Genomic DNA, 114,175 nt, shown 5'->3' on the forward strand with positions numbered 1-114,175 from the left:
AGCGGTTCAGCCGCTGGCACATCGCCCAACCATCCCAGTTGGCGCCAGCCTGCTATCAGGCACTGCTCCACGCCGCTGGGCCCCACGGCCAGCAACGGCGCTTGCTGCGCACGCGCCCACAGCAGCGCGCCAATCTGCGGCAGCTGGGCTTCGTGCACCAGGTCGATCAGCAAGGCATCTGGCAAGGGGCGCTCTCCCTCTTGCACTTGCATCCAGCGCAGCAGCACCTCGGTATCGCTGCCCGCCAGCTCCAGCTGCCGGGTGCTCAGCAACCTAATATCGGCCAGCCCCTGTTTGGCCAGGTGCAGGCGCAGATCGGCCTCGTCCATCGGGGTGACGGGGTGCTGCCGCATCGTGGGGTGGCGGTCAAGGCGCTGCACCGCGCCGCCCGGCCCGGCCTGCGCAAACAGGTTGCCAAAGGCACAAAAGCGCCCGATATTGGGCTGGCCGCCAACGATGACTGCCGGCGATGCGGGAGCCACCTTGCGCAATGCCGCCACCGCCGCGCCAATGCTGCCCACATGCGGGGCGCTGTCAAAGGTGGAGCAGCATTTGTAGTGCAGCAGCGGCGCGCCGCTGGCAGCCATGAACTGCGCCACCGGCGCCAGCACATCGGCCATTGCGTTGGGGCTCAGACTGCGGGCCGCACCGGCGATGCCCATGGCCTGCAAGGGCCCGGCTTTGGCCCGCTGCGCTCCGGTCGGCACATCCAGAAAAAGCAGAGAACGCAGGCCCGCCTGCGCCACCGTGGCCAGGGTGTCGGTGGCACCGGTAAAGTCATCGCCATACCAGACGACGGCGGGCTTGCCGCGCAGCAAGGTATCCAGCATGGCGCTATCCGCGCTTGCCAAAAAACTGCAGCGCGCGCCCCAGCTCCGGCGCATGCCCGGCATAGTCGTCCAGGCTGCTGCCTTCGCGCATGGCAGCCCAGGCCTGGCGAATGCTCAGCACGCCGGCAGCCGGGCCATCGGGGTGCGCCAGAATGCCCCCGCCCGCCATGAACAGCAGGTCATCGCTCTGCAATGCCGCCCAGGTGGCCGGCACCGTACCCGCCCACTGGCCCGATGAGAAGGCCGGCAGCACCCGGTCGTCCTGCGCGGCGGACAGGCGCCGCTGGCAGTCCTGTGCGGACTCCACCACCTCGGCATCGGGCTGGGCAAACTTGCCTTGCAGCCCATGCACATGCACATGGTCCACACCGGCCAGGCGCCACAGGGTCTGGTAGGCCTGGTAGCCCATGCCCAGCATCGGGTCGCGCGACAGCGCGCCATAGCCATTGCGGTGCGCATGCAGCGCTAGCGGGGTGTGGCGCCGCAGGCTCTCGATGCCCGACAGCCCGCACCAGTTGATGCTGGCCATCACGCAGCTGCCGCCCTCCTGCTGCACCAGATCGGCATGGCGCAGCATGGCACTGGTTTCATCGCTGATGTTGAAGGCTACCATCACCCATTTGCCGGTGCGCTCCCGGTGCTCGCGGACCACGCGCATCACCGCCGGAATACGCTCCCGCAGCGGTGCATGCGCGGGGTTGGCCGATACCTCGTCGTCCTTGATAATGTCCACGCCCGCATCGCAGAGCTGCCGCACCAGGTCGGCCGTCTGCTGGGCGGACAGGCCCACATTCGGCTTGATGATGGTCCCGACCATGGCACCATGGGCAGCGCCAATGCTGCGCCGGGTGCCGGCCACCCCCAAGGCGGGCAGATCAAACTGGTCACGGTAGTCCGGCGGCAGGTCCAGGCACTCCAGCCGCAGGCCTGACACCTCTCCCAGGTCATACAGATTGCCGCTGACCGTGGCGGCCAAGGTGGGCAGGTTGGCGCCCACATTGGCAATGGGGAAGGCAATGCGCACGCGCGCACGCTGCCAGTGGGCACCCGCGCCATAGCCTTGGCGCGCCAGCCAGGCATTGGGCAGGCTGGGCCGCTCCACCGTGCCCAGCGGCTGCACCCGCAGCACCTGGGCACGCGCGCGTGCCCGCAGGTCATCGGTCTCGCCCGCCACGCGGGTGAAGGTGCCGCAGGATTGCTCACCGGCCATCACCTCGGCCACGGCCTCGGGCGCCAGTGGCGTCTCGATCAGGTAGCTGGCTTCAAAATGGGTAGATGTCATCGCATGTCCAGGCCCAGTGCGGGCCGGCCTTCACAGGGTGTTGAGGTCGGGGAAAGGGCGCACGGGGTTCTGGCCATCCCAGTCCTGGGAGGCCGCGCGGATCAGGTCAAACATCCTGCCCTTGGGGCCCATCACCTCGGACAGCTCGATCACCGTGCCCGGGTGGTACTCGGTGTCAAAGTAGATAAAGCGGCCGTTCTTGCCCACCTCGCCACTCATCTGCGGCGTGAAGCCCTGCGCCAGCAGGCGCTGCAGATCGGCGTCGTAGTCGGTGGTCCAGTACGCCACATGCTGCAGGCCCGTGCGGCCGGCGCGCAAAAAGTCACGGTACATCGATGGCACATCGTTGCGCACCTGTATCAGCTCCACCTGCACAAAGCCCGAGTTGGCCAGCGCCACCGAGTTGTGGGGCTGGTAGCGCTCGCCCGCGTACCGGTAGTTCTCGATCGGCACCTTCGGGTTGTAAAACCAGGGGCCCACGCCCAGGGTCTCGCTCCAGTACTTCATCGCAGCCTCGATATCGTTGACCACATAGCCCAGCTGGCGGATTTCTCCCAAAAAGCGGCTCATAGCTTGTCCTTCGTTTGTTGTAGGGTTGGTTGTTGCGTTGATGGCATGGGCGCTGCCTCATGTGGGTGCACGCGATACAGACCCAGACCGGGAAGCGGGCCAGGCGGCCAGGCGGGCCGTGTGGGCCGTGTGGCCGCCGCCCGCTTATAAAAATCCGGTGGAAATCCAGGGAATGGCCGCGACAAAGAGCAGCCCGACGAACAGCGCCAGCATGTAGCCGCCGATGGGCCGGATACCCTCGTTGGGGTTGACCTTGCTGATCGCGCAGGCGCCGTAGTAGCCCACGCCAAAGGGCGGCGCAAACAGGCCGATGCCCATCGCAAAGATCACGACCATCGCGTAATGCACCTCGTGCACGCCCACCGCTTTGGCGATGGGGAACAGCAGCGGGCCAAACAGCACGATGGCGGGGATGCCTTCGAGCACACTGCCCAGCACGATGAAGCAGACGATGGAGATCGCCAGAAAGCCCCAGCTGCCGCCGGGCATGCTGGTCATCGCCTTGGCCAGGTCGGCCGAGAAGCCCGACTGCGTCAGCCCCCAGGCCATGCCGGTAGCGCAGCCCACAATCAGCATGATCGCGCCCGACAGCGAAGCGGTCTCCACCAGCATGGGTTTGAGGCGCCGCCAGTCAAAGCAGCGGTAGATGAACAGGCCCACCAGCACCGAATAGACCACGCCGATGGTGGAGACCTCGGTCGCCGTCGCAATGCCCTCCACCACGGCAGCGCGGATCACAAAGGGCAAGGCCAGCGCCGGCAACGCAATCACCAGCAGGCGGCCAATCTGCTTGCCGCTGAAGCGCTCGACACCGCCCAGATCCTCTTTGCGGTAACGCCACCACACGACGCAGCACAGCGCTGCGCCCAGCACCACCGCCGGCAGCATGCCGCCGGTAAACAGTGCGGCAATCGATATGCCGGTGACCGAGCCGATCGTGATCAGCACGATGGACGGCGGAATGGTCTCCGTCTGCGCACCGGTGGCCGACAGCAGCGCGACCAGGTCTCCCTCCTTGGCGCCGCGCTTTTTCATCTCAGGGAACAGCACTGGCGCAATCGCGGCCATGTCGGCCACCTTCGATCCCGAAATGCCCGAGACCAGGTACATCGCGCCAATCAGCACATAGGACAGGCCCCCGCGCACGCGACCCAGCAGGCTGGCCAGAAATTGGATCATCGCCTTGGCCATGCCGGTCATCTCGATCAGCGAGCCCAGAAAAATGAACATCGGCACCGCCAGCATGATCAGGTGCGACATGCCCTCATCGAGCCGCCCCACCATCACCACCAGCGGCGTGCGTGTGGTCAGCGCCAGGTAGCCAAAGGTGGCGAGCGCAAACGAGAACGCAATCGGCACACCCGCAAACACCGTGCCCGCCACCACCAGCACAAAGAAGATGACCAGGTTGAACTTGCCCAGGCTCTTGAACAACGGCTGGCACAGCCAGAACAGCAGCACCAGCGCGGCCACCAGCGCCACCGCGGCCAGCGCCTTTTGCCAGCTGCTTTGCGTCAGCAGCCGCAGCAAGGCCACCACGGCCATCAGGCCCATGCCCGCCGGCAGCGCAGCAGCCCGCCAGGCATTGCTCAGCTCCATCGCCGGGGTGGTGATAAAGGCCTCTTCCTCCGCATATTCGTAGGCGGGGCCCAGCACCATCAGCAAAAAGGCCAGCGACGCGGCCAGCGCAAAGGCTTCCAGCGCTGCGCGCAGGCCCGGCCGCACGTTGTTGATGAATGCCGTCATGCGCATGTGCTCGCCCCGGCGCAGCGCCACCACGGCACCCAGCATGGACAGCCACAGAAACATCAGCGAAGCCAGCTCATCGGACCAGACCAGCGGCTGGTGGAACACATAGCGCGCCACCACGCCGGCAAACAGCACGATGATTTCGGCCAGCACCAGGGCGGCGGCTGCCGTCTCGACGATGGCGCCCAGGCCACGGTCAACGCCACGCGCCAGCGAGGCCAAGGCGTTGGCGGGCGGCGCAGCAGAGAGCCCCGCCAGCGCGGGGGTTGCAGGGTGGGACATGGCAATGCTCTTTCAGGACGTGAATCAGTGCATCGCTCAAGCGAGCTTGCCAACGGCGCCTTCGAGCAGGCTCCACACATCCTTGCCAAAGCGGCCTTGCCAATCCTTGTAAAAGCCCGAGCTGCGCAGCGCGGCGCGAAAGCTCTCCGCATCGGGCTGGTTGAACTGCAGGCCCTTGCTCGCCAGATCGGCCTGTACCGAGGCATTGAGCTGGCTGATATCCGCCCGCTGCGCCATGCCGGCATCGTTGATCGCCGTGGCCACGATCTTCTTCAGATCGGCCGGCAGGCTCTCCCACATGCGGCCGTTGGCAATGAACCAGTAGCCATCCCAGATATGGTTGGTCAGCGAGCAGAACTTCTGCACCTCGTAGAGCTTGGCCACCTGGATGATGGGCAGCGGGTTCTCCTGCGCATCCACAATCCGGGTCTGCAGCGACGAGTACACCTCGGAGAACTGCAGGCTGGCCGGTGCAGCGCCCAGGCCCTTGAACATCGCAATCGGCATCGGGCTCACCGGCACGCGGATCTTGAGGCCATCCATGTCCTTGGCGCTGTGCACCGCGCCCTTGCTGCTGGTGGTCTGGCGGAAACCGTTGTCCCACATCTTCTCGAACGCATAGAGCTTGCGCTTGGCAATCTCGGCCCGCACCATCGCGCCCAGCGGGCCATCCATCGCCTTCCAGACCTGGTCGTAGTTGGTAAACGCAAAACCCACTGCATTGATGGCCGCAGCCGGCACCAGGGTCGCAATCACCAGCGCCGATGGCGTGAAGAAATCGATACCGCCCGAGCGCACCTGCGCCAGCATGTCGGTATCACCGCCGAGCTGGTTGTTGGGGTAGATGGCCAGCTCGACGCGGCCATTGCTTTCCTTGCGGATGCGGTCCGCCGCCTCTTGCGCGCGGATGTTGAGCGGGTGGCTCAGCGGCAGGTTGTTGCCGTATTTGAGCGAGAACTCGGCGGCACGCGCAACCAATGGAAAGCCCGACACCATGCCTGCGGCAGGCAAGGCAGTCAGTCCCTTGATGAGGGAACGGCGGCTGAGTTCGTTCATGCTTGTCTCCTGATATTTGATTTGAATTGATGTAATGGCACAGATCTCATACTGGAAGATAGGCAAACGGCTTGCTATAGTCAAACGCACAAAATGATTGAATTTGATGTTTTCTGATGCCTCATAGCCCCGCAGCACCGCCGCAGCGCCTCACGCTCAAAACCGTGGCCGCCCTGGCGGGTGTCTCTACCGCCACCGCCGACCGGGTGCTGAACCAGCGCCCCGGCGTGCGCCCCATCACCGTGCAGAAGGTGCGCCAGGCCGCCCAGGCGCTGGGCTACCTGCCCGATGCGCTTGCCAATGCCGCGCCGCAATCCGCGCCCTGGAAGCTGGCCTTTGTGCTGCCCCAAGGGCAGAACCCCTACCTGCGCATGCTGGGCGACACCATTGGTTTTTCAGAAAGCCACCAGGCGCCGTTCAACGTCAAATGCCAGGTGGAATATGTCGAAAGCTTCAACCCCGAAGCGCTGGCCGCCACCTTGCTGCGCCTGGGCAAACGGGTGCAGGGCATCGCCTTCATGGCGATCGAGCACCCCGCCGTGCGCGAAGCGGTGCAGCAACTCGCCGAGCGGGGCGTGCCGACGTTGACCGTCATCTCCGACCTGGACAACAGCGCCCGCATCGCCTATGTGGGACTGGACAACCGGGCCGCCGGCCGCACCGCCGCCTACCTGCTGGCCCGCTTTATCGGCAGCCAGCGCCGCGATGCGCAAATCGCGCTGATTGCAGGGTCGCGCAGCTACCTGGCGCATGAAGAACGCGAAGGCGGCTTTCTGCAACTGCATGCCGAGCAGTTCCCCGACATGCAGATCCTGGGCCTGCGCGAGAGCTACGACGACTCGTCCCGCAACTACCAGCAGACCAAGGAGCTGCTGCAGCGCCACCCGCATATCGCCGGCATCTACAACATCGGGGGTTCATCGGATGGGGTAGGCCGCGCGCTGCAGGAAGCCGGCCGCGAGCACCAGGTCGTCCTCATCGGCCACGGCCTCACCCCCGACACCCGCGCGCTGCTGATCAACGGCACGATGGACGCGGTCATCACCCAAAGCCACCTGGGCATCATCATGAGCTGCATCCGCATGTTCAGCAATCTGCGCGACCAGCTCGACACGATGACGGCGGTGGACATCGTGCGCAGCCAGGTCATCTTTCGGGAAAATTTGCCTTGAGGGGCCTGGCCCCGCCCCTCAATCGGCGGCGATGACCGCGCCCGTTTTGCGTTTGGGTCTGGCCGCCTTCGCGCGCTCGCGGGCCAAGGTCTCATGCGCATGCGCCGTCAGCAGGTCCAGCACCCGGTCGAAGACCTCGCGCTCCTCGCTGCTGAGCACCGAGAGCAGTTCCTCATTGCGCTTGACGGCCTTGGGGAACACCTTGCGGTAGAGCTGCTTGCCCTTGGCCGTGAGGCTCAACTGCACGCCCCGTCCGTCCGACAGGTCCGCGCCGCGCTGCAGCAGGCCCCGGTCAATCATCAAAGACACCGCACGGCTGGCCAGGCTCTTGTCGATGTTCACCTCCCGCGCCAGGCCTTGCAGCGACATCGGCGCATTCGCACCCAGCATGCCCAGAATCCGCCACTCCCGGGGGTCCAGCTCGAAATCACGTTGGTTCGACTCCGCAGCCAGGCGGCTCCAATGGCTGGCAAGCATGTTCAGGCGAAACGACACCAGCTCCTTGAAATGGCTGGCGGTCCTGGGCTCCTGAGCCTCTGCGGAAGGCATGCGGTCTGTTTTGGGCATTCCTGAAGTATAGAAAATCACGGAGACCATTGGCCCCGTTTTCGGCGAATTCTGAGCGACGCGGTGCCTGAAGCCACCAGGCGGTCGGCCGCATCGCGGATCTCGGCCCGGCAAAACACCAGGGTTTGGGCCGCATGCGCCACCCAGGCGCTGACCTGGAGCTCGCCTTCTGCCGGCTGCATGTACTGCACATGCAGGTCGGTCGTGCCCCCCAGCTCCTCCACCCCGTCCAGCGTACGGCTGGCACGGGCCATGGCGCTGTCAAGCATGCTGGCGAGCACCCCGCCATGGATGGCGCCCCGCCGGTTGAGCAGCTCCTTGTGCGGCGCAAGCCGGAGCACGGCACGCCCTTCGGCGGCCGTCTCGGTCACCAGCCCTAACCATTGGGCAAACGGCGCCACGTCCGGCAAGGCGGTGGGCGCTGGCACAGGGTCGGCAGCAGTCATACCCGTGGACTGGAGCGGCATCGGTCCTCCAAAAATACCTGCGCTACTCATCGCACTGCACTGCGCAAAGGGTTCAAGCCGCTGCGCACGACGCGGGCATGCAGCTCCCGCCCCAGTACCGCTTCGCACCGCTCGGCGGTCTCCAGCAAGGCCTGCATGTCGATGCCGGTCTTGACACCCATGTTTTCGAACAGGTCGATCAGGTCCTCGCTGCTGACATTGCCCGTGTGGCCGCCGCCGTATTTCACCTTGGCAGGATGGCCCCCCACACCGCCCATCGCGCAGTCAAAGTGCCGCACACCGGCATCCAGCGCAGCCACGTAGTTCACCAGGCCGGTGCCCCGAGTGTCATGGAAATGCGCAACCGGCGTCACATCGGGGTAGGCCACGCGCATGCGCCGGAACAGCTCTGCCGTCACACGCGGCGTGGCCGTGCCGGTCGTGTCGCCCAGGGTCACATGGCGCACCCCGGCATCCCGGAAGCGCCCCACATCCTCCAGCACACTGTCCGGGTCGACCCCGCCTTCGAAAGGGCAGCCAAAGGCCATCGAGATCGTCCCGATCAGCCGGAACTGCCCACCAGCGGCTGCGGCCATCTGCGCAATGTTCTGCCATTGGTCGGCCCGGCTGCGGGCCAGGTTCTTCAACGAATGCGTGTCGGTGGCCGATACCAGCAGACTGATCTCGTTGGCGCCATGGCCGGCCTCGCGGTCGGCCAGTGCCCGCTCCACCGCCCGCAGATTGGCACAGGTCGCCTTGTAGAACACACCCGCCGCACGCGGCAGCGCCTGCAGCAGCTCGCTGGCATCGGCAAACTGGGGAATCACCTTGGGGTTGGAATACGAGGTCGCCTCGATGCGCGCGAACCCGAGGTCGGCAAAGCGCCGGATCAGGTCCACCTTGGTGGCGGTGGACAGCATCGCCGCCTCATGCTGCAGGCCATCGCGTGCAAAGCATTCGCACAGGACCACATCGCGCCCATCGTCTTCGCGGGAGACAGAAGCGTTCAGCATCATGCGGCCACCGTGTCGGCTTGGATCTTCCACAACTGCAGTGCATGCGCGCGCAGCTTGTTCTTCTGCACCTTGCTGCTGCCCGTCATGCCGATGTGCTCGAAGCTGTCGACCAGCTCCAGGTAACGAGGCACCTTGAAATTCGCACAGCGCGCCTTGCACCAGGCGATGAGCTCATCGCCACTGGCCTGCTGGCCGGGTTTGAGCAGCACAAAAGCACCGGTCACTTCCCCCAGACGGGCATCGGGCACACCAATGACCTGCGCCTGCTGCACCGCAGGGTGGGCGTGCAGCACCTCCTCGACCTCGGCCGGTGCCACGTTCTCGCCGCCCACGCGGTACATGTCCTTGAGCCGCCCGACCATGCGAAAGCGGCCATCGGCACGCTGCTCCCCCATATCGCCGGTGCGCAGCCAGCCGTCCCCGGTCATCGCCTTGGCGGTGGCCTCGGGCATGTTGTAGTAGCCACGCATCACGTTCCAGCCGCGCACCTGGATCTCGCCCTGCCCCTGGCCAGGCGCCACCAGCGCGCCCGTTTGCGCATCGGCAATCCGAACCTCCACCCCCGGGTGGGGCAGCATGAAGCCATCCCGGCGCAGCTCAAACGCATCGTCGTGGTCGCTCAGCAGCACGTTGGGCGAAGCCTCCGACTGGCCATAGGCATTGCAGACATGGGGCACGGCCATCACATCGCGGATCTTCTGCATCACCTCCGGCCCCGCCGCCGCCCAGCCGCCTCTCAGATGCAGGCGTGAGGCATCGAACGCCGCATGCCCCATCAGCATCAGAAAGATCGTGTCGTTGCCCGATGTCAGCGTGCAACGCTCGCGCTCCAGCACCTCCCGCGCCTGTGCCACATCAAACTTGGGCAAGCTGAGCAGGCAGCAGCCCGACACCAGCGACACCAGCACCGACAAGGTGCTGCCCGCCACATGGAAAAACGGCCGGATGCTGAAGTAGCGGTCATCGGCCGTCACACCCATGCGCCGGGCCACGCAGGCCGCGTTGCCCAGCATGTTGGCATGGGTCAGCATCACTCCCTTCGGGAACGAGGTGGTCCCCGAGGTGTACTGGATCAGCAGAATGTCGTCCGGCTGCACCTGCGCTGCCAGCGCGTCCAGCGCCGCACCGCCCACCGGTGCGCCGGCTGCCAGAAATGCCTCATACGAGGTCACCCCCGCAGCATGGCCATTGCCGCCGATGCACACCACCTGGCGCAGCTGGGGCAGCGCCGCACCGGGCAGCTGCGTATCGATGGCGGGCTCCACCTGGCGCAGCAGGCCCGTGAAGTCGATGCCCAGAAAGCTGTCCGCATGGATCAGCAGCCGCACATCGGCCTGCTTCAGACAGAACTGGAGCTCATCAGCCTTGAAGCGGGTATTGATCGGCACCGTTACCGCCCCCACCGTGGCACAGGCAAAAAAGGCAGCGATCCACTCGCCGGAGTTTCCCAGCATCAGGCCCACATGGTCGCCCTTGCCAATGCCGGCAGCATGCAAAGCGGCCGCAATGCGCCGGCTCTGTGCGCTGATCTGCGCCCAGCTCCAGCATTCGCCCGGCCCCACATAGGCCTGTGCCTGGCCCCGCTTCTGGCACACCGCATTCAACACCTGCGCCAGGGTGACAGGCACAGGCACCAGCGCATCATTGAGCAGCTGCATCGCCATCTCCCTTCTTGCCAAAGCCTGCGATGGCCTTCTTCCAGTCGCTGCGGCGCAGATTTTCCTGGATGGCGAGCAGCTCAACCGCCATCGCCCCTTCGCGGGTGGTGTCCAGGCCGGCATCAATGCTGTGCTTGGTCAGCGCCACCGTGAGCGGATGGGCGGCCGCGATCTGCAGCGCCATCGCCTTGACCTGCGCGTCGAACGCATCGCTGCTGAACACATGGTTCACCATGCCCAGTTGCAAGGCCTCCTGGGCGTCGACCACTCGACCGGTGAACAGCAATTCCTTGGCCATGCGCCGCCCCACGATGCGCGGCAGGCGCTGGGTCGCACCCACCGTGCCCCAGCCCACTTCCGGGTACTTGAAGGCGGCAGAAGTATCGGCCAGCACAAAGTCGCAGGCCGCCGCAATCTCGCAGCCCGAGCCATAGGCCGGTCCCTGGATCGCGGCAATGACGGGTTTGGACAGCGCTTCGATCGCCGCATAGGCGGTGAATCCATTGACCCGGCGCGCGATGATCTCTGCGGGGCTCATGCCCTGCCGCTCTTTGAGGTCGGCCCCCGCGCAGAACGCGACGCCTTCACCGCGCACCACGATGACGCGCACCGTATCGGCCTGCTCCAGGGCATCGCAGGCCTCGACCAGCTCCTGGCACATGGCCACATTCAACGCATTGCGGCTTTCAGGCCGGGCCAACCAGAGGGTGGCAACCGCAGCATCCACGTCTATGCGCAGGGTGCTGAACTCAGGAAATGTCTGCATACTCAACAACCTCGGTCTCAGTTTTGCAATTTCATGCCGGTGGCCTGCACCAGCTCGGCCAGGCGTTTTCCATCCACCCGGATGAACTCGGCCGCCTGCGCCTTCATCTGCGGCATGGGCTCCGCGTTCTGGGCCAGCAGCAGCCTCTTGAACTCTGGCTTGGACTGCACCGTCTGCAACGCGGCTGCCAGCTTGTCCACCACCGCCGCTGGCGTCTTGGCCGGCGCGGCGAGCGAATACCAGCTGCCCATTTCGCTGTTGGCAACACCTGCCTCTGCAAAGGTCGGCACATCCGGCATGTCCGGGGAGCGCTTGCTGCCGCCATAGGCCAAGGCCCTCAGGCGGTTGGATTTGACAAACGGAAGCACCGCCGAGATGTTCAGAAACCCGACCTGGGCCACGCCCGCCACCATGTCGTTCACCGCCGGGGCTGCGCCCTTGTAGGGCACATGCAGCAGTTCCACCCCGGCTGCATGCTTGAAGGTTTCCGCACCGATGTGGGGCGATGAGCCCATGCCGGCAGAGGCATAGCTCAACTTGCCCGGCTCGGACTTGGCCAGTGCAATGAACTCCTTGAGCGTCTTGGCCGGCACCGAAGGATGCACCGTCAGCACATTGGGCACATTCGCCACCATGCCGATGAACTCAAAATCGTCGACGCCGTGGTAGGCCACCTTGGTCGCGAGCGGGGTGACGGTATGCGCCGCCGCCGTGCCCAGCAGCAAGGTGTAGCCATCCGGCGCCGCCTTGGCCACAAAGGCCGCCCCGATCGATGCACCTCCGCCCGCCTTGTTCTCGACAATCACCGACTGGCCCAGCAGATCGCCCAGTTCCTTGGCCAGCGCCCGCCCCAACAGGTCGGCAGAGCCGCCCACTGCATAGGGGTTGACCAGGACGATGGGGCGCGACGGGTAGTCGCCCTGGGCCATCGCCCCCGGTGCCGCCAGGCCGGCAGCGGCAAGCACTGCCACCCCGATCAGCGCACGACGAAATTTCAACATGCTTGTCTCCTTGGTTTTTTGATGTCACCTAGTTACCCGGCTGAGTCTCAGATCGCGCCGTCTGCACGCAATCGCTCAATCTCGTCCGCACCCATCGCCAAGCGCTCGCGCAGCACCTCCTCGGTGTGCTCACCCAGCAGCGGCGGGCGCTGAACCTCGGGGTCGTCCAAGCCGTCAAAGCGGAATGGAATGCGCAGGCCACGGAAGCTGCCAATCTGCGGATGCGGGTACTCCACCACCATGCCGCGTGCGGCAACATGCGCATTGCCCAGCACCTCATCGACTTGCAAGATGGGGCCGGCGGGCACCCCCACCGCATCGCAGCGGCGGCACAGCTCATCGCGGTCAAGCTGCGCAATGGCCGCCTGCAGCCCCGCCATCACCTCTTCGCGGCGCGCCAGGCGCTCCGCATTCCTGGCAAGTGCGGCATCGGCGGCCCAGGCCTCCAGGCCCAGCAGGTTGCACAGCGGCGCCCAGTGCTGGTCGCTGCCGGTAATCTGCACCCACTTGCCGTCGGCGCAGACAAAGGCCGCAGAAGGGATGCGCCCCGGGTGCTCCGTGCCCAGCCGCTCGGGCACCTCGCCCAGCGCAAACCAGCGAGCAGCGGCCAGCGACAGCAAGCCCACCTGGCCGTCAAACATCGAAAAGTCCACATGGCTGCCCTTGCCCGACTTGGCGCGGCCCGTCAGCGCCGACAGCACCGCAATCGCCACCCACAGCCCGGAGCTCAGGTCGGCCACCGGCAAACCGGGTTTGACGGGGCCGCCACCGCGCTCCCCGGTCAGGCTCATGATGCCGGCCATGGCCTGGAACACCGTGTCATAGCCCTTTCGCTGGGCATAGGGCCCCGTCATGCCGAAGCCGGTGCAGCTCACGTAAACCAGCTGGTCGTTGACGGCGCGCAGCGCGGGGTAGTCTAGGCCATACTTGCGCAGATTGCCGACTGGAAAGTTCTCCAGCACCACATCGGCCTGTGCGGCCAGCTGGCGCACCACCGCCTGCCCTTGCTCGGAGCGCAGGTTCACCGTCACTGACCGTTTGCTGCGGTTGAAGGCCAGGTAGTAGGCAGAGACCTCGCCGCCCTCGCCGGCAACCTTGGGCTCGAAGGAGCGGGTTTCGTCCCCGGCGCCGGGCTGCTCGATCTTGATGACCTCCGCCCCCAGCTCCGCCAGAATCATCGACGCGAAGGGGCAGGCGAGCACCCGCGACAGATCCAGAATGGTGATGCCTTCCAACGGACGCATGCTCAGGCCTCCTTCGCTTTGCGAAAGCCGCGCATCATCACATTGGCGTCTCGCCCCACTTCCAACGCGGGCCCCAAGGCCAGATCGGCGACCCGGTGAAAGCTGCGCTTGGTCGTGGCCATGGCCACCGGGCTCCAGCCTGCAATGGTGTGCGCCATCTGCAGGGCCGTGTCCAACACCTGCGCATCCGGCACCACACGGTTGCACAAGCCCATGGCCTTGACACCTGGTCCATCCAGCGGTTCGGCCAGCGCCACCAGCTCAAAGGCCTGCTTGCGCCCCACCTGGCGCACCAGATTGGCCATCACCACCGCCGCAACGATGCCGTGCTTGAGCTCCGGATACCCAAAGCGCACGGTCTCCGACATCACCGCCAGATCGCAGGCAATCGCCAGCCCGGCCCCGCCGCCCAGCGCATTGCCCCGCACGGCCGAGATCACCGGCTTGTTCATCTGCGAGAACACCAGATGCAAGGCCGTCGTCAGATCAGCGCGGGCGGTCACCGCCTGCGGGTCTTCGGGGGTGAGTGCAGAAAACTCGGTCGTGTCGGCCCCTGCGCAAAACGACTTGCCCGCCCCGGTGAGCACCACGGCATGGATAGCAGGATCACGGTCTGCCGCGCGCAGGCCGTCGAGCAGTTCCTGGGTCAGCACGGTGTTGAGCGCATTGTGCTTTTCAGGGCGGTTCAACGTGAGGATGCGAACGGCACCACGGTCTTCCATCAAGAGATGTTGCATAGCGGATCAGAGCGGTTGGTTGTCAAAGTGGTTGTGGGGGGCGGCCAGTTCCATGCCCGCCAGGCGCGTGCTGGCCTGCGCCAATTCCTGCACCAGTTGCGCCATTACCTGCGCAGCGGGTTGGATCTGCGAGACCAGGCCAGCCGACTGCCCCAGCTCGACCTTGCCCCATTCAATATCCCCGTCCAGCGCCGCTTGCTTGAGCGAGCTCTTCTTGAACAAGGCGTCGTAATCGTCCTGCGCGATCTGGTCGCGCTCGGCATCAAAAATGGCCTGGGCAAAGGCATTGCGCAAACCCCGCACCGGAAGGCTTCTGCGCCCGATCAACGCCGTGTCGTGCACATCGGCTGCCAGCACCGCCGCCTTGTAGTGGTCATGCACGGCCGCTTCGTCCGTCAGCAAAAAGCGTGTACCCAACTGCACCGCATCGGCACCCAGCGCGAGCAAGGCCGCAATGCCCCAACCATCGGCCACCCCGCCACCGGCAATCACCGGAATCGACACCTCCTGCAGCACACGGCGTACCGTCACCAGCGTGCTCACCTCATTGGCAGGCGGATGGCCACCGGCTTCAGCGCCCACGACCACCAGCGCATCCACACCTGCAGCCTCGGCCTTCCTGGCGTGTTCCAACGTCGATACCACCTGGATCCACACAGCGCCATAGTCCCGAAAACGCGGCAGCTGCGCCTTGGGGCCCCCTTGCGAGGCAATCACCACCGGCACCTGGCGTGCCACCATCGCATCCAGAATCTCCGCCGCCTGGGGCCGGTACAACGGAATGTTCACCGCATAGGGCTTGTCGGTCGCAGCAGCCAGTGCATCGAGGGTGCGGATGAAGTCCTCCAGGCGCAGCGGCCCTGCCGCCAGCACTCCTAGCCCCCCCGCGTTGGAGACCGCCGCTGGCAGTGCCACATTCGATGATGCCCAGCTCATGCCCGCCTGCACGATGGGGTGCCGTATACCCAGCAGGCGGGTGATCCGATTCGCCATGAGAACTCCGTGAAATCCAAAAGTAGTTGAAACTTTAAACTACTTTTATGCAGGCTACAAGACCCTTTCCAACAATCGATCTGAAAAAATTCTCCGACTTCTCTCCAATGAGAAATGCCCAACAAGTTGACAAATGAAACTAGATACTGGATATCATCAACTTTTTTGACGAGCCTTTATTCCGGAAAATGGCACTTGCACCGGGGTCCGAAAGATCTGCGCGTTCCATGCAGAGAACATGCGGGCGCCGCCATGCCGAGGCGTGCATCGCCGCCCCCGCAAATGCTCTGCGCGGCACACCGCAGGCTCGGTGCTACGCCAGTGGATGGGCTTTGAAGGAAGCTGCGTTGATGCAGCCGGTCTGCGCATTGCGGGAAGGGGACGGGCAGAACACACCCGGTTGAAGGCCGTAACGATGGCGGCGGTGGACACTGAGCGCAGCCACCCTCTCTGGTGAGGGCGTGCCCCGATGGTGGGATGCCTGTCGCACCCGGCCCAAAGCCCCCGGACCCGTGTGCAGGCCTTCAGTGCGAGAACTGTCTGCGCTCGAGGGTGCACATCGCCAGGCTGCGAATGCCTGGAAAGTCAAAGCACTCCAGCAGATTTTTTACCTCGGTCGCAAACACAGTGTCGGGGATGCCCTTAGCGTGGCGTTCAAGCCAATCGCCAATATCGCTGAGGCGGCCGTGCAGTGCCAAGTCGGCCAACTCACTCAGCGCACGGTCATCGAGCTCCGTCTGGCCAGCCAGAACCGACTGCAGTGTCTGCTCTCGAAGCGCCACCCTGCTTGGCCGGGACACCGTCCAGTCCGCCTCGGATGCAGGGATCGCGCGCACCGCCAGCACAAAGGAAAAGCGAGACCCTTTGCCCGGGGTGCTGGCAACGCTCAGGCTGCTGTTCATCGCCACGAGAATACGCTGTGCGATGAACAAACCCAGACCGGTGCTACCGCTGGTGGCCTGTAGCTGCTGGAATGCAGCAAAGATGTCCGTCCCCTGGTCGAGATCCATACCCATGCCGGTGTCGATGACCGCAAAATGCAACTCGCACACATCGCCATTCGCCTTGGCCTTCACATCCAGGGTCACTGAGCCGTCGCGCGTGAACTTGGCAGCATTGGCCAGCAGGTTCAGCAGCACTTGCTGCAGACGCCTGCCGTCCAGCGTGGCAAGTGGCGGTATGCGGTCAGGCGCGTGGTAGTGAAAGGCATTGTTCTGCTGCAGGCACAACGCAGTGGCGTATTCATGCACGTTGTCCAGCAGCAAGGGGAGATCAGTCGCGTCAGGGTGAATGGTCAAGGGCTGGAGTTCAGCCTTTGCATATTCCAGTAGCTCATCGATCAGCGAGAGCTGGTATTTGACGCTGCGCTGAATGGTTTGAATCAGCTTTTTTTGGTGCTCCGACGCCTGCGCCAGCAAGACGGCTGAATAGCCATCGATGGTCGCGAGTGGAGCGCGCAGATCATGGCTGACATAGCCCAGCACTTCGACTTTTTGGCGCTCGTTGTTTTTGGCGTCTTGCAGGGCAGCATTCAAGCTGGCATTCAGCGCCGATGCGTGCATGTTGCTGAACGCCAGCGCGTAGCTGGTGTGAATCACAATCATCCCAAAAGCGAGCAAGGTCTGGACATTTCCCGAGTCCATAAAGATTTTCGGCATCGGGAAAAAGGGCGTGAAGATGATGCGTGCACTGTGAAACAGCAGGGACAGCACCGTGATCACCAGCACCTCGGGGTTGACGCCCGCGCCTCGCTCTCGGCGGACCTCCATCAGCACCAGGAGCGTTGCCGACACCAACAGCGCCTGGGCTGCGCTATACACGTAGACACGTGCGGACGTGCTGTAGTCAATTTGAGAAAAATACAGAATCAGGACAGTTTCGACCGCCAGCACCAGCAGCATCCAGGTCTGCCACAAACGGCGCCTGTCGAAAAACAGGCATATGCCGATGTGAAACAGAAAAGTGCTGAGCGTGGTACAGAGATTCCCGATCGAGATCGCAAAGAAATCCGGGATGAGCTTCTGCGACGTCAACAGCAACGCGCCCGTACCGAACGCAAAGAAACCGGCACTCCAAAACAGCAGATACCGCAATCTTTCCCGGTTCCACAGCAGCCACATGCCGATGCCGAGCGCCAGATTGACGAGGGCGCAAAAGATTGCCGCCGTGGGGAGATTCAGATTCATCAGGGGACCTGCTTGAGCAAAGGGGCTGCAGGGCACGCCGTCAAGGACTTGGTCATACGGGCAGGCCGAAGGAATTTCAATCGATGAGGGCCATCCTCAGCCGCCTCGCCAACGTGGAACATGTCTTTTCGGAGAGCCCTCTGGGCGTTGCAGAACCCATCCAAAGGGCAGGCATGGGCTCGGCACAGCGGCAAAGGCCAACCCTCTTATGCAGCGCAGAGGGTCATCCGCCGCTCATTGTCACCGCGCGCCGAAAATTGCGCTGTCATGAAACGCACACACCGCCCGCCCCCCGGGGGTTGCGCGCAGTCTGCGCGCGGCGGCAACCACCATGGCGCTGGTGTCATAGTCGCCGGGCAGCCTGTTACGAGCCACCTGATCGCTCCCCCGTCACATCTCATCAATCGCCGTACTCCCCACCCCGCTCTGCGCCGCAGCCAGGCCTTCCCCCGCCTCAATCGCAAAGCGCTCGCGGCAGTTGATGTAAAAGCTCGCGCCAAAGCGCCCGACCGGGAAGAACTCCTGCAGGCGTACCCGCCATTTTTCGGTGTCGACCAGGCCGTCGCGCACGGCCAGCCATTGCACCCGGCCGATGAAGACGTAGCGGCTGGGGGTTTCCAGCGTTTCGTGCAGCACACATTCGAAGGCGACGGGGGCTTGCACGATGCGTGGCGGGCGCACGCTTTGGGAAGGGGTGGCTGTCAGGCCCGTGTGGTCCAGTTCACTCTCGTGCGGGGCCAGGCGGTCGCCGCAGCGGTGCATGGCGGCGGCCATCGCTTCGTCGGCGATGTGCACCACAAACTCCTTGTCGCGCAGGATGTTGGTGGCAGTGTCTTTCTGCGCGGTGTCCTGCAGCTTGTTCACGCTCAGCATCACCACCGGCGGGTCCTCGCCCATCATGTTGAACATGCTGAAAGGGGCGGCGTTGACGGTGCCATCTGCGCCCAGGGTCGTCACCAACGCAATGGGGCGCGGCACGATCAGGCTGGCCATCAGCTTGTAGCGTTCGTAGGTGCCCAGCTGGGCAAAGTCGATCTCGGTCATGGGCGTTTTCTCATCGTCTGGATGGCGCATTTTGCTTGCAATTGCCATGCCGGGCCGCCCGCGCGCCAGTAGCCGATCAAGCATGTATACAAGCTGCACCAAGCGGATGCGCGGCCATGCATCGGCGCGTGCACGCGGATCCATTCACCACCCTGCATTTGCACCAGCCTGGTGCAACAAAGCCCGCCTACAGGAGCTTACAAACTGGCACCGATCTTGCAAACGACCTTGTATGCAACATCGGAGGACCCCCATGCACAAGCGCAGTTTTCTGAAGACCACCATCGCCGCTCTGGCGCTGTCCTGGGGTGCAGCCCAGGCGGCAGATACGCCCATCAAGTTCCAGCTCGATTGGCGCTTTGAGGGGCCGGCCGCCTTCTTCCTGCAGCCGGTCGCACAAGGCCTGTTCAAGGCCCAGGGCCTGGATGTCACGGTGGATGCCGGCAATGGCTCCGGCGGTGCGGTGCAGCGCGTGGCATCGGGCACCTACGACATGGGTTTTGCCGACCTGGCCTCGGTGATGGAGTTCCATGCCAACAACCCCGACGCGCCCAACAAGCCGGTCGCCGTCATGGTGGTCTACAACAACACGCCGGCCTCGGTGATGGCGCTCAAGAAGTCGGGCATCAAGACCCCCGCCGATCTGAGCGGCAAGAAGCTGGGCGCGCCGGTGTTCGATGCCGGGCGCAAGGCCTTCCCGATTTTTGAGAAGGCCAATGGCGTCAGCAACGTGGCCTGGACGGCGATGGACCCGCCCCTGCGCGAAACCATGCTGGTGCGCGGCGATGTGGATGCCATCACCGGCTTTACCTTTACCAGCCTGCTGAACCTGGAGGCGCGCGGCGCCAAGGCTAGCGATGTGGTGGTGATGCAGTACGCCGACTATGGCGTCAAGCTTTACGGCAACGTGATCATCGCCAGCCCCAAGATGATCCAGGAGCGGCCCGAGGCGATCAAGAAGTTCCTGACCGCCTTTGCCCAGGGTGCCAAGGGCGTGATCGCCAACCCGGCCCAGGCGATCCAGTCCGTCAAGGCGCGTGATGGCATCGCCAATGTGGCGCTGGAGACGCGCCGCCTGCAGCTGGCGATCGACACCGTCATCAACAGCGCCGATGCCCGCAAGGAAGGCTTTGGCCGCCTCGACAGCAGCCGCCTGAGCCTGATGGCCGCGCAGGTCTCGGACGCCTATGGCACGAAGACCCGCGTCAAGGCCGAAGACGTCTGGAACGGCAGCTTTCTGCCGCCCGCCAACGTGCTTGATGTGCTCCCCAAAAAGTAAGCCGTCCCAAGCCTCTCCTCCCCCTTTGCCCCCACCACCTGACGAGACCATCCCGTGAAAAAACGCAGCTTTCTCCACGCCTCCCTGGCCCTGCTGGCTGCCGCCAGCACCTGCAGCGCACTGGGCCAGCCGCTGACGCCGCTGAAGTTCCAGCTCGACTGGCGCTTTGAAGGCCCGGCCGCCCTCTTTGTGCACCCCGAACAAAAGGGCTACTTCAAGCAAGCCGGTTTGGATGTGACGGTGGAAGCGGCCAGCGGCGCAGGCGCGATCCAGCGCGTGGCATCGGGCACGCATGACCTGGGCTTTGCCGACCTGGCCGCGCTGATGGAATTCCATGCCAACAACCCCGATGCGCCGATCAAACCCGTGGCCATCATGGTGATCTACAACACCACGCCCGCATCGGTGATGGCGCTGAAGAAATCGGGCATCACCAAGGCCAGCGACCTGACCGGCAAGAAGATGGGTGCGCCGATTTTTGATGCCGGGCGCCGCACCTTCCCGATCTTTGCGCAGGCCAATGGGGTGGGTGCCGTTCAGTGGACGACGATGGATCCACCGCTGCGCGAAACCATGCTGGTGCGCGGCGATCTGGATGCCGTCACCGGCTACACCTTCACCAGCCTGCTCAATCTGGAGGCGCGTGGCATCAAGGCCGAAGACGTGGTCGTGCTGCCCTATGCCACCCATGGCGTGCAGCTCTACGGCAATGTCATCATCGCCAGCCCCAAGCTGATCGCCGAGAAGCCCGAAGCGGTGCGCGCCTTCCTCAAGGCCTTTGCCAAGGGAGCCAAGGAGGCGATTGCCGATCCGCAGGCCGCCATCGCCTCGCTCAAGGCCAAGGATGGCCTGGTCAATGTGCCGCTGGAGGTGAAGCGCCTCAAGCTCACCATCGACACCGCCATCGACAGCAAGGGCGCGCGCGAAGAAGGCTTTGGCCAGCTGCGCACCGAACGCCTGGGCCTGATGGCCGAGCAGGTCGCCAAGGCCTACGAGACCAAGAACCCTGTGCCCGCCCAAGCGGTCTGGAACGGCACCTTTCTGCCCAGCGCTGCCGAGCTGGACATCCTCCCCAAGCGCTGATCTTGCCGCCTGCAGGGTGCTGCCCGCGCCCTGCCCTTTTGAAGACGATTGCACCCTATGACGGCCTCCCTCCAAGACCCTGCCTTTGTTGAGTTTCGCGATGTCTGGCTGGCTTACAACGACGAGTTGCAGGCCAAGAACCAGTTCGCCGTCGAAGCCATTGACCTGCAAGTGCGCCGTGGCGAGTTCATCGCCATCGTCGGCCCCTCGGGCTGCGGCAAATCCACGTTCATGAAGCTGGCCACCGGCCTGCGCATGCCCAGCATCGGCAAGATCCGCATCGATGGCCAGCCCGTCACCGGCCCGCTCAAGATATCGGGCATGGCCTTCCAGTCGCCATCGCTGCTGCCCTGGCGCACCACGGTCGACAATGTGCTGCTGCCGCTGGAGATCGTCGAGCCCCACCGCAGCCAGTTCAAGGCGCGGCGCCAGGAGTACGAGGAGCGCGCCCGCCGCCTGCTGCAAAAAGTCGGCCTGGCGGGCTATGAGGACAAGTTTCCCTGGGAGCTGTCAGGCGGCATGCAGCAGCGCGCCAGCATCTGCCGCGCGTTGATCCATGAGCCCAAGATGCTGCTGCTCGACGAGCCGTTTGGCGCCCTCGATGCCTTCACCCGCGAGGAGCTGTGGTGCATCCTGCGCGACCTGCATGCCGAGCAGCAGTTCAACGTCATCCTCGTCACGCATGACCTGCGCGAATCCGTGTTCCTGGCCGACTCCATCTACGTGATGAGCAAAAGCCCCGGCCGCTTTGTGGTGCGCCGCGATATCGACATTCCCCGCCCGCGCGATCTGGAGCTGACCTACACCAAGGAGTTCAGCGACATCGTGCATGAGCTGCGCGGCCACATCGGCGCGATGCGCAAGACCGGCACCGTGATCAACCAGTAAGCGCCCAGGCCCCTCTACCTTATGTACAAGCTCAACAACCCCAAGCTCGAACGCTGGTCGCCCTGGCTGCTGCTGGCCGCCGTGGTCATCGTCTGGCAAATCATCTGCTCGGCCTTCCAGGTGTCGGAGTTCATCTTCCCCAGCCCCTTGCTCATCTGGCAGCAATTTCTGGAGTTCCACACCACCATCGCCGCGCATGCCTGGCGCACCTTCTGGGTGACGATGGCCGGCTTTGGCGTCGCCATTGTCGTCGGTGTTTTGCTGGGCTTTTTGATTGGCAGCTCGCGCCTGGCCTATGCCGCCGTCTACCCGCTGATGACCGCCTTCAACGCGCTGCCCAAGGCCGCCTTTGTGCCCATCCTCGTGGTCTGGTTCGGTATCGGTATTGGCCCGGCCATCCTCACCGCATTCCTGATCAGCTTCTTCCCCATCATGGTCAACATTGCCACCGGCCTGGCCACGTTGGAGCCCGAGCTGGAAGACGTCCTGCGCGTGCTCGGTGCCAAGCGCTGGGATGTGTTGATCAAGGTCGGCCTGCCCCGGTCTCTGCCCTATTTCTACGGCTCGCTCAAGGTCGCCATCACCTTGGCCTTTGTGGGCACCACCGTGTCCGAGATGACCGCCGCCAATGAAGGCATTGGTTATCTGCTGATCTCCGCGGGCTCATCGATGCAAATGGGTCTGGCCTTTGCGGGCCTCTTGGTGGTGGGCGCGATGGCGATGGTGATGTACGAGCTGTTCAGCTTTGTTGAAAAGCGGACCACCGCATGGGCGCACCGAGGCGCGAACAACCACTAAAGCGGATCGCGGCCCTCGGGCTGAATCACAGCAAGCAAAACAAAGGGGCCCGTTCCATGAACGGCCCCTTGCGGTTTGGCGGCAGCGGCTAAATCTGCACCGCCCGGCCAATGAACTGGATCGGCCCGGTGGGCTTGCCAATCGGCGATCCGCCTGCCGGCTCCAAGGTCAGCTCAAACAACTGGTTGGGCTGCAGCGGTGGCAGCTTATCGACGGGCACCTCAATCGCCTCACCCGGTTTGACGAGGCCCAGCGATACCGGAGCGCTCCAGCCATCGGCCTTGGTCCAGAACTGCAAGGACTTCTCGGCCGGCACCACATCGCTGCCCAGCGGCACCAAGCGCAAACGGTCGGCGGCCTGGGCCTGCACCAGCCAGCCAGGGGCCTGGCTTTGCGGCGCGGCCAGCACCACAAAGTAGCGGGCAGGGCCAGGCGTGGGGGTGGGGCCCAGCACCAGCACACCGGCCAGCACGGCGGCGGCAGCAAAACCGCTGCCGGCCAAACCGCGCCACAGCGCCAGGCTGTCCCAATCCCACCAACGGCGTGGCGCTGCAGCAGCGGCCCGTTGCGGCTCGGCCGCTGGCCACAGGCTGGCGGCAATGCGCGGCCACAGGCCCATGCTGGGCTCCTGCGGTGGGGCAAGGCTAGTCAAGGGCTGCAGGCGCTGCTCCCAGGCATCCACGGCGGCGCGCAACGCAGCATCCTGCGGCAGCCGCTCTTCAATCGCGCGGCGCTCTGCCGCATTCTGCGTGCCCAGCACATACTGGCCGGCCAGGGTCTGCAGGTCGTCCGGGCTGTCGCCTTCGGGCGGCAAGGTATTGGGGGTATCGGCGCTCATTGCATGCATTCCCGCAGGGCGCGCAGGCCCCGCTGTATCCAGGCTTTGACGGTTCCCAGCGGGGCCTGCACCCGCGCTGCAATCTCACTGTGGCTGCAGCCATCCACATAGGCATGCAGCAGGCATTCACGGCGCTGCGGCTCCAGCCCTTCCAGGCACTGGCCCAGGCGGCCCAGCTGCGCCTGGCGGCTCAGCGCATCGCCCTCTTCCTGCCAGGCGGCCATTGCGGCGCTGGCTTCATGCGCTGCGGCGGCCGGCTCATCCAGCGCAGTCTCGCGGGCGCTGCTGCGCACCCGGTTCAATGCTGCGTGCCGAACAATGCTATAGATCCAGCCTCTAGCCGCACCCCGCGCCGCATCAAAACTGTGGGCCTTGCTCCAGATCGCCACAAAGGCATCGTGCAGCACATCCTCGGCTGCCGCCCGGTTGCGCACTATGCGCAAGGCCACCCCCAGCAGATAACGCGATTCTTGCTCGTAAATACGCTGCAGCGCATGGCGGTCGCCACGCGCGCAAGCTTCTAGCGCCAAGGCATGGTCAAAACTGTCGTCGGTCACAAAAGCGGCTGGCGGCATGTAGGTAGATGGGGGGAAGAAGGAGCAAGACGTCCTTCTTCCAGTGTAGCCGCTAGAAAACAAAAGATTACATAAGACTTAGAGTCATGAAGACAACCCAGCAAACCGAAGGTTTGCGGTTGAGGCTGGGCGCCCCCGACAAGGCATCAAGCCGCAGACAGTACAGACGTACGGCAAGGCTTGAAAAACGAAGTATCAAGGGTTGTGTTTGTGACTCTTAGACCGGCTTCCAGAAGATGTAATCTGCTTGATACTGCACCACGGCCTTCTGGCCCTTTTGCGCAGCGGTGCAAGGCTTGTCAGCAGGCGCCACGCCGCCCTTCAATGCCACGCGCTGGATATGGCTCACGCCCACCAATGCACCACTGCCGGTCGCAGGGTTGGCCTTTACCAGCTGGTAGGGCAGATTGCCGGCACCCGATGGCGCCACGGCCAGCTGGGTTGCCGTCAGCTTGGAGCCATCATTCGCTTCCCAGGTGGCGGGTGGGCCATAGTAGCGGCCCACCGTCTTGCCAGCGCGGTCCTTCAGCACGGCATCCGGGCCCACAAACACCCATTCGGTCTGCCCGGGGGCATTCGCCTTGTCACGGCATTCGTAGGTGATGTCACCGCTGCCTACCGTCTCCCAGGCCACCTTGTGGCCCGCTGGCACCTGGATGGCCGCTGGCAGGGATTCCTGCGAGAAAGCCGTCTCCTTTTTATGCATCGAACCGCAGGCGGTGAGCAGGCCGATGGAGGCCACGGCGGTGGCGATGGCGGCAATACGGGGAGCTGTGCGAGAGGTCAACATACGAGTTCTCCTAAGTAAAGGGGGACAGGACGGGAGTAAAAACAGCGCTGTTTGGTGTGTGCTGTCAGGACCCTCTGCAAAACCCTCGCCTGGTGGAATGGATGCGGATCGGGATGAGGCGCAAGGCGTCTTTCACAGTCAATAGCACGCTATAGACAAAGAAGACAACGCAGCGGATCGCCCGAGACCGCGTTCAGGACAAGGCAGGGAGTTTTGCAGAGGGTCCTTGGCTGTACTAGCCGCGAGCCATACGAATGGATGCAGTGGATGCAAATTTTTTTTTGCGCTGCCTGCACCGCCCCTGCGCCACCCCGCTCAAAAATTTTTTCACCACCGGTTGAATCCACTGCGCCATCCGCTGCGTATTCCAAGCAGCCGCAACGTTTTTCGGCTGTTCATCCACACGCAAGGAGCATCTCATGGCCTCGATCCAAAGTACGCGCAAACTGGTCTCTTATGGCATGGCATTCATGGTCGCAAGCACATCCATGGCGGCGATCGCCAAAGACGTGATGGTGGGCGGTGCGCCCATGCTGCCGACCAAGGACATCATCGACAACGCCGTCAACTCCAAGGACCACACCACCCTGGTCGCAGCCGTCAAGGCAGCGGGCCTGGTCGACACCCTCAAGGGCCCCGGCCCCTTCACCGTGTTTGCCCCCACCAATGCAGCCTTTGCGGCCCTGCCCGCCGGCACCGTAGACAACCTGCTCAAGCCCGAGAACAAGGGCACGCTGACTACCGTGCTGACCTACCACGTCGTCGCCGGCAAGTGGGACGCCGCCGCAATCAGCAAGATGATCAAGGATGGCGGCGGAATGGCCAGCATCAAGACCGTCAGCGGTGGCACCCTGGTCGCCAAGGCCCAGGGCGGCAAGGTCACGCTGACGGACGAGAAAGGCGGCACCGCCACCGTCACCATCCCCGATGTCTACCAATCGAATGGCGTGATCCATGTGATCGACAAGGTGCTGCTGCCTCAATAAGGCTGGCATCCGATGATGGGGCCGCAGCCGTTGCAGTACATGCAGGGCTGCGGTAACCAGACACCACCTCGCTGCCGGCCGCTAATAGGGGCCTGCGGCTTTGGCGTTGGTGTGCTCTGCTTGTGCAGGCTTGCGGCAAGCCGATGGCCCCGCTGCAGCAGATGCTGCGAGCGCATCTACACAAGCCAGCCGCTTGGCCAACACCCGGCATAGCCATCCATTGCGCCTAAGGCGCAGGCGTCGCCCTTTGGCTGGAGTACAGTAAGCGCCATCTTGCGGCCTGGCAGCAGCCAGCGCCCACTCCCACAAACCAGCTCCTGCCCACGCATGCCGATCTCCTTCACGCCCGTCAAGGCCGCCAACTCCCTCGCCGACCAAGTGGCCCAGGCGCTGGAGGCCAGCATTCGGCAAGGGCAAATGCAACCCGGTGACCGCCTGCCCACAGAGCTGTTGTTGGTCGCGCAGTTTGGCGTAAGCCGAACAGTGGTGCGAGAGGCGCTGTCCCGCCTCAAATCCAGCGGCCTGGTCGCCTCCCGCCAAGGCAGCGGCGTCTTCGTGCAAGCGCCCCGGGCCGAACCGCTGGACCTGGAAAAAGGCCACGCCGCCTCGCAAGAGGCCGTCATCCAGATCGTAGAAGTGCGCCGCGCGCTGGAGGCCGAAGTGGCAGAACTAGCAGCAGCCCGCCGCAGCACCGCCGATCTGCGCCGCATCCGCGCGGGCGTCAAGGCCCTGGCCAAGGCGGTGGCCAATGGCCAAGACGGCGTAGCCGAAGACGTCGCCCTGCACCGCGTCATCGCCCAGGCCTCCGGCAACCCGTTTCTGCTCAGCACCTTGGATTACCTGGCGCAGGTGCTGGCGGGTGCGACGCGCATTACCCGCGCCAATGAGGCGCGGCGGCAGGACTTTGCCGCTGCGGTGACGCAAGAGCATGCGCGGATTGTGGAGGCGATTGAGGCGGGGGATCCGGCGGCTGCGCGGGCGGCAGCGACCGCGCATATGAATAACGCGATTGACCGGATCCGGCAGGCGGATCCGGCGTTCTGGCGGCAGGATGGGGAGCGGTTGGCGAGGGTGTTGTTGGGGGCGAAGGGCTGATCCTGTAAAACTAGCGTCAACCTAAGCCATCCAATATGCAGCGGAGATCGTTCCGAAGAGTTTGCCAACCCTCATTTTCATACGCCAACCCATCAGTCACGGACATGGGAAAGAATAGATCTTGATCGGCATTCAACTGTTGGAATCTTTATATCGTCAAGTGCATCGAGGCATCCTGTGAAGGTCAGTTAATCATAGACCTCAAGGCGACGATCGTGAAATCCAATCCTAAGTACCACAATGACTTCGCTAATGAGAATCACTTTTCCGATGGTTGATGGGATCATCGGCTCGCACCCGATCTCCTCCCGCCCAGTGTCGTTCCAATATCGTTAATCTTCAGAGCAACACCTAGCGCAATTGTGATGACAAGATCTTGCGGTGCAACACGCAGGAAGACCCACGCCTTCGTATGCTAAAACAATCTCGAAGGTTCTACCGAATCCCATCAATTCATAGTTTGACTGGACTGGGGAGATCGATCGCGTCTATGCTATTCGCTTCGGCGTGCAGCCACCTAATGTGAGGCTCTCTCGGTCTAGCCGGCGCTAGGCTAAGCTCAGAAGCTGATGGAATTCTCCCTAAGATTGAAAAATTCCATCGAGTTGCAATTAGTGCAAGTAAATTCAAAAAAATTAAAATACTGCTCCAGCAAAAGATGTGACACCCATCAACCAGCCAGCACCTATCAGCGTTGAAAGTCGACCCTAGATTGATCTTAGATATGATCCATCCTCACAGCGATTCATAGGTATCTAAACCATGTCATCTGTGCCATTGACAACTCAGCTATCACTTCAGCGACTTGCAGTGATGTCGGCGAAGCATCCTATCCGAAGGGGGATAGTGTTGCACTATATATCTAATAGAGACTGAGATACTGAAACAAGTTTAGCCTTTTAAATCCATATATCCCACAATTTTTACCGTATGCTATGCAACTCCATTACAATGGGTTACCGATTTGCAAAAGTAATTGTTCACTGAGGCTGAAGCTTAAAATTTAGCGTAACGAAATTCAATACATAGAAATGGAAAAATCAGCACAATGAACTTCAAAATTTCAAGTATAAAAGCGTGGCGCCCTGCCGAAATATATAAACTTGTTTCTCAAATCAGCAATAAAGAGAAAAGAAATCTACTAAGAGGTTATTGTTCAAAACCCGTAGTAGGAATACAAGACGCAAACTCCATCCGCAAAGGGTGCACCAGCAAAGACAGCATGGTGATAGCAGCAATACTAAAAGGCCCGAATGGACTACTAAATGAGAAAAATACTCATCACAAAAAGAAAAGTGAAGATATTTTCCGTTTAACGGGAATTACTCCATTACTCTGGAAAAGCGAACTCTGCTACACCATCGGATACATAAATTCCCATAAAAAGCACGCTTTAGAATTAATAAGACATATCCGCAACTTGGTTTTTATAGAGTCAATGAGCTCATTAGAGACCTTAAATGCAATAAAGTCTCTCAGTGGTGAAACAGGAGCATCCAACTTCCTATCTTTTAAACTTGCATATCTCCGAAGTGCAAGAGACTTAAATGCTCATGAGATGGATATTATCGATGAAATCGAAGATGATATATCTCATAGAGAAAATCCTGGATTTCATTTCAGCGCTCTAGAAAATATAAGCTCACGCATATCCCTTTTCTTAGTAGCAAGACGCCGAGTCAGTGGACTTGTGGGCCGGGTAGATGGCGATATTAGAAAAGCGGTGTCGCTAAGTAACTTTGCACCTACCCCATTAGACAATGATGATCTAGCTGGTTATTTACTGCGTGCATCAGAATCAAGTTTAATAGATGCAATTCACTCGCTCATCGTTATATTAAATCTACCAGACTATAAACTATGCCACATAGAAATCAAAAACAGGCTCGATGAGTCAATTAACACAGCACTATCAGAATTAATTGAATACTCACAAAAGGAAATTGATGGCGTTCTGGTAACTCAACACTACGAAGATAACAACCTCGACAGTTACCCAACATTAGAATTATATAGGGTATCAGCGGCCTTTTTAGAACGAAAAAGCATAGCCATTTTCAGAAACAAAATAGACAAAGTCATAGGTGCACGTTTACTTTCCGAAATTGTCGATGGGAAAATTGCTGATATTTCACTACCATTTGATGATAAAGACATACTTCTATCACCTGATTCATCTTTTATAGCAGAATCCACTCCTATCGTTCTTGATCCATTTTACAGAACATACCTTTTCCTGCGCTTTCTCGGAAATAGATCAAATATTCTTTTACTAACCAAAGACGAAATTCGTTTTATCTTTGAAAATACTGTGGGGCTGGAGGCCCTTCTTACGGAAGACGAGATGCGAGCGCTATATACCACGGCACCCACCGAAGCAAGAAGCTTAGTTGGGGTACTAGCACTAGCACTATATCGAAAAAAATCTGTAGATCCGGATGTTGATTTCGAATTCAGAACGGATTTGGTCTCTCATGTAAAGACAGAGCACAAAGGAAATATCCTTCACTTTATCGAATATTTGCTGAGTGACTCACCACAAGTCGCCAACTATATTGTCGGAAGCCTTGATGAAGTTACGCTTGAAAAGCTATATTCGCTTGTAATGAATGTATCACAAGCTTCAAGCATCAGAAGTGATATTTTAAGGGCAGTAGGTCACAGATTAAACAGAATCGAATATTTTATAGAAGCTGATTCTATTACAACGCGGACAAAAGTTGCCAAACTTCAGCAATATTTTGACAATAGTCGAATGTATGTGGATAGTGTAGCGATGAAGAAATGGCTCGACACTAACCCTACCATTTCCACGGAACAATATCGCTCACTCTATCCGCAGGTGGAAGCAGAAATTTCGTCTATTGGAGGAGGTAACTCCAGTGAAGACGGACTTGTGATAATTCGATTAAATAGTCAAAACGAATACCTGGTCACACAAATTGCGGCAGATGCATTTGAGCAGTTTTGTTTAAACCCAGAATTTGGCATTCAATCATATCTTGGTCGCAGAATACGACACAATACTCTGGATGGAGTCACAACAGATGCAATCGATTCAGTGCTAACAAACCCGCAATATACAGCTGTAATGACCAACGCAAATATGAGGCATACAGTCGCAGGATGGATGGATGCTTATCGAGGAATAATTACAAGATTAAAAAAAGATTATCTTCAATTCAAATCAAACTCTTCACTATTTCGATCAACACTTGATTTGGAAGACTCTGTAACAAAAGAAAATCTAAGAAGCCTTACGAATACATTGCAAACATCGGGCGGCAGAGAATTGATGAATGAACTGCTTATAGCATATTGCTGGAATCAGATCGGTCCACAACTCGAAAATGCAGCAAGATTCATTCGTACATCGTTATTACGCGAAGCAAATGCATCTATCGACAAGTATTTCTCAGGCTACCATGGAACGCTTGAGAACAAAATGAAGGCTGAACTTCATGAAGCGGTCAACGACATTTTCAAGAAGGTAGCTGATTGGTTTCAGGTTCCGCAAACCGGATATATTTCAGCATCAGTTAGAGAACTATGCGAAATTATTAGCAATGATCTGAATCGAAGTCTTCCATTAATTTTCAGCGGGAATTCGACCGAAACAAAATACACTGGCATAAGTGTGCATCGTCTCTATGATTGTGTAGCAGTACTTATTCAAAACGCGGTGAAGCACGGGGCTGGCGACGCACCAATTGAGGTCGTTGTAGAAGCAAATCCAATAGGTGCTTCGGCTGCACTGGAAAGTGTAACTGTTGATATTATCTCATCAATACCACATGAAAAATTTGAAGAAACACAGGATCGCATCATAAAAGCAGTCAATTCAGTCGAGAGCAGTGCGGATATGGTCACAGAAGGCTATACGGGAATAAAAAAGATTAAATTTATAACTCGTACTAGTGAGGGATATAACACCTTGAGATGCAATCCTATTCCGGCAGAGTCAAGAATAAGTTTGGGATTCTCGATAAAAGGAGAATTGGCTGCACAAAAAAACGAAACTAAGGAAATGCAATGAAACTTCTACTCGTTGAAGACGAGCCGCATAAACGCGACGAGCTGGTTGAATGTATTAATGAAGTTTTTCATGCGGATCCAGAGATAGTTGATAGCGTAAGTCAAGCAGTCCTTAACGTAATGAGCGAACAGTACGATCTAATCGTATTAGATATGGCGCTATCTACTTTCGGGGAAAGTGCGGATGATCGACAGAAAGGTCATGACCAAGCACAAGGCGGCATCGAAGTCCTGAGAGCTTTGAAATTAAAAGGTAAGGTAGCGAACATTATCATTGTCACTCAATATCCTGATTTCTATATCGGGGGGGCAAAAGTAAAACTTAAAGATTCACCTAAAATAATTAAAACCAAATACAGTCAAAACATTATTGGAGCAATACTTTATCATTACAAATCAAAAGCAACTCTTCAAAAAATAAAATCTTTATTAAGAGCCAGCTTATGAAAATATTATTAATTGAAGATAACGATAAAAAACGCCGCGTGATTTCCAAATATCTGGAGTCCAAAGGAATTTCAAATGAAGATATCTTATATGCAAAAACAATGACGGATTTTTCAGCACATTTAGGTGCAGAAATTGGTTTGTTTATTATAGATTTCTATCTCCCATACATCGACGGAGGCGAAGCGCAGCCAAATGGAAAAGCAATACTTCAATCAATAATAAAAGCCGGCAAAACCGATGCTTTACTAATTGCAATAAGCTCATATCCGAATGAGTTTATTGAGCTAAGAAGCATGTATGAAGCGAATGGATGCATCTTAGCCAACTATGAAGAAAAACGCAGTTGGCAATCAACCCTCGACCACCTACTTGTTCAGCTCCGAAAGAATAAGCAATATGATTTTGTTATATTTTGCGCCTTACAAGAAGAAAGAAATCCATATGCTACGCTGCTGAATTGTCAGTCTACGGTTAGATCAGGCATTGACTGCTTAGATTTCACACTCCAAGGGAGAAGGGGAACCGCAGTTTTAATGCCTCAAATGGGATTGGTTAATGCAGCAATAACTGCGGCTGTTTGCATAGAACGTTTCCAACCAGCTTTGATCGGAATGAGCGGCATTTGCGGCGGATTTGCAACACGCGCAAATCTGGGACAATTGCTTATTTCAAGCATGGCATATGAATATCAGTCAGGCAAATGGTCAACTGATGGGTTCCTTCATGAACCATATCAAGTATCAACGGATCACATAACTCTTATACATCTGAGGACACTTGCAGCTTCAAATGATATTATTCGAACTCTCGAAGCAGGATTTGCAGGAGATAAACCAGATGTTGAGACAGCGCCAGAGGTATGCGTATTCACAAGTGGCTCGGCTGTAATTGCGAGCGAGACGTACTTGAATCAGGTAGCACTAATACATCGTAAAGTAGCAGCGCTCGATATGGAAGTCTATGCTATAAAAAGGGCTGCTGAGTTATCTACTTCTAAGCCGCCCTGTATATGTGCCAAAACTGTTGTTGACCTATGTGGCGCAGCTAAAAATGATAAGCTTCACGCTTACGGTAGCTTTATATCTGCAAAATTTATGATATCTGCAGTTCAAGAATATTTTGAGAATATAAAATGAAAAATGATGCCATTTGTCTCGCAGAAACCGCAATAGATCACTATAAGAAGAAGGCAAACCACAACAAAAATGAATCTTTGTTTTGCTTTTCAATTATTGTTTTATTTAGTTTACTAAGTCCTATGTTTGTAATGCTAGGCAAGGATATTATCTTTGGAAAAATAGTTCCATCAAGTTTATCCTTAATGGTTGCCGCAAGTTCTGCTTGGTTGCAACTCAGGAAGCCGCAGCACCTTTGGTCTATATACAGAGACAGCCAAAGAAAAATTGAAGACGTATTATGTAAATATAATTTTTTCTTAGGAGATTTTAACGTAGCCGAGGCAGAAAGAAATCGCTTACTCGCCGAGCACACTCGAGCTATAAATTGGGAAACTCACACGCGATGGCTCCCGTTAGTTCCAAGCCCTGATTTAGCAATAAAAGTGTCAACAGACAATAAAATTTAGATCTTTTATGCACATCGACACACCAGAATATCAGAAATCAATCCCATTATCAACTAAATCACGCGAGTGCCAATTGGCTCTTTCACAATGAAATTTTAGACAAGACAGATATGGCAAATTGCCACTCATTAACGAGACAAACATCTTTCTAATCATATTCAGTTGAGAATAAAATCATTTTCCGTTCTTAAAAATCTTAAGAAGCTGTTAACCACTTTCCCGCACCCCAACAAGGCAAACTCTGACGCCCACCCCCTCCCCCGCAGCCGCAGAATTTGCCCATGCTCGCTGCTTCTGCATCTGCCAACGCCCCACCCGCTGACGTCATCACGCTGACCGACAAAGGTCTGTACTGCGCGGCTGGGGATTTTTTTATTGATGCCTGGAAGCCGGTACACCGCACTTTTGTCACCCACGGCCACTCGGACCATGCCCACGTGGGGATGGGCGAGTACTACTGCAGCACGACCAGCGAGCCAATATTGCGCTGGCGGCTGGGGGAGCAGAACATCCATGCGCTGCCGTTTGGGCAGACGATCACGATGGGCGAGGTGCAGGTGTCGCTGCACCCGGCGGGGCATATCCTCGGATCGGCCCAGGTGCGGGTGCAGCATGGCGATGCGGTGTGGGTGTTCACGGGCGACTTCAAGCGCGAGCCGGACCCGACCTGTGAAGCCTTTGAGCTGCTGCGCTGCGACACCTTGATTTGCGAGGCGACCTTTGCCTACCCGGTTTATGCCTGGCCCACGATGGCGCATGAGGTGGAGCGCATTGAGCGCTGGGTGGCGCATTGCAAGGCGCAGGGCAAGGCGGCTGTGCTGTATGCCTACAGCCTGGGCAAGGCGCAGCGGGTGCTGGCGGGCTTGGCTGGCAAGCTGGATGCGCCTGTGTTGCTGCATGGCGCGATGGCGCGCGGCACCGATATTTATCGGCAGGCAGGCATTGCGCTGGCCGCCACCGAGATGGTGGCCGATGTGCCCACCGATACCGACTTTGCCGGCCGCATGGTGCTGGCACCGCCTTCTGCACAAGACTCCGCCTGGCTCAAGCGCTTTAAACAGGTGGAGCAAGGCTTTGCCTCGGGCTGGATGCTGCTGCGCGGCAACCGGCGGCGGCGCAATATGCAGCGCGGCTTTGTCATATCAGACCATGCCGATTGGCAGGAACTGGTCGACACGATTACCGAAAGCGGCGCCCAGCGGGTGCTGGCCACCCATGGCAATACCGATGCGCTGATCCCCTACCTGCAGAGCCTGGGCATACAGGCGGAGCGCCTGCGCACCGCCTACGGCGATGAAGAGGAGGCGGCCGAATGAACCGCTTTGTGGCGCTGTACCAGCTGCTGGACGAGGCCTCCGGCACCCGCGACCGCGAATTGGCCCTGCAGCAGTACTTTGCTGGCGCCACTGCGGCCGAGGCAACCTGGGCCGTCTATGTGCTGAGCGGCGGTAAGGTGAATACCGGCAAGAACCGGCTGGCCACCACGACCGAGCTGCGCAGTTGGGTGAGCGAGCTGACCGCCCTGCCGCTGTGGCTGGTAGAAGAGAGCTATCGCCAGGTGGGCGATTTGGCGGAGACCTTGTCGCTCTTGGTAGCGGCCTGGCAAAAGCAGGGTATCAATCAACCTGAGCTGGCTGCTGCGCCCGGCACTGCCGTTGCTCCAGATCCCGATGCGCCCTGGCATGCAAGCCTGCTGGGCGCCACCTTTAAAACACCGGATAACGACAGCCGGCTCGACGAATGGACCGAGCAGTTTTTGCTGCCGCTGGTCGCTGCCGATGCCGAGCAACGCAAGCGTGCGATACAGCAGGCCTGGCAGCAGCTGGATACGCCTTCGCGCCTGGTCTTCAACAAACTGCTGACCGGATCGCTGCGCGCCGGTGTCAACAAACGCAGCCTGCAAAACAGCTTGGCGCCGCTGGTGGGCATATCTGCCGCCGATATGGCGCACCGCATGGTGGGCGAATGGTTGCCCAGCGCCCAGGCCTATGAGGCCTTGATGGACCCGGAAACCAGCGCGCAGCTGCTGGACAAGCCGTACCCGTTCTACCTCGCCTCGCCTCTGCCGCAAGAGCCAGATGCGCTGGGCGACCCCAAGGACTGGCTGGCCGAATGGAAATGGGATGGCATACGGGTGCAGCTGGTGCGGCGCCACGGCCATGCGCCTTATTTGTGGTCGCGCGGTGAGGAACGGCTGGATGGCCGCTTTCCCGAGCTGGAGACGGCCGCCGCACTGCTGCCGCGCGACATGGTGCTCGATGGCGAACTGCTGGCCTGGGATTACGAACAGAACAAGCCGCTGGGCTTTGTCGCGCTCCAAAGCCGCATTCAAAAGCGCAGGCCTTCTGCCAAGCTGATGCAGACCGTGCCAGCGCGCATTCTGTTTTATGACCTGCTGGAGTGTGATGGCGAAGACCTGCGCGCCCAGCCGCTGGCGCAGCGCCGTGCCAAGCTGGAGCAGGTCATCCGGCATGCGGATTTGCCGGCGCTGGGCATATCACCGCAACTGCCGTTTGACAGCTGGGATGCGCTACCCCCACTGCGCACTACCGCTGCCGAGCACAACGCCGAAGGGCTGATGCTCAAGGCGCTCGCCTCACCCTACAAGGAAGGCCGGCGCCGGGGCGATTGGTGGAAGTGGAAGGTGGACCCGTTCAGCATCGATGCGGTGCTGATTTATGCGCAAAGCGGCAGTGGCCGGCGCAGCACCTTGCACACCGATTACACCTTTGCGGTGTGGAGCGGCGATGCGCTGGTGCCCGTCGCCAAGGCCTACTCGGGCCTCACCGATGTGGAGATATTGCGGCTGGACAAATGGATCCGCAGCCACACGGTGGAGCGCTTTGGGCCGGTGCGCTCAGTCACGCCCAGCCTCGTGTTTGAGATTGCGTTTGAAGGCGTGAACCGCTCGACCCGCCACAAATCCGGCGTGGCGGTGCGCTTTCCGCGCATCTTGCGCTGGCGCGAGGACAAGACCGCACAGGACGCCGACCAACTGAGCGCCTTGCTGGAGTTGGCCGATGGCTGAGCTGGACAACAGCACAGCCCCTAGTGACCGCGCAATGCAGCGTGCGGCCAAGCGCTGGCGCGACTGGCTGAAGGCGCAGGACATCGGCGCAGCGGTCTTCCAGCAGCAGGCCTGGCGCGCGTATGCAGACGGGCACAGCGGTTTGATATCGGCCCCCACGGGGCGAGGCAAGACTTTGGCGGCGCTGGGTGGGCCGTTGATGCAGGCGATGGCCGAGGCTGAAACGCCTGAAGGCCGCGCCAGCCATGGCCCACGCATGCTTTGGGTAACGCCTTTGCGCGCATTGGCCAGCGACACCCGCGAGCGCATCACCGGCCCGGTAGCGGCGGTGCTGCCCCATTGGCAAGTGGCCATGCGCACGGGAGATGCCACTTCGCGCGACAAACGCCTCACCGACACCGGCAAGGCGCAGCTGGTGGTGATAACGCCCGAATCCTTGGCGCTGCTGCTGAGCCATGAGCGCAGCCGCGAGCAGTTCAGCCAGCTGCGCTGCATTGTGGTGGATGAATGGCATGAGCTTTTGCCCAGCAAGCGCGGGGTGCTGCTGCAGCTGAACCTGGCGCGCATCCAGGCGCTGGCACCGCAGGCGCAGGTCTGGGGCCTGTCGGCGACGATTGGCAATCTGCAGGAGGCCAGCGATGTGCTGCTGAGCGCCTGGCAGGTGCAGGCGCCGGCGCTGATCCAGGACATGCGGCCCAAGCCCTTTCATCTGCACAGCATCACGCCGCCGCTGGGCACGCGCATGCCCTGGGCGGGGCATTTGGGCCTGGCCAATCTGGGCGAGGTGGCCAAGCTGGTGTTCAGCGCGCCCAGCACGATTGTGTTTACCAACACCCGCGCGCAGGCCGAGCTGTGGCATACAGCGCTGGCCAGCATCTGGCCGGAGGATGCCGAAACCCTGGCGATCCACCATGGCTCGCTGGACCAGGGGGTGCGGCAGTCGGTGGAGCAGCGCCTGCGCGCAGGCACCCTGCGCTGCGTGGTGGCAACCAGCAGTCTGGATTTGGGCGTGGATTTTCCGGCGGTGGAGCGCGTGATCCAGATTGGCGGCGCACGCTCTGTCGCCCGCATGGTGCAGCGCGCCGGCCGCGCCAAGCACCGGCCCGGCGCTGCTGTGCATGTGGAAGCGGTTGCCACCCAGGCGATGGACCTGGCCGAGTTTGCCGCCGTGCGCGAGCTGGCCGAGGCCCAGGTGTATGAGCGGCGCGAGCCACTGCGCCTGTGCTTTGATGTGCTGAGCCAGCATGCGATGAGCGCGGCGCTGGCGGGCGGGTTCAGGCCGCCGGAGCTGTTGGCCGAGGTGCGGCGCACAGCGGCTTTTCGTGATCTGAGCGATGCGCAGTGGCAGGCGGTGCTGGCGTTTTTGGAGCATGGCAGCGATTCGCTGGTGCAGTACCCGCAGTATGAACGCCTGCACTGTGCCGATGGCCTGTGCCAGCCTGCCAACACCGGCGTGGTGCGCATGCACCGCATGTCGATCGGCACGATCACCGCGCACGGCGCCGTCAATGTGCAGTACCTGCGCGGCGCGCGGCTGGGCTCGGTCGAAGAAGCCTTTATTGCACGGCTCAGCCCTGGCGATGTCTTCAACTTTGCTGGCCGCAGTCTGGTGCTGGTGCGGCTGGAAAACCAGACCGCTTGGGTGCGCCGCAGCGCCGAGGTGGGCCTGCTGACCCCTGCCTGGGCGGGCTCGTTGATGCCGATGTCGTCATCATTGGGTGAGCGCATGCAGCAGCTGCTGAGCACGGCCGCTGCCAGCCCCGCAGCCGATGACGCACCCCATGCCCGTGAGCTGCAATGGCTGCAGCCGCTGCTGCAGCTGCAAAGCCAGCGCTCGCTGGTGCCGGGGGCCGACCAGCTGCTGATTGAGCAGGTCGGCAACACCCAAGCCGCCCAGGCCGCAAAGGCCGCACCGCTGTTTGTCTACCCCTTTGCCGGCCGGGTCGCGCATGAGGGGCTTGCGGTGTTGATTGCGACGCGCCTGGCGCATTTGCAGGCCAATACCTTTGCCTGGGCCTGCAATGAGATCGGGCTGATGATCCAGCCGACCTTGCCCATCGATGCGAATGCGGTGGACTGGGCAGAAATCTTCAAGCTCGACGGGCTCGACACCGATCTGCGCTCGGCGGTCAACTTCAGCGAGCTGGCACGCAAGCGCTTCAAGGAGATTGCGCAGATTGCAGGCCTGGTGCAATCCAAGGTGCCGGGCAAGAAGAGCCGCGCCAGTGACCGGCAATTGCAGGTCTCCGCCAGCCTGTTGTTTGACGTGCTGAGCAAGTACGACCCCGAGCATTTGCTGCTGCGCCAGGCCCGGCAGGAGGCGCTGGACCAGGAGCTGCACCTGCCCACCATGCAAAAGCTGCTGGCCAGCATTGCGGGGCGGCAGATGGCCTTGCGCTTTCCGGCCAGGCACACGCCCTTCTCGTTCGGGCTGTGGGCCGAGAGCTTTCGCGGCCAGCTCAGCAATGAGACTTGGCAGGACAAGGTGCGCCGCATGGCCGCCCAGCAGGAGCGCCAAGCCGCAGGCGAGCCTGGACCACGCACGGGCGCGCCTCGCACCCACCCATCCCGCAGCGGCGCCCCCAGCCGTGGCGCTGCCCCCCCACGCCCCCGCGCCAAGGGCACCCCACCGCAGGGGACGCGTACTGCAGCGCGTCGCACCCCACAACTACAGGATCGATCTTGATGGCAGAAACGCAATCGGCAGAGTTTTTCTCCCCCATTCAACTGTCTCCGTCTCCGCAGGACCATGTCGCGGCCAGCATGGCCGGCATGGAGTTTCTGGTGCTGGCCGAGCGCGCGCTGTTCTGGCCGCAGGAAAGCATGCTGATCCTCGCCGACCTGCACCTGGGCAAGAGTGATATCTTCCGCCGCCGGGGCGTTGCCGTGCCGCTGGAGGTGCAGCGCCAGGACCTGCTGCGCCTGCACCAGATTCTGCAGAAGTGGCAGCCGCAGGAGCTGGTGATTCTGGGGGACTTTGTGCATGGCCGCTTTATCGGCGAAGACACCTTTCAGCTGTGGCAGATGCTGCGGCGCGCCAACCTCAAGACCCGCTTTGTGCTGACCCGGGGCAACCACGACCGCTACCTGCAGACGGAGGCGCTGCTGCTCGATGATGTGCACACCCACCTGGCGCGCCACCAGGTGCTGCTCAGCCATGAGCCACTGGGGACCGGTGTGCACCATTTCTCGCTCAACATCCACGGCCATATCCACCCGACATTGCGTGTGCCCCAGATGCGCAAACGCCTGCCCTGCCTGGCGTACTCCGCACCGTACCTGAACCTGCCGGCATTTTCCGAATTCACCGGCTCGGGACCGGTCCCCGTACAGCCGCTGCACGCCTGGGTGTTTGCAAGCGACGGCAGTGCGCCTGTCTCGGTCTATTGAGCCCCTGACCACAGCATGCCGCAGCGGCGGCCACATGGCGGCCCGGCCCTGCGGCAGCAGGCTGGACATCTGACTCGGTCTGCCTTATCGCCTGCCTGATTGCCTGCCTGATCGCCTGCCATTTCCGCTTGCGATTCCGCTTGCCATTTCCGCCTGCCGCTTCGGACCGCGCTCCAGCCCTGGCGCGGCTTTGCGCAGATCGGCTGATGGCGCTAACAGTGAAGCGCGCACGGGCGCGTTCGCGTTTGGACTACAAACTTTTCAAGGTGCAAAAGCAGAATAAAGGCGTCATCTAACAAGGAATAGCCATGGTCACCACATATGTAGAGGAAGAGCGCGTCGTCACCGGCGCAGTACCGCGCGTGATCGCGGGGAATAGTGAAAGTGCGGTCTCCTGGGCAGCCATTTTCGCAGGCGCATTGGCGGCAGCCGTGCTGTCGCTGCTGCTGTTCATGCTGGGCGTCGGCCTGGGGCTGTCATCGGTCTCGGTCTGGTCCGGCCGGGGCGCCGATGGCGAGACGATTGGCTGGGGCGCAATCGCCTGGCTGGCATTCACGCAGCTCGCTTCTGCTGGCGTCGGTGGCTACATCGCCGGCCGCCTGCGCACCAAGTGGCAAGGCCTGCACACCGATGAGGTGTACTTCCGCGATACCGCCCACGGCTTTCTGGCCTGGGCACTGGCAACGATGCTGATGGTGGCTGTGGCCGGATCGGTGGCCGGTGCTGCGATCTCCGGCACGGCCAAGGCTGCCGGTGCCGTGGTCAGCGGTGCAGCCCAGGTGGTGGGCGGCGCTGCCAGCGGTGCCACCGGCGTGATCGGCGGTGCAGCCTCTGCCGCGCTGACCGGCGCCGCAGGCGTGACCGCCGGCAAGGCCAATGAACCCGGCTCCGATCTGAACTACTGGATCAACAGCATGCTGCGCCAGGGCGGCCCGACCGAGCAGCAAAAGCAGGACATCAAGGATGGCGCGCAGAACGCCGTGCAACAGGCCCGCTCCGCTGCCGATGACGCCAGCGAGATGAGCAGCGTGTTCATGCATTCCTTGCAAGCTGGCTCGCTGTCGAACGAAGACCGCCAGTACCTGGGCCGCCTGGTCGCACAGCGCACCGACATGAGCCAGGAAGAGTCGGAGAAGAAGGTCCAGGCCACCTATGACCAGGTCAAGCAGCAGATCGACAAGGCCAAGCAAGCCGCCCAGGACGCTGAAGTGAAGGCCAAGCAAGCGGCTGAGCAGGCCCGCAAGGCCACCGCCTATTCGCTGATGTGGATGTTCGTGGTGCTGCTGATTGGTGCATTTGTCGGCAGCCTGTCTGCCACCTTCGGCGGCCGCCAGCGCGACGCTTGACTGACCATCGATTTCATCTGAACACCCACTTTGCCTGCGGGCAGACCTAGAAAGGAAACACCATGCGATCCATCCTGCTTTGGCTGATTGGCGTGCCAATCCCCATCATCATCCTGATTGCGCTGTTCTTCCACTGATCGGCGCAGCCAGCACAGAACCAGGCCGCTCACCGAGCGGCCTTTTTGCTGGGCGCCTGCCAGGGCGGTGCAGCGCAGTGCATTTCGGCGTCTCAGCCCGTGCATGACAAGCAAGTCCTCCAAATGCCTACAAGGGCGGGAACGGGCTGCTGGCATTCTTGAACCGCCAAGCGTCGCTCCACAACCCTCGCTGCCTCCTTCGCCGGCCGCCCGCCCGGTGCCGTGCCACAGGCCATTGCCTGCGGCGCGGTGCCAGGTCTGCGGCGCCCGGCGGCCATGGGTACAGCCGGTTCTTCCAGTTGTGGAGCACCTGCCAGCCCCAGGCCAACCCTGAACCAACCATCTGGAGATCCACGATGACCACTCGCAAATCGCCCGCATCCGCTGCCAACCAAGCCAGTACCGGAGGCGAGCGCCATGACCAGGCCGGTGATGGCCACCCGGTGATGACCACCCAGCAGGGCATCCCTGTCTCGGACAACCAGAACTCATTGCGCGCCTACGGCCGGGGACCGACCTTGCTCGAAGACTTCGTGCTGCGCGAGAAGATCACCCATTTCGACCATGAGCGCATTCCAGAGCGCATCGTGCATGCTCGCGGCACGGCCGCGCATGGCTACTTCGAGCTGAGCCATTCGCTGAAAAAATACACGACCGCCAAGGTGCTGACCGAGGTCGGCAAGAAGGTGCCGATCTTTGCGCGCATGTCCACGGTGGCTGGCGGTGCGGGCTCGGTCGATACCCCGCGCGATGTGCGTGGCTTCGCGATCAAGCTCTACACCGAAGAAGGCAACTGGGACCTGGTGGGCAACAACATTCCGGTGTTCTTCATCCAGGATGCGATGAAGTTCCCCGACCTGGTGCATGCCGTCAAGATGGAGCCCGACCGTGGCTTTCCGCAAGCGGCGTCTGCGCATGACACCTTCTGGGATTTCATATCGCTGATGCCCGAGTCCATGCACATGATCATGTGGGCGATGAGCGACCGGGCGATCCCGCGCAGCCTGCGTACGATCGAAGGCTTTGGCGTGCACAGCTTCCGCCTCATCAACGACAAGGGCGAGAGCACCTTTGTGAAGTTCCACTGGCGCCCGCAACTGGGCATCCAGTCGACGGTATGGGACGAAGCAGCCAAGCTGCAGGCGGCCGACAACGACTTCCACCGCCGCGACCTGTTCGAGGCCATCGAGGCCGGCCATGCCCCTGCCTGGGACCTGTTCGTGCAGCTGTTCACGCAGGAAGAAGCCGACGCCCTGCCCTATGACCACCTGGATCCGACCAAGATCATTCCCGAAGAGGTGATTCCGCTGACCAAGATCGGCAGCTTCACGCTGGACCGCTGGCCGGACAACTTCTTTGCCGAGACCGAGCAGGTCGCCTTCTGCCCGGCCAATGTGCCGCCCGGCATTGATTTCTCGAACGATCCGCTGCTGCAAGGCCGCCTGTTCTCGTACCTGGACACGCAGCTGTCGCGCCTGGGCGGACCGAACTTCACGCAGATCCCCGTGAACGCGCCCAAGTGCCCGTTTGCCCACACCCAGCGTGACGGCCATATGCAGACCCAGGTGCCCAAGGGACGCGTGGCCTACGAGCCATCGAGCCTGGACCCGAACTCGCCACGCGAATCGCGGGCCCAGGGTTTCAAGTCGTTTGCCCAGCCGTCGGAAGGCGATGCCAAGAGCCGCATCCGCCCGGAAAGCTTTGCCGACCACTACAGCCAGGCCCGGTTGTTCTACACCAGCCAGAGCGACATCGAGCAGGCCCATATTGCGTCCGCGCTGGTGTTTGAGCTGTCCAAGGTGCAGACGCCCCATGTGCGCGAAGCGGTGGTGTCCCATCTGCTGGTGATTGACAACGACCTGGGCAAGCGCGTGGCCAAGGGCCTGGGCCTGGCGGCCTTGCCCAAGCCCGCCAAGCCTGCGGTGCCGGTGCAAGACCTGCCACCCAGCCCCGCGCTGCGCATCATCGACCGCATGAAGCCCACCCTGGAAGGCCGCTGCGTGGCGATTCTGGTGGACGACGGCTCCAACGCCGAGAACGTGGCTGCGCTGCAAAAGGCCATCCTTGCCGAAAAGGCCATGGTCAAGATCATCGCCCCCAAGATTGGCGGCGCCACGTTGAGCGACGGCAAGCACATTGCTGCCGATGCACAGCTGGCCGGCGCGCCCTCTGCGCAGTTCGATGCGGTGGCGTCCGTCATTCCGATGGCATCGGGTGAGACGCTGGCCAAGGACAGCGCCGCGCAGGACTGGTTCCGCGACGCGTTTGGCCACCTGAAGGCGATTGCCGCCTGCAAGGCCACGCACCTGATCCTGGACGCCGCTGGGGTGAAGCCGGATGAAGGCGTATTCGAGCCCAAGGATGTGGCCGGTTTCATCGAAGGCGCGAAGACCCGCTTCTGGGACCGCGAGCCGACATTGCGTACGCTGGCTTGATGCCAGGGTGGATCGCACGGGTCACCGCCCGCTGCGATCCCAGCCAACGCCAAGGCGCTGCAGACCACTGCAGCGCCTTTTTTGACGCCCATGTCCGGGATGCGAGGGCTTTACAGGCAGGCGCCCCGGCCTGCAGTGTGCAACCAAAAAACCTTGCCCTGCCTCGGGAAAGTACCGCGCAAGGCCATGTGTGCGCAGTGCTATGATCGCGCAAAATTTGTATGATAACAATATAAGCTGTCAGTGGCCCTGCGCCATTTGGCCCCTTTGATAACCGAGTGAGACAAGTCCTTCGCCATGACGACCTTTGCCCTTCTGAGCATTGCGGGCGCCAGCATTGCTGCGCTGCTGCTGCTGATCATCCGATTCGAAGTCCATGCCTTTGTGGCGCTGATGCTGGTGAGCCTGCTGGTGGCGCTGGCCACGGGCATCCCGCTCGCTGAGATCATTCCCACATTGATATCCGGCATGGGCGGCACGTTGGGGTCGGTGGCCATCCTGGTGGCTCTGGGCGCGATGCTGGGCCGGATGATCGAGGTATCGGGCGGCGCCAATACCTTGGCGCAGCGCTTCAGCCAGCTGCTGGGCCCCAAGCGGGTGCCGGCAGCGCTGACGGCGGCCGCGCTGGTGCTGTCGATCCCCGTGTTCTTTGATGTGGGTTTCATCATCCTGATCCCCATCATCTATGGCTTTTGCAAGGCCGCAGGTGTCAGCCCCATCAAGTACGGGCTGCCGGTGGCCGGCATCATGCTGGCCACCCATGTGGTCGTGCCGCCGCACCCGGGCATTGTCGGCGGCGCAGCGGTGCTGTCGGCCGATGTGGGCTGGATCACGCTGATCGGGCTGGGCATCTGCATACCGCTGGCCTTTGTGGCGCAGTGGGTGGGCGGCTATTTGAACCGCCGCCATTACACGATGCAGCCGGATGCAGAAGCCCAGTTCCGCAACTTTGGCAGCGGCGATGCCGCCGATGCCCCTGCCGCCAGGCTGCCGGGCGTGGGTGCCGTGCTGACCTTGATCCTGGCCCCGCTGGCGCTCATCATGCTGGGCACGACGGCGGCGACCATGCTGCCCAAGGGCGATGCGCTGCGTGATTTTCTGGCCTTTACCGGCGCGCCGGTGTTTGCGTTGATGGTAGCGATTGGCCTGGCCTTTGTGCTGCTGGTGCGCCCGCTGGGCTGGACGCGCAAGCGCACCAATGAGGTGATGGAATCGGCGCTGCCTGCAGCGGCCACGGTGATCCTGGTGACCGGCGCCGGCGGCGTATTTGCCAAGGTGCTGACGGTGAGCGGCATCGGCACCGCGCTGTCGCAGGCGCTGTCGGGCACCGGCCTGCCTCTGATCCTGCTGGGCTTCGTCATCTCTTTGGCCTTGCGCGCCGCGCAGGGCTCGGCAACGGTGGCCATTCTCACCACCTGCGGCCTGCTGGCCGAAAGCATTCAGGGCGGCGGCTACAGCGCGGTGCAGATCGCCGTGCTGACGGTGGCCATCGGCTTTGGCGGCCTGGGGCTGTCGCATGTCAATGACTCGGGCTTCTGGATTGTGACCCGCTACCTGGGCCTGAGCGTGGCCGATGGGCTGCGCAGCTGGACGGTGCTGACCACCGTGCTGGGCGTCGCCGGCTTTGCGCTGACCTGCCTGGTCTGGGCGCTGGTGGCCTGATCCGCAGCCTGGTTGATCGCTTGCCTATTTGTCGCTTGCCTATTTGTCGCTTGCATTCTTGTGCCCCGCCACCAGGCCGGGCATTCTCTACCTCTGATTCACGGGAGCATCTCGAATGACTACACACGCACAGCACGCCAAGGTGGGCGTCATCGGCCTGGGCGCCATGGGCCTGGGCATTGCCCAAACCCTGCGCAACCGGGGCTACCAGGTCCATGTCTGTGATGTGCGCCCCGGCGCAGCGGCCGACTTTGCCAGCGCCGGTGGCGTAGCCTGCGCCCACCCGGCCGAGCTGGCCGCCCAGGTGGATGTGGTGGTGTCCGTCGTCGTCAACGCCGCGCAGACCGAGGCCGTGCTGTTTGGCGAGCATGGCGCCGCTGCGGCGATGCGCGCTGGCAGCACCTTTGTGATGTGCTCCACGGTGGACCCGAACTGGTCCATCGCGCTGGAGGCGCGCCTGGCCCAGAGCGGCGTGCTGTATGTGGATGGCCCCATCTCCGGCGGCGCGGCCAAGGCGGCAGCGGGCCAGATGACAATGATGACCTCCGCCACACCAGCGGCCTACGCCGCAGCCGGCGCTGTGCTCGATGCGATGGCGGGCAAGGTCTACCGCCTGGGCGACAAGGCAGGCGCGGGCAGCAAGGTCAAGATCATCAACCAGCTGCTGGCCGGTGTGCACATTGCCGCCGCTGCCGAGGCCATGGCCCTGGGCCTGCGCGAAGGGGTGGACGCTGCGGCGATCTATGAAGTCATCACCCACAGCGCCGGCAACAGCTGGATGTTTGAAAACCGCATGGCTCATGTGCTGGCGGGCGATTACACGCCGCTGTCCGCCGTCGATATCTTTGTGAAGGACCTCGGCCTGGTGCTGGATACCGCACGCGCCAGCAAGTTTCCGCTGCCGCTGGCGGCCACCGCGCACCAGATGTTCATGCAGGCCTCCACGGCCGGTTATGCCAAGGAAGACGACAGCGCGGTGATCAAGATCTTCCCGGGCATCACCCTGCCCCAAGCTGCCAACGACGGAGGCCAGCGATGAGCGGGGCCGCATTGAAACTGGGCTGCATTGCCGACGACTTTACCGGCGCCACCGACCTGGCCAACAACCTGGTGCGTGCAGGCATGCGCGTGGTGCAGACCATTGGCGTGCCCAGCGGCCCGCTGGATGCTGAGGTGGATGCCGTGGTGGTGGCGCTGAAGTCGCGCACCATCCCCGCCGGCGAAGCCGTGGCCCAGTCGCTGGAAGCGCTGCGCTGGCTGCAGGGCCAGGGGGCGCAGCAGGTCTATTTCAAATACTGCTCCACCTTTGACAGCACGCCGGCCGGCAATATCGGCCCGGTGACGGACGCGTTGATGGATGCGCTGGGCAGCGACTTCAGCATCGCCACCCCGGCCTTTCCGGACAACAAGCGCACCGTCTTCAAAGGCTATCTGTTTGCCGGCGATGTGCTGCTGAACGAAAGCGGCATGCAGAACCACCCGCTGACCCCCATGACCGACCCCAACCTGGTGCGCGTGCTGCAGTCGCAGACCCGGCGCAAGGTGGGCCTGATCGACCACAGCGTGGTCGCCCAGGGCGCAGACGCCATCCGCAGCCGCATCGCGGCGCTGAAGGCCGACGGCGTGGGCATTGCCATTGTCGATTCGGTATCGAACGACGACCTGCTGCGCATGGGCCCGGCGCTGGCCGATCTGCCGCTGGTGACCGCTGGCTCGGGCGTTGCGATTGCGCTGCCCGCCAACTTTGGCCTGCAGGCCAGCCACCAGGCGGCCGCCTTGCCTGCGGCCAGCGGGCTGCAGGCAGTGGTGTCGGGCAGTTGCTCGGTAGCGACCAATGCCCAGGTGGCGCACTTCATCGCCAGCGGCCGCCCGGCACTGGCGCTGGCGCCGCTGCGCATGGCCGCCGGTGACGATGTGGTGCGCGAGGCGCTGGACTGGGCCCGCCCGCATCTGGCCAACGGGCCGGTACTCATCTACTCCACCGCCGAGCCCGATGCGGTGCGCAGCATCCAGGCCCAGCTGGGCGTGGAGCAGGCGGGGGCCTTGGTCGAGCAAACCCTGGCTGCCATTGCGCGCGGCCTGGTGGCGCTGGGCGTGCGCCAGCTGCTGGTGGCCGGCGGCGAAACCTCGGGCGCCTGCGTGCAGGCGCTGGGCATTGCGCAGATGCGCATTGGCGGCCAGATTGATCCGGGTGCGCCTTGGTGCCATGCGGCCAGCCCTGCCGCGCCCGAGGGCTTGCACATTGCGCTCAAATCGGGCAACTTTGGCAGCACCGATTTCTTCACCAAGGCATTCACCTCCTTGCAAGGCTGACAACGATGGTCTTTATGGACGAACCCAGCGCCCGCGCCGAGATCTGCCAGGTCGGCGCCTCGCTGTACACGCGCGGCTATGTGCATGCCAGCGCCGGCAATATCAGCGTGCGCCTGGCCGATGGCTACCTGATCACCCCGACCGACGCCAGCCTGGGCCAATTGGTGCCCGAGCGCCTGGCCAAGCTCGATCTGCAAGGCCAGCAGCTGAGCGGTGACCGTGCCAGCAAGACCATCGTGCTGCACCGGCGCATTTACGAGGCCAGCGCCAACACGCCAACACCCGCCGGCTGCGTGATCCACACGCACAGCCGCCAGCTGGTGGCCTGCTCGCTGCAGGCCACTGCCGTGCCGGGGGTGGCGCCTGCTGCCGAGCTGCTGCCCGCGCTGACGCCCTACTTTGTGATGAAGGTCGGCCGCGTGCCGCATATCGCCTACCACCTCCCCGGCTCGCCCGATGCGGCACAGGCCGTGGCCGAGGCGATTGCGCAGTACGCAGCCGCCGGCAAACCGATCCGCGCGGTGATGCTGGCGCGCCTGGGCCCCAATGTCTGGCACGAGAGCCCGGCTGCGGCGATGGCCGTGCTGGAAGAGCTGGAGGAAACGGCGCTGCTCTGGAACCAGTGCCGCCAGCAAGCACCCGCGCCGCTGAGCGACGCCCAGATTGACGAACTGCGCCAGAGCTTTGGCGCCCACTGGTAAAACCCTAGGGACCCTCTGCAAAACTCCCTGCCGTGGTCTGAACGCGGTCTCGGGCGATCCGCTTCGTTGTCTTCCTTGTCAATAGCTACGGCTCGACTGCAAAAGACGCCTTGCGGCTCATCCCGATCCGCGTCCATCCCGCTTGGCGAGGGTTTTGCAGAGCATCCCTAACCCTGCCTGCCGCGCTGATCACTTGCCTGCCGGCCGCCCCTTTTTTGGAAAGCACCCCATGCCCCGTTTTGCTGCCAATCTGTCCATGCTCTACAACGACCTGGACTTTCTGGACCGCTTTGCCGCCGCTGCGCGCGATGGTTTCACTGCCGTCGAGTACCTCTTCCCCTACGCCTACGCGCCCGAGCAGCTGGCCGCCTTGCTGCAGCAGCAGGGCCTGCAGCAGGTGCTGTTCAACGCGCCGCCGGGCTACTGGGACCGGGGCGAGCGCGGCATCGCCTGCATTCCTGGGCGGGAGGCCGAGTTCCGCGATGGCATCGCGCAGGCGCTGCGCTATGCCCAGGCGCTGCAATGCCCGCGCCTGCATGTGATGGCCGGCCTGGTGCCTGCGGGCGCCGATGCTGCTACCGTGCGCGCCACCTACATCGCCAATATCCGCCATGCGGCCGAGCAGGCGGCGGCGCAAGGCGTGCGCATCCTGCTCGAACCCATCAATGGCCGCGATATGCCGGGCTTCTTCCTGAGCCGCCAGGACCAGGCCCATGCCCTGGTCGCAGAGATTGGTGCCGCCAATGTGCAGGTGCAGATGGACCTGTACCACTGCCAGATTGTCGAGGGCGACCTGGCGATGAAGATCCGCCAGTACCTGCCCACCGGCCAGGTCGGCCATATCCAGATTGCTGGCGTGCCCGAACGCCATGAGCCCGATGTGGGCGAGCTGAACTACCCCTATCTGTTTGCGCTGCTGGACAGCCTGGGCTACGACGGCTGGATTGGCTGCGAGTACAAGCCCGCGCGCGGCGCGGCGCCCCATGGCACCAGCGATGGTCTGGGCTGGTTCAAGCCTTATCTGGCCAAGGCCCACTAAGCGGCTCTGCGCACCGCCGTGGTGGATGGGATGAATCGGCTGGCCTAGAATCCCCTCATCCCCTTTTAGCTGCAGGCCCACCGGCCCGCCGCCATGCGATGCGACCACCAGCGACCGAATCATTTTTGCAGCGGGTGCGCCAGCACCTGCAGGCACTGCCGGCCACCGAGCGGCAACTGGCCGACTTTGTGCTGGAGTTCCCAGGCGAGCTGGCCAGCTACGCTGGCAATGAACTGGCCCAGCTGGCGAAGGTGTCGCCCTCCACGGTGAGCCGCTTTATCCGCCGCCTGGGCTATGAGAACTACGAAGAGGCGCGCCGCCAGGTGCGCGAGGACAAGCAAAGCGGCTCGCCGCTGTTCCAGTCGGCGGCCGAGGCTTTTCAGCGCGGGCAGATGCTGGCGACCCACCGCGAGCGCTCGCTGGCCAACCTGACAAACACCCTGGACCAGCTGAGCGAGCCGCAACTGAGCGAGATCGTGCAGGCCATCATCGCCGCGCGCCAGGTGCTCATCTTTGGCAGCCGCAGCAGCCATGCCTTTGCCCAGTACCTGCGCTGGCAGATCATCCAGGTGGTGCCCCAGGTGATCAGCCTGCCTGGCCCCGGTGAGACCCTGGCCGAGTACACCGCCCAGCTGGGCAAGAACGACTGCGTCATCCTGTTTGGCATGCGCCGCCAGACCCGGCAGATGGCCGCACTGCTGGCCAGCGCCAGCAAGGCTGGTGCGTCGGTGCTGCTGGTGAGCGACCAGGCTTCCCCTCACTACGCCGCCGCCACCTGGTCCCTCCAGTGCGACTGCCATGGCCCAGGCCTGTTGGACAACCATGTGTCCGTGATGGCCGTCTGCGACCTGCTGGCCACCATGGTGCTGGAGGCCGCCGGCGCGCCCGGCCGCAAGCGCCTGGCTGCCATTGAGCAGCAGCATGAGCAGCACCAGGAGTTCTAGTCAACCGGCATAGACGCGCCAACTGCCCACCCGTTGGTATACAGCGCAGATACGCTGTAGCGACCTGGACCGGACCTGCTTAGCGGTGGTTGGGGCGCGCCTGATCGCTCTTGGGCCGCTGCAGTCCACGAACGGTGCGCACCCATCGCCATCCTGCAGGCTCTGACAACCAGGTGGGCGTGCGGAACTGCGCGATTGCGCCTCTTGGCGGGTGCGCAATGCCTGGCGAGCCTGGCAGAGCTGCCTCTGGGCTTGGAACGCTAGGGGTGGCCCGGACAGGCCTTGGGTGATCCACCGTCAACTGGCCTGCGCGCGGTGTCCCTGTCGCTTGGCTCTGTTGGCGAGGGACAAGCTCGTGGCCCCCTGTTTGTGCTTGCGCGGGCATGGAGAGGGACATGATCGCCAGGGCTTGGGCTACGGTACCCAGGCACAAGGCGATGGGCCTGATCTGCTTGAAAAGCATGAGGGGTAGTCCTTTGGATGTGTTGTGTTCCTTGGCAGTGGACCATTTCCACATTGCCTCAACATGGCGCCAACCGACACATTCATCTGCGGTGCTACGAGGGTGCAAATTGAAGGACGGCTACCTGGGCCCACTGCCCCGACCAACCCCCCGTTCATCCCTTTCACGGACGCTGGGATAAATCAGATGCAGCCGCCTCGCCTGACCACAGCGGCGCATCTTGACGAGGGATGCAAGAAGTACAGGACCTGTATTTGGTCATCACCAAGGTTGCCTGAACATTGCGTCCTGAAGTGCGCGGATGTGGTACTTTCCTGCGCTTACCCAATACAAGAACCGAGCGCTCTGCATGCGAATACTGATGGTGGAGGACGAACCGGAAATGGCCTCGCTGATACGGCAGGCGCTGGAGGCGCAGGGCATGGTGGTCGATGGGGCTGTATCCATCCTCCAAGCGCGGGCCGCACTGCAGCAACCGCTGCATGACCTGGTGTTGCTGGACCGCCAGTTACCGGATGGGGATGGCGCCAGTCTTATCGTGGAGGCGCGCAGCAGCCGCCCGCACTTGCCCATCATCTTGCTGACCGGAAAAAGAGACGTTGCCGAGCGCGTGCACGGCCTGGACCTGGGTGCGGATGACTATCTAAGCAAGCCCTTTGCGGTGGAGGAGCTCATGGCCCGCATCCGGGCCATCGGCCGTCGTCCTGCCCAGGTGAGCATACCCACGGTGAATGTGGGGCGCCTCACCTTCAACTTCAGCACGCGGGAAGCGCTGGTGGACAACCTGCCTGTGCCCCTGCCGCGCCGCCAGCTTCTGGTGCTGGAAGCGCTGTGCCTGCGCGCCGAGCGCACGGTGCTGCGCGAATGGCTGATTGAGCGCGTCTACGGCTTTGAAGACGAGATCCAATCCAATGCGCTCGATGCGCACATCTCCAAACTGCGCCGCCAACTGGAAGCGGTAGAGGCCGGGGTCACCATCCATGTGATCCGGGGCATAGGCTACCTGCTCAAGGCGAACTAGGATGAGGAGGTTGCGCAAATCGCTGGTCCTGAAACTGAGCCTCAGCCTGATCGGGTTTCAACTGGTCATTTTCATGGTGGTGCTGGCCGGTTTCTCATGGATCGTCGCGCTCAAATCCTCGGGCACGGTGGACGAAGGCGTGGTGGGCACCGTGGCGAATTCGATCCAGCGCGATGCCCAGGGCAGGCTGGTGCAGGCAGACACCGAGGAGATCCGTCGGCTGGCCGCCCTCTCCACGCTCTGGTTTGTTGCCTCAGACGGGAAAGGACAGGAGCTGCGCCATGGGCCGGTGCCAGCCCATGTTCAGGGGTTGGTAGCGGCCTTGCCTTCTTTGGGCGAATCGGGCCTGTGGGCGCGCCATGATCCCGCGGTGTTCGCCTTGCGGGTCGTCATCCACGAGGCGCCCTTCGGGCAGCTGTACTTGCTGGTAGGCGGCGCCCCTTCGCAGGGTTTTTGGGCGGCCTTCACCATCATGATGGCCGTGTTCGCGCTGCCGCTTTTGCTGCCCTTGGTTCTGGTGACCCTTGCTGTCGTTCCCTGGCTCACCCGGCGGGCGCTAGCAGGCGTGTCTCGCACGGCGCGGCAGGCCGAGGCCATCAATATCCGCGAGCGAGACGCTCGGCTGGAAGAAGATGGCTTGCCTGCAGAGGTGCAGCCCCTCGTCAAAGCGGTGAACGATGCGCTGGCACGCCTTGGCCAGGGCTACGACGCGCGGGATCGCTTCCTGGCCGATGCGGCCCACGAACTGCGCGCACCCATCGCCATCCTGGAGCTCCGGGTCGGCATGCTGACATCCGGAACGGCCCGAACGCGCCTGCTGGCCGATGTGGCACGCCTGTCGAACCTGGCCGAGACGCTGCTGGATCTGCAGCGCCTGGGGCGCCAGGGCCAGGAACTGAATGCGCTGGCCGCTATCGACTTGCGCGCAGTGGCGCTGCAGGTAGGGGCCGACATGGCCCCCCTGGTGATCGACGCGGGTTATGCGTTCGAGGTCAACAGCGTTGACGCGCCCATCCATGTCGAGGGTGACGGGCTGGCCTTGGGACGTGCCCTGGTCAATCTGCTGCAGAACGCGATCGTGCATGGTGGCGGCCAAGGGCTTATTGCTCTTGACGTGGAGGCCAGCGCCACGCACGGCAGCTTGCGCGTGCACGACCAGGGACCGGGCGTGCCCCTTGAAGAACGCGAACGCATTTTCGAGCCCTTTTATCGCCTGCACCCGAGCGACCAGGGCACCGGCCTGGGCCTGCATTTGGTGCGGGAGATCATCGATCTGCACCATGGCTGCGTGGAGGTCACGGAGGTACCGGGCGGTGGGGCCTGCTTCGAGATTCGTCTGCCACTGCTAACGAATTCCCGAACGCTGCCTGCCGGCTGAAGACGGCACTGGTCATCCGCCCAACCAGGCGCAGGAGCCTGACGCCCGAGGGCGAGGCCAAGCTCGTGCATGCGCGTTGCATCGTCGGCGAGTTTGACAATATGGAGCGCCTGCTCAGCCATGAAAAGGCGCCGCCCAAAGGGCTTCTGCGGGTCAGCCCTAGGGTGTGTGGAAGCTCACCCGTGGGGGCGGGAGCAGTGCAACCGTAATCACCATCAAGACCCAAGCAAACCTCAGCACCAAGGCGGTGACGATGACTGCCTGCCAGAGTCAGACGATCGCAGGATCGGCATGGTGCTATAAATTGCGAACGCCCAAACATTCATCCACATATGACCTACGATAAAAACGTCTCCCCCGTGGGCTGGTATTTGGTGTCCTACCTCCTTCGTTTTGTTGAACTCGACGACAAAGACAAGAACAACGACAACGCTCGCTTCCTGTCCTGGGAGAACAGCATCCTGGTGCGTGCGGCAGACCAGGATGAGGCCTACGAAAAGGGAGTGAAAATGGCCCATGCGGCCACTGAGCCTTACCAAGGAGGCTCGGCGGGAGTGCCGGTTCAGTGGGAGTTGGTCGGCGTTACCGAGGTTTTGCCCATCTATGAGGAGCCAGGTGATGGAGCCGAAATTGCCTGGACCGAGCGAGCTCCACGGCTACTGAAGAACCTTAAAAAGATGGTGCGTCCCAAAGGCTCGTTTCGGCAGTAGTTCAGGTCAACACCGCAGTGCCAAATCTGCTTGATGGACGGATGGCTGGCAATACGATCTCGTACCTCGTTCCATGCCGTAACAGCCGCAATTCGGCAAGCAGCAGGTCTTCCATGCTCTGTTTAGGGGATCCGGGCGATATCTGACCGCCTGCGCTGGGTCGCTCATAGACAGCCCCAAGCAACATCACCCCCGTCTCATCAATACCGCCAACTTGTAGATCGGTCGCGCATCCGCTGCCGTGGCCTCGCTGTAACGCCCACCACCCTGATCCCCACTGCCACCCTGGATGGCACGTTGCTTGCTTAAGTTTGCTTAGTGCATGAAATTTCAATTTCACATGCACCATATTAGTGAAATACCTATACCAAACTTCGATGAACTGCCCAACACTGGCGCAGCGATCCGAATCGAGCAAGTACGACTCTTCTCAAGGAGCTTTCAATGGCTGGTGGACCTGCACTTTCCTCTGCACCCGACTCTCCCAAGGTGGCCGAACTCGACCAGGCCCTGGACAAGATAGGGGTGACCCGCTCGCACCACACGATCATCTTTTTGATCCTGATTGGCTGCCTGTTTGACAGCTTCGAGCAGAATGCGGTCGGCATCATCGGGCCCATGCTCAAGGAGCAATGGGGGCTGACGGCGTCGGACATCGGCATGCTCAACTCGGTAACCTTTGCCTGCGCGGCGATTGGCCGCATCGTCTCGGGCTATATCGCAGACCGCTATGGCCGCCGCGTGATGCTGTCGGTGGATCTGCTGCTATTCACCATTGGTGCGGGCATCTGCGCGATGGCGCCCAACCTGGCGGTGATGGCACTGGGCCGGGCGGTGGTGGGCTTTGGCCTGGGCGGCGAGATTGCGATTGCGGTCACGATGCTGTCGGAATTCTGCTCGTCCAAGTTCCGGGGCACGGCGGTGGGCCTCGTCAATGTGGGCGCGGGCGGGCTGGGCAATTTTCTGGCACCGGCCTTTGGCTTGCTGGTGTTCTGGATCTTCCCCGGCGACAACGGCTGGCGCTGGCTCTTTGTCTGCCTGATGGTGCCGGCACTGCTGGCTGCGTTCTACCGCCGCTATATCCCCGAGACGCCGCGTTTTCTGCTGTCGCAAGGCCGCATTGCCGAGACCAATGCAGTGCTGACGCGCCTGGCATCGGGCAAGCTGGCGGGCGCTGCGCAAGCCAGCCACCCCTATATCAGTGATGACGGCAGCAGCACCACGGCGGCCAAGATCAAGGTGCGCATCACCGAGATTTTCCGGGGCGCGCTGGGCCGCCGCACCGTGCCGCTGTGCATCACCATCTGGATGACCTATGGCGCGCAGATTTCGGTGCTGACCTTGATGCCGACGATTCTGGTGGGCCTGGGCTACAGCATGTCCAAGAGCCTGCTGTTCACGATGGTGATGCAAAGCGGCAGCCTGCTGGGCGCGATTGCGGCCTCGGCGCTGGGCTTTCACTTTCCGCGCAAACGGGTGCTGACCGCCGGCGCCATCTGCGCCTGCCTGGCTGCACTGACGATTGGCTTTGCCGCCAAGAGCATTGTGGTGCTGCTGATGGCCGGTGCCACCTTCCAGTTCTTTGTGCTGCTGCTCAACACCACCATCTGGATTTATGCGCCCGAGCTCTACCCCACCCGTGTGCGCGCCTTTGGCACCGCCTTCATTCTGGCCACCGGTACGGCAGCCGGTGCACTGATGCCGCTGGTAGCAGGCCGTCTGTTTGATGGCTTTGGCCTGGGCGGCGTGTTTGGCCTGGCCGCTGCGATGTACCTGGTGTTCATCATCAGTGTGCAATGCGTACCCGAAACCTATGGCCGCTCCCCCGATGCCGAGCCCCTGGCTGGCACGCCTGCCGTGGCCCAATCCTAGTTTTGCTGCATGCCCAAAATCCTGCTGATCAACCCCAATGCCTCCGAGGCCACCACCGCGATGATGGCCGATATTGCCCAGCGCGCGGCCCCCGCGCAGTGGCGGATTCTGCCCCGCACCGCCGGCAAGGGGCCGACGATGATCGTCAACGCGGCCGAGCTGGCGCAAGCCGCGCTGGAGGTGGAAGACTGCTGGCGCGAGGCGCCCAGCGACTGCGCCGGCACCATCATCAGCGCCTTTGGCGACCCGGGGCTGGAGCGGCTGCGGGCCTTGAGCCGCATGCCGGTGGTGGGCATTGCCGAGGCCTCGATGCTGGAGGCGGCCAGCGGCGGCCGGCGCTTTGGCGTAGCCACCGTCACGCCGGACCTGGTGGAGCCGATTGCCGGGCGGGTGGCTGCGGTGGGTTTGACCCATCTTTACACCGGCATCCGCCTGACCGAGGGCGACCCGCGCGCCTTGAGTGGCGATGCCCCGGCACTGGAAGCCGCACTGGCGCAAGCGGTGCAGCGCTGTGTGGACGAGGATGGCGCGCAGGCCGTGATCATTGGCGGCGGCCCGCTGGGCCAGGCCGCCATTGCGCTGGCCGAGCGCCTGCACCTGCCGGTGATTGCGCCGATACCGGCGGCGGTACGCCGGCTGGCACAACTGATGGGCTGAGCGCGCCGGCGATCAGCCAAGCGGCTGCTAGTGATGCCAGTTAGCCAGCGGTGCGCAGTTGCCAGAAAGGCAGCGCTTGCGGCCCGCACATGCCGTTCGCGATGCGCTGGGTTGTGGGCAGCGAGCCGGTCAGCCCCAGATGGCCATGGCCGACGGCCAGCCACAGGCCCTGGATCGCATCGATATGGCCCACCACCGGCACCGAGCCCGGCAGGCAGGGGCGGTGGCCCATCCAGTGCTGGGCCTCCAGGCCGGCCAGCGCCGGGAAGGCCTCGCGGGCGATGCGCTCGATGCCAGCAGCGCGGCGCGGGTTGGGCGGCGCCGCCAGGCCGGCGATCTCGACCGTGCCGCCTACGCGCAGCCCGCCTTCCATCGGTGCGATAAACACTTTCTTGTCGGCCAGCACCACGGTGCGTTCCACCAGGTGCTGGGCGCCGGCAAACTGGGCGTGGTAGCCGCGTTGTGATTCGATCGGCAGCAGCATGCCCAGCGGCTTGAGCAGCGCTGGCGCCCAGGCGCCAGCGGCCACCACCACATGCGGCCAGCGCTGCGCATCCAACGCGGTTTCGCCGGTGCGCACGGCCCAGCCCTTGTCATCGGGGCGGATGGCTTTGACCTCCGCCTGCACCAGCTTGCCGCCGCGCTGCACAAAGGCATGCAACATGCTTTGCACATAGCGCAGCGGGTTCAGGATGGTGCCGTGGTCGGCCAGGTAGCGGCCATGGGCATAGCCCTGGGGCGCATGGGGCTCCAGCGCCTCGATGCCGGCACGGTCCAGCTCCTCGACCTGGTAGCCGTATTGGGCGCGCAGCTGCCAGCCGGTGGCATCTTTTTGCGCATAGCCGGCATCGGGGTAGAGGTGCAGATGGCCGCGCCGCATGAACAGCTCGGACACACCCAGGTTCTGCGCCAGCGCCGCATGCGCATCGACGGCGCCCTGGTACAGGTCGTTGAGGCGCTCGGCCGCTGCGGCCACGCGCTTGGGCTCGGCCGATTGCGCAAAGGCCACCAGCCAGGATGCCGCCTTGGGCAGGTGCTTCCAGCCAATCGACAGCGGGCCGTCCTGGTCCATCAGCATGCCGGGCACGGTCTTCAAGATGCCGGGCAGGGCCAGCGGCGCGACCGAGCCGGGGCTGATCGCGCCGGAGTTGCCGTAGCTGCATTCCATGCCAGGCTCGCCCCGGTCGATCAGGGTGACCGCCACGCCATAGCTTTGCAGCGCTAAGGCCGTGGCCACGCCAACCACACCGGCACCCACCACCACCACCTGCTTGGGCGCCTGCACCGGGGCGCCCTGCTTGTTCGCTGTCTCTGTCATGTCATCCAATCTGCAAAACCGGCCCAGACCAAGGCGGCCTCGGGCGTGAATCGTGCCTGCGCCAGCTGCTGCTCGACCTCGCCGGCCTGCCACAGCGCAAACTGCGCCACTTCGCCATCCTGGTTGCGCGGCGCCATGCCGTCAGGCACGGTGGCGGCATACCAGTGGATGTCTTCGTACATATAGCCCAGGCCGTCGCCACCATCGCTGTCGGGCTGGCGAAAGCGCAGCACGCCGCCATGGCGCAGGCCTTGCAAGTCGGCGATCTGCAGACCGGCCTCTTCCCAGGTTTCGCGGGCCAGCGCTTGCTCCAGGCTGTCCTGGGCCGAGACCATGCCGCCCATCAAGGTGTCCCAGTGCAGCGGGTAGTTGGCCTTGTTGGCCGCGCGCTGCTGCACCCACAGGCGCCCATCCGGGGCCATGCCCACCAGGTGCACCGCCAAGGTGGCAATGCCCAGCACGCGCACCGCCCCGCGTTCCACGGTGCCGATGCGGCTGCCATCCACTGCCTGCACGGCCAGCTGCTCATTGCGCCAGGGGCCGCTGCGGCCCGCATCGCGCAACGCATCGGCCAGGCGCCCCATCAAGGTGGTGGCATCTTGCGTGGGCGATTCCAGCAGCCACACCGCCGTGCCCGAGCGCTCGCGCTTGGACAGCAGTGCATCACCGCCCAGGCGCCCTGCGATGCCGGTCTCGATCAAGAAATGCTCGACCAGCGAGCCGACCGCCTGGCCGTTGACCCAGAGCGGCAGCCTGGCCTTGCGCGGTGGCGACTGCATGGCCGTGCGCGCAGCAGCCAGCCAGGCGGGCGGCTGGGGCGCGAACGGCGGGGGAGATACAGGGGACATGGGGCACTATCAAAATAAAAGCAGATGGATGTTAGTCCATCTGCACCTGTGGGCCACCAAGCCCCGCCCCAAAACCCGATGCGGGCATCGGCTACGGGAATATCAAGGCAGCAGGATGCTGCTGCCCGTGGTCTTGCGCGCCTCCAGCGCGCGGTGCGCGGCCTGCACTTCGGACAGCGCAAAGCGCTGCGCGATGTGGATCTTGACCTGGCCCGAACCGACGACGGCGAACAGGTCATTGGCCATCGCCTGGCAGGCCTCGCGCGAGCGCAGGTGGGTGAACAGCCCCTGGCGGGTGACATAGAGGCTCTTGGCCGCCAGGATGGCCGGCGCAAAAGGCGGCACCGGGCCGGAGGCGTTGCCAAACGAGACCATCAGGCCAAAGGCGCGCAGGCATTGCAGTGAGCCATCCCAGGTGTCCTTGCCCACCGAGTCATAGACGACCTTGACGCCCTTGCCGCCGGTGATGTCCTTGACCCGCTCGGCAAAGTTTTCCGTGCGGTAGTTGATCGCTACCTCGGCGCCGTTGGCCAGTGCCAGCTGGCATTTTTCATCGGAGCCGGCGGTGGCAATCAGGCGCAGGCCCAGCGCCTTGGCCCATTGGCAGGCGATCAGCCCCACCCCGCCAGCGGCGGCATGGAACAGCACAAAGTCGCCCGAATGCAGGCCTTCGGCCGGCTTGGCCTGGCGCAGCAGGTACTGGGCCGTCAGGCCTTTGAGCATCATCGCCGCGCCGGTTTCAAAATCAATGCTGTCGGGCAGCTGGCAGACATAGGTGGCGGGCATCACCCGCACTTCGCTGTAGCTGCCCGGCGGGTTGCTGGCATAGGCGACCCGGTCGCCCGGCTGCAGGTGCTGCACGCCATCGCCCACGGCCTCGACGACACCGGCGCCTTCCATGCCCAGGTTCAGCGGCATCGGCAAGGTGTAGAGGCCGGTGCGCTGGTAGACGTCGATGAAATTGAGCCCGATCGCATGGTGGCGGATGCGCACCTCGCCCGGGCCGGGCGCGCCGACGTCCACGTCGACCAGCTTCATCTCCTCGGGTCCGCCATTGCGGGCAATCTGTACTGCCAAAGACATGGAAATTCTCCTGTGTGAACTGGATTGGGTCTGGCCAGGTTCCTGGTGCCGTCAGTCACCATGCTGCCACGCTTTCAGACGGACCGCTGTCACGGGGATGTACAGTCTGGCGATGCAACAAAAACTGACACCTTCGACGATGGCGCTGCTGACCACCGCGCCGCTGATGTGGGCCGGCAATGCCGTGGTCGGCCGGCTGGTGCATGAGCTGGTCTCCCCGATGCTGCTGAACTTTGTGCGCTGGCTGCTGGCCTTTGCGATCATGCTGCCGCTGGCCTACCCGCTGCTGCGCCGGGGCAGCCCGCTGTGGCCGCACTGGAAGCGCTGGTCCGTCATCGGCCTGCTGGGCATTGGCTGCTACAACGCCTTCCAGTACATGGCGCTGAAGACCTCGGGCCCCATCAATGTGACCTTGGTCGCATCCAGCATGCCGCTGTGGATGATGGCTTTTGGCGCGCTGTTCTTCCAGACCCGCATCACGCGGCCGCAGATGCTGGGCGCGCTGTTTTCGGTCAGCGGCGTGCTGCTGGTGCTCAGCCATGGCGACTGGCAGCAGCTGAGCCAGCTGCGCCTGGTGCCGGGGGATCTGTTCATGCTGCTGTCCACCGCCTGCTGGTCGCTCTACAGCTGGCTGCTGGTGCGCACCCATGAGCCCGCCGGCATCAAAAGCCAGTGGGCGCTGCTGCTGATGGCCCAGCTGGCGTTTGGCCTGCTGTGGTCGGGCCTGTTTGCCGGCACCGAATGGGCGATGGGCGCCAGCCAGCTGCAGATGAACAGCACCCTGCTCTGGGCGATTGCCTATATCGTCATCGGCCCGGCGATCCTGGCCTACCGCTGCTGGGGCATCGGCGTGCAGCGGGTCGGCCCGACGGTGGCGGGCTTTTTCACCAACCTGACGCCGCTGTTTGCCGCCGTGCTATCGGCCGCATTTCTGGGCGAGCCGCCCCGGCTCTACCACGGTGTGGCCTTTGTGCTGGTCGTCGCCGGCATTGTGATCTCGTCGCGCCGGGCGTGATGCGGCGCGATGCGCCGCTTACAACCTGCTACCGATAGAACGCAGGCTTCACACTGGCGCCCTTGTGCAGGCGCACAGTGCATCCCATATGCGGTGACACCACCATCGCAAGGATGCCGAGATGAATGCGCAAGAACAAACCCTGATCGAGAACCTCTTCCAGCAACTGCGCCAGCGCGATGGCCAGCCCAAGGATGGCCAGGCAGAAGCCTGGGTACGCCAGCAGGCCCAGCAAACCCCGGATGCGCTCTATTGGCTGACCCAGCGTGGCCTGCTGCTGGAGCAGGCGTTGCAGCAGGCGCAGCAGCAAGAGGCGCAGTTGCAGGCACAACTGGTCGAGGCCCGGGCTGCTGCCGCCCCACCGGCCAGCGGCAGTGGTGGCAGCTTTTTAGGTGCCGGGCTGGACACGCATTTTGGCCGTACCCCCGATGCCAATCTGGCCAGCCGCAGCCCAGCGGGCTATGCGCCGAGCTATCCGCCCAACAGCGCGGCCCCTGCTGGCTATGCCGATACGCCCGCCCCGGCCAGCAGTGGGCGCTGGTTTGGTGCAGCCCCGGCAGCGCCTGCGCCCATTCCCGCCCCGATGCCTGCGCAGCCCAGCGCGGGATCGGCAGCAGGCGGCTTTCTGGGCCAGGCTGCTGCCTCGGCCGCCGGTGTGGCAGGCGGCATGCTGCTGTTCAATGGCCTGAGCCACCTCTGGAGCAACCCCGCCCAGGCAGCGACCACCCCCAGCCACGCAGCCAGCAGCAGCGGCCCGGCCGCAGACAGCGCCAGCACGGCCAGCGCCAGTTCCACCGGCAGCGGCGACAACAGCGGCCTGGACCAGCTCGCCCAGCAAGCCGGGCGCGACCATGTGGACTCCTCCGTCAACCGCTGGATGCCCGAGCAGGACAGCAGCAACAACAGCAGCGACAGCAACAGCCAGGACATCGCCGACTATGACAGCGGCGACGATGGCTTTGACTTCTTTGACGACGACCAGGCTTGATCGCCGCCAGCCTTCATGTCAGGCGTAAAAAAACCGCCCGGGCATTTGCCCGGGCGGTTCTGCTTTGGGTGACAGGTGCTTAGAAAGTACCTGTGTAGGAGCCGCCATCCGGCAGGATGTTCTGGCCGGTGATATAGGCGGCCTGCTGGCTGCACAGGAACGCGCAGATCGCGCCAAACTCATCGGCGGTGCCGTAGCGACCGGCAGGAATCTGCTTTTGCTGCGCCTCGCGGATATCGGCTTCGCTCTTGCCGGTCTTGCTGGCAGTGGCGGAGATGGTGGCCGCAATGCGGTCGGTGTCGAACTTGCCGGGCAGGATGTTGTTGATGGTCACGCCCTTGGCGGCAATGGCGCTGCGTGCCACACCGGCCACAAAGCCGGTCAGGCCGCTGCGCGCGCCGTTGGACAGACCCAGGATGTCGATGGGCGCCTTCACGGAGCTGGAGGTGATGTTGACGATGCGGCCAAAACCGCGCTCGGCCATGCCGTCGATCAAGGTCTGGATCAGCGCGATGGGGGTGAGCATGTTGGCGTCCAGCGCCTTGATCCAGGCCTCACGGTCCCAGTCGCGGAAATCGCCGGGTGGTGGGCCGCCAGCGTTGTTCACCAGAATGTCAAAGCGCTGGCCAGGGCCGCCTTCGGCACTCAGCACGGCGGCACGGCCGGCTTCGGTGGTGATGTCTGCGGCCACGGCAATCACCTGGGGGGCCACGCGGCCAGGGGCGGCTGCGGCCCACATGGCGGCCATCACCTTGAGCTGGCGGGCGGTGTCCTTCAGCGCTTCTTCGCCGCGGGCGTTGATGACTACGTTGACGCCTTCATTGACCAGCGCCTGCGCGCAACCACGGCCCAGGCCTTTGCTGGCCGCGCAGACCAGGGCCCATTTGTTGGCAATTCCAAAATCCATATTCAAATCTCCTTGTGGGTACCGATGCTATGCGACAAATGGCAACGGCGTTGGCGCGAACGCCCATGCCCTTTATGGCCTCTTGACTTGGTGGGTGAATACGTAGATGCCGGTCAGCACCAAGGCTGTGCCGCCCACCATCACCGGGGTCAGCGGCTCGCCGAGCAGCCACACGCCCATCAGGATGGTGGACAAGGGGCCAATCATGCCGGTCTGGGCCACGGTGGCAGCACCCAGGCGTTCGACCGCCAGCATCACCAGCAACACGGGCACGGCAGTACACAACGTGGCGTTCAAGACGGACAGCCAGATGACGGCCGCATCCACCTGGGCGGCCTGCAGCGGCCTGGTCAGCAGAAACTGCGCAATGCAGAACAGGCAGGCAAAACTGGTGGCCAGGCCCACGAGGCGCAGGGCACCCAGGCGCTTCACATACTGGGCGCTGTAGACCAGGTAGATGGCATAGCTCACGGCGCTCAGGAACACCAAGGTGGCGCCCCAGCCGACCTGCTGGCCGGCGCCGTGGGTGTACAACTCCATGCCGAACACCAGCATCACGCCGGCGTAGCTGATGGCCAGGCCCAGCAGCTGGCGGCCGCTGGCCACCTTGCGGTACAGCAGCCAGCCCAGCGCCAGCACCAAGGTGGGGTTGAGGTAGAGGATCAGCCGCTCCAGCCCCGCGCTGATATAGCTCAGCCCGGCAAAATCGAGGTAGCTGGAGAGGTAGTAGCCGCAAAAGCCCAGCGCGATGACGGCGAGCCAGTCACGCAGCGACAGCGCCGGTTTGCCCCGCCCGGCCCACCAGGCCATGATGACGAACAGCGGCAGCGCAAACAGCATGCGGTACATGATCAGGGTGACCGCATCGACCCCATGGCGGTAAGCCAGCTTGACGATGATGGCCTTGCCGCTGAAGGCGATGGCGCCGACGACGGCGCAGACCATGCCGGCCCGGCGCACGCTGGGCGTGAGCACCGCAGCCGGTGCAACAGAAACAGACAAGATAACTCTCCAACAATCAGTGCTGGTCCGCCGCGCCGTGGAACAGGCGATGGTGCATGCGGCGAATCGACCACCAGACGCCCAAGCCTATCACCGGGATGGCCAGCGCCGCCGTCGTTTCTGGCGACAGTGGCCACCCCCATTTCTGCAGGCCCTTGGCGAGGTAGCTGATGAGGCCGGTGAAGTAGTAGGTGATGGCCGCCACCGACAGGCCCTCGACGGTGGACTGCATCTTGAGCTGCAGGCCCTGGCGCTCGTTCATCGCCTTGAGCACCGCCTGGCGGCCCTGCTTCTGACTGATGTCGACCCGCGTCTGCAGCAGGTTGCTGATGCGCGAGACGCGCTGGGACAGGGCCTCCAGCCGCTGGTGCGCCGACACGCAGGTATTGCGCGCGGGGGTCAGGCGCCGGTTCATGAAATCGCCAATGGTCTGGTAGCTGCCCAGGCGGGTTTCCTGGATATCGCCCACACGCTGGCGCACCAGCGCAAAGTAGGCGCTGCTGGCTGAGAAGCGCGAGTGGTGGGCGGCGTACTGGCTCTCGACCTGAGCGGCCAGGCGCGTGAGCTGGTCGAGCAGTTGCGGCTCGCTGGCGGCACCGGCGCTGCGGATGGCCGATGACAGCTCGGCCAGCTCGGACTCGGTGCTGGCGAGCTTTTCCATGGTCTCCCGCGCCGCAGGCAGGCCCAGCAAGGCGGCCATGCGGTAGGTCTCGATCTCGAGCAGGCGCTGCACCAGGCGGCCATTGCGCGCCGCCGACAGGCCCTGGTTCAGCACAAACAGGCGCGATGCGCCATCCGAGTGGATGGAGAAATCGGTGTAGATCTGCGCTTTCTGCTCGGAGGCCCTGGAGGCGACGAGCTTGTCCTCGTACAGCCAGCGCTGCTCGACCTTTTTCTCCAGCGCGGGCGATGCGGGCAGCACCCAGGCGTTCATCGCCAGCAGGCAGCGGCCCGGCAGCCCGGCCAGCCACTGGGCGGGCACCAGGTCGCTGGCAGACGGCAGCTCGGTCTCATCGAGCGCCTCAGGGCGGATGGGCACCATCCAGGTCCAGGAGACAAACTCGGTGTGCAGCTCCCAGCGCAGGCGGCCATTGCCCAGGTCCAGGCGCAGGTGGTTGGCCTCGGCATCGGGCACGGGCAGCTGCAGATCGCGCAGCAGCTGGTGCAGCCACTGGCGGCTGGCTGCGCGCTTGGCGGCATCGGCCCACATCACCGTGCAGAACACGGCGGTGTGGTCGGGCAGCGCTTCAGGCGGGCGGGAATGGACTTCGTTGTGCAGCGCACGGCGCAGGTCGTGCTGCTGCAGCAGGGGCAGGTTTTTCATGAAGGACAAAATGCGGCAATCACCAGACGGCAAGCCGTCGAACTGCCGCAATTGTCGTGCCAAGCCAATACTTGTGCAGGCGCCAGCGCAAAAGCGGCGCGCCTGCCGCTGCGGGCAAGGGCCGCCTTATGGCCTTACTGCGGCACCTCAAAGCTCAAGGTAGCGGCGTGGCGCACCTCGTCGTACTGCTTGCCGTTCAGCTTCACGCTGCCGTTGTCAACCCTGGCCGTGACCTCCATCACATAGAGGCCGGGGAACGAGGGCGGAAAGCTCACCGTGCCATCCTTGGCGGGCAGCAGCACCCGGCGCCAGCCTTCGCTGGTGTCCACATTCACCTGGCTGGCCGCTACTGGCCGGCCCTTGAACATCAGCTGGTAGGTATTGCCCTGGGGCGTTGTCGGCACCAATTCCAGGTCATGGACGGCCCGGGTCTCCTGGCGGCCAAAGCGGGCCTGGTAGTAGGTCAGCACACCATCGCTGCCGGCACGGGTGGCCGCAAAGCGCTGGTCGGCCGGGGCGCCCTCCTGCTGGGCCAGGACAAAGGGGTCGGCCGATGCCGGCACGGTCATGCCGTCTGCCACTACCTGGCGCGGCTCGCTCAGTGCGCTCAGCGGGCCTGGGGCCTTGTGCAGCTCGCCCACTTGCGCGCGCGTCTGGCCGTTGTCGGTCTGCAGCCACAGGTAATCGGCATGGGCGGGCAAGACAGCGCCGACGCTGGCAGACACGGCCAAGGTCGCTGCCAGCAATGGGCGAAACAGGGTGGATGGTTGGGTTTTCTTGGACATAAGCTCCTCCTCTTGGGCTGGATGGGATGGCTGGCGGGTTCCCGGCGGAGGCATGCGCAGCGGCGCGCGGCATGGCACGCGCGGGGAAAGCTGGCTCTGGGGTTGGCCATCGCGGGGCGCTGCGGGCAGGCCCCGATGCAAACAGGATGGGGACTAGCCATGCAAGGCCCGCCCATCCGCTTGCGGATCGCAACGCGCAGCCTAACGCAGTTTGTGCGCTGCAAAACCCGAACCCTGCCGTTTTTGGACAAGGCCGGGCGCTGCCAAGGCGCGTTGGCAGCTCAGCCTGCAATTAGAGCTTGGGCGTGTACTTCAGGGTCAGCATCGCATTGCGCGGATCGCCATAGCTGCCGCCGGTGTAGCCGACAAAGCCCGGCAGGATGTAGTGCTTGTCAAACACGTTGTTCACGTTGAGGGCAACGCTGACCTCGGGCGTCGCCTGGTAGGCCAGCCGCAGGCTGGTGATGGTGTTGCCGGCAACCTGGAAGGAGCGATCATAGCTCAAGGTATGGCTTTGCGCGACGACGCCAGCGCCCACACTCATGCGGTGCCAATCGCCAGGCAGCTGGTAGGACAGCCAGGCACGCAGCATGTGCTTGGGCGTCCAGGTGCTGAAGACCTGGCCCTGGTTGGTCGGGTCGTTCAGGAACTTGCTGGTGTTGAAGGTGTAGCCCACCATGGCCTGCAGGCCGCGTGCCACTTCGCCGCTGACTTCTGCCTCCACCCCCTGGCTGCGCACCTTGCCGGCCGAGGTGGAGCAGTACCAGCCGTCGCAGGCATAACCGGAGGCCAGGTCGTTGACGGCGCGGTTCTTGTGGTCGTAACGGAACAGCGCCAGCGAGGTGTTGAGCTTGCCGTTCATCAGCTCGCCCTTGATGCCCAACTCGTAGTTGGTGCCGGTGATCGGATCGAGCACCTTGCCGGCAACCGTGCGCTCGGACTGGGGCTCGAACACGCTGGTATAGCTGCCGTACAGCGACCATTCGGGGGTGAGTGCATACACCAGGCCCGCATAGGGTGTGATCTCACCGGAGGTGGTGGTGAGCTGGCGCTCGTCGTTGAGCGCATTGGTGTAGAGCGAGTCATACCAGCTGGAGCGAGCGCCCACAATCGCCGTGAGCGGCTCGGTCAGGCGGGTGCGCAGGCTGCCATAAATGCCCTTTTGCCGCACATCGTAGGCAGACTTCCACTGCCGGCCACCGGCGGCCAGCAGGCTGGCCAGGCTGGGCTCGGGCCGGTGGTGGTCGATGTTGAAAATATCGGCCCCGGCCGTGAAGGTGCGGGCATAGACATCGTTGGAGCGGTACTTGGAATAGTTGGCGCCCACTGTCACATCGTGGTGCAAGCCCGCCAGCTCAAAGCGGCCGTTGATGAAGGCATCGAAGGCGACCTTCTTCAGGTCGAAATCGGTGTACCAGTCGTCATAGCTCACATCGCCACCACCGGCTGCCACCGTGCCGGTCATGCGCTGGTGCAAGGAGGCATTTTGCTCGCGCACCTGCAGCGCCGAGACCTTGAGCTTCCAGTCGTTGTTGATGCGGTGGTTCAGGTCGGCATAGACCGTCGTCTGCTTCACGTTCGAGCGGTTCCAGTCGGAGCCGGTGAAGGTGGAGCGTGGCAGGTCGGGCATGCTGCCGTCGGCATACAGCGGCAGGCCCATAATGAAGGGGCGGCCCTTGCTGTCGAGCTGGCTCACGCCCAAGCCGACCGTCGTGTCAGGGCTGATGTCGTAATCCAACGCGGCATAGAGCGAGCGTGTGCGCTCATTCACATAGTCGACAAAGGAGTGGCCACGCGACTCGTCCACCACCAGGCGGCCCCGCAAACTGCCCTCGTCGTTCAGTGGGCCGCCGGCATCGAGCTGCAGGCCGTAGCGGTCCCAGGAGCCGGCACGAGCGGTGACGGTGATGGTCTTCTCACGCTGGCCGCGCTTGCGCACCAGGTTGACGGCGCCCCCGGGGCTGCCGGTGCCCTGCAGCAGGCCCGAGGCACCGCGCAGCACCTCCAGCCGGTCATAAAAGACCATGCCCTCGGTTCCCCAGTTGCCCAGCGAGTAATGGTTGCGCGGAATGGCCACGCCATCGTACTGCCAGGCATCGATCTGGAAGCCGCGCGCGGACAGCACCATGCCCTGGCCCACGCCCTGCACCCCCATCGTGCCGGTCACCTTGTTCATCGCATCGCGCAAGTCGCTCACGCCCTGCTCATCGAGCTGCTTGCGCGTCATCACGCTGATGGACTGCGGAATGTCCTTGAGCGACTGGTCGCCCTTGTTGAGGCTCACCGCCGAGGCCGCCAGCGAGCCCGAACCTTCGCTGGTCGCGTTGCGCTCGCCTTGCGCGGTGACCGTCACGGTCGGCAAGGTGCTGGTGTCGGATGCCGAGGGCGTCGCCTTGATGACCATGGCCTCGCCTTGGCGCACTGCCATCAGGCCGCTGCCGGCCAGCAGGCGGTCGGCCGCCTGCTGCGCGGTGAGCATGCCGGAGACGGCGGGGGCGGTCTTGCCCTCCACCAACGCGGGGGCAAAGCCGATGGACACGCCGGTGGCTGCCGATAGCGCCTGCAGCGCCGGCCCCAGCGGCTGGGCCGCAATCGACAGGCTGCTGGCCTCGTTGGCCTGATGGGCCGGTGTGGCCGATTGGGCATAGGCAGCCAGCGGCATCGCCAGCACCAGCGCAGCGGCCAGCGCCAGCGGTGCGGGGTAGAAGCGGGCGTTTCGGGATACCGAGCGAGTGTGCAACGCTGAGCGCGAAGAGAAGGACAAACGGGTTGGGGACATGGTCAGGCAAAGCAGTAAATAAATCTCATTACCTTCTATGACGCACCGTAGGCGCAGAACTGCACCCCGCTTGTCGCATTTTCTGGAATTATTTTTTCCCAGGCAGGCTCTGCCACCCTCACCCAGGCCCGAGTTCAGCCGACCTAATGTCTGGCCACAATCTCGGCCGGGCCATCGGCGCTCGGCACCAGGCGCACCGGCAGCACCAGGGTCAGCATATGGGCGAACTCGGCCGGCTTGGCGGTCGCGTAGCTGCCGCCCATCGGCAGTGCGGCGACGGCCGGGTCGTGCACCACCAGGCCGGTGGGGCCGTAACGCTCCATCTCCTGCAAGGCCTGGGCAAGGGGGGTGTGGTCAAAGCGCAGCAGGCCCTTGCGCCACAGGCCCACGCTGTCGGGGGCAACCTGGCCCACCGGCGACAGCAGACCATTGGCCGCCACCTGGGTGGCTTGGCCAGCGGTCAGCAACTGCGCGGCCGCTGGCGTTTGCACGGCGGCCACGCGCACCCGCCCCTCCTGCACCTCCACCCGCACCTGACCGGCATCGATGCCATCCTGGCGAAAGCGCACCGCAAAGCGTGTGCCCACGACGGTGACGCGGGCCGGGCCGGCCTGCACTTCAAAAGGCTTGCTGGCATCGGGGGCGACGCTGAACATGGCCTGGCCATGCGCCAGCTGCACCTCGCGCCGGTGGCGGTACAGGCGCACCTGGGCATCGGTGTCGGCGTCGAGCTCCAACGTCGAGCCATCGGGCAACTGCAGGCTTTGGCGCTGGCCGCGCTCGGCAACATAGTGGGCGCTGTAGACCGGCTGCATCCACTGGTGCCAGCCCAGGCCCAACGACAGCAGCAGCACGGCGCACAGGGCCAAGCCACGCGGGCCGGGTAGCAGCGCTTGCAGCCAGCGCCGGCGGCGCGTTGGCCTTGCTGGGGCCCGTGCAGGTCTGGGCCATGCAGCTGCGGACTCGGGCTGGTTTGCCGCTTGGCTGGCGCGCCACTGGGCCACCGCGTCTGCGGGCAGCGCGCGCAAACCCGCAACAGCTGCATCCATGTGGGCAAAGGCTTCGGCATGCTCGGTGCTGGCTTGCAGCCACTGCGCCAGCTCCGCCTGCTCGCCCGCATTCAGGCCCTGCTCCTGGCGCGTATGCCACTGCGCCGCCAGTACCTCCACAGCATCCTGCCCGCCAAGGAAGGCCTGCAGCGCGCGCGCCTCCGCCGCCTCGTCAAAAGGCGGGGCGGATGCATCGGAGGGCGTGGTGGAAAAACGGCTCATCTCAAAGCTATAGACGCATGGGCGCGGAAAAACTGCAGGTCGGCCCGCGCCGGAATGGCTCAATCACCATGGTCCAGCTCCTGTTTGCGGGCCGCGCAGGCGATCTTGCCACGGCTGATGTACTGGTTGACCATGCTGATCGAGACGCCCATGCGTTCTGCAATCTGCTGGTTGGACAGCTCGTCGAACAGGTACATGCAAAAGGCCTCGCGGCAGCGCGGTGGCAAGGCCTCGATGGTCGCCAGGTAGGCCTGCACGGTTTGCGACGAGGCATAGGCTGCCTCGGGCTGCAGACGCTGGGGGCTGGCCGGTTGCTGGGTTTCATCGAGCGCGTCGATGTCCTCGTGCTGGCGCAGCTGGGCGCGTCGGTCCAGGTCGATCTTGGCGTTCAAGGCCACCTGCTTGAGCAAGGCAGCCGGCTGGTCGATCACCTTGCCGGCGCGCTGCATGCCGAGCACGCGCGCATAGCTCTCCTGCGCCAGGTCGGCCGCAGTGTCGCGGTCTCTGACCTTGCGCAGGCAGAAGTTCAGCAGTTCTCGGTAATAGCGCTCAAGCACGAACGGGCAACGCCCCATGGAAAGCCAGGGTGTCCATCGGCGGTCCAGCTTTCGCGCCTCAGATGGGAATAAATCTCATTATCACCGATAAGCCCCTGCCCTCCTGGGCCGCAGAAATAGAAAAAGGCATCCGAAGATGCCTTTTGCAGGGAGCAGCGGGGCTGCGGGCGATCAGTCTTCTTCGACGAAGGCTTCCTCGCGCTTCTTGCTCACCGCTGGCAGGCAGACCACCACCAGCAGGATGGCAGCTGCGATCAGCAGGCCGGCAGAGATCGGACGGGTGACGAACACCGACCAGTCACCCCGCGAGAGCAGCAGCGCACGGCGCAGGTTTTCTTCCATCATCGGGCCCAGGATGAAGCCCAGCAGCAACGGAGCAGGTTCGGTACCCAGCTTGTGGAACACATAGCCCACGAAACCGAAGATACCCACCATCCACACGTCCCAGCTGTTGTTGTTGGTACCGTACACACCGACAGCGCAGAACAGCACGATCGATGGGAACAACCAGCGGTAAGGCACGGTCAGCAGCTTGATCCAGACGCCGATCAGCGGCAGGTTCAGGATGATCAGCATCAGGTTGCCGATCCACATCGAGGCAATCAGACCCCAGAACAGTTCTGGGTTGCTGGTCATCACCTGGGGACCAGGCTGGATGTTGTGGATGGTCATCGCACCCACCATCAGTGCCATCACGGCGTTGGGTGGAATACCCAGGGTCAGCAGCGGAATAAACGAGGTCTGCGAGCCGGCGTTGTTGGCCGATTCAGGCGAGCACACGCCACGGATATTGCCTTGGCCGAAAGGAACTTCACCAGGACGCAGCTTGGTCTTCTTCTCGATCGTGTAGGCCGCAAAAGCCGACAGCATCGCACCGCCACCAGGCAGGATACCCAGGGCCGAACCCAGCGCCGTACCACGCAGCATGGCGGGGAACATCAGCTTGAAGTCTTCCTTGGTGGGCAACAGGCCGGTCACCTTGGCAGCGAACACTTCGCGCTCATCGTCAGGCTTGGACAGGTTGGCGATGATTTCACCGTAGCCGAACACACCCATGGCGATCACGACGAAGTCGATACCGTCGGTCAGCTCAGGAATGTCGAACGAGTAACGGGCCACGCCGGAGTTCACGTCGGTACCCACCAGGCCCAGCAGCAGACCCAGCACAATCATGCCCACAGCCTTGAGCAGCGAGCCCGAAGCCAGCACCACGGCGCCAATCAGGCCCAGGGTCATCAGCGAGAAGTACTCGGCAGGGCCGAACATGAAGGCCACTTCGGTCAGCGGAGGTGCGAAGGCAGCCAGAATCACGGTGCCCACGCAGCCGGCAAAGAACGAGCCAATGCCCGCTGCCGCCAGTGCCGGACCGGCGCGTCCCTTGCGGGCCATCTGGTAGCCGTCGATCACGGTCACGACCGATGATGACTCCCCCGGGAGATTCACCAGAATCGCCGTGGTAGAGCCGCCGTACTGGGCGCCGTAGTAAATACCGGCCAGCATGATCAGCGCAGCCACGGGAGGCAGCGCGTAGGTGGCAGGCAGCAGCATGGCGATGGTGGCCACAGGGCCGATACCAGGCAACACGCCGATCAGGGTACCCAACAGACAGCCGACAAAGCAGTAAATCAGGTTTTGAAAGGTAAAGGCAACACCGAAACCGGTGGCCAGGTTGTCAAACAATTCCATGGTCCTGGCCCCTCTTAACCGGTAATAAAGCTAGGCCACACGGGGAACTGGAGATTCAGTGCCCAGACGAAAGCGACATAACTGCCAACGGCCAGGATGGTGGCCAGAATGAAGACCGACTTGGCACGGAACTCCGAACCCGCCATGCTGGCGATGAAGACCAGTGCGTAGATGGCGACGATCAGGCCCATGGCCGGGATGCCGATGCTGGGCACGCCCACGAGCAGGATGCCGAAGGCAAAGTTGGCCAGCAAGATGAAGAACACCTGCTTCCAGGCCCATTTGCCGATGGGGTCCCCATCTGCAGGGCCTGCCGTCAGGCCCTTGAAGGCCACTGCAGCGCCGATCAGCGTCAGCAGGACGCCGAGAATCAACGGGAAGTACCCCGGACCCATGCGAGCACCTGTACCGATCGAGTAGTTCTGGGCGCCAACGGCGAACCCAAGACCCACTGCCATGTACATGATGCCCGCCCAGAAGTCTTTCTGGCTTTTGAGCTTCATTACCTTTGTCTCCAAACAATTTTAGGGATGCAGCGCATTGTCAACGCTGACGGGCAGCTGACGCATGTGGATTCCACTTACGATTCCACACAGGAAAACCCCTATGGTGACAGTTAGCCTTGCAGCGCCGAAACCCAAGCTGGGCGCGGCTTGCAGCCCGGTGGCAGCCCTGTCAGTGCTGAAGACTGGACAGGGTGATCCCTTAGTCTGGAGGCGCCTCGCCCGCGCCCTGGCGTTGGGGCAGCGGGCGGCGCAGCCGCTTTTTAGCGGTCGCCCATTTCGATGGGCGGCGTGTTGGCCATCACCTCTTCGATGGTGGTCAGGCCTTCGGACACACGCAGCGCACCCGCCAGGCGCAGCGGGTGCATGCCGTCCTTCACTGCCTGGCGGCGCAGCACCGACATCGATGGCGAGGCGTGCACCTGGTCCTTGAGCGCCTCGGATACGGTGAGCAGTTCGTACAAGCCCATGCGCCCGCGAAAGCCGGTATCACGGCACTCCTCGCAGCCCACCGGTTTGTAGGGGCGGTAGTCACGCTTGATCTTCCAGGGCTGGATGGCACTGGTCAGCGCCTCAGTCGATGCCTCCTCATCGGGCTGCTTGCACTGCGGGCACAGGGTGCGCACCAGGCGCTGGGCCAGCACGCCCAGCAAGGTGGCATTGATGAGGTATGGCGGCACACCCAGCTCCATCAAGCGGCTGATGGCGCTGGGCGCATCGTTGGTGTGCAGGGTCGAGAACACCAAGTGGCCGGTCAGCGCGGACTGCACCGCCATTTCAGCGGTTTCCAGATCGCGGATTTCGCCGACCATGATGATGTCCGGGTCCTGGCGCATCAGCGCGCGCAGGCCTTCGACAAAGCTGAAATCGAGCGCCGGCTGCACCTGGGTCTGGTTGAAGGCCGGCTCGATCATTTCGATCGGGTCCTCGACGGTGGAGACATTGACCTCTTCGGTGGCCAGGCGCTTCAACGTGGAGTACAAGGTGGTGGTCTTGCCCGAGCCGGTCGGGCCGGTGACCAGAATGATGCCGTGCGGGCGCTCGACCAGTGTCTCCCAGCGCTGCGCATCGTGCGGGGTAAAGCCCAGCGCCGACAGGTCCTTGACGGTGTTTTCCGGGTCAAAGATACGCATCACCATCTTTTCGCCAAAGGCGGTGGGCAACGTGGACAGGCGCATTTCCACCTCGTCGCCCAAGGTGTTGCGGGTCTTGATGCGGCCGTCCTGCGGGCGGCGCTTTTCGACCACGTCGATGCGGCCGAGCAGCTTGACGCGCGAGACGATGGCGTTGTGCACCCCGAGCGGCATCTGGTAGACCTTGTGCAGCACCCCGTCAATGCGGAAACGGATCACCGACTGGTCGCGGCGCGGCTCCAGATGGATATCGCTGGCGCGCTGCGCAAAGGCAAACTGCCACAGCCAGTCCACCAGGCGAATGATGCCCTGGTCGTTGGCATCGAACTGTTGGTTGCTGTTGCTGAGGTCGACCAGCTGCTCGAAGTTGCCGAGCGAACTGAGCGAGCCGCCCAGCTTGCTGGCGGCCTTGACCGATTTGGCCAGTGCAAAGAATTCGCTGCGGTAGCGGTCGATGTCCTTGGGGTTGGCCAGCACCCGGCGCACCTTGCGCCGCGCCTGGCGCTCGACCTCGCCGACCCACTCGTCAATCCAGGGCTCCTTGACCGCAATCACCACCTCGTGCGGCGTCACCTGCACCGGCAGAATGCCGTGGCGCTGCGCATACGGCGCACCCATGGTTTCGGCCACCTTGGCGGCATCGACCTTGAGCGGGTCGATCTTGTAATACGGCAGGCCACAGTGCTTGGCGACGAACTCGGTGAGCAGCTCCACATCGAGCGCCTTGCCGTCTTGCAGGCGTGGCACGACCACGCTGGCCAGGCGCACGATCGGGTGCTGGCTGCTGGCCGCATGGCTGCAACGGTCAATGGTCGCCTGGGCCAGCTCGGGGCTGATCCAGCCATCGGTCTGCAACCAGTGGATGACCTGGGTGAGTTCCAGCGGACGCTGCATCAGCGCGGGCAGGCCGCTGCGCGCAGTGGGCACCGATGCCGGCGCGGGTGCGCCAGGCGTGGCGGGCACCGAGGCCGGGCCACTGGACCTGGATGGCGCAGGACCGTCTTCGACATGGCCGGGCACAAAGACCGCCGAGCGCCGAATCGGTGCCGCAGCGCCGGGCATGCCGCTGCCACCCGCACTGCTGGATGAACGGCTCCGGGTGGCGGTATCGCCGGGCGAGGCATCGCCCCGGCTCTGGTGGTGTTTGCTGGGCTGGTCAGGCGCTGCCATGGTCGATTCCCTCTGTCTTTTTATCTTCTGGCTTTATACCTGATCGCTCCATGGATGCCAGGTAAAGTCAGTCCAAGGTCGGCTGCACAGGTTTAAAAACCTTTAACCACTTGAGCGCCGGCAAGCCGGTCTGCTGCTGCACCAGGTCGGCACGCTGGCTGAGCAGCTCGCGGCTGGGGCGGCTGGCGCTGCGCTGGGCCAGCACGACGGTATTGCCCTCCTTGGTCGCCGCAAAGCGCCAGACGGCCTCAGGCCCAAAGGCCTCCTGGATATGGGCAAGGCTGCGGGCAAAGCTGTTGGTGCGGCCAAACAGGTTGACGGTCATGCAGCCGTCCTCGGTCAGCAGGTTGCGGCAGTGCTGGTAGAAGTCAGGGCTGTCCAACACGGGCGCAGCGGCCTCATGGTCGTACAGATCGACCTGCAGCGCATCGACGGTCTGCAGGTACTGGGATTTCTGAATCTCCACACCCGCGTCACCCAGCACAACCTGCAGCTTGTCGCTGTCAGGCGGCAGTTTGAACCACTGGCGGCAGACCGTGATCACCTGGGGATTGAGCTCGATCGCGGTGGTGCTGGCCATGCCCAGCTTCTGCGCACAGAACTTGGTGGCAGCGGCAGCGCCCAGACCCAGTTGCATCGCGCGGCGCTCGGGCACCGTGGGCCAGTCCATCAGCAGCAGCCAGGCCATCATGCGCTGCACATATTCCAGGTCGATGTCGAACGGCTTCTTGATGCGCATCGAGCCTTGCACCCATGGCGTGCCCAGGTGCAGGTAACGGGTGCCGTCAAAGTCGGAGATCGTGACTTCAGGCAGCGGCTGCGCCAGCTGCGAAGATTTTTTTCTAGTCGTCATGCGGGGATTATCAGCCGTTGTCCGCTGCGGTTCCGTGCGTTTGCCTGTTGCAGCCAGCGGCGCGCGGATTCAGCGCAGCGCGCCGCCGCGTTGCCTGGGTGATTGATAGTTTTTTAATATTAAAAATAGTCATTGATAGCCATATGTAGCATGCAGACCACGCAGAGAAGCCGGGCCGGGGATGCCTGGCTTTAGACTGCGCGATGGATTTTTCTGGAGCCTCCATGTCTCATGCCATCAAACAACGTCTGTTGTCATCCTTCATCATGTCCTTGCTGCTTTCGGGGCTGATGAGCGCCTGGGTCACCTGGCTGAACCTCGGGCTGGTCGGGGATTTCGTCTCCCGCTGGCTGCATGCCTATCTGCTGGCCTGGCCTGCCGCATTCACCATTGTGGTGCTGCTGGCCCCTGCGGTGCAAAGCCTGTCCTGGCGCATGCTCGGCGGCAGCCCCGGCGCGCCCCGCGCTGCCCAGGCGGGCATGCCAGCGGCAGAGGCTCAGGCCAGCAATCCGCTCTGACGCATCACATCGCGCCAGCCAGCGAGCTTGCGCTCAAAGCTCCATGACGCATTGGCCGGGCTGCTGGAGGGCAGCCGGTAGCTGGGCAGGCCCAGCACGGCCTGCACCCGGGCCGCATGGCGGAAGCTCTCGCCGCCGTTGTGTGCAGCGGCCACCAATTGCGGACACTGCTTTTTGAGCGCCCCAAAATCGTTGAGCTGGGCATTGCGGATGCTGGTGTCCAGGCTGCCTTCGCGCTCGCAAGCGGCATAGACATCCCACAGGCCCAGACCGCGCTCCAGCAGCCAGGCGCAGCGCCCGGCATAGGTGCTGGGCTGCGGATGCTCGGGCCACAAGGCCGCCAGCAGCGGCCACATGTGGTTGCGCGGATGGGCGTAGTACTGCTGCAGCTGCAGTGATTGCACACCCGGAAAACTGCCCAGTATCAATACCTTGGTGTCCGGGCCCACGACGGGGGCGAGCCCGCACAGCAGCGCATCAGCCATGTTGCGGCTCCTTTTTTCCATGCGGCAGCAAAGGCTGCAGACGGGGCAGCACCCGGGCGGCATTGGCACTGGTGATCCGTTGCCAGTCTGTCGCGGTCAAGGCCTCATCGGCAGGGGCCTGGGCCCGCAGCGCCACCATCACCTGCGCGATGCGCGGAATCTCGGCCGGCTGGTTGCGGCCCTGGGCCTGGCCGGCGGCGCGCTGCTCGGCCGTGGTGTAGAGCCAGTGCGGCGGAATATCGGGGGCATCGGTCTCGACGACGAGGGCCTCCATCGGCAGCTGCTGCAGCAGTCGGCGCAGGTGCAGCGCGCGGTCATAGGTGACGGCACCGCCAAAGCCCAGTGCAAAACCGCGCTCGACAAACTGCTGCGCCTGCTGCAGGCTGCCGTTGAAGGCGTGCGCTATGCCACCCTGGACCGGCCAGCGGCGCAGGGCACGCAGCAACTGGTCCGACGAGCGGCGCACATGCAAGATGACGGGCAGGTCAAAGCGCCGCGCCAGCTGCAGCTGCTGCTCATAAAACCAGGTCTGCCGTTCGGCATCCAGCCCGGGCACGAAAAAATCCAGGCCGATCTCGCCGATCGCGACCAGACGCGGGTCATCGCGGCAGTCTTCGAGCATGGTGGTCAGGGCCTCGATGTCGCCTTCGGCAGCACGTCCGGTGTAGAGCGGATGGATGCCCAGCGCATAGCTGTCGCCCCAGCGGTGGGCGAGGTCACGCACGGTGGCCCAGTTGCTGCGCTCCACGGCAGGAATCACGCAGTGCGCCACGCCGGCCGCCTGCGCAGCGGCGCGCAGTGCATCGCGGTCTGCGTCGAACTCCGGCGCGTCCCAGTGGCAGTGGGTGTCAATCCAGAAGGGCATGCGGCTCCAGCGCGCCTTTACCGCTCAAACTGCCCGTTCACCATGCGCACCGCGCGGTCGCAGCGCTGGGCCAGCTCACCATCATGGGTGACCATGACGAAGGCCGTGCCCCGGTCGCGCGCCAGTTGCAGCATCAGCGCAAACACGGTGTCGGCGGTGGCGCGGTCCAGGTTGCCGGTGGGCTCGTCGGCCAGCACGCAGGCGGGCTGGGTGACCAGCGCGCGCGCAATGGCCACCCGCTGGCGCTCGCCACCGGAGAGCTCGGCGGGGCGGTGCAGCACGCGGTCCTTCAGGCCCACCGAGGCCAGCACCTCCCGGGCACGCTCGGTGCATTCGGCATAAGGCATGCGGCGGATGCGCAGCGGCATGGCCACATTGTCCAGCGCGCTGAACTCGGGCAGCAGATGGTGGAACTGGTAGATGAAGCCCAGGTGCTGGTTGCGCAGCTCGCCCTGGCGCGCGGCACTGAGCGTGTCGAGCCGCTGGCCCAGGAGGCTGACGGTGCCGCTGCTGGGCGCATCCAGCCCGCCGAGCAGATGTAGCAACGTGGATTTGCCCGAGCCCGAGGCGCCAACGATGGCCAGGGTTTCGCCGGCCCGCACCTGCAGGTCGATGCCATGGAGCACCTGCACATCGAGCAGGCCTTCGGAGAAGCGCTTGGTCAGGCCCGAGGCCTCCAGGACGATGGACGAATCATTCATAACGCAGCGCCTCGGCGGGGTTCACGCGGCTGGCGCGCCAGCTGGGATACAGGGTGGCCACAAAGGCCAGGATCAGGGAAATGATGGTGATCGGCACGATGTCGCTGCGCTGGGGCTCGCTGGGCATCTGGCTGATCAGGTAGATATCCTTGGGCAGGAAGCTGGTGTGCAGCGCGCGCTCGATGGCCGGCACGATCACATCGATATTGCAGGCCACCAGCAGGCCCAGAGCCAGACCGGCCAGGGTGCCGATCACGCCCACCAGCGCGCCCTGCACCACGAACACGCCCATGATGCTGCGCGGGCTGGCGCCCAGGGTGCGCAGGATCGCGATGTCGGCGCGCTTGTCGGTCACCGTCATCACCAAGGTGGTCACCAGGTTGAAAGCCGCCACCGCGACGATCAGGGTCAGGATGATGAACATCATGCGTTTTTCCACCTGGACGGCGGCAAACCAGGTCTTGTTCTGCTGCGTCCAGTCGCGGATCAGCAAGTGGCCGCTCAGGCTGTGGGCCAGCTGCTGGGTCACCTCAGGGGCCTGGTGCAGGTCCTTGAGTTTCAGACGCACGCCGGTCGGGCCTTCGAGGCGGAACAGGCGCTCGGCATCCTCATGGTGCATCAGCACCAGGGTGGAGTCGTATTCGTAGTGGCCGGAGTTGAAGGTGCCCACCACCTGCATCTGCTTGAGGCGGGGCACGGTGCCGGCCGGCGTGACCTGGCCGCTGGGCACGATCAAGGTGACCTGGTCGCCCTGGCCCACGCCCAGAATGCGCGCCAGCTCGGAGCCCAGCACGACGTTGAAGCTGCCCGGTGTGAGTGCCTGCAGACTGCTTTGGTCGATGCCGGTGGTCATGTCGGTGACCTCGGGCTCCAGCGCCGGGTCAATGCCGCGCAGCAAGGCGCCGCGCATGTCTTCGCCCCGGGCGACCAGCGCCTGGGCCGAGACAAAAGGCGCTGCGCCAATCACATGGGGGTTGGCCTTGGCCTCGGCAATGGTGCGGGCCGGATCGGGCAAGGCATCGCCGCCAGGCGTGAAGATCTCGATATGCGAGACCACGCTGAGCATGCGGTCGCGCACCTCCTTTTGAAAACCGTTCATCACCGACAGCACGATGATCAAGGCCGCCACCCCCAACGCAATGCCCAGCATGGACACGCCCGAGATGAACGAAATAAACCCATTGCGCCGGGTTGCCCGGCCCGCACGGGTGTAGCGCCAGCCCAGCGCCAATTCATAGGGAATCTGCATAAATCGTTCTAAAAATATATTCGGTGCCTGGTCACCGCCCATACAGCGCCATAAACCACTGCACCGCAAACCGCATTGTGGCATCGCCGACAATAGACCCATGTCGGAAAACCAGCATTTGATCATCTCCTACGCAGCCACGGACGAGCCGGGCTGCCAGCAAGCCCTGCAGACCCTGGCGCTGCCGCAGCTGCAACGCCTGCTCAAGCAATGGTCTGCGCGCACCACCGACAGCGGCGCGCTGGAAGATTTTGCCCCGCCGCATGAACGGGCCCTGGCCCAGGCGCTGGGCCTGCCCCGCCAGGCGACACCGTGGGCAGCCCTGCATCAGCTGCAAAACGGCCAGGCGCCGGGCGGTGACGCCTGGGCCTTTCTCACTCCCTGCCACTGGCAGATCTCACCCGACCAGGTGCGCATGAGCGCGCTGTCGGCCGCGCAGATGAGCGATGAGGAATCGCGCAGCCTGCTGGCGATCATGGCGCCCTGGTTTACCGAAGACGGGATCGAACTGGTCTACGACCGGCCCGACCGCTGGCTGGCGCGCGGCACCGTCTTTGCGCAGCTCGACACCGCTGCGCTGGACCGCATTGCACTGCGCGATGTGCGCCCCTGGCTGCCCAACAAGGCGCAAGCCGCCGCGTTGCAGCGCCTGCAGACCGAAATGCAGATGCTGCTCTACACCCATGCTTTCAGCGATGCCCGCGAGGCCAGCGGCCGCGCGCCCATCAATTCGTTCTGGGTGCATGGCGCGGGCGCCCTGCCTGCCGGCTACCAGCTCCCAGCGGACCCCCCCGTGCTGAACACCACGCTGCGCGACAGCGCGCTGGAGGGCGACTGGGACCGCTGGAAGCAACACTGGCAGCAGCTGGACGCCACGCTCGCAACGGCCGGCCTGGCCAAGCTGACGCTGTGCGGCGAAAAAAATGCCATCACCCTGGAGCCGCAGGCCCGGGGCTGGTTATCGACCATCAAGCAATGGCTGGGCAATCCCCAGCCAGCTGCGCTTCTGAGTTCCTTATGAAAATTCTGGCGAGAGATATTCCCCCGCGTACCGTCTGGGCGCTGGAGCAGGCGGGTGTGCACCCGCTGCTGGCCCGGCTGTTTGCGGCGCGGGGCGTGCAGGCTGCAGCCGAGCTCGACGACGGCCTGGGGCAGTTGCTGCCGCCTGCAGGCTTGCTGGGCACGCGCGAAGCGGCCCTGCTGCTGGCCGATGCCATTGGCCAGCAGCTGCGCATCTGCGTGGTCGCCGACTACGACTGCGACGGCGCCACCGCTTGCGCCGTGGCCTTGCGCGGCCTGCGCATGCTGGGCGCCCGGCAGGTCAGCTACCTGGTGCCCGATCGTGTCGTCGATGGCTATGGCCTGACCCCGGCGATTGCCGAGCGCGTGCACCAGCAAGGCGCGCAGGTGCTGGTCACCGTGGACAACGGCATCGCCAGCGTGGACGGTGTGGCGCGCGCCAAGGCGCTGGGGATGACGGTGATCGTCACCGACCACCACCTGCCTGCGGCCACCTTGCCGGCGGCCGACGCCATCGTCAACCCCAACCAGCCCGGCTGCGGCTTCGCCAGCAAGGCGATGGCCGGTGTCGGTGTGATGTTCTATGTGCTGATGGCGCTGCGTGCCGAGCTGCGCGAGCGCGGTGCCTTTGCCGACATGGCCCAGCCGCGCCTGGACAGCCTGCTGCCGCTGGTGGCGCTGGGCACGGTCGCCGATGTGGTCAAGCTCGATGCCAACAACCGCCGGCTCGTGGCCCAGGGCCTGCGCCGCATCCGCGCCGGCCATATGCCGCCCGGTTTGGGTGCGCTGTTTGCAGCGGCCAGCCGGCGTGCGGCCACTGCCAGTACCTTTGACTTCGGCTTTGCGCTAGGCCCCCGCATCAATGCAGCCGGCCGTCTGGCGGACATGACCATCGGCATCGAATGCCTGCTGACCGACGACACCTTGCTGGCCGACACCTTGGCACGCCAGCTCGATGCCATCAACCGCGAGCGCCGTGACATCGAGACGGGCATGCGCGAACACGCGATGCTGCTGGCCGAGGCCCTGTTTGAAGAAGGCACCGAGCCGCCACCGGCCGTCAGCGTGTTTGACCCGGACTTCCACGAGGGCGTGGTCGGCATTGTCGCCTCGCGCATCAAGGACAAGCTGCATCGCCCGACCTTTGTGTTTGCTGCCAGCAGCGCACCGGGCCATGAGCATGAGCTGAAGGGTTCGGGCCGTTCGATACCCGGTTTCCATCTGCGCGATGCGCTGGACCTGGTGACCAAGCGCCACCCGGGCGTTCTCATCAAGTTCGGCGGCCATGCGATGGCAGCGGGCTGCACGATTGCGCTGGACGATTTTGAGGTGTTTGAGCAAGCGCTGGCCCAGGTCGCGCAGGAATGGCTGGATGAGCGCACGCTCACGCGCCAGCTGGAGACCGACGGTCCGCTGCCAGTGCAGTTCCGCCATGCCGAGACCGTGGACACGCTCAACAGCCAGGTCTGGGGCCAGGGCTTTGCGCCACCGACCTTCAGCGAAGAGCTGGAGATCGTCAGCCAGCGCCTGGTCGGTGAAAAGCATTTGTCGCTGAAGCTGCGCCACCATGGCGAGATGGTGGACGGCATCTGGTTTGGCCACACCGAGCCCTTGCCGGCCAAGGTGCTGCTGGCCTACCGGCTGGACATCAACGAATGGCAGGGCCAGCGCAAGCTGCAGTTCCTGGTCGAAGGCGCGCAGTTGCCCGGCGGAGCAGGGTCCAGCGCTTGAGGGACCACAAGACTTTACGAAAAGTTAAGGAAATAGCGGAAAAACGGATGCGCCTGGGCCCCGCAATTTTCTAAAATATGCGCCAGGGGCTCTTTGCAAAACGCCCTGCTGCGGTCTGAACGCGGGGTCGGGCAATCCGCGCGCATCCCCTTGGGCGAGGATTTCCAGAGGAGCCGGGGGGCAAAATCTCCTTTCTGCCCAGGCGTCCTGGCCACCGCTGGCGGATGGCGCTGGCAGGCTTGCCCGGGCCTAACGGCCCCGGCGCCGGCGCTTTCAGACGCCTGTGGTTTTGATCGTTAATTTAATATCAGTCACAAGCTAGATATTCTCCAAATAGCTGTGATGCACCTGAACATTCCATGAGCAATATTTCCGTGGCCGTGCTGGGCGCCGGCATGGTGGGCGTGGCCAGCGCGTTGGCGCTGCAGAAAAAGGGCTTCCGCGTGACCTTGCTGGACCGGTTGGCCCCTGGTGAAGAGACCTCGTACGGCAACGCGGGGGTGATCGCGCGCAGCTCGCTGATGCCCTTCAACAACCCCAGCCTCTGGGCCAATCTGCCGGTGCTGCTGAAGAACCAGAGCGCCGGCTTTCGCTACCAGGCCCGGTTTCTGCTGCAGAACCTGGGCTGGGCCGCGCGCTTTGTCGCCCGGGCCCGCACCCCGGTGTTTGAGGAGACCACGACGGCGCTGGACAGCCTCATCCGCCTGTCGATGAACGAGCATGCGCAGTTGCTGCGCGCCAGTGGCGCGGCCCACCGCATGCGCGACAACGGCTGGATGTTTCTCTACCGCCAGTCTGGCGCCTTTGCCGGTGGCGCGCTGGCGCGCGAACGCATGGCCCACTTCGGCGTCGCCACCGAGGTGCTGGAGCGCGACCATATCCGCCAGCTGGAGCCGGCACTCAACCCCATCTTCGAGCGCGCGCTGTGGATCAAGGACACCTGGTCGGTGGACAGCCCCGGCGATGTCGTCAAGGCCTATGCCGAGCTGTTCCGCAAGCAAGGCGGCCAGTATGCGCAGGCCCGCATCAAGACCGTGGAGCCACGGGCCGGCAGCCGCTGGCGCATCCGTGCCGACGGCGGGCAGGATGGCCTGGAGGCCGACCGTGTGGTGGTGGCGCTGGGCCCCTGGAGCCGCCAGTTCATGGCCACCTTGGGCGTGAAGGTTCCGATGGCCTATGAGCGCGGCTACCACATGCACTTTGCGCCACCCGCTTCCTGCAATATCTCGCGCCCGGTCTACGATACCGCCGGCGCCTATGTGCTCAGCCCGATGGAGCAAGGCCTGCGCCTGACCAGTGGCGTGGAGTTGACCGATATCGACGCGCCCGCCAACCCGGTGCAGCTGGGCCTGGCCGAGGCGGCGGCACGCGAGGCGATAGACATGGGCCAGGCGCTGGAGCCCGCACCCTGGATGGGCAGCCGCCCCACCCTGCCGGACAGCCGCCCCATCATTGGCGCGATGCCGGGCCAGCGCAATCTCTGGCTGGCCTTTGGCCACCAGCACATCGGCTTCAGCACCGGGCCGGGCACCGGCGCGATTCTGGCAGCGCTGATGCGCGGCGACGATGCACCCGTGGATGCGCGGCCATTCCGCGCCGAGCGTTTCCTCAAGGGTTGAATCAAAGGCTGACGCCCTCTTGCGCCCACCCCCGGGTTGCATGGCCGGGCTTGTCAGGCGTGATGGGGATCAGACCGGCAGTGCGGCCCAGCGCTGCGCCAGCAGGCTCACGACATCATGCACCGGCAGGCCCGTCGCACGTGCCACCGCATCGCGGTAAACGGGCATGTTGGTGCACTCCAGCACGATCGATTGCAGCTGCGGATGGGCCTGGCGCAGCGCAACGGCGGCAGCGACCACATCGCGCTCGGCCTGGGCGATGTCCATCTCCCGCTCATTGCCGAGGATGCGCGTGGCAAATTCTCCGTCCGGCGCCACGCCTTGCACGGGGGTGCCTTCAGGCACGCCGGCGGCGGCCAGAATGCGGGGCGTCAGGCTGGCCGCAGCGATGGTGACGATGCCAGGCTGCGGCAACTGTGCGCACTGCAGCAGGCTGGAGCTGACCACCGGCACATCGACCTTGCTGGCCAGCAGCTCCTGGTAGGCGGCCAGAAAGCCGCAGCTGGTGGTGATCAGCGCGGCGCCCTGCGCCTGCATCGCATGGGCGGCATCCACAAAGGGCTGCACAAAACGGGGGTCGGCCTCGCGCACGATCTTGGCCGGCGACGCGCCTTGCACCTTGTGCATCCGCACGGGGATGCCCAGCGTTGCCCAGGTCTGCAGGTTGCCGATGTCGCCGGGCGGGCGCGGAAACTGGGTGTCCAGCATCAGGATGCCGATAAACGGCGGGGAAGCATCGGCAGCAGTAACAGCAGCGTTGGGCGGCATCGCAGAGGCTCAGTCGAGCAAGGGCAGCGCAGGCAGCGCGCCACGGCGGTCGATCTTGCGGCTCAGCACCACCGAGGTGTAGGTCTGGCGAATGCCTTCGATCAGGCCGATACGGTCCAGCAAGGCATCGAGCTTCTCGTTGGAGTCGCAGCGCAGAAAGATCATGTAGTCATGCTGGCCGGAGACGGCCGAGACCTCTTCGACCTCGGGAATGCTTTCGAGCACCTGCATCACGGCCTGGGCAGTCTTGGGCATCACGCTGATGCCGCAGTAGGCGCGTACGGCCGATTGCTCCAACTTGGAGCCCAGGCGCACGCCGTAGCCGGCAATGACGCCTTCCTTCTCCAGCCGCGCAATGCGGGCCACGACGGTGGTGCGCGCCAGGTTGAGCTTGCGCGCCAGCTTGGCCGTGGACTCGCGGGCGTCGGCCTGCAACAGCGCCAGCAGCTTGCGGTCAATATCGTCGAGTCGAAAATCCATGGTTGTCCTCCCTGCTGGTTATACGGCGTGGCCGATGATGCGGCCCAGAAAGCTGCGTGTGGCCTCGTGCTGCGGGTTGTCGATCACCTGCGACGGTGGGCCCTCCTCCACCACCACGCCGTCGCGCATGAAGACGACCTTGTCGGCCACCTCGCGGGCAAAGGCGATCTCGTGGGTCACCAGGATCATCGTCATGCCGTCGCGCGCCAGCGACTGGATGACCTGCAGCACCTCGCCGACCAGCTCGGGGTCCAGCGCAGAGGTCGCCTCGTCAAACAGCATCACACTGGGCTGCATGGCCAGGGCGCGGGCAATGGCCACGCGCTGTTTCTGGCCGCCCGAGAGCTGGTCGGGCATCATCTGCGCGCGCTCGGCCAGGCCCACCTTCTGCAGCAGGGCCGTGGCGCGGGCCTCGGCCTCGGCCTTGCCAATGCGCAGCACGGTGATCGGGCCTTCCATGACGTTTTGCAGCACCGTCATGTGCGGGAACAGGTTGAAATGCTGGAACACCATGCCGGTGCGCGCGCGAAAGCCCGCCAGCACCTTGTCCTTGGGCAGCTGGGTCTGCTTGCCGCTGAAGGCCAGCGACTGCGCATCGACACGGATATCTCCACCATCGGGCACGGTCAGCAGGTTGATGCAGCGCAGCAAGGTGGACTTGCCCGAGCCCGAAGGCCCGATCAGCGCCACCACCTGGCCCCGGTTCACATCGAGGCAGATGTCCTTCAGAACATCGAGCTTGCCAAAGGACTTCTTCAGGCCACGAATACAAATGAGCGGTTGGTCTTGCATCTCAGGCCTCCTTGGTGGCCGATGTGCCATGCTCCAGGCGCTTGGCCCACAAGGTCACAGGGAAAAGAATCACGAAATAGGTGATGGCGATGAAGGTGTAGACCTCCAGCGGGCGGTAGGTGTCATGCGCGATGACCTGACCCTGGTAGAGCAGATCGGGCACGGCCAGCACCATCAGCAACGAGGTGTTCTTGAGCTGCAGGATCGACTGGTTGACCAGTGGCGGAATCATCTTGCGGAATGCCTGGGGCAGGATCACGCGGCGCATCACCTGCCCGCGCGTCATGCCAATGGCCTGGCCCGCTTCGGTCTGGCCGATATCGGTGGAGATGATGCCACCCCGGATGATTTCCGAATAGAAGGCGCCGCCATACAAGGACAGGCACAGCGCCGCCGCGACAGGTGCGCTCATCTCGATGCCGGTGAGCACCGGCAGCGCGTAGTAGAACCACACCAGCTGCACCAGCACCGGTGTGCAGCGGAAGACCTCGACAAAGGCGCGCAGCGGCGCGGTCACGATCTTGTTGCTGGACAGACGCCCCAGGCCCGCGACCAGGCCGACCGCAAGGCCGCCCAGGATACAGATCACCGTGAACAGCAATGTGTAGCCCACACCGCCGACCAGCAGCATGCGGTACTTCCACAGGAAGCTAAAGTCCCACTCGTACATAAATCAATCTACCTTTAACGCATACACCCCGGATGCAGCACGCGGCTGCAACCGGGGTGTTTCACATGGGATAAGAGCGTGTTTACGATCCAGGCGCCCATGTGGACCCACCATCAGAACTTGACTTCCTTGGGGAAAGAATCGGCCTTTACGCCGGCGAGCTTTTCCATGTTCTTGAGCACCACGGACTGGATCTCGCCCTTGGCGCGGGCCTCATCCAGCCAGGCATTGACGGCGTTCTCGAAGTCCTTGTTGGGCTCCTTGCGCAGACCTACATTGGTGTTGGCCGTCTCGACCGGGGTCGGCACATAGACCGTGCCCACGTCCGGGCGCTTGGCCACCAGCGGCTGCGACAGCAGCACCACCAGCACCTGGCAGTCGGAGCGGCCGGTCTGCACCGACATCGTGGCCGCGCCCGAGCTTTCCAGGCGCGAGATATTGGCCTTGGGCAGTGCGCGGGTGGCAAACTGGTCCTGGTTGGAGCCGATATCGACCACCACCTTGGCATCGGGCGTATTCAGCTGTTCCCAGGTCTGCACCGGCGCATGGCCTTTTTTGCAGACGGCCGTGAAGGTGTTGTTGAGCAAGGGCTTGGAGAAGTTCACCACTTCCATGCGCTGGGGGGTGGGCGCCATCGCGAACATCAGGTCGATCTTGTTGGCCTGCAGGTCCAGCACGGCATTGCCCCAGGTGGTCTCGACGAACTTCACATTCACGCCGAGCTTCTTGGCCAGGCTCTCGCCAAAATCGGGGCCAAAGCCTTCCCACTTCTGCGTGACCAGGTCCTTGTTGAAATAGGGAATGGCACCGGCGACGGTGCCCACGCGCAGTTCCTTGGTGCGCTTGACGCGGTCCATCGTCGACTCAGCGCCTTGCGCCAGTGCCGCACCAGTCACCGATACCCCTGCGACCACCAAGGCGGCTGCACCCATCAACTTTTTGACAGAAAACATCTACGTATCCTCTAGACGCAGCGAAAACGGGCTGCGCGACCGTGAAAAACCGACAGTGTATTCCTGTTAAAAACCCTAGTAAAAAACGCAAAACGTCGAGATGCACTGTTATTTTCGTCAAATCGGCGAAACAATGACAATTTAAGGGTTAATACTGACATTTCAGAGACAGTACGCCCGGCAGCGGCGGGGATAGCCCGGATGCTGCGCCGGGTCTGACACGCTGCGCACACCACGCGGCCTACAATGAAAGCAGGTATTGCCGCGCTGCTGCGCTGTAAATTGCCTGCCCCTTCCTTGCCACTAGCCAAATTCATGCCAGACATGCTGAACGCCGATCTGCACTGCCACTCCACGTTTTCCGATGGCACCCTGAGCCCGGAAGCGCTGGCCCAGCGTGCCCGCGAGCGGGGGGTGCAGCTGTGGGCGCTGACCGACCATGACGAAGTCAGCGGTCTGGACCGGGCGAGTGCTGCGGCCGCGCAGCAGGGCCTGGCATTTCTGAGCGGTGTGGAGGTGTCAGTGAGCTTTGGCGAAACCACCGTGCATATCGTCGGCCTGGGTTTTGACTGGCACCACGCCGGCCTGCGCGAAGGTCTGGCCCGCACGCGGGGCGGCCGCGAGCAGCGCGCCCGCGAGATGGCCGCCGGCCTGGAGAAGGTCGGTATCGGCGGCGCCTATGAAGGTGCGCTGCGCTATGTGGGCAACCCGGATTTGATCTCGCGCACGCATTTTGCCCGCTTTCTGGTCGAAACCCGGGTCTGCCGCGATCCGGCGGAGGTGTTCCGCCATTACCTGGTCGAGGGCAAGCCCGGCTTTGTGCCCCACCGCTGGGCGCGGCTGCAGGATGCCGTGCAGTGGATCGTGCAAGCGGGCGGGCTGGCCGTCATCGCCCACCCTGCGCGCTACCACCTCAATGGCGGGGAAGAGCATGCGCTGTTCTCCTCGTTCAAGGACTATGGCGGCCAAGGGGTGGAAGTGGTCACCGGCAGCCACTTTCCGCACGAATACGCCATCTACGCAGACCTGGCCAACAGCTTTGGCCTGTATGCCTCACGGGGCTGCGATTTCCACAGCCCGGGCGAATCGGGTACCGATTTTGGTGCCCTGCCCCCGCTGCCCAGCGGCGTCCCACCCGTGTGGCAGGCGCTGGAGGGGCGCATCCTGCACCCGGGTGCGCCGCAGCACACCGCTGTTCATTGAGCCAGCCCCAACCGCCACACCCACGATAACCAGCGCACCACCAACACATCCATGGCCCAATATTTCGAGGTTCACCCCGACAATCCCCAACCCCGCCTGCTCAAGCAGGCCGCCGCCATGCTCAAGGACGGCGGCATCCTGGCAGTGCCCACCGACTCCAGCTATGCCTTTGTCTGCGCGCTGGACAACAAGCAAGTGGTAGACCGGCTGCGCCGCATCCGCCAGATCGATGACAAACGCATGCTCACGTTGCTGTGCTGCGATCTGTCCCAGCTGTCGAGCTATGCGATGGTGGACAACCACCAGTTCCGCATGCTCAAGCTGGGCACGCCCGGGCCGTTCACCTTTATTCTGGCCGCCACCAAAGAGGTGCCCCGCCGCATCAGCCACCCTTCACGCAAGACCATCGGTCTGCGCGTGCCCGACAACAAGGGCCTGTTGATGCTGCTGGAGCTGCATGGGGAGCCGCTGCTGTCCACCACCTTGATTCCGCCGGGCGAGACCGAGCCGCTGAACGACCCCGAAGAAATCCGCGAGCGCTTTGAATCGCAGATCGAACTGGTGGTCAATGCGGGGCCCTGCCCGCTGGAGCCGACGACGATCGTCGACCTGACGCCAATGGGCACCGGGGGCGCGCCCGTGGTGGTGCGCGAAGGCCGCGGGCCACTGGCGCAACTGGGTCTGTAAGCGGGCCGCCAGGCACGGCTGGCGTACTGGGGTGGGCCCTGCTGAGGCGGCCTGCGCAAACGTTTGCCACGGCCATTGCCATCGCTGCGCAGAGGCCACCGGCAAATCTGATAGGCTCGCCACTGCCTGGTGCGCTGTGGCGCGCCCTTTCTCACCTTACTGATGACCCGCCTTCTCCGTGAACGCTGACCTGATACAAACCGTTCTGATCTATGCACTGCCGGTGCTGTTCTCCATCACCGTGCACGAGGCAGCGCATGGCTATGCTGCGCGCCATTTCGGGGACAACACGGCAGCCATGCTGGGCCGCCTGACGCTGAACCCGCTCAAGCACATCGACCCCATCGGCACCATCCTGATGCCGCTGATGCTGTATTTCATGACCTCGGGCGCCTTTGTGTTTGGCTACGCCAAACCCGTGCCCGTGGCCTTTGGCAACCTGCGCAACCCCAAACGCGACATGATCTGGGTGGCGCTGGCCGGCCCTGCGACCAATTTTGTGCAGGCCCTGCTCTGGGCTGTGGTCTACGGCATTCTGGTCGCCTCTGGCGTCGATGAGCGCTTCTTCCTGAAGATGGCGCAGGCCGGTGTGCTGGTGAACCTAGTGATGTGGGCCTTCAACCTGTTTCCGCTGCCTCCGCTGGATGGCGGGCGTGTGCTGGTGGGGCTGCTGCCCTACAAGCAGGCGGTGGCCGTCTCCAAGATTGAACCTTATGGATTTTTCATCGTCATGGGTCTTGTCATTGCAGGGGTCGTCAGCACCTTCTGGATGCGCCCCCTGATGAGCCTGGGCTACGCCGTTGTCAGCGTGGTGCTGATGCCCTTCAGCTGACCGCCTGCACCGCCCGCCCTGCGCCGCAACGCATATTGATGGATCGTTATGACTAAGACACGTTATCTCACGGGTATCACCCCCTCTGGAACGCCCCACCTGGGCAATTACGCCGGCATGATGCGCCCGGCCATCGCCGCCAGCCGTGCCAGCGATGTCGAGAACTTCTATTTCCTCGCCGACTACCACGCGCTGATCAAGTGCCAGGATCCCGAGCGCGTCAACCGCTCGACCTTGGAAATCGCGGCGAGCTGGCTGGCCGCAGGCCTGAACCCCGAGCACGTGACCTTCTACCGCCAGTCGGATATCCCGGAGATTCCCGAGCTGACCTGGTTTCTGACCTGCGTGACCGGCAAGGGCGTGCTCAACCGCGCCCATGCCTACAAGGCCGCGCAGGACAAGAATGCCGAATCCGGCAAGGAAGGCGATGACGGCGTCACCGCAGGCCTTTTCATGTACCCGGTGCTGATGGGCGCAGACATTCTGGTGTTCAACGCGAACAAGGTGCCAGTGGGCCGTGACCAGATCCAGCACATCGAGATGGCCCGTGACATGGCCTCGAGCTTCAACCACCTGTACGGCGAGCATTTCGTGCTGCCCGAGGCAGCAGTGGACGACCATGTGGCGACCCTGGCCGGCCTCGATGGCCGCAAGATGAGCAAGAGCTACGACAACACGATTCCGCTGTTCTCCACGCAGGCCCAGCTCAAGAAGTTGATCGGCAGCATCGTGACCGACTCGCGCGCGCCCGGCGAGCCCAAGGAAGTGGAAGGCTCGGCTCTGTTTCAGATGTACCAGGCGTTTGCCACCCCCGAGGAAACAGCGGCCTTGCGCCAGGCCTATGCAGACGGCATTGCCTGGGGAGATGCGAAGGCCTTGCTGTTCGAATGCATTGACCGTGAGCTCGCTCCGTTGCGTGAGCGCTACAACTACCTGATGGCCCACCCCCAGGAAGTGGAGGCCATTTTGCGCCAAGGTGCAGAAAAAGCACGAACATATTCAGGCCCTTTACTACATAAGTTACGTGCCGCTGTTGGCCTGCGGCCACTGACCGTGGCCAGCCATGCCGATACGCCGAAGGCGGCAACCCGGCAGGCGGGCGCTGCATTCAAGCAGTACCGCGACAAGGACGGCAAGTTCTACTTCAAGCTGGTGCGGGCCGATGGCGCCGTGCTGCTGCAGAGCCTGGGATTCGATGCGCCCAGGGACGCGGGCGCGATGATTGCACAATTGCAGGCGCAGCCACAGAGCCTGCCCGAGGCCATGGACAACCTGCAATTGGGTGACAGCTGCTCCCTGTCGGATGTGCAGTTGGCGCTCAAAGAGATAGCCGAGAGTTAAGAGACTGCCTATACTGCATTTGCAACTAATTGTTGAAGCTGTCACCGCCGTGGCAACTTACCCGTTTAACGCAGTGTGGAGCGAGTGATTCAATTTGCTTTTATTATTGAGCCATCGAATAAAAGCAAGCTATTGAGCTTTGTGGGAGTGAGCTGTTATGAGAATTGTGGCACTGGATGATGATCTGGTGGTGTTGGATATGCTCTCCAAGACCATGGAGGCGGAGGGCCATGCCTGTACGACCCATTCCTCTGGCGCCTCGCTGATCAAGGACATGCGCCGCGAAACCTACGACCTGCTGATCCTGGACTGGCAATTGCCGGACACCACGGGACCGCAGGTCGTGCGCTGGATACGGGAGAACGTCAACCAGGAGTTGCCGGTGCTCTTCATCACCAGCCGCCATGGTGAGGCGGACATCGTCGAGGGACTGGAGGCTGGAGCGGACGATTTCATGATCAAACCGCTGCGGGTGGCCGAGCTGGTCGCGCGTGTGCGTGCGCTGCTGCGCCGCGCCTACCCTGCGGCCACCAAGGGTACGCTGGAGTTTGGCCGCTACAAGTTCCTGTCCGATTCGCGGGCCTTGGAAGTTGACGGCAAGCTGGTGGAGTTGAAGAACCGCGAGTACGATCTGGCGCTGTTTCTGTTTCAGAACATGGGGCGCCTGCTGTCGCGTGACCATTTGCGCGAAATCATCTGGGGCCAGAACTCCGATGTCATCTCGCGCTCGCTCGATACCCATGTATCGCGGCTGCGTACCTTGCTGGATCTGCGTCCGGAGAACGGGTTCATCATCACCGCAGTGTATGGAGTGGGCTATCGGTTTGAGGCCGTCAAACCGCTGTCCGAGACGCAGCCCGACTGAATGTCTGCAGGGAAATGCAGCGCGTCATACGGCCAACACGCCACACGTGTTGGCCGTATTTACGCTGATGCATCCCGACCACCTGCCCGGCCTGGCCGCCGGGCTTGAAGGAGAGCCATCTTGTTTCGTTTCCGTCTGCCGTTGTCTACTGCCATCTGGCTGGCCATTGGCGTGGCCGCCCCTGGTCTCGCGCTGGGGGCGTCGGCAGACCAGTTGCCCGATATCCGCCATACGGTCGTCAGCGGCGACACGCTTGAAGGCGTGGCCCAGCGCTATCTGAAGGACCCGCAGCAGTGGCGCGCCGTCGGCACGCTCAATGGCGTCAAGGATCCATTGCGGCTGCGGGTGGGCTCGGTCATCGTCATTCCTGCCCACATGGTGGGCTACCAGGAGGTGACGATCACCCATGTCAAGGGCGTTGCACGCATGCGCTCGCCGCAGTCCGGCAGCGACTGGCAGAGCGCAGCGTCGGGCACGATCCTGACCGAGGGCGATGAGCTGCAGGTGCCTGCGGGCAGCTATGTGAGCCTGCGCTTTGCCGATGGCAGCTCGGTGCGCATCAATGAGAACTCGCAGCTCAAGCTCAGCGAGCTGCGCAAGAACAGCCGCACCGACGAGCAGCAGTCGGTGCTCGATCTGAGCCAGGGCGGTCTGGAATCCCATGTGACGCCCGTGGTGGACCAGCGCCGCAAGCGCAAGTTCGAGATCAAGACGCCGATGGCCACCACCAGCGTGCGCGGCACGGTGTTCTCGGTCAGCGTGACGGATTCCGGCAAGGCCATCACCGCCGTCGACAAGGGCGTGGTGCAGGTGCAAGGTTACACGGCAAAGCGCCAGCCGGCGCAGCAGGCCCTGGTACCGGCGGGATCGGGTGTGGCAGTGCAGGCAAGCGGCCAGGTGGGCACGCCGGTGGCCCTGCTGGAGGCACCCAGCCTGGAGCGCAACCCCGCCGTTTTTGAAGACGCCAATTTTCTGACGCTGCAAGTGGGCGAGGTGCCGGGTGCTCGGCAGTATGCCGTGCTGCTGGCACTCGACGCGGATCTGTCCCGCGTGATCCTGCGCCAAAGCCATGCCAGCCCCAGCTTCCGATTCGAGGCCGTACCGGACGGCACCTACTACCTGAGTGCACGCGCCCTCGACGCGCAGGACATACCAGGCAAGCCGGCGGTGCAGACCATCAAGGTCAAGGCGACTCCCATCCCGCCGCTCTATTCCAGCCCTGCCCCGGATGGCTTGATCGGCTTGTCCGATGGCGAGCTGCTCTGCACCGAGGGCGGCTCGGGCATTGCGGGCTACCGCATCCAGGTCTCTGCCAGCCGGGATTTCTCGCAACCCTTGCAGGACTCCGGCGTGGTGGACAACTGCCAGGCCAGCGTGACCGGCCTGGGCGAGGGCCACTATTTCTGGCGTGCGGCCAGCGTGCGCCGGCTGGCGGACGGCAGCCTGGACCAAGGCCCGTTTGCGCAGCCACAGGCTTTCAAGACCGGCAGCAACCCGGCGGTACTGGGCGCCGATGCGCTGAATGCGGCAGAGCCCAGCGCCCCCAACCTGCTGCAGCTGTCCTGGCCGGCCGAGCCCAACCAGCGTTTCAACCTGCAGCTGGCCAAAGACGAATCCTTTGCCAGCCCGCTGGCCAGCACGCAGCTCGACCAGCCGCAGTGGACATCGGACCCCCTGGTCGCGGGCGACTACTATGTGCGCATCCAGGTGCTGGACCCTTCGGGCCTCAAGAGCCGCTACTCCGATCCGCGCAAGCTCACTGTCGAGCCCTCGGTCGTCACCGGCGCGGGTACCGTCCTCAGAACCGGTGAAGGCAAAGCTGTTCTCAGCCCGCGCTAAGGGTACGCCGACCTGGACAGCGCCCCTGACGGTGCGCTGTCCGCGTTCACTGAACCGCCCATGGCCGTACCCTCTTTCTCATTGAGCCGGACCCAGCTGCGCTGGCTGGAGTGGCTGACGCTGTCTGCGCTGCTGCTGGGCCTGGTGGCCTGGGCCAGCCTGCGCGAGCAGCCCCGTGTCATCAATACCTTTGTGCAGGACATCACCGGCTGGCTCAGCGCGCCTGTGCCCCGCGATGACATCGTCATCGTTGCGATTGACGATGCGAGCCTGCAAAGCGTGGGCCGCTGGCCGTGGCGCCGCTCCGTGCATGCGCAGCTGATAGATCGCATCGCCGCCCAGCACCCCAAGGCCCTGGGCGTGGACGTGCTGTTCAGCGAACCCGACCTGCAGCACCCTGAGGACGATGTCCTGCTGGCGCAGGCGATTGCGCAGGCAGGCCATGTCGTGCTGCCGGTGGACTGGCGCATGGCCAATGTGGACATCGGCGCCGAACTGCCGCTCGCCCGCCTGCGCGAGGCGGCGCGCCAGCTCGGGCATGTGAACGTCACCGTCGATGACGACGGAGTGATACGCCGCTACTCCGGCGCGCAAGGCGAGGACACCGGGCCCTGGCCCCATTTCAGCATTGCCATGCTGTGTGCCAGCGGCCAGAGCCATGCGCTGTGCCAGGGCACGCGCCCCCCCGAGCCCGGAGAGCAGTGGGTACAGCGCTCGCCCGAGATCTTCAACTTTGCCCGAGGAGACCGGCCCTACACCATGTACTCGGCCGAAGATGTGCTGACGGGACGCATACCCGCCGACAGCTTTCGCGGCAAGTATGTGCTGCTGGGCGCCACCGCCTCGGGCCTGGGCGATTACTTTGCCAGCCCCGCGCGGCCCGCATCGCGGCATATCGCGGGCGTGGAGCTGATCGCCCATGCGCTCGACTCCCAGCTGTCCAACCAGCATGTGCATGCCGTATCGCTGAGGAGCAATATGGCCGTCAACCTGGCCGCGATTGTGCTGGCGCTGCTGGCCATTGCACTGCTGGGGCCGATGGCCGGCCTGCTGGCGCAGATGACTGTGGCTGCGGGCCTGCTGGCGCTGTGCCTGGCACTGCGCAGCTGGGCCGGCTTGCAGCTGGCGCCCGGGGCGGCACTGGTGGGCTTGCTGGTCATCTACCCGATCTGGAGCTGGCGGCGCCTCAGCGCGGCCGCGCGTTTCCTGCAGCAGGAGATGCACAACCTGCGCGCTGCGCTGGACACCACCAGCGCCCCGCAGCGCAATGGCCTGCTGATGGACGACTTTCTGGAGCGGCGCATCAAGGCGGTGGAGACCGCCACCGACACCTTGCGCCAGATGCACGGCTTTGTGCGCGATACGCTGCGCCAGATCCCCTCGCCCACCTTTGTGGTCGATCCGTTGGGCATGGTCAGCCTGCACAATGCCGCCGCCGTGCGCTACCTGCAGAACCTGGGCGTGCCCAGCCAGGGGTTGATCGCGATCCAGTCGGCGCTGCAGGGCATGCGCACCAAGGACTCGGGCCAGGTGCTGTCGTTTGCCAGCGCCGAGCAGCTGCGCGCCCTGCCGCCCGAGTGCGAGGTGCTCGACCGCGAGGACCACCCCTGGCTGCTGCTGGCCGAGGCCTTTCGTGCACCGGCGCCTGCGGGCTGGCTGTTGATGCTGGTGGACCTGACCGAGCTGCACAAGGCGCAGCAGCAGCGCGACCAGGCGCTGCGTTTCATCTCGCATGATTTCCGCTCACCCCAGTCCTCGATCATCACCTTGCTGGAGATGTACAAGGAATTCCCCGGCCAGATGAGCGAGGCCGAGCTGCACCGCAAGATCAACCGCCTGGCGCACCAGTCGCTGGAGATGGCCGAGAGCTTTGTCCAGCTCGCCTCGGCCCAGTCGCAGGCCATGCAGCCGCAGCTGCTCAACCTCGATGTATTGCTGCAGGAAGCCGTTGACGACTGCTGGGCCAAGGCCTCGGAGAAGAAAATCCAGGCACGCTACCTGCCCGGAGCGCTGGAGGCCGCCGAGACCGACATCGTCTGCGTCGGAGACCGGTCCTTGCTGCAGCGCTGCTTTGTCAACCTGCTGGGCAACGCGATCAAGTACAGCCCCAGCGGCACGGTGGTGGAGGCCAGCATTGCCGATGATGGCGAGTACTGGCAGGTGGAAGTGCGCGACCAGGGCTTTGGCATGACGCAGGAGCAGCTGGACAAGCTCTTTCAGCCGTTCCAGCGCTTCCACCAGAACAGCCAGCCGCAGATCTCGGGCATCGGCCTGGGCCTGAGCTTTGTGCAGACGGTGGTGCTGCGCCACCAGGGTTTTGTCAGCGTCACCAGCGGGGTCAACGAGGGCTCCTGCTTCAGCCTGCACATTCCGAAGGCGCCGGCCACCTACCCAGGCGTGCAGCAGCCGCAGTCCTAGCCTCCTGGGGCCTGGGCTCAGTGCAGTTCTTTGCCCCGGAGTTCCGGGATCAGCCACACCGTCGCCAGCGCATCGAGCACATAGATGGCAGCCAGCAGGCCAATGGCCATCTGGAACGAATACTGGGCCGCAATGGCGCCGATCACCACCGGACCTGCGCCACCGACGGCGCGGCCAATGTTGAACAGCACATTCTGGGCGGTGGCCCGGGCCTCGGTCGGGTAGGCCTCGCTCATCAAGGCGCCAAAGCCGCCCATCATGCCGTTGACGAACATGCCCATCACGGCACCGGCCCAGAGCATGGTGATGGGGTCGTTGAGCTGCGAGTAGAACAGCACCATCAGCGCCGCTCCCGCCTGGAACAGCAGAAAGCTCGGCTTGCGGCCGATGCGGTCGGCCAGTTGGCCAAAGATCCAGATGCCGGCCATCATGCCCAGGATGGTGACGGCGGTCCACAACGCGGACTTGGTCAGGTTGAAGCCCAGCTTGTTGGCCAGGAAGGCGGGCATCCAGATCATGATGCCGTAGTAGCCAAAGTTCTGCACCGAGGTGAGCACGGCAATGCCGATGCTGATGCGGGTGGTGGCGCGGTCCTTGACCAGCAGCTTGAAGCACTGCAGCACGGACTGCTTTTTCTCCTGGCTGCGCACAAACACCTCGGGCTCATGCAGACGGTTGCGGATGAACCAGGCCACAAAGGCCGGGATCACGCCCACCAGGAACATGCCGCGCCAGCCGATATAGGGCAGCAGCAATGGCGTCAGCAAGGCGGCGCCCAATACCCCCACCTGCCAGCCCAGCGCCACATAGGACGAGACACGCGCCCGGTAACGCGCCGGCCAGGCCTCCGCTGCCAGCGCCATGCCAATGCCGAACTCGCCCCCCAGGCCGATACCGGCGATGGTGCGGTAGACCAGCAGGTCCCAGTAACCCTGCGCAAACGCACACAGCCCGGTAAACACGGCAAACAGCACGATGGTCCAGGTCAGCACGCGGATGCGGCCATAGCGGTCGCTGAGCATGCCGAACACGATGCCGCCCACAACAGCGCCGATCAAGGTCCAGGTGACCAGCGATCCGGCCTGCGCCGTCGTCAGCCCCAGATCCTCACGGATGGCGCTGAGCATGAAGCCCAGGATCAGCAGGTCAAAACCGTCCATGGCGTAGCCCACGGCCGAACCAGCCAAGGCCTTCCAGCCATAGCGGTTGACGGTATCGGAGGAGGAGGAGGCAGTGCCTGTAGCGGCAGACCCGGCAGCGGATGAAGACATGAAATGCGCTTTGTAGTAGGTTTTATGACCGCTGCGCGCACAAAAATGCCGCACGGATGGCGGCATGGTTGCTCAGCAGCGGGCGCTATTGTGCGCGATATCTATACGCTCTGCGTAGGGCCTGCGCAGTCCACATATTGACTAGTCGGTAAAAAATGGGGCGTTGGGCGCCCCACCGTCAGGCCAGGAACAGCTCCTGCAGATCGCTCAGAAAGTCGAATCCACGCTCTGTGGGGGTGACTTTCTGGAAATCCAGCTTGATCAGCCCCTTGGCCTCGGCCTCGTGCAAGGCCTTGGCGATGGAGCTGAGCGGCAGGCCGGTGCGGTCCAGGTAATCCTGCAGTGCAAAGCCCTCGCGCAGGCGCAGCGCATTGAGCATGAACTCGAACGGCAGATCGGCGCGCTTGACCTCGTCGTCCTGCGCCAGCGCATTCCCCTGCAGCGCCTGGGCCATGTAGCGGGCCGGATCACGCAGCCGCACCTGGCGCACCACGCGGTGGGCAAAGCTCAGCTTGCTGTGGGCGCCCGCCCCAATGCCCAGGTAATCACCAAACAGCCAGTAGTTGCTGTTGTGCACGCAGGCATGGCCCGGCTTGGCATAGGCCGACACCTCGTAGCGCTGCATGCCGGCCTGCGCGGTGCGCGCCGTGATCTGGTCCAGCATCGCATAGGCCACATCGTCCTCCGGAACGGCCGGCGGGTACTTGGCAAAAAAGGTGTTGGGCTCGATGGTCAGGTGGTAGATCGAGATGTGCGGCGGCGCAAAGCCCAGCGCCGTATCCAGGTCCCGCGCCAGGTCCTGGGCAGTCTGGCCCGGCAGCGCATACATGATGTCCAGGTTGAAGGTCTCGAAGCTGCTGGCGGCCTCTTCAACCGCAGCCATTGCCTGCGCGCCGTTGTGCACGCGGCCGATGGCTTCCAGAAAGCGGTCGTCAAAGCTCTGCACGCCAATCGACAGACGGGTGATGCCCGCACCGCGAAAGGCCCGGAAGCGGTCCTTCTCGAAGGTGCCGGGGTTGGCCTCCATCGTGATCTCGCAACCGGCCTCCACACGCAGACGCGCACGGATGGCCGAGATCAGCCGGTCAATCGATTCCGGCGAAAACAGGCTGGGTGTGCCGCCCCCCAGAAAAATGCTGTGGATGCTGCGCCCCCAGACGAGCGGCAAGGCCTGCTCCAGGTCGGCAATCAGCGCATCGATGTAGCGCTCTTCGGGCACCGCATGGCGGCCGTCCCGCGCCTCATGCGAATTGAAATCGCAGTACGGGCATTTCTTGATGCACCAGGGCAGATGCACATACAGCGACAGCGGCGGCAGGCTGGGCAGCTGCAAGGTGCCCGGGCGCATGTAGTGCTGGATATCGCGCTGCACCACCTGCTCTGGCGCTTGCGCCGGTTGCAGCGGAATATGCACCGCCATCTCAGTCCTTGGGCGCCGCCGCCACCAGCGGCGTGCCGGCCAACCAGCTGTCGCGCAGCAGTGCCATCATCTGGCGCGACGAGCGGCCACGGTGGCTGTGCGCATGCTTGACCTCGGTGGCCATTTGCCCAAAGGTCATGCCCAGCTCGGGGATCAGCAGCACCGGGTCGAAGCCGAAGCCGCCCTCGCCCAGCGGCGCGGTGGTGATTTCGGCAGCCACCCGGCCCACCGCGACCAGCGGCTCCGGATCCTTGGGGTGGCGCACCGCCACCAAGGTGCTGACCATGGCCGCACGGCGGTCGGTCACGCCCTGCATCTGTTCCAGCAGCGCGCGCACATTGTTGGCATCGCTTTTCTCGTAACCGAACTGGGTGCAGTAGTAGGCGGTATCCACCCCCGGCAGACCGCCGAAGGCCGCCACGCACAGACCGGCATCATCGGCAATGGCGGGCAGGCCGGTGTGCTCGGACGCAAAGCGGGCCTTGGTCAACGCATTTTCCAGAAAGGTGCCATAAGGCTCGGGCGCTTCGCCCTGCATCAAATCGCCCTGGGGGACCAGGGTGACGCCCAGCGGCTCGAACATGGCCTGCAGTTCGGCGAGTTTGCCCGGGTTGTTGGAAGCGAGAACGATTTTCATGGATCGACACCAGCGGCCGCGGCAGGTTCACCTGCGCAGCCCGCTGCTTTTTGGAGAAAAGTAAAAACAGGCATGGCGGCCTTGCGCCGCCATGCAGGACAGGCTGAATTATCAGCGGAGCGACAAAACGCAGTGCATGCCGGGCTTATGCGGCGGGCGCATCCGGCCGAGGCTCGGCCTTGCCACCGGCATCGGGCTCGAGCGGTGGCGGCAAGGTGTCACTCACCGGCTCGTCCGATTCGAAACGCTCGGCACCGGGCATTTCCCACTCCATCGCTACCGCCGTGACGTTGTCGCTGGTGGCACCGGCCTTGCGCAGGGCCGCATCGATCAGGTCTGGGATGGCGCGGGAGACCGACTTGTTGGCCAGCTCGCGCGCAATCACCGTCTCGGAGACGCTGCTCCACAGCCCGTCAGAGCACAGCATGATGCGGTCGCTGCGGTGCATCTCGGTGGGACCGGCCACATCAAAGAACGGGCGCGAAGGGCTGCCCAGGCAGGTGAACAGCACATTGCGGTTGAAGCGGTCGGGGTTGATGCTGGTCACCCCGGAACCACGCAACTCCATGTAGGAATGGTCACGGGTGCGCGCCAGCACCTTGCCGCTGCGCACCAGGTACAGGCGCGAGTCGCCACAATGCACCCACCAGATATTGCCATCCTGCACCACCGAGGCCACCAAGGTGGTGCGGGGCGGGTCTTCCATCTGGTTGGCGATCGCGTATTTCAGAATATTGTGGTGCGCCGACAGCAGCGCATTCTCGAGGAATTCGGCCGGGTCCTCCAGCTTGGGGCGCGCCAGTCGCTGAAAATCGAGCGACACGGTCTGCAACGCCAGTTGCGCGGCCACTTCCCCTTCCGGATGCCCTCCCATGCCATCGGCCACGACAAACAGACAGGCTTCCTTGGTATAGCTATACCCCATCCTGTCTTCGTTTTTTTCCCGCCCGCCCTTGCGGCTGAGCTGGAAGACCGAGAACTTCATTTGGTTTGGCCTCCGCCCACGCGCTTTTTGGTATCGCTGACCAGCGAATCAATCGACATACGAACCTTCTCGGAGACAGTCAGTTTGGTATAGCGGCGCTCATCTTCGCGCGCCAGCTCTTTTTGCAACAGGAACACCGACTGAGGCCGGGCCTGGGGATCCAGTGCCATGCACCACTCCACCAGTTCGATCAGGTTGTCCGAGTAAACGCCGCGCACCTTGGACATGGCCAGGCTCAGGCGGTCCTTTTCCTGGCGCTTGGGTGCGTCGTTGGGCGGAATGCCCTGCATGCAGGCATAGATGCAGGCGCCAATCGCATAGATATCGGTCCAGGGGCCCAGCGCCATGTCGCGGCGGTACATCTCGGGGGCGGCAAAGCCGGGGGTGTACATCGGACGGACAAAGTTGCCTTCCTTGCTCAGCACTTCGCGGGCCGCGCCAAAATCGATCATCACCGCCTTGTTGTCGTCGGTGATGAAGATGTTGGCCGGTTTGATATCGAGGTGCAGCATCTTGTGCTGGTGCACGATGCGCAGACCGCGCAGCACCTCGTCGAACAGCGAGCGGATCGTGGACTCGCGGAAGACCTTGGCTTCCTTCAGATCGCGGGCGGTCACGACGAAATCCTGCAAGGTGGCCCCTTGCAGGTAGTTCATCACCATGTAGACGGTGTCGTTCTCGCGGAAGAAGTTGTAGACACTGACGACCGAAGAGTGCGAGATCTGGGCGAGCGCGCGGCCCTCTTCAAAGAAACTCTTGAGGCCCAATCGGTACAGAGACAGCTTGTCGGGCTCGATGCTCGGGGACAGCGAACCCGGCGCACGGGTGGCCAGGCTGGACGGCAAATACTCCTTGATGGCGACCTGCTGGCCATCGGGCGCCAGCGCCAGATAGACCACCCCGAACCCCCCTGCCGATATGCGCCGCACGATACGGTAGCCACCGATGACGGTATTGGCTGGCAGCGGCGCTGGCTTTACTTTTGACATAGTTTGATGAACAACGCAGGTATATGAGAAGCCTGATAATGAGCGCGATTGCAAGCAACCTCATACAGTCCTATGCCAGTTTACAGCATGACAGGCTATGCCTCTGTCCAGCAAAGCATCCCACCTGACGGTGACAACAATGCTCCCTCCCTCTGGCGCGTCGGACTGGAAATTCGCTCGGTTAACAGCCGTTTTCTCGATTTATCTTTTAAGCTTCCGGAAGACCTCAGAAGCTGCGAACCTCAGTTACGCTCTCTGGTAGATAATAGTCTGAAGCGTGGCAAGGTGGAAGTGCGGGTACTGATCAACAGTGAACACGCGTCCAGCGTGCCGGTCGCATCGCCCCGCCTGCTGCAGCAGCTGGGCAGCTTCCAGGACACCGTCAAGGCCTGGATGCCGGCAGCCCAGCCCTTCTCTGTCGCAGAAGTGCTACGCCTGAGCGGCAGCGGCAGCATCGAGTTGCCCGAGAACTGGGCTGAGAACGTGGCCGCGCTGTGCCAGCAAGCTCTCAAGACCCTGCTCGACGCCCGCCAGCGCGAAGGCAAGCGGCTCGCCGACATGCTCCAAGACCGCATCAAGCAGCTGCGCCAGCTGGCCGACCAGGCCGAGCCGCTGATTCCCGAACTGGTCAAGCAGCAAAAGCAGCGCTTTTTGGAGCGCTGGCAAGAGGCGATGGCGCTGAGCGCCGGCAGCGTCTCACCAGAAGCAGCCCAGGATCGTGCGCTGACCGAGGCCACGTCTTTTGCGATCCGCATCGATGTGGCAGAAGAAGTGACACGCCTGCGCTCGCACCTGGAAGAGATCAGCCGTCTGCTGACCAAGGGTGGTGATATCGGCAAGCGCCTCGACTTCCTGATCCAGGAGCTGCACCGCGAGGCCAACACCTTGGGCTCCAAATCTGCAGCGCTGGACCTGACCCGCATCAGCGTCGACATGAAGGTGCTGATCGAGCAGATGCGCGAACAAGTGCAAAACATCGAATAAGAAGCCAGAACTCCCATGGAATACCCCGGAAACCTCTTTGTCGTCTCTGCCCCCAGCGGTGCAGGCAAGTCGTCCCTCGTCAAGGCCCTGCTGGAGCTCGACTCCCAGGTCTTTCGCTCCATCTCCCACACCACGCGCTCGCCGCGCGGCCAGGAAAAGCACGGCCGCGAGTACTACTTCGCCTCACGCGACGATTTCGAGCGGATGATTGCCTCCAACGCGTTTGTCGAGTGGGCCAATGTGCATGGCAACCTGTACGGCACCTCCAAGAAGGCGATCGAAGAGCGCCTGGCCAAGGGCACCGATATCGTGCTGGAGATCGACTACCAGGGCGCTTTGCAGATCAAGCAAAGCTTTCCCCATGCCGTGCTGATCTTCATCCTGCCGCCCAGCTGGGAAGAGCTGCGCTCGCGGCTCGAGAACCGCGGCGAGGATGCCTCCGACGTCATCGAAAAGCGCCTCACGAACGCCAAAGAGGAGATGGCCCAGGTCCACAAATTCGACTTCGTTATAATTAATGAATTGTTCGAACGCGCGCTGTTCGATTTGAAGGCCGTTGTACATTCACAACGCTTGCGCTATTCGGCCCAAAAGCGCGTTCGCAGCGAAATTTTCTCGTCACTCGACATCCCTGTTACCCTGGAGAACTCCTGATGGCCCGCATCACCGTAGAAGACTGCCTCGATAAAGTCCCCAACCGCTTCCAACTGGTTCTGGCCGCTACCTACCGTGCGCGCATGCTGAGCCAGGGCCACACCCCCAAGATTGAAAGCCGCAACAAGCCAGCCGTCACCGCGCTGCGCGAAATTGCCGCCGGCAAGGTGGGCCTGGAAATGCTGAAGAAGGTTCCGGGCTAAGCCCCTGCACCTTGCGCCAAATGGCACCGAATGTCGGTGCCATTTTTCTTGGTATTCACACAAATTTGTCATCGCACGCTACAGTTAAGGCGTGAAGTCCGTGACCATCCCCTCCGCACCTGCCCAAGTCTCTGGCGTCATCGCTACCGCCGCAGCCAAGCCTGCCATGTCGTATCCGGTCGTGGTGAGTGCCTACGCCGAATTTTTGGAGAAGCTCGACTACCTCGGTGAGGCCGACCTGGCCCTGGTCGAGGAAGCATTCGAGTTTGCCGCCCAGGCCCATACCGGCCAGTTCCGCAGCAGCGGTGATCCCTACATCACCCACCCGATTGCGGTGGCGGAAATCTGCGCGAGCTGGAAGCTCGACGCCCAGGCGCTGATGGCGGCGCTGATGCATGACGCGATGGAAGACTGCGGCGTCACCCGCGATGACATTGCCCGCCAGTTTGGCGATACGGTGGCCGAGCTGGTCGATGGACTGACCAAGCTGGACAAGCTCCAGTTCAACTCGCGCGAAGAGAACCAGGCCGAATCGTTCCGCAAGATGCTGCTGGCGATGGCGCGCGATGTGCGCGTCATTCTCGTCAAGCTCGCCGACCGCACGCACAACATGCGCACGATGTCCGACATGCCGCGCAGCAAGTGGGGCCGCATCTCGACCGAGACCATGGAAATCCATGTGCCGATCGCCAACCGCCTGGGCATCAACCGGGTCTACCGCGAGCTGCAGGACCTGGCCTTCAAGCACCTCTACCCCTGGCGCCATGACACCCTGGTCAAGGCGCAGGGCCGCTCGCGCAACCGGCGCAAGGATGTGGTCCAGAAGATCCATGCCGAGGTCGATTCGGCCTTTGCCAAGTCCGGCATCAAGATCCGCCTGGGCAACCAGGAAAAAACGCTTTACGCCATCTACAAGAAGATGGATGGCAAGCGCCTGTCGTTCGCACAGGTGACCGACTCCTACGCGGTGCGCGTCATCGTGCCCAATCTCATCGACTGCTATACCGCGCTGGGCGTGCTGCACCAGGTCTTCCGCCCGGTGCCTTCCAAATTCCGCGACTACATCGCCAACCCCAAATCGAACGGCTACCAGTCGCTGCACACTACCCTGGTCGGCCCCTCGGGCGTGAGCATGGATTTCCAGATCCGCACCGAGGACATGAACCTGGTCGACGAATACGGCGTGCTCACCCACTGGATGATCCAGGCGCGGGCCATGCCCAATGGCGAGCAGCCGGGCAACAAATGGGTGCAATCGCTGCTCGACATCCAGGACGAGACCCGCGACGCCCATGAGTTCTGGGACAACGTGCGGGTGGACCTGTTCCCCGACTCGGTCTATGTGTTCACGCCGAAGAACCAGATGCTCACCCTGCCCCGGGGCGCGACCGTGCTGGACTTTGCCTATGCCATCCACAGCAATGTCGGCGAGCGCACCCAGGGCGCACGCATCAACAACGAACAGGTGCCGCTGAGCACGGTGCTCAAGAGCGGCGATGTGGTGGAGGTATCGACCTCGCCCGATGCAGCGCCCCACCCTTCGTGGCTGTCCATCGTGCGCACCGGCCGGGCCAAATCCAAGATCCGCTATTACCTCAAGACCCAGGGCCAGAATGAAACCGCTGCGCTGGGCGAGCGCCTGCTGCTGCAAGCGCTGCGCGCCGAAGGCATCCCCCAGCTTCCCGAGGACAAGGCCGTCTGGGAACGTCTGCTGACGCGCCTGGAGGCACGCAACAAGGTCGAGCTGTTCAACGACATCGGTCAAGGCAAGCGCATTGCAGTGTTTGCCGCCAAGCAGGTGGTGGACCTGCTGGCCGAGCAAGGCCAGCGCCCCGATGCGGTGCTGCTGAGCCAGGAGCGTTTCAAAACCGGCACCAGCACGACCACCACTGCCCTGGTGCTCGACGGCTCGCCCAATGCTGCGGTCAAGTACGCCAAATGCTGCCGCCCGGTGCCGGGAGACCCGATTGCCGCCCACCTCGACCGCAATGCCGGCCTCGTGGTGCACAACGCGCAATGCGCCGTCTGCAAGCGCCTGCTGGCCAAGGATGTCGAGCATTTTGTCGATGTGGAGTGGGCCGATGAACCGGCCAGCGAGTTCGATACCGGCGTCGTGGTCACGATCAACAATGGCAAGGGGGTGCTGGGCAAGATTGCGGCAGAGATCGCGGCAATGGGCTCGGACATCACCCACATCACGATGGACGACGAAGTGGCGATGGACACGATGGCGCTGCGCTTTGTGCTGACCGTCAGGGACCGCGCGCAGGTGGAGCTGCTGCTGCGCCAGCTGGTCAAGCTGCCGTATGTGCTGCGGGCACACCGGGTGCTGCCGGCCGCCTGATGGAGGCCCGACAACGTTCAGGACACTCTCGCCACAACAGCGCGCCTTGATGGCGCGCTGTAGTTTTGGGGCTCCGCTCTTTCAGGAAGTCCCCGGCTCCGGGTACTGCACATCCAGCACTTCTAGCACCCGCACACCGCCTGGCGTGGGCAACTGCACCTCGTCGCCAATGCGGGCCTTGAGCAGCGCGCGCGCAATGGGCGCCACCCAGCTGACCTGGCCCCGGCTGGCGTCGGCCTCGTCAATGCCCATGATGGTGATCGCCTCCTCGCTGCCTTGCTCGTCACAGTAGTGCACCGTCGCTCCGAAGTACACCTGGTCGCTGCCATGGTGCACGCCCGGGTCCACCACCTCGGCCGCTTCCATGCGCTTGGTCAGAAAGCGGATGCGCCGGTCAATCTCGCGCAGACGCTTCTTGCCATACAGGTAGTCGCCATTTTCCGAGCGGTCGCCATTGCTGGCGGCCCAGTGCACCACCTCCACCACCTTGGGCCGTTCGTCATCGATCAGCTGCAGCAGCTCCTGCTCCAGCGCGCGGTAGCCCCCGGGCGTGATGTAGTTCTTGCCGCCAGCGATTGTCGGCAGTTGCGGCAGATCGTCATCGTCGTCGTTGTCCGTCTCTTTGGTAAAGGCCTTGTTCATGCCGCTATTTAAACAAAGATTGAGGAGGCTCCCTGCCAGAAAGAAAAAAGCCTGCCACCGCCATGGCAGGCTTGCCTTCAGCGGAAAGACTTCCGTGCTTACACGGCCTGGCCCACAGAGGCCTGCGCGGCGCCACCCAGCTCTGGCGGGTGGGTGACGATGCTGCGCAGCGCGGGCCGGGGCTGGGCCAACGCAGCCAGGTCGGGGCAAGGGCGGGCAAAGCCGGTGTTGTGCAGGCCCAGCTTCTCGACCGCAGCGGCCATCGCCAGCAGGCGGCCGTCCTGGTGCAGCGGGCCGATCATCTGCAGCCCAAAAGGCATGCCCGCCTCGTCACGGCCGCAGGGCAACGACAGCGCCGGGTTGGTCGCCAAGGTCACCACATAGGTCAGGCTCAGCCATTCGTAGTAGTTGCGCTGGGTCTGGCCATCCACCTCCTGCGCATAGAGCTGCGTCCAGGGGAAGGGCGACAGTGGCGTCACCGGCGCCAGCACCAGGTCGTATTGCTCAAACGTGCGCTGGAACAAACGCTGGATGCGGGTCTGCGCCAGGTGCGCCCAGGCCCGGTCGCCCAGGCTGATGCTGGCGGCCATCTCCACATTGGCCAGCACATTGGGGCCCAGGGTTTCGGGGGCCGTTCGGTAGGTATCGGCAAACGCGGCGACAAAGCTCTCGGCGCGGATGATGTCAAAGCAGCGGTGCGCCTCTTCCAGGTTCCAGGGCAAGGCGTCCATGCAGGCCACCTCGCCGGCCAAGGCCTGCACCCGCTGGCGAAAGGCGCGGCGCACGACGTGGTCCACCGCGCAGGTGCCAAAGTCCTCGGTGTAGGCCACGCGCAGGCCGCGCAGGTCCATCTCGGGCACAGGCCAGACGGGTGCATGGCGCACGCCCATGCTCAGCGGATCCATCGGGTGCGGGCCCATGCTGGCCTGCATCATCAGCGCGGTATCGGCCACATCACGGCCCATGGGGCCGAGCACCGAGATCGCCGACCAGCCCAGCGGGCGGTCATCATTGGCAATCAGGCCCGGCGAGGGGCGCAGGCCGACCACGCCGCACAGCGCCGCCGGAATGCGCAGCGAGCCGCCGGTGTCCGAGCCGGTGCAGAGCGGAAACATGCCGGTCGCCAGCGCTGCGGCCGAGCCGCCCGATGAGCCACCGGCATTCAGATCGGGGTTGAAGGGGTTGCCGGTCGCACCCCAGACCGGGTTGCGGCTGTTGGCACCGGCGCCCATGTCCGGCGTATTGGTCTTGGCCGTCACGATCGCGCCCTGGGCACGCAGCCGGGCCACGAAGGCATTGTCTTTGACGGGCACATGGCCGCGCAGCCGCACATTGCCGCTGGTCGTTAGCAGCCCTTCGGTGGCCTGCAAGTCCTTCACGCCCAACGGCAGGCCATGGAGCAGCGGCAGCTGGCTGCGCCGCCCCACCTGCGCTTCCGCCAGCTCGGCAGCGCTACGGGCCCGCTCGAAATCGGTCGCGCAGAGCGCATTCACCGCCGGGTTGATGGCCTGCATGCGGGCGATGCAATCATCGAGCAGTTCGACCGGCGAGATCTGCCGGCTCTGGATCAGGCTGCGCAGCTCAACGGCGCTGTGTTCTACCAGACTCATTGCGTTGCCAATCCCAGTTTGTCGATCAAAGGCTTCCAGACGGCGATGTCACGCTCGGCAAAGCCCAGCACATCGGCAGGCTGGCTGCGCATCAGGGTCACGCCCATCTTGTCCATACTGTTGGCATAGACCGGGTCGCTGTAGCACTGGTTGGTGGCGTCGTTCAAGGTCTTGATCACCTCTGGCGGCGTGCCCTTCTTGGCCACCACCGCAATCCAGGACGGCCGCGCCAGCACGGCCGGTCCACCGGCCTCGGCAATCGTCGGCACCTCGGGCAATACGGCCGAGCGCTGGCTGGCAAACACCGCCAGCGGTACCAGCTTGCCGGCCTTGACCTGGGGCGCTGCCGTGTTCAGCACCAGGGTCATCGCCTGGATCTGCTGGCCCATCAGCGCCGTCAGGCCTGCGCTCTCGCCGACAAAGGGCACATGGGTGGCGGGCCAGTGCATCGCATCGGTCAATGCGGTGGTCAGCAGATGCGCGGGGCTGCCCTTGCCGGGCGAGCCAAAGTTGAGCCCGCCGGCCTGGGACCGGGCGACCTTTGCCAGATCAGCCAGCTTGCTGATGCCCGCCCCCGCCGGCACCACCAGCACCAGCGGCGACGAGCCAATCATCGCCACACCGGCAAAGTCCTTCAGCGGGTCATAGGGCATCTGCGTGTGCACATAAGGGGTGATCGTCATCTGCGACATGCCGATCGTCATTGCAAACGAGCCATCGGCCGCCTGGCCCTTGAGGTAGTTGATGGCCCGGATGCCGTTGGCACCGGGCTTGTTCTGTACCACCACCGGACGCCCCATCAGCCGCCCAGCGCATTCGCCCCAGGCGCGCGTCATGGCGTCCGAGCCGCTGCCTGGCGGCTGCTGCGCAATCACCTGCAGGGGGCTTTGTGCGGCAGCACCGAGTGCCCAGGCTGACAGGCCGCAGGCAAGAAGGGACGCTCTGATCAAGGGGACACCTCGCTGGAAAATGATTGAAGTAGCAGGGACAGCTGCTGCAGTTGCTGGTCAATCGCAGCCGGGCTGGAAAACGGCGCGACGACACCCAGGCCGCGCAGGCAGGACAGCACCAGCTGGCAGCGCGCTGCGCCATCGGGCGCCGCTGCCCATTCAGGAAAGCTACCGCACAGGCGCTGCTGCAGCTGCTCATTGATGAGGGCGCGCTCGGCGCGGATATGGGCGACGATGTCCTTGTCAGCACGCACGGCCAGATAAGCCTCCCAGGCCACCGCAAAGCGCGGCTGGCCATAGAGCCGGTGCCAGGACTCGTGCACAAAATGGTCGGCACGCCGCCGCATGGACCAGCGCGGCGATGGCCAGAAGCTGTCGTCGGTATCGATCTTCTGCACCAGCCGCCGGATGATCTGCAGCATCAGCTCGGCCTTCGACGAGAAGTGGTGCTGCACCGCCCCGGTGGTCATTCCCGCCATGCGGGCCACCTCATGCATCGACAGGCTGGCAATGCCTTTGGCCTGCATCACATCGAGTGCAGCATCCATCAGGCGCTCACGCGTCTGTTCGCTTTTGATTTGGTGCAGGTTCGGCACAACAGGTCTCCTGAAATACATTATGTGTGTAATGTAATTTCGGAGAAATCCGGGTTTGGCCTAGGAGTGCAGCTTCCCACCGTGCATCGGGCGCTTGCAAGCTCGCGCGGGTGTCACCGCTTCACTGCGCCTGCCGCACAAGCGATGCGGGCAGCATCGCTGCACAGCGCTCAGAAAAGATCGGTGAGCAAGGCCAGTTCCGCCAGAAACGCCTGCATCTGCGGGCTCGCCTCTTCGCCTGGCGCCAGCAATCCATGCTTGTGCGCCAGTTGCCGGAACACCGAGGCGGCAGCCAACTGCGGCAGTGCTGCACCACCGTCCCCTCCGGCATCGCTCAGGTTGTCATGTGCCAGTTCAATCATGCAAACTCCTCTCTTCTTATCGGATGCCAGCGCGCACGGCGCAGGCCATGGCTGGTCTTTAAACTGTATAAATATACAGTATCAGAGAAAGATTGCGCACCACATTGGCAGCCATCCAGCGCTGCATGGGCGGGCACCGCCCCTCAGCGCCTGCAGAGCGCGCGAAGAATTTTCAAGGGGCGGGAATAAAGCGGCACTGCCATTCGTCCATAGCAGTGTTCTTCCACCCCCACTTGAAAGATCTTTGCGATGAAAAACCTCCAAGTCTCCCTGATCGCCCTGTCTTTGGCTGCACTGCTGGCGCCTATCGCACAGGCCGAGCCGGTGGCCAGGATGGCCAATGGCATGCTGGTCAATGCCAGCGGCATGACGCTCTACACCTTCGACAAGGACGTTGCCGGCAGCAACAAGAGCATGTGCAACGGCCCCTGCATCGCGCTGTGGCCCGCAGTGGCGGCAGCGGCCGGTGCCAAGCCGGAAGGCGACTACAGCATCATCACCCGCGATGACGGCAGCCTGCAGTGGGCGTACAAGGGCAAGCCGCTCTATACCTATACTGCGGACAAGAAGGCAGGCGACGCCACCGGCGACAACTTCAAGGACGTCTGGCACGTCATCAAGTAAGCGCCCGCTGCTGCCGGCCACCCAACCACCCACGCCCCCAAAGCTACAGCACCCATGCGCGCACAGGACGAAGCGGAGATCGTCGCCTGCATCCCCAGCCTGCGGCGCTATGCGCGCGGCCTGGTCTCCGACCCCGACCGGGCCGACGACCTGGTGCAGGACACATTGGAGCGCGCCTGGTCGCGCTTTTCCATGTGGCAAAAGCGCAATGAGGTGCGCGCCTGGATGTTCGGCATCATGCACAACCATTTCATCGACCACCTGCGCGCCCAGCGCAGCCGGCCCGAGGACAGCGCGGGCGACGACCTGCCCGAGCTGCCCCAGCGGCCCCAGCAGGCCGATGCGCTGGAAGTGCGTGACCTGGATCGCCTGCTGCAGCGCCTGCCGCCCGAGCAGCGCGAAGTGCTGCTGCTCATCAGTGTCGAGGAGATGAGCTACCAGGAAGTGGCACAGATCACCGGCGTGCCGCTGGGCACGGTGATGTCGCGGCTCTCGCGGGCACGCGCCCGGCTGCGCGACGAGATGGCCAGCCAGGGCCAGAGCAAGGAGCAGGACAAAGTCAGCCATGCAGCGCAAAGAATCCAACGGGTGAAGTGACCATGGACAAGCCCTCTCTCCAAACCCTGGACGCCAGTCCCCTACCGCCGGTGACCGAAGCCGATCTGCATGCCTATGTGGACCGGCAATTGCCCAGCGCACGCCGCCTCCAGGTCGAGCACTACCTGCACGAGCACCCGGAAGAACGCGCCCGTGTGGAGGATTGGCAGCAGCAGAATGCGCGGCTGCGCGACATGCTGGCACCCGTGATGGACGAGCCCTTGCCGATGGGCCTGCCCTTGCGCGCTGCGCACAGCGCAATGCCCTGGCGCAGCCTGGCCGCCGGCTTGCTGGTGGCGGTCATCAGTGCCGGCACTGCCTGGTCGGTCCGGGGCGCCGTCGATGCCAAGGCCATCCAACTCGCCAACGCTGGCCGGCCCGCATCCCCCACCCCGGAATCCGCCCAGCTGCTGCCGGCCAGCGGCACGGCCTTGAGCGGCTTTGCCCAGCGCGCCGCGATTGCCCATGGCGTCTACAGCCCGGATGTGCGGCGGCCGGTGGAAATCGGGGCCGAGCAAGAGCAGGCGCTGGTGACCTGGCTGACCAAGCGCACCGGCGCGAACGTACACCCTCCTGCGCTCCAGGCGCTGGGCTACCACTTGATGGGTGGCCGTCTGCTGCCCGGCGGCAGCGGTCCGGTCGCGCAGTTCATGTACGAGAGTGCGTCAGGTCTGCGCCTGACGCTGTATGTGACGCGCGAAGTGGCGCTGCAGAACGACGCACAGTTCAGGTTTGGCCAGGAGGGGCCGGTCAATGTCTTTTACTGGGTGGAGAACCACCTGGGTTACGCCATTGCGGCAGAGGCAGACCGGACCGAGCTGATGCGCGTGTCACAAGCGGTCTACCAGCATTTGCAGCAGGATTGACCCAGGCGCCGCAGAACCTCCAGCGCGGTCAGGGCCGCGCCCGGACTGCGCCAGGTGCGCCGGGCCGCGTCACGCTGCTGTGCCACGCGGCGCAGCAACCGTTGTAATAAAGCCGTTGCCCGCGTGGGCGGCGCATGCAAGAGGTCTGTGGGACTGGGAGTGAGCCGCATGCGCCCGGCATGAAACCGAATCAACCACCCAACGGCTTGGGGTGCTGCATCGCCGCCAGCCGGCGGTACTTCTCGAAAGTCTTGCTGATGTCGGTGGAGACCGAAGGCACATAGCGCTTCGCTTTCTCGCCGCGATGGGCCACCAGCGGCCGCGTCGGCATGGTCAGCATCGGAAATGAGGGCTGGTTTTGCATACCCAACTCCTTTCACAAAGGACTTATTCATCGATTCAGTCAATGATTTAAGAATGTAAGCCTTGGTTGCGCAAAGTCAAGAAGTCCCCCGCTATCGAGGCAAGCCCGGTTGTAATTAATTGCAAACCAGCCGCCCTGCTCTGCGTACCGCCCATCTCAAACCGCGTCGCTGCCGCCATGCGGCTGCAGCCGCCCAACCCCGGCAAGGAGCGTGCCCGGCGGCACGCTGTCCCGTTCTTCGCCCCCAAAAATCGGCTGGTTGCGACGCGTTGCGCACGTCTGGGTCCGCATGCCATCCCTGCATAGGCCGCGTGGGCACAAGCAGCGCCTGCGGCGCTTTTTTGCCCGTATGCCGATGAGAAATTGCTGAAAATCTATTTGAATAAATTCATAGAGAATTTTTGAATCCAGATACCTTTCCACCCCGTTCCTAGGGGTAAGTCTTGGGGGGAGAGGAGGTGCGCCATGCAGCCGGTTATTCAGCTTCGGTCGTCGAGGACCACAGCGTCCAGCCTGCTCCAGCTCGGCAAGGGCCGCACCCAGATCGGGCGGAGTGCCGGTTGCGGGCTGCGGCTGCAGCACCAGGGGGTCAGCCGCGACCATGGTGCCTTCACCTACTGCACCGGATTGTTGATGGTCGAGGACCATGACAGCACCAACGGCATCTTTGTCAACGGCGTGCGGGTCAAGCGCCAGGTGCTCCGTCGGGCCCATCGAGATCTATATCCAGAAAGGCTCGGCAGCGCCATCCACGGCCACCGCATGACGGCGCCAACAACCCACTAAACCAGCTTGTGAACGGATACCCGCCACCGCATCCTTTGGTATATCGGATCCCCCTATTCAGCGGCAGTCTTAGGCATGTTGGGCCCGCCCGCTTCGGCATGCTATCGGCGCCCGACTAGCCGCCCCCCCCTCCATGCTCGACTTTCCCAGAGTTGCCAGAGCCGCCGGTCCAGCGCGCAGTGATGGCGCGGTGCACGGCGTTCAGCGGGTGGCGCCCGAGAGCGCCAGCAGCACCCCAAATACCACCAGCAAGCCGCCAAACGCGCGGTCGATCCAGTGGCGCGCCGCCAGCAGGCGGCTGCGCACCGCACCGGCAGAAAAGCACAGGGCCACCAGGCTGAACCAGGCGACATGTGCGGCCGAGATAAACGCGCCATAGCCCAGTTGCAGCGACAGCGGCGTGCCGGGCCGCACCACCTGCAAAAACAGGCTCACGATGAAGACCGTGGTCTTGGGGTTCAACGCATTGGTCAGAAAACCGGTACGCAAAGCCGCCCCATCGGACAACGGCGCACTTGCAGCCTCAGGCACCCCGTGCGAAGGCTGGGTGCGCAGCATCTTGACACCGAGATAGACCAGATAGGCGGCCCCGGCAAGCTTGATCGCATGGAACAACCACAACGACTGCTGGATCAGCAGCCCCAGGCCCAGCAAGGTGTAGCCCACATGGACCAGCACGCCCAGCCCGATGCCCACTGCTGTCAGCACGCCTGCGCGGCGCGACAGCAGCAGGCTGTTGCGTGACACCATGGCAAAATCCGGCCCCGGGCTGATCACCGCGAGCAAGGTGATGGTGATAACAGCTAACAGTTCGGTCATCGCGTATCCTGTACAAAATCAAAAAACAGGCCGCATGGTGCCTGCAATGGTGCGCAATGAAAAACGATGATTTCTGACAAGTTTGGTGAGTCTGGCTCACATAGCCAGCAACGCCGC

Annotated in this window: 104 protein-coding genes (2 of these 104 cut by a window edge); 50 read left to right on the forward strand and 54 right to left on the reverse strand. The window is 63.4% G+C overall.

Annotated features, from left to right (window positions below):
* The 5 genes from ACCQ08_RS02280 to ACCQ08_RS02300 all read right to left on the reverse strand — a co-directional run.
* A protein-coding gene (locus tag ACCQ08_RS02280) for a four-carbon acid sugar kinase family protein (protein ID WP_373448726.1) crosses the window boundary here: on the reverse strand, positions 1-830 show its 5' portion. 526 nt of this gene lie to the left of the window's left edge; only the first 830 of its 1,356 coding nucleotides appear in the window; its start codon is at positions 828-830; its stop codon lies beyond the left edge, outside the window.
* 4 nt (positions 831-834) lie between these two features.
* The gene (locus tag ACCQ08_RS02285) at positions 835-2,112 is read right to left on the reverse strand and encodes a ribulose-bisphosphate carboxylase large subunit family protein (RefSeq protein WP_373448727.1); all 1,278 of its coding nucleotides are present in this window, start codon (positions 2,110-2,112) and stop codon (positions 835-837) included.
* Between the two features lie 30 nt (positions 2,113-2,142).
* A complete protein-coding gene (locus tag ACCQ08_RS02290) occupies positions 2,143-2,682 on the reverse strand; it encodes a VOC family protein (RefSeq protein WP_373448728.1) in 540 nt (179 codons plus the stop codon).
* A gap of 144 nt (positions 2,683-2,826) precedes the next feature.
* On the reverse strand, positions 2,827-4,713 hold the full coding sequence (locus ACCQ08_RS02295; protein ID WP_373448729.1) for a TRAP transporter large permease subunit: 1,887 nt from the start codon (positions 4,711-4,713) through the stop codon (positions 2,827-2,829).
* 36 nt (positions 4,714-4,749) lie between these two features.
* A complete protein-coding gene (locus tag ACCQ08_RS02300) occupies positions 4,750-5,769 on the reverse strand; it encodes a TRAP transporter substrate-binding protein (protein ID WP_373448730.1) in 1,020 nt (339 codons plus the stop codon).
* A gap of 116 nt (positions 5,770-5,885) precedes the next feature.
* On the opposite strand from ACCQ08_RS02300, the gene ACCQ08_RS02305 reads away from it, so the two are divergent.
* On the forward strand, positions 5,886-6,941 hold the full coding sequence (locus tag ACCQ08_RS02305; protein ID WP_373448731.1) for a LacI family DNA-binding transcriptional regulator: 1,056 nt from the start codon (positions 5,886-5,888) through the stop codon (positions 6,939-6,941).
* An 18-nt stretch (positions 6,942-6,959) separates the two neighbouring features.
* Here ACCQ08_RS02305 and ACCQ08_RS02310 read toward each other — a convergent pair whose 3' ends face one another.
* From ACCQ08_RS02310 to ACCQ08_RS02360, 11 genes are all read right to left on the reverse strand, one after another.
* Positions 6,960-7,490 carry a MarR family winged helix-turn-helix transcriptional regulator gene (locus ACCQ08_RS02310; protein ID WP_373448732.1) on the reverse strand — a complete coding sequence of 177 codons (531 nt, stop codon included), beginning with the start codon at positions 7,488-7,490 and terminating at the stop codon, positions 6,960-6,962.
* A 35-nt stretch (positions 7,491-7,525) separates the two neighbouring features.
* Positions 7,526-7,975: a PaaI family thioesterase gene (locus tag ACCQ08_RS02315; protein ID WP_373448733.1), complete on the reverse strand. Its 450-nt coding sequence runs from the start codon at positions 7,973-7,975 to the stop codon at positions 7,526-7,528.
* Between the two features lie 26 nt (positions 7,976-8,001).
* Positions 8,002-8,967, reverse strand: coding sequence for a hydroxymethylglutaryl-CoA lyase (locus tag ACCQ08_RS02320; protein WP_373448734.1), 966 nt, complete (start codon positions 8,965-8,967; stop codon positions 8,002-8,004).
* A complete protein-coding gene (locus ACCQ08_RS02325) occupies positions 8,967-10,628 on the reverse strand; it encodes an AMP-binding protein (RefSeq protein WP_373448735.1) in 1,662 nt (553 codons plus the stop codon). The genes ACCQ08_RS02320 and ACCQ08_RS02325 overlap by 1 nt, the downstream gene beginning before the upstream one ends.
* On the reverse strand, positions 10,612-11,394 hold the full coding sequence (locus ACCQ08_RS02330) for an enoyl-CoA hydratase/isomerase family protein (RefSeq protein ID WP_312410287.1): 783 nt from the start codon (positions 11,392-11,394) through the stop codon (positions 10,612-10,614). The genes ACCQ08_RS02325 and ACCQ08_RS02330 overlap by 17 nt, the downstream gene beginning before the upstream one ends.
* A 17-nt stretch (positions 11,395-11,411) precedes the next feature.
* Positions 11,412-12,395, reverse strand: a complete 984-nt coding sequence (locus ACCQ08_RS02335) for a Bug family tripartite tricarboxylate transporter substrate binding protein (protein WP_373448736.1) — start codon at positions 12,393-12,395, stop codon at positions 11,412-11,414.
* A 47-nt stretch (positions 12,396-12,442) separates the two neighbouring features.
* Entirely contained in the window at positions 12,443-13,639 is a 1,197-nt protein-coding gene (locus ACCQ08_RS02340) for a CaiB/BaiF CoA-transferase family protein (RefSeq protein ID WP_313331647.1), read from the reverse strand.
* Positions 13,640-13,641: 2 nt separating this feature from the next.
* Positions 13,642-14,376 (reverse strand): enoyl-CoA hydratase/isomerase family protein, encoded by a 735-nt coding sequence (locus ACCQ08_RS02345; protein WP_373448737.1) that lies wholly within the window; start codon positions 14,374-14,376, stop codon positions 13,642-13,644.
* Positions 14,377-14,382: 6 nt separating this feature from the next.
* Positions 14,383-15,369: an NAD(P)H-dependent flavin oxidoreductase gene (locus ACCQ08_RS02350; RefSeq protein WP_373448738.1), complete on the reverse strand. Its 987-nt coding sequence runs from the start codon at positions 15,367-15,369 to the stop codon at positions 14,383-14,385.
* Positions 15,370-15,893: 524 nt separating this feature from the next.
* The gene (locus ACCQ08_RS02355) at positions 15,894-17,555 is read right to left on the reverse strand and encodes a sensor histidine kinase (RefSeq protein ID WP_373448739.1); all 1,662 of its coding nucleotides are present in this window, start codon (positions 17,553-17,555) and stop codon (positions 15,894-15,896) included.
* 390 nt (positions 17,556-17,945) lie between these two features.
* Positions 17,946-18,599: a flavin reductase family protein gene (locus tag ACCQ08_RS02360; RefSeq protein ID WP_312528993.1), complete on the reverse strand. Its 654-nt coding sequence runs from the start codon at positions 18,597-18,599 to the stop codon at positions 17,946-17,948.
* Between the two features lie 253 nt (positions 18,600-18,852).
* Between ACCQ08_RS02360 and ACCQ08_RS02365 the strand changes: the two genes are divergently transcribed.
* From ACCQ08_RS02365 to ACCQ08_RS02380, 4 genes are read left to right on the forward strand one after another with little or no spacing between them, the layout of a single operon-like run.
* A complete protein-coding gene (locus ACCQ08_RS02365) occupies positions 18,853-19,878 on the forward strand; it encodes an ABC transporter substrate-binding protein (protein WP_373448740.1) in 1,026 nt (341 codons plus the stop codon).
* Between the two features lie 54 nt (positions 19,879-19,932).
* Positions 19,933-20,961, forward strand: a complete 1,029-nt coding sequence (locus tag ACCQ08_RS02370; RefSeq protein ID WP_373448741.1) for an ABC transporter substrate-binding protein — start codon at positions 19,933-19,935, stop codon at positions 20,959-20,961.
* Positions 20,962-21,018: 57 nt separating this feature from the next.
* Positions 21,019-21,849: an ABC transporter ATP-binding protein gene (locus ACCQ08_RS02375; RefSeq protein ID WP_021027056.1), complete on the forward strand. Its 831-nt coding sequence runs from the start codon at positions 21,019-21,021 to the stop codon at positions 21,847-21,849.
* A gap of 21 nt (positions 21,850-21,870) precedes the next feature.
* Positions 21,871-22,647 carry an ABC transporter permease gene (locus tag ACCQ08_RS02380; protein WP_312410315.1) on the forward strand — a complete coding sequence of 259 codons (777 nt, stop codon included), beginning with the start codon at positions 21,871-21,873 and terminating at the stop codon, positions 22,645-22,647.
* An 88-nt stretch (positions 22,648-22,735) separates the two neighbouring features.
* Here the strand turns inward: ACCQ08_RS02380 and ACCQ08_RS02385 are convergent, their stop codons facing one another.
* The 3 genes from ACCQ08_RS02385 to ACCQ08_RS02395 form a co-directional block, all read right to left on the reverse strand.
* Positions 22,736-23,485 (reverse strand): anti-sigma factor domain-containing protein, encoded by a 750-nt coding sequence (locus ACCQ08_RS02385; RefSeq protein WP_373448742.1) that lies wholly within the window; start codon positions 23,483-23,485, stop codon positions 22,736-22,738.
* Positions 23,482-24,060 carry a sigma-70 family RNA polymerase sigma factor gene (locus ACCQ08_RS02390; RefSeq protein ID WP_312410320.1) on the reverse strand — a complete coding sequence of 193 codons (579 nt, stop codon included), beginning with the start codon at positions 24,058-24,060 and terminating at the stop codon, positions 23,482-23,484. Before ACCQ08_RS02390 ends, ACCQ08_RS02385 begins: the two co-directional genes overlap by 4 nt.
* Before the next feature lie 217 nt (positions 24,061-24,277).
* Positions 24,278-24,850: a DUF3455 domain-containing protein gene (locus ACCQ08_RS02395; protein ID WP_373448743.1), complete on the reverse strand. Its 573-nt coding sequence runs from the start codon at positions 24,848-24,850 to the stop codon at positions 24,278-24,280.
* Positions 24,851-25,269: 419 nt separating this feature from the next.
* Here ACCQ08_RS02395 and ACCQ08_RS02400 point away from each other — a divergent pair, with 419 nt between their 5' ends.
* The 23 genes from ACCQ08_RS02400 (at position 25,270) to ACCQ08_RS02510 (ending at position 56,097) form a co-directional block, all read left to right on the forward strand.
* Positions 25,270-25,836, forward strand: coding sequence for a fasciclin domain-containing protein (locus ACCQ08_RS02400; protein WP_312451544.1), 567 nt, complete (start codon positions 25,270-25,272; stop codon positions 25,834-25,836).
* Between the two features lie 327 nt (positions 25,837-26,163).
* The gene (locus ACCQ08_RS02405) at positions 26,164-26,931 is read left to right on the forward strand and encodes a FadR/GntR family transcriptional regulator (protein ID WP_373448744.1); all 768 of its coding nucleotides are present in this window, start codon (positions 26,164-26,166) and stop codon (positions 26,929-26,931) included.
* A gap of 1,048 nt (positions 26,932-27,979) precedes the next feature.
* Positions 27,980-30,967, forward strand: a complete 2,988-nt coding sequence (locus tag ACCQ08_RS02410) for a hypothetical protein (protein WP_373448745.1) — start codon at positions 27,980-27,982, stop codon at positions 30,965-30,967.
* Positions 30,964-31,413 (forward strand): response regulator, encoded by a 450-nt coding sequence (locus ACCQ08_RS02415; RefSeq protein WP_373448746.1) that lies wholly within the window; start codon positions 30,964-30,966, stop codon positions 31,411-31,413. Before ACCQ08_RS02410 ends, ACCQ08_RS02415 begins: the two co-directional genes overlap by 4 nt.
* Positions 31,410-32,552: a nucleoside phosphorylase gene (locus ACCQ08_RS02420; protein WP_373448747.1), complete on the forward strand. Its 1,143-nt coding sequence runs from the start codon at positions 31,410-31,412 to the stop codon at positions 32,550-32,552. Before ACCQ08_RS02415 ends, ACCQ08_RS02420 begins: the two co-directional genes overlap by 4 nt.
* Positions 32,549-33,001 carry an SLATT domain-containing protein gene (locus ACCQ08_RS02425; RefSeq protein WP_373448748.1) on the forward strand — a complete coding sequence of 151 codons (453 nt, stop codon included), beginning with the start codon at positions 32,549-32,551 and terminating at the stop codon, positions 32,999-33,001. Before ACCQ08_RS02420 ends, ACCQ08_RS02425 begins: the two co-directional genes overlap by 4 nt.
* 281 nt (positions 33,002-33,282) lie before the next feature.
* Positions 33,283-34,317 carry a ligase-associated DNA damage response exonuclease gene (locus tag ACCQ08_RS02430; protein WP_312451552.1) on the forward strand — a complete coding sequence of 345 codons (1,035 nt, stop codon included), beginning with the start codon at positions 33,283-33,285 and terminating at the stop codon, positions 34,315-34,317.
* Positions 34,314-36,029: an ATP-dependent DNA ligase gene (locus ACCQ08_RS02435; protein WP_373448749.1), complete on the forward strand. Its 1,716-nt coding sequence runs from the start codon at positions 34,314-34,316 to the stop codon at positions 36,027-36,029. The genes ACCQ08_RS02430 and ACCQ08_RS02435 overlap by 4 nt, the downstream gene beginning before the upstream one ends.
* Positions 36,022-38,715, forward strand: coding sequence for a ligase-associated DNA damage response DEXH box helicase (locus tag ACCQ08_RS02440; RefSeq protein ID WP_373448750.1), 2,694 nt, complete (start codon positions 36,022-36,024; stop codon positions 38,713-38,715). Before ACCQ08_RS02435 ends, ACCQ08_RS02440 begins: the two co-directional genes overlap by 8 nt.
* A complete protein-coding gene (gene pdeM, locus ACCQ08_RS02445; protein ID WP_373448751.1) occupies positions 38,715-39,419 on the forward strand; it encodes a ligase-associated DNA damage response endonuclease PdeM in 705 nt (234 codons plus the stop codon). The genes ACCQ08_RS02440 and pdeM overlap by 1 nt, the downstream gene beginning before the upstream one ends.
* Positions 39,420-39,727: 308 nt before the next feature.
* Positions 39,728-40,765, forward strand: coding sequence for a hypothetical protein (locus ACCQ08_RS02450; protein WP_312451557.1), 1,038 nt, complete (start codon positions 39,728-39,730; stop codon positions 40,763-40,765).
* Between the two features lie 493 nt (positions 40,766-41,258).
* Positions 41,259-43,337: a catalase gene (locus ACCQ08_RS02455; RefSeq protein WP_312410343.1), complete on the forward strand. Its 2,079-nt coding sequence runs from the start codon at positions 41,259-41,261 to the stop codon at positions 43,335-43,337.
* Between the two features lie 297 nt (positions 43,338-43,634).
* Positions 43,635-44,999: a GntP family transporter gene (locus ACCQ08_RS02460; protein ID WP_312834181.1), complete on the forward strand. Its 1,365-nt coding sequence runs from the start codon at positions 43,635-43,637 to the stop codon at positions 44,997-44,999.
* A 115-nt stretch (positions 45,000-45,114) separates the two neighbouring features.
* Positions 45,115-46,038 (forward strand): L-threonate dehydrogenase, encoded by a 924-nt coding sequence (gene ltnD / locus ACCQ08_RS02465; RefSeq protein ID WP_373448752.1) that lies wholly within the window; start codon positions 45,115-45,117, stop codon positions 46,036-46,038.
* A complete protein-coding gene (gene otnK, locus ACCQ08_RS02470; RefSeq protein WP_373448753.1) occupies positions 46,035-47,312 on the forward strand; it encodes a 3-oxo-tetronate kinase in 1,278 nt (425 codons plus the stop codon). Before ltnD ends, otnK begins: the two co-directional genes overlap by 4 nt.
* Before the next feature lie 14 nt (positions 47,313-47,326).
* A complete protein-coding gene (locus ACCQ08_RS02475; protein ID WP_373448754.1) occupies positions 47,327-48,013 on the forward strand; it encodes an aldolase in 687 nt (228 codons plus the stop codon).
* Between the two features lie 229 nt (positions 48,014-48,242).
* Positions 48,243-49,052: a 2-oxo-tetronate isomerase gene (otnI, locus tag ACCQ08_RS02480; protein WP_373448755.1), complete on the forward strand. Its 810-nt coding sequence runs from the start codon at positions 48,243-48,245 to the stop codon at positions 49,050-49,052.
* Between the two features lie 98 nt (positions 49,053-49,150).
* On the forward strand, positions 49,151-49,996 hold the full coding sequence (locus ACCQ08_RS02485) for a MurR/RpiR family transcriptional regulator (RefSeq protein ID WP_373448756.1): 846 nt from the start codon (positions 49,151-49,153) through the stop codon (positions 49,994-49,996).
* Positions 49,997-50,808: 812 nt separating this feature from the next.
* Positions 50,809-51,480 (forward strand): response regulator transcription factor, encoded by a 672-nt coding sequence (locus ACCQ08_RS02490; protein WP_373448757.1) that lies wholly within the window; start codon positions 50,809-50,811, stop codon positions 51,478-51,480.
* Positions 51,481-51,490: 10 nt separating this feature from the next.
* Positions 51,491-52,858, forward strand: coding sequence for a sensor histidine kinase (locus ACCQ08_RS02495; RefSeq protein WP_373448758.1), 1,368 nt, complete (start codon positions 51,491-51,493; stop codon positions 52,856-52,858).
* A 332-nt stretch (positions 52,859-53,190) separates the two neighbouring features.
* On the forward strand, positions 53,191-53,568 hold the full coding sequence (locus ACCQ08_RS02500) for a DUF4288 domain-containing protein (RefSeq protein ID WP_373448759.1): 378 nt from the start codon (positions 53,191-53,193) through the stop codon (positions 53,566-53,568).
* Between the two features lie 444 nt (positions 53,569-54,012).
* A complete protein-coding gene (locus ACCQ08_RS02505) occupies positions 54,013-55,440 on the forward strand; it encodes an MFS transporter (protein ID WP_373448760.1) in 1,428 nt (475 codons plus the stop codon).
* Positions 55,441-55,449: 9 nt separating this feature from the next.
* Positions 55,450-56,097 (forward strand): aspartate/glutamate racemase family protein, encoded by a 648-nt coding sequence (locus ACCQ08_RS02510; protein ID WP_373448761.1) that lies wholly within the window; start codon positions 55,450-55,452, stop codon positions 56,095-56,097.
* A 40-nt stretch (positions 56,098-56,137) separates the two neighbouring features.
* Here the strand turns inward: ACCQ08_RS02510 and ACCQ08_RS02515 are convergent, their stop codons facing one another.
* The 3 genes from ACCQ08_RS02515 to ACCQ08_RS02525 form a co-directional block, all read right to left on the reverse strand.
* Entirely contained in the window at positions 56,138-57,415 is a 1,278-nt protein-coding gene (locus tag ACCQ08_RS02515) for an NAD(P)/FAD-dependent oxidoreductase (protein ID WP_373448762.1), read from the reverse strand.
* On the reverse strand, positions 57,412-58,263 hold the full coding sequence (locus ACCQ08_RS02520) for an NUDIX domain-containing protein (RefSeq protein ID WP_373448763.1): 852 nt from the start codon (positions 58,261-58,263) through the stop codon (positions 57,412-57,414). Before ACCQ08_RS02520 ends, ACCQ08_RS02515 begins: the two co-directional genes overlap by 4 nt.
* Before the next feature lie 102 nt (positions 58,264-58,365).
* The gene (locus tag ACCQ08_RS02525) at positions 58,366-59,346 is read right to left on the reverse strand and encodes a quinone oxidoreductase (protein ID WP_239811111.1); all 981 of its coding nucleotides are present in this window, start codon (positions 59,344-59,346) and stop codon (positions 58,366-58,368) included.
* Between the two features lie 112 nt (positions 59,347-59,458).
* Here ACCQ08_RS02525 and ACCQ08_RS02530 point away from each other — a divergent pair, with 112 nt between their 5' ends.
* Entirely contained in the window at positions 59,459-60,361 is a 903-nt protein-coding gene (locus ACCQ08_RS02530) for a DMT family transporter (RefSeq protein ID WP_373448764.1), read from the forward strand.
* A 121-nt stretch (positions 60,362-60,482) separates the two neighbouring features.
* Complete coding sequence (locus tag ACCQ08_RS02535) at positions 60,483-61,349, forward strand: DUF2076 family protein (protein ID WP_373448765.1); 867 nt, start codon at positions 60,483-60,485, stop codon at positions 61,347-61,349.
* Positions 61,350-61,428: 79 nt separating this feature from the next.
* Here ACCQ08_RS02535 and ACCQ08_RS02540 read toward each other — a convergent pair whose 3' ends face one another.
* From ACCQ08_RS02540 to ACCQ08_RS02590, 11 genes are all read right to left on the reverse strand, one after another.
* Positions 61,429-62,256 carry an SDR family oxidoreductase gene (locus ACCQ08_RS02540; protein WP_312451585.1) on the reverse strand — a complete coding sequence of 276 codons (828 nt, stop codon included), beginning with the start codon at positions 62,254-62,256 and terminating at the stop codon, positions 61,429-61,431.
* 72 nt (positions 62,257-62,328) lie between these two features.
* Complete coding sequence (locus tag ACCQ08_RS02545) at positions 62,329-63,201, reverse strand: DMT family transporter (protein ID WP_239812648.1); 873 nt, start codon at positions 63,199-63,201, stop codon at positions 62,329-62,331.
* Positions 63,202-63,274: 73 nt separating this feature from the next.
* A complete protein-coding gene (locus ACCQ08_RS02550) occupies positions 63,275-64,582 on the reverse strand; it encodes a DUF3422 family protein (RefSeq protein ID WP_373448766.1) in 1,308 nt (435 codons plus the stop codon).
* A 134-nt stretch (positions 64,583-64,716) separates the two neighbouring features.
* Positions 64,717-65,367 (reverse strand): hypothetical protein, encoded by a 651-nt coding sequence (locus tag ACCQ08_RS02555; RefSeq protein WP_373448767.1) that lies wholly within the window; start codon positions 65,365-65,367, stop codon positions 64,717-64,719.
* Between the two features lie 292 nt (positions 65,368-65,659).
* On the reverse strand, positions 65,660-68,146 hold the full coding sequence (locus tag ACCQ08_RS02560; RefSeq protein WP_373448768.1) for a TonB-dependent siderophore receptor: 2,487 nt from the start codon (positions 68,144-68,146) through the stop codon (positions 65,660-65,662).
* Positions 68,147-68,289: 143 nt separating this feature from the next.
* Positions 68,290-69,417 carry a FecR domain-containing protein gene (locus ACCQ08_RS02565; protein WP_373448769.1) on the reverse strand — a complete coding sequence of 376 codons (1,128 nt, stop codon included), beginning with the start codon at positions 69,415-69,417 and terminating at the stop codon, positions 68,290-68,292.
* 59 nt (positions 69,418-69,476) lie between these two features.
* Positions 69,477-69,992 (reverse strand): sigma-70 family RNA polymerase sigma factor, encoded by a 516-nt coding sequence (locus ACCQ08_RS02570; protein ID WP_313331035.1) that lies wholly within the window; start codon positions 69,990-69,992, stop codon positions 69,477-69,479.
* Between the two features lie 153 nt (positions 69,993-70,145).
* On the reverse strand, positions 70,146-71,660 hold the full coding sequence (locus tag ACCQ08_RS02575; protein WP_239811102.1) for a tripartite tricarboxylate transporter permease: 1,515 nt from the start codon (positions 71,658-71,660) through the stop codon (positions 70,146-70,148).
* Positions 71,661-71,674: 14 nt separating this feature from the next.
* Complete coding sequence (locus ACCQ08_RS02580; RefSeq protein ID WP_239811101.1) at positions 71,675-72,163, reverse strand: tripartite tricarboxylate transporter TctB family protein; 489 nt, start codon at positions 72,161-72,163, stop codon at positions 71,675-71,677.
* 263 nt (positions 72,164-72,426) lie between these two features.
* Positions 72,427-74,190, reverse strand: coding sequence for an ATPase, T2SS/T4P/T4SS family (locus ACCQ08_RS02585; protein WP_312451777.1), 1,764 nt, complete (start codon positions 74,188-74,190; stop codon positions 72,427-72,429).
* Between the two features lie 343 nt (positions 74,191-74,533).
* Positions 74,534-75,319, reverse strand: coding sequence for a spermidine synthase (locus ACCQ08_RS02590; protein WP_373448770.1), 786 nt, complete (start codon positions 75,317-75,319; stop codon positions 74,534-74,536).
* A 224-nt stretch (positions 75,320-75,543) separates the two neighbouring features.
* Here ACCQ08_RS02590 and ACCQ08_RS02595 point away from each other — a divergent pair, with 224 nt between their 5' ends.
* Complete coding sequence (locus ACCQ08_RS02595; protein WP_239811099.1) at positions 75,544-75,837, forward strand: DUF2798 domain-containing protein; 294 nt, start codon at positions 75,544-75,546, stop codon at positions 75,835-75,837.
* Here ACCQ08_RS02595 and ACCQ08_RS02600 read toward each other — a convergent pair.
* From ACCQ08_RS02600 to ACCQ08_RS02615, 4 genes are read right to left on the reverse strand one after another with little or no spacing between them, the layout of a single operon-like run.
* A complete protein-coding gene (locus ACCQ08_RS02600; RefSeq protein WP_373448771.1) occupies positions 75,816-76,322 on the reverse strand; it encodes a DNA-deoxyinosine glycosylase in 507 nt (168 codons plus the stop codon). The genes ACCQ08_RS02595 and ACCQ08_RS02600 overlap by 22 nt on opposite strands.
* Complete coding sequence (locus ACCQ08_RS02605) at positions 76,315-77,187, reverse strand: TatD family hydrolase (RefSeq protein WP_373448772.1); 873 nt, start codon at positions 77,185-77,187, stop codon at positions 76,315-76,317. The genes ACCQ08_RS02600 and ACCQ08_RS02605 overlap by 8 nt, the downstream gene beginning before the upstream one ends.
* A 17-nt stretch (positions 77,188-77,204) precedes the next feature.
* Complete coding sequence (gene lolD, locus ACCQ08_RS02610; RefSeq protein WP_239811096.1) at positions 77,205-77,888, reverse strand: lipoprotein-releasing ABC transporter ATP-binding protein LolD; 684 nt, start codon at positions 77,886-77,888, stop codon at positions 77,205-77,207.
* Positions 77,881-79,137, reverse strand: coding sequence for a lipoprotein-releasing ABC transporter permease subunit (locus ACCQ08_RS02615; RefSeq protein ID WP_312410407.1), 1,257 nt, complete (start codon positions 79,135-79,137; stop codon positions 77,881-77,883). Before ACCQ08_RS02615 ends, lolD begins: the two co-directional genes overlap by 8 nt.
* 100 nt (positions 79,138-79,237) lie before the next feature.
* Here ACCQ08_RS02615 and ACCQ08_RS02620 point away from each other — a divergent pair, with 100 nt between their 5' ends.
* From ACCQ08_RS02620 to ACCQ08_RS02630, 3 genes are all read left to right on the forward strand, one after another.
* Positions 79,238-80,158, forward strand: coding sequence for a phosphoglycerate mutase (locus tag ACCQ08_RS02620; protein WP_373448773.1), 921 nt, complete (start codon positions 79,238-79,240; stop codon positions 80,156-80,158).
* Positions 80,155-81,888, forward strand: coding sequence for a single-stranded-DNA-specific exonuclease RecJ (recJ, locus tag ACCQ08_RS02625; protein ID WP_373448774.1), 1,734 nt, complete (start codon positions 80,155-80,157; stop codon positions 81,886-81,888). Before ACCQ08_RS02620 ends, recJ begins: the two co-directional genes overlap by 4 nt.
* A 359-nt stretch (positions 81,889-82,247) precedes the next feature.
* Positions 82,248-83,507 (forward strand): NAD(P)/FAD-dependent oxidoreductase, encoded by a 1,260-nt coding sequence (locus ACCQ08_RS02630; RefSeq protein WP_373448775.1) that lies wholly within the window; start codon positions 82,248-82,250, stop codon positions 83,505-83,507.
* Positions 83,508-83,576: 69 nt separating this feature from the next.
* Here ACCQ08_RS02630 and ACCQ08_RS02635 read toward each other — a convergent pair whose 3' ends face one another.
* The 5 genes from ACCQ08_RS02635 to ACCQ08_RS02655 all read right to left on the reverse strand — a co-directional run bounded on the left by ACCQ08_RS02635 (position 83,577) and on the right by ACCQ08_RS02655 (position 87,170).
* Positions 83,577-84,275, reverse strand: coding sequence for an aspartate/glutamate racemase family protein (locus ACCQ08_RS02635; protein ID WP_373448776.1), 699 nt, complete (start codon positions 84,273-84,275; stop codon positions 83,577-83,579).
* A gap of 9 nt (positions 84,276-84,284) precedes the next feature.
* Positions 84,285-84,755, reverse strand: a complete 471-nt coding sequence (locus tag ACCQ08_RS02640; protein WP_021026316.1) for an Lrp/AsnC family transcriptional regulator — start codon at positions 84,753-84,755, stop codon at positions 84,285-84,287.
* An 18-nt stretch (positions 84,756-84,773) separates the two neighbouring features.
* Positions 84,774-85,547 carry an amino acid ABC transporter ATP-binding protein gene (locus ACCQ08_RS02645; RefSeq protein ID WP_239811090.1) on the reverse strand — a complete coding sequence of 258 codons (774 nt, stop codon included), beginning with the start codon at positions 85,545-85,547 and terminating at the stop codon, positions 84,774-84,776.
* A 1-nt stretch (position 85,548) separates the two neighbouring features.
* Positions 85,549-86,217 (reverse strand): amino acid ABC transporter permease, encoded by a 669-nt coding sequence (locus tag ACCQ08_RS02650; RefSeq protein WP_230772003.1) that lies wholly within the window; start codon positions 86,215-86,217, stop codon positions 85,549-85,551.
* Positions 86,218-86,330: 113 nt separating this feature from the next.
* Entirely contained in the window at positions 86,331-87,170 is an 840-nt protein-coding gene (locus tag ACCQ08_RS02655; RefSeq protein WP_312410431.1) for a transporter substrate-binding domain-containing protein, read from the reverse strand.
* Positions 87,171-87,485: 315 nt separating this feature from the next.
* On the opposite strand from ACCQ08_RS02655, the gene ACCQ08_RS02660 reads away from it, so the two are divergent.
* From ACCQ08_RS02660 to ACCQ08_RS02690, 7 genes are all read left to right on the forward strand, one after another.
* Positions 87,486-88,373: a 3',5'-nucleoside bisphosphate phosphatase gene (locus ACCQ08_RS02660; RefSeq protein ID WP_312410434.1), complete on the forward strand. Its 888-nt coding sequence runs from the start codon at positions 87,486-87,488 to the stop codon at positions 88,371-88,373.
* A 51-nt stretch (positions 88,374-88,424) separates the two neighbouring features.
* Positions 88,425-89,060 carry an L-threonylcarbamoyladenylate synthase gene (locus ACCQ08_RS02665; protein ID WP_239811087.1) on the forward strand — a complete coding sequence of 212 codons (636 nt, stop codon included), beginning with the start codon at positions 88,425-88,427 and terminating at the stop codon, positions 89,058-89,060.
* 178 nt (positions 89,061-89,238) lie between these two features.
* A complete protein-coding gene (locus ACCQ08_RS02670; protein ID WP_239811086.1) occupies positions 89,239-89,892 on the forward strand; it encodes a site-2 protease family protein in 654 nt (217 codons plus the stop codon).
* 48 nt (positions 89,893-89,940) lie between these two features.
* Positions 89,941-91,233, forward strand: a complete 1,293-nt coding sequence (locus tag ACCQ08_RS02675) for a tryptophan--tRNA ligase (RefSeq protein WP_373448777.1) — start codon at positions 89,941-89,943, stop codon at positions 91,231-91,233.
* A 157-nt stretch (positions 91,234-91,390) separates the two neighbouring features.
* Positions 91,391-92,098 (forward strand): response regulator transcription factor, encoded by a 708-nt coding sequence (locus ACCQ08_RS02680; RefSeq protein ID WP_239811084.1) that lies wholly within the window; start codon positions 91,391-91,393, stop codon positions 92,096-92,098.
* Between the two features lie 120 nt (positions 92,099-92,218).
* Positions 92,219-93,937 (forward strand): FecR domain-containing protein, encoded by a 1,719-nt coding sequence (locus ACCQ08_RS02685; protein ID WP_373448778.1) that lies wholly within the window; start codon positions 92,219-92,221, stop codon positions 93,935-93,937.
* Positions 93,938-93,997: 60 nt separating this feature from the next.
* Complete coding sequence (locus ACCQ08_RS02690) at positions 93,998-96,355, forward strand: CHASE2 domain-containing protein (RefSeq protein WP_373448779.1); 2,358 nt, start codon at positions 93,998-94,000, stop codon at positions 96,353-96,355.
* A 17-nt stretch (positions 96,356-96,372) separates the two neighbouring features.
* Here the strand turns inward: ACCQ08_RS02690 and ACCQ08_RS02695 are convergent, their stop codons facing one another.
* The 5 genes from ACCQ08_RS02695 to ACCQ08_RS02715 form a co-directional block, all read right to left on the reverse strand.
* Complete coding sequence (locus tag ACCQ08_RS02695; protein ID WP_373448835.1) at positions 96,373-97,515, reverse strand: MFS transporter; 1,143 nt, start codon at positions 97,513-97,515, stop codon at positions 96,373-96,375.
* 289 nt (positions 97,516-97,804) lie between these two features.
* Positions 97,805-99,046, reverse strand: a complete 1,242-nt coding sequence (hemW, locus tag ACCQ08_RS02700; RefSeq protein WP_373448780.1) for a radical SAM family heme chaperone HemW — start codon at positions 99,044-99,046, stop codon at positions 97,805-97,807.
* A gap of 1 nt (position 99,047) precedes the next feature.
* Complete coding sequence (locus ACCQ08_RS02705) at positions 99,048-99,683, reverse strand: non-canonical purine NTP pyrophosphatase (protein WP_239811080.1); 636 nt, start codon at positions 99,681-99,683, stop codon at positions 99,048-99,050.
* A 145-nt stretch (positions 99,684-99,828) separates the two neighbouring features.
* A complete protein-coding gene (locus ACCQ08_RS02710; protein WP_239811079.1) occupies positions 99,829-100,668 on the reverse strand; it encodes a PP2C family serine/threonine-protein phosphatase in 840 nt (279 codons plus the stop codon).
* Positions 100,665-101,657 carry a serine/threonine-protein kinase gene (locus ACCQ08_RS02715; protein WP_239811078.1) on the reverse strand — a complete coding sequence of 331 codons (993 nt, stop codon included), beginning with the start codon at positions 101,655-101,657 and terminating at the stop codon, positions 100,665-100,667. Before ACCQ08_RS02715 ends, ACCQ08_RS02710 begins: the two co-directional genes overlap by 4 nt.
* A 72-nt stretch (positions 101,658-101,729) precedes the next feature.
* Between ACCQ08_RS02715 and ACCQ08_RS02720 the strand changes: the two genes are divergently transcribed.
* The 4 genes from ACCQ08_RS02720 (at position 101,730) to ACCQ08_RS02735 (ending at position 105,842) form a co-directional block, all read left to right on the forward strand.
* Positions 101,730-102,641, forward strand: a complete 912-nt coding sequence (locus tag ACCQ08_RS02720) for a YicC/YloC family endoribonuclease (RefSeq protein ID WP_239811077.1) — start codon at positions 101,730-101,732, stop codon at positions 102,639-102,641.
* Positions 102,642-102,656: 15 nt separating this feature from the next.
* On the forward strand, positions 102,657-103,295 hold the full coding sequence (gene gmk, locus ACCQ08_RS02725; RefSeq protein WP_239811076.1) for a guanylate kinase: 639 nt from the start codon (positions 102,657-102,659) through the stop codon (positions 103,293-103,295).
* Complete coding sequence (rpoZ, locus tag ACCQ08_RS02730; protein ID WP_239811075.1) at positions 103,295-103,498, forward strand: DNA-directed RNA polymerase subunit omega; 204 nt, start codon at positions 103,295-103,297, stop codon at positions 103,496-103,498. Before gmk ends, rpoZ begins: the two co-directional genes overlap by 1 nt.
* 91 nt (positions 103,499-103,589) lie before the next feature.
* The gene (locus ACCQ08_RS02735) at positions 103,590-105,842 is read left to right on the forward strand and encodes a bifunctional (p)ppGpp synthetase/guanosine-3',5'-bis(diphosphate) 3'-pyrophosphohydrolase (RefSeq protein WP_373448781.1); all 2,253 of its coding nucleotides are present in this window, start codon (positions 103,590-103,592) and stop codon (positions 105,840-105,842) included.
* An 81-nt stretch (positions 105,843-105,923) separates the two neighbouring features.
* On the opposite strand, the gene greB is transcribed toward ACCQ08_RS02735, so the two are convergent.
* From greB to ACCQ08_RS02760, 5 genes are all read right to left on the reverse strand, one after another.
* The gene (gene greB, locus ACCQ08_RS02740; protein ID WP_312410462.1) at positions 105,924-106,484 is read right to left on the reverse strand and encodes a transcription elongation factor GreB; all 561 of its coding nucleotides are present in this window, start codon (positions 106,482-106,484) and stop codon (positions 105,924-105,926) included.
* A 98-nt stretch (positions 106,485-106,582) separates the two neighbouring features.
* On the reverse strand, positions 106,583-108,094 hold the full coding sequence (locus tag ACCQ08_RS02745; protein WP_373448782.1) for an amidase: 1,512 nt from the start codon (positions 108,092-108,094) through the stop codon (positions 106,583-106,585).
* On the reverse strand, positions 108,091-109,044 hold the full coding sequence (locus ACCQ08_RS02750; protein ID WP_373448783.1) for a Bug family tripartite tricarboxylate transporter substrate binding protein: 954 nt from the start codon (positions 109,042-109,044) through the stop codon (positions 108,091-108,093). Before ACCQ08_RS02750 ends, ACCQ08_RS02745 begins: the two co-directional genes overlap by 4 nt.
* Positions 109,041-109,640, reverse strand: coding sequence for a TetR/AcrR family transcriptional regulator (locus ACCQ08_RS02755; RefSeq protein ID WP_373448784.1), 600 nt, complete (start codon positions 109,638-109,640; stop codon positions 109,041-109,043). Before ACCQ08_RS02755 ends, ACCQ08_RS02750 begins: the two co-directional genes overlap by 4 nt.
* A 170-nt stretch (positions 109,641-109,810) precedes the next feature.
* Entirely contained in the window at positions 109,811-110,002 is a 192-nt protein-coding gene (locus ACCQ08_RS02760; RefSeq protein ID WP_312529071.1) for a hypothetical protein, read from the reverse strand.
* A 249-nt stretch (positions 110,003-110,251) separates the two neighbouring features.
* On the opposite strand from ACCQ08_RS02760, the gene ACCQ08_RS02765 reads away from it, so the two are divergent.
* Genes ACCQ08_RS02765 through ACCQ08_RS02775 form a run of 3 tightly spaced genes read left to right on the forward strand, consistent with a single transcriptional unit; the run spans position 110,252 to position 112,089 of the window.
* On the forward strand, positions 110,252-110,626 hold the full coding sequence (locus ACCQ08_RS02765; RefSeq protein ID WP_373448785.1) for a hypothetical protein: 375 nt from the start codon (positions 110,252-110,254) through the stop codon (positions 110,624-110,626).
* A 54-nt stretch (positions 110,627-110,680) separates the two neighbouring features.
* Positions 110,681-111,223 carry an RNA polymerase sigma factor gene (locus ACCQ08_RS02770; RefSeq protein ID WP_373448786.1) on the forward strand — a complete coding sequence of 181 codons (543 nt, stop codon included), beginning with the start codon at positions 110,681-110,683 and terminating at the stop codon, positions 111,221-111,223.
* Positions 111,224-111,225: 2 nt separating this feature from the next.
* On the forward strand, positions 111,226-112,089 hold the full coding sequence (locus tag ACCQ08_RS02775) for an anti-sigma factor (protein ID WP_373448787.1): 864 nt from the start codon (positions 111,226-111,228) through the stop codon (positions 112,087-112,089).
* 190 nt (positions 112,090-112,279) lie between these two features.
* Here ACCQ08_RS02775 and ACCQ08_RS02780 read toward each other — a convergent pair whose 3' ends face one another.
* On the reverse strand, positions 112,280-112,453 hold the full coding sequence (locus ACCQ08_RS02780; RefSeq protein WP_239811066.1) for a hypothetical protein: 174 nt from the start codon (positions 112,451-112,453) through the stop codon (positions 112,280-112,282).
* 465 nt (positions 112,454-112,918) lie between these two features.
* Between ACCQ08_RS02780 and ACCQ08_RS02785 the strand changes: the two genes are divergently transcribed.
* A complete protein-coding gene (locus tag ACCQ08_RS02785; RefSeq protein WP_373448788.1) occupies positions 112,919-113,239 on the forward strand; it encodes an FHA domain-containing protein in 321 nt (106 codons plus the stop codon).
* A 201-nt stretch (positions 113,240-113,440) separates the two neighbouring features.
* Here the strand turns inward: ACCQ08_RS02785 and ACCQ08_RS02790 are convergent, their stop codons facing one another.
* A complete protein-coding gene (locus ACCQ08_RS02790; RefSeq protein WP_239811064.1) occupies positions 113,441-114,058 on the reverse strand; it encodes a LysE family translocator in 618 nt (205 codons plus the stop codon).
* Between the two features lie 66 nt (positions 114,059-114,124).
* Here ACCQ08_RS02790 and ACCQ08_RS02795 point away from each other — a divergent pair, with 66 nt between their 5' ends.
* Positions 114,125-114,175, forward strand: the beginning of a protein-coding gene (locus tag ACCQ08_RS02795; RefSeq protein WP_373448789.1) for a LysR family transcriptional regulator. The gene runs 873 nt beyond the window's last position; the window shows 51 of its 924 coding nt (coding positions 1-51); its start codon is at positions 114,125-114,127; its stop codon lies off the right edge, out of view.

It is taken from the genome of Comamonas sp. SY3 (assembly GCF_041730275.1).
In the GTDB taxonomy this organism is placed as follows: domain Bacteria; phylum Pseudomonadota; class Gammaproteobacteria; order Burkholderiales; family Burkholderiaceae_C; genus Comamonas; species Comamonas sediminis.

Coding starts and splice junctions, on each gene's coding strand:
- ACCQ08_RS02285 (WP_373448727.1), bottom strand. CDS start 2,112: ATGACATCTACCCATTTTGAAGCCAGCTACCTGATCGAGACGCCACTG.
- ACCQ08_RS02290 (WP_373448728.1), bottom strand. CDS start 2,682: ATGAGCCGCTTTTTGGGAGAAATCCGCCAGCTGGGCTATGTGGTCAAC.
- ACCQ08_RS02295 (WP_373448729.1), bottom strand. CDS start 4,713: ATGTCCCACCCTGCAACCCCCGCGCTGGCGGGGCTCTCTGCTGCGCCG.
- ACCQ08_RS02300 (WP_373448730.1), bottom strand. CDS start 5,769: ATGAACGAACTCAGCCGCCGTTCCCTCATCAAGGGACTGACTGCCTTG.
- ACCQ08_RS02305 (WP_373448731.1), top strand. CDS start 5,886: ATGCCTCATAGCCCCGCAGCACCGCCGCAGCGCCTCACGCTCAAAACC.
- ACCQ08_RS02310 (WP_373448732.1), bottom strand. CDS start 7,490: ATGCCTTCCGCAGAGGCTCAGGAGCCCAGGACCGCCAGCCATTTCAAG.
- ACCQ08_RS02315 (WP_373448733.1), bottom strand. CDS start 7,975: ATGCCGCTCCAGTCCACGGGTATGACTGCTGCCGACCCTGTGCCAGCG.
- ACCQ08_RS02320 (WP_373448734.1), bottom strand. CDS start 8,967: ATGCTGAACGCTTCTGTCTCCCGCGAAGACGATGGGCGCGATGTGGTC.
- ACCQ08_RS02325 (WP_373448735.1), bottom strand. CDS start 10,628: ATGCAGCTGCTCAATGATGCGCTGGTGCCTGTGCCTGTCACCCTGGCG.
- ACCQ08_RS02330 (WP_312410287.1), bottom strand. CDS start 11,394: ATGCAGACATTTCCTGAGTTCAGCACCCTGCGCATAGACGTGGATGCT.
- ACCQ08_RS02335 (WP_373448736.1), bottom strand. CDS start 12,395: ATGTTGAAATTTCGTCGTGCGCTGATCGGGGTGGCAGTGCTTGCCGCT.
- ACCQ08_RS02340 (WP_313331647.1), bottom strand. CDS start 13,639: ATGCGTCCGTTGGAAGGCATCACCATTCTGGATCTGTCGCGGGTGCTC.
- ACCQ08_RS02345 (WP_373448737.1), bottom strand. CDS start 14,376: ATGCAACATCTCTTGATGGAAGACCGTGGTGCCGTTCGCATCCTCACG.
- ACCQ08_RS02350 (WP_373448738.1), bottom strand. CDS start 15,369: ATGGCGAATCGGATCACCCGCCTGCTGGGTATACGGCACCCCATCGTG.
- ACCQ08_RS02355 (WP_373448739.1), bottom strand. CDS start 17,555: ATGAATCTGAATCTCCCCACGGCGGCAATCTTTTGCGCCCTCGTCAAT.
- ACCQ08_RS02360 (WP_312528993.1), bottom strand. CDS start 18,599: ATGACCGAGATCGACTTTGCCCAGCTGGGCACCTACGAACGCTACAAG.
- ACCQ08_RS02365 (WP_373448740.1), top strand. CDS start 18,853: ATGCACAAGCGCAGTTTTCTGAAGACCACCATCGCCGCTCTGGCGCTG.
- ACCQ08_RS02375 (WP_021027056.1), top strand. CDS start 21,019: ATGACGGCCTCCCTCCAAGACCCTGCCTTTGTTGAGTTTCGCGATGTC.
- ACCQ08_RS02380 (WP_312410315.1), top strand. CDS start 21,871: ATGTACAAGCTCAACAACCCCAAGCTCGAACGCTGGTCGCCCTGGCTG.
- ACCQ08_RS02385 (WP_373448742.1), bottom strand. CDS start 23,485: ATGAGCGCCGATACCCCCAATACCTTGCCGCCCGAAGGCGACAGCCCG.
- ACCQ08_RS02390 (WP_312410320.1), bottom strand. CDS start 24,060: ATGCCGCCAGCCGCTTTTGTGACCGACGACAGTTTTGACCATGCCTTG.
- ACCQ08_RS02395 (WP_373448743.1), bottom strand. CDS start 24,850: ATGTTGACCTCTCGCACAGCTCCCCGTATTGCCGCCATCGCCACCGCC.
- ACCQ08_RS02400 (WP_312451544.1), top strand. CDS start 25,270: ATGGCCTCGATCCAAAGTACGCGCAAACTGGTCTCTTATGGCATGGCA.
- ACCQ08_RS02405 (WP_373448744.1), top strand. CDS start 26,164: ATGCCGATCTCCTTCACGCCCGTCAAGGCCGCCAACTCCCTCGCCGAC.
- ACCQ08_RS02410 (WP_373448745.1), top strand. CDS start 27,980: ATGAACTTCAAAATTTCAAGTATAAAAGCGTGGCGCCCTGCCGAAATA.
- ACCQ08_RS02415 (WP_373448746.1), top strand. CDS start 30,964: ATGAAACTTCTACTCGTTGAAGACGAGCCGCATAAACGCGACGAGCTG.
- ACCQ08_RS02420 (WP_373448747.1), top strand. CDS start 31,410: ATGAAAATATTATTAATTGAAGATAACGATAAAAAACGCCGCGTGATT.
- ACCQ08_RS02425 (WP_373448748.1), top strand. CDS start 32,549: ATGAAAAATGATGCCATTTGTCTCGCAGAAACCGCAATAGATCACTAT.
- ACCQ08_RS02430 (WP_312451552.1), top strand. CDS start 33,283: ATGCTCGCTGCTTCTGCATCTGCCAACGCCCCACCCGCTGACGTCATC.
- ACCQ08_RS02435 (WP_373448749.1), top strand. CDS start 34,314: ATGAACCGCTTTGTGGCGCTGTACCAGCTGCTGGACGAGGCCTCCGGC.
- ACCQ08_RS02440 (WP_373448750.1), top strand. CDS start 36,022: ATGGCTGAGCTGGACAACAGCACAGCCCCTAGTGACCGCGCAATGCAG.
- pdeM (WP_373448751.1), top strand. CDS start 38,715: ATGGCAGAAACGCAATCGGCAGAGTTTTTCTCCCCCATTCAACTGTCT.
- ACCQ08_RS02450 (WP_312451557.1), top strand. CDS start 39,728: ATGGTCACCACATATGTAGAGGAAGAGCGCGTCGTCACCGGCGCAGTA.
- ACCQ08_RS02455 (WP_312410343.1), top strand. CDS start 41,259: ATGACCACTCGCAAATCGCCCGCATCCGCTGCCAACCAAGCCAGTACC.
- ACCQ08_RS02460 (WP_312834181.1), top strand. CDS start 43,635: ATGACGACCTTTGCCCTTCTGAGCATTGCGGGCGCCAGCATTGCTGCG.
- ltnD (WP_373448752.1), top strand. CDS start 45,115: ATGACTACACACGCACAGCACGCCAAGGTGGGCGTCATCGGCCTGGGC.
- otnK (WP_373448753.1), top strand. CDS start 46,035: ATGAGCGGGGCCGCATTGAAACTGGGCTGCATTGCCGACGACTTTACC.
- ACCQ08_RS02475 (WP_373448754.1), top strand. CDS start 47,327: ATGGACGAACCCAGCGCCCGCGCCGAGATCTGCCAGGTCGGCGCCTCG.
- otnI (WP_373448755.1), top strand. CDS start 48,243: ATGCCCCGTTTTGCTGCCAATCTGTCCATGCTCTACAACGACCTGGAC.
- ACCQ08_RS02485 (WP_373448756.1), top strand. CDS start 49,151: ATGCGACCACCAGCGACCGAATCATTTTTGCAGCGGGTGCGCCAGCAC.
- ACCQ08_RS02490 (WP_373448757.1), top strand. CDS start 50,809: ATGCGAATACTGATGGTGGAGGACGAACCGGAAATGGCCTCGCTGATA.
- ACCQ08_RS02500 (WP_373448759.1), top strand. CDS start 53,191: ATGACCTACGATAAAAACGTCTCCCCCGTGGGCTGGTATTTGGTGTCC.
- ACCQ08_RS02505 (WP_373448760.1), top strand. CDS start 54,013: ATGGCTGGTGGACCTGCACTTTCCTCTGCACCCGACTCTCCCAAGGTG.
- ACCQ08_RS02510 (WP_373448761.1), top strand. CDS start 55,450: ATGCCCAAAATCCTGCTGATCAACCCCAATGCCTCCGAGGCCACCACC.
- ACCQ08_RS02515 (WP_373448762.1), bottom strand. CDS start 57,415: ATGACAGAGACAGCGAACAAGCAGGGCGCCCCGGTGCAGGCGCCCAAG.
- ACCQ08_RS02520 (WP_373448763.1), bottom strand. CDS start 58,263: ATGTCCCCTGTATCTCCCCCGCCGTTCGCGCCCCAGCCGCCCGCCTGG.
- ACCQ08_RS02525 (WP_239811111.1), bottom strand. CDS start 59,346: ATGTCTTTGGCAGTACAGATTGCCCGCAATGGCGGACCCGAGGAGATG.
- ACCQ08_RS02530 (WP_373448764.1), top strand. CDS start 59,459: ATGCAACAAAAACTGACACCTTCGACGATGGCGCTGCTGACCACCGCG.
- ACCQ08_RS02535 (WP_373448765.1), top strand. CDS start 60,483: ATGAATGCGCAAGAACAAACCCTGATCGAGAACCTCTTCCAGCAACTG.
- ACCQ08_RS02540 (WP_312451585.1), bottom strand. CDS start 62,256: ATGGATTTTGGAATTGCCAACAAATGGGCCCTGGTCTGCGCGGCCAGC.
- ACCQ08_RS02545 (WP_239812648.1), bottom strand. CDS start 63,201: ATGGTCTGCGCCGTCGTCGGCGCCATCGCCTTCAGCGGCAAGGCCATC.
- ACCQ08_RS02550 (WP_373448766.1), bottom strand. CDS start 64,582: ATGAAAAACCTGCCCCTGCTGCAGCAGCACGACCTGCGCCGTGCGCTG.
- ACCQ08_RS02555 (WP_373448767.1), bottom strand. CDS start 65,367: ATGTCCAAGAAAACCCAACCATCCACCCTGTTTCGCCCATTGCTGGCA.
- ACCQ08_RS02560 (WP_373448768.1), bottom strand. CDS start 68,146: ATGTCCCCAACCCGTTTGTCCTTCTCTTCGCGCTCAGCGTTGCACACT.
- ACCQ08_RS02565 (WP_373448769.1), bottom strand. CDS start 69,417: ATGAGCCGTTTTTCCACCACGCCCTCCGATGCATCCGCCCCGCCTTTT.
- ACCQ08_RS02570 (WP_313331035.1), bottom strand. CDS start 69,992: ATGGGGCGTTGCCCGTTCGTGCTTGAGCGCTATTACCGAGAACTGCTG.
- ACCQ08_RS02575 (WP_239811102.1), bottom strand. CDS start 71,660: ATGGAATTGTTTGACAACCTGGCCACCGGTTTCGGTGTTGCCTTTACC.
- ACCQ08_RS02580 (WP_239811101.1), bottom strand. CDS start 72,163: ATGAAGCTCAAAAGCCAGAAAGACTTCTGGGCGGGCATCATGTACATG.
- ACCQ08_RS02585 (WP_312451777.1), bottom strand. CDS start 74,190: ATGCAGCGTCCGCTGGAACTCACCCAGGTCATCCACTGGTTGCAGACC.
- ACCQ08_RS02590 (WP_373448770.1), bottom strand. CDS start 75,319: ATGACGACTAGAAAAAAATCTTCGCAGCTGGCGCAGCCGCTGCCTGAA.
- ACCQ08_RS02595 (WP_239811099.1), top strand. CDS start 75,544: ATGTCTCATGCCATCAAACAACGTCTGTTGTCATCCTTCATCATGTCC.
- ACCQ08_RS02600 (WP_373448771.1), bottom strand. CDS start 76,322: ATGGCTGATGCGCTGCTGTGCGGGCTCGCCCCCGTCGTGGGCCCGGAC.
- ACCQ08_RS02605 (WP_373448772.1), bottom strand. CDS start 77,187: ATGCCCTTCTGGATTGACACCCACTGCCACTGGGACGCGCCGGAGTTC.
- lolD (WP_239811096.1), bottom strand. CDS start 77,888: ATGAATGATTCGTCCATCGTCCTGGAGGCCTCGGGCCTGACCAAGCGC.
- ACCQ08_RS02615 (WP_312410407.1), bottom strand. CDS start 79,137: ATGCAGATTCCCTATGAATTGGCGCTGGGCTGGCGCTACACCCGTGCG.
- ACCQ08_RS02620 (WP_373448773.1), top strand. CDS start 79,238: ATGTCGGAAAACCAGCATTTGATCATCTCCTACGCAGCCACGGACGAG.
- recJ (WP_373448774.1), top strand. CDS start 80,155: ATGAAAATTCTGGCGAGAGATATTCCCCCGCGTACCGTCTGGGCGCTG.
- ACCQ08_RS02630 (WP_373448775.1), top strand. CDS start 82,248: ATGAGCAATATTTCCGTGGCCGTGCTGGGCGCCGGCATGGTGGGCGTG.
- ACCQ08_RS02635 (WP_373448776.1), bottom strand. CDS start 84,275: ATGCCGCCCAACGCTGCTGTTACTGCTGCCGATGCTTCCCCGCCGTTT.
- ACCQ08_RS02640 (WP_021026316.1), bottom strand. CDS start 84,755: ATGGATTTTCGACTCGACGATATTGACCGCAAGCTGCTGGCGCTGTTG.
- ACCQ08_RS02645 (WP_239811090.1), bottom strand. CDS start 85,547: ATGCAAGACCAACCGCTCATTTGTATTCGTGGCCTGAAGAAGTCCTTT.
- ACCQ08_RS02650 (WP_230772003.1), bottom strand. CDS start 86,217: ATGTACGAGTGGGACTTTAGCTTCCTGTGGAAGTACCGCATGCTGCTG.
- ACCQ08_RS02655 (WP_312410431.1), bottom strand. CDS start 87,170: ATGTTTTCTGTCAAAAAGTTGATGGGTGCAGCCGCCTTGGTGGTCGCA.
- ACCQ08_RS02660 (WP_312410434.1), top strand. CDS start 87,486: ATGCCAGACATGCTGAACGCCGATCTGCACTGCCACTCCACGTTTTCC.
- ACCQ08_RS02665 (WP_239811087.1), top strand. CDS start 88,425: ATGGCCCAATATTTCGAGGTTCACCCCGACAATCCCCAACCCCGCCTG.
- ACCQ08_RS02675 (WP_373448777.1), top strand. CDS start 89,941: ATGACTAAGACACGTTATCTCACGGGTATCACCCCCTCTGGAACGCCC.
- ACCQ08_RS02680 (WP_239811084.1), top strand. CDS start 91,391: ATGAGAATTGTGGCACTGGATGATGATCTGGTGGTGTTGGATATGCTC.
- ACCQ08_RS02690 (WP_373448779.1), top strand. CDS start 93,998: ATGGCCGTACCCTCTTTCTCATTGAGCCGGACCCAGCTGCGCTGGCTG.
- ACCQ08_RS02695 (WP_373448835.1), bottom strand. CDS start 97,515: ATGGACGGTTTTGACCTGCTGATCCTGGGCTTCATGCTCAGCGCCATC.
- hemW (WP_373448780.1), bottom strand. CDS start 99,046: ATGGCGGTGCATATTCCGCTGCAACCGGCGCAAGCGCCAGAGCAGGTG.
- ACCQ08_RS02705 (WP_239811080.1), bottom strand. CDS start 99,683: ATGAAAATCGTTCTCGCTTCCAACAACCCGGGCAAACTCGCCGAACTG.
- ACCQ08_RS02710 (WP_239811079.1), bottom strand. CDS start 100,668: ATGAAGTTCTCGGTCTTCCAGCTCAGCCGCAAGGGCGGGCGGGAAAAA.
- ACCQ08_RS02715 (WP_239811078.1), bottom strand. CDS start 101,657: ATGTCAAAAGTAAAGCCAGCGCCGCTGCCAGCCAATACCGTCATCGGT.
- ACCQ08_RS02720 (WP_239811077.1), top strand. CDS start 101,730: ATGCCAGTTTACAGCATGACAGGCTATGCCTCTGTCCAGCAAAGCATC.
- gmk (WP_239811076.1), top strand. CDS start 102,657: ATGGAATACCCCGGAAACCTCTTTGTCGTCTCTGCCCCCAGCGGTGCA.
- rpoZ (WP_239811075.1), top strand. CDS start 103,295: ATGGCCCGCATCACCGTAGAAGACTGCCTCGATAAAGTCCCCAACCGC.
- greB (WP_312410462.1), bottom strand. CDS start 106,484: ATGAACAAGGCCTTTACCAAAGAGACGGACAACGACGACGATGACGAT.
- ACCQ08_RS02745 (WP_373448782.1), bottom strand. CDS start 108,094: ATGAGTCTGGTAGAACACAGCGCCGTTGAGCTGCGCAGCCTGATCCAG.
- ACCQ08_RS02760 (WP_312529071.1), bottom strand. CDS start 110,002: ATGATTGAACTGGCACATGACAACCTGAGCGATGCCGGAGGGGACGGT.
- ACCQ08_RS02765 (WP_373448785.1), top strand. CDS start 110,252: ATGAAAAACCTCCAAGTCTCCCTGATCGCCCTGTCTTTGGCTGCACTG.
- ACCQ08_RS02770 (WP_373448786.1), top strand. CDS start 110,681: ATGCGCGCACAGGACGAAGCGGAGATCGTCGCCTGCATCCCCAGCCTG.
- ACCQ08_RS02775 (WP_373448787.1), top strand. CDS start 111,226: ATGGACAAGCCCTCTCTCCAAACCCTGGACGCCAGTCCCCTACCGCCG.
- ACCQ08_RS02780 (WP_239811066.1), bottom strand. CDS start 112,453: ATGCAAAACCAGCCCTCATTTCCGATGCTGACCATGCCGACGCGGCCG.
- ACCQ08_RS02785 (WP_373448788.1), top strand. CDS start 112,919: ATGCAGCCGGTTATTCAGCTTCGGTCGTCGAGGACCACAGCGTCCAGC.
- ACCQ08_RS02790 (WP_239811064.1), bottom strand. CDS start 114,058: ATGACCGAACTGTTAGCTGTTATCACCATCACCTTGCTCGCGGTGATC.